This window comes from Paraburkholderia sp. UCT70 (assembly GCF_050434085.1).
GTDB classification, from domain to species: domain Bacteria; phylum Pseudomonadota; class Gammaproteobacteria; order Burkholderiales; family Burkholderiaceae; genus Paraburkholderia; species Paraburkholderia tuberum.
Map to the genome: position 1 here is coordinate 55,914 of NZ_JBNPVZ010000002.1, position 115,343 is coordinate 171,256.

At 62.1% G+C, this 115,343-nt stretch carries 98 protein-coding genes and 8 pseudogenes (1 of these 106 only partly in view); 41 read left to right on the forward strand and 65 right to left on the reverse strand.

The window, feature by feature from the left end; translation table 11 throughout:
- From OKW41_RS02530 to OKW41_RS02545, 4 genes and pseudogenes are all read left to right on the forward strand, one after another.
- Window positions 1-994, forward strand: the 3' portion of a protein-coding gene (locus OKW41_RS02530) for a flippase (protein WP_429571474.1). Its footprint begins 218 nt before the window's first position; 994 of the gene's 1,212 nt are visible here — the last part of the coding sequence; its start codon lies off the left edge, out of view; its stop codon occupies window positions 992-994.
- A gap of 42 nt (window positions 995-1,036) precedes the next feature.
- Window positions 1,037-2,140 (forward strand): UDP-galactopyranose mutase, encoded by a 1,104-nt coding sequence (glf, locus tag OKW41_RS02535; protein ID WP_429571475.1) that lies wholly within the window; start codon window positions 1,037-1,039, stop codon window positions 2,138-2,140.
- Window positions 2,141-2,298: 158 nt separating this feature from the next.
- Entirely contained in the window at window positions 2,299-3,195 is an 897-nt protein-coding gene (locus OKW41_RS02540) for a DUF707 domain-containing protein (protein ID WP_429364548.1), read from the forward strand.
- A gap of 94 nt (window positions 3,196-3,289) precedes the next feature.
- Window positions 3,290-4,335, forward strand: a pseudogene (locus tag OKW41_RS02545) (IS3 family transposase); the annotation flags it as partial.
- A 27-nt stretch (window positions 4,336-4,362) separates the two neighbouring features.
- Here the strand turns inward: OKW41_RS02545 and OKW41_RS02550 are convergent.
- The 8 genes from OKW41_RS02550 to OKW41_RS02585 all read right to left on the reverse strand — a co-directional run bounded on the left by OKW41_RS02550 (window position 4,363) and on the right by OKW41_RS02585 (window position 18,101).
- Window positions 4,363-6,432 (reverse strand): recombinase family protein, encoded by a 2,070-nt coding sequence (locus OKW41_RS02550; RefSeq protein WP_187639680.1) that lies wholly within the window; start codon window positions 6,430-6,432, stop codon window positions 4,363-4,365.
- On the reverse strand, window positions 6,425-6,616 hold the full coding sequence (locus tag OKW41_RS02555; RefSeq protein WP_187639681.1) for a hypothetical protein: 192 nt from the start codon (window positions 6,614-6,616) through the stop codon (window positions 6,425-6,427). Before OKW41_RS02555 ends, OKW41_RS02550 begins: the two co-directional genes overlap by 8 nt.
- 850 nt (window positions 6,617-7,466) lie before the next feature.
- On the reverse strand, window positions 7,467-8,003 hold the full coding sequence (locus OKW41_RS02560; protein WP_429571476.1) for a chromate transporter: 537 nt from the start codon (window positions 8,001-8,003) through the stop codon (window positions 7,467-7,469).
- 44 nt (window positions 8,004-8,047) lie between these two features.
- Window positions 8,048-8,674: a chromate transporter gene (locus OKW41_RS02565; protein ID WP_429571477.1), complete on the reverse strand. Its 627-nt coding sequence runs from the start codon at window positions 8,672-8,674 to the stop codon at window positions 8,048-8,050.
- Window positions 8,675-8,683: 9 nt separating this feature from the next.
- Entirely contained in the window at window positions 8,684-10,318 is a 1,635-nt protein-coding gene (locus OKW41_RS02570) for an efflux transporter outer membrane subunit (protein WP_429571478.1), read from the reverse strand.
- Window positions 10,315-13,632: an efflux RND transporter permease subunit gene (locus OKW41_RS02575; protein ID WP_429571479.1), complete on the reverse strand. Its 3,318-nt coding sequence runs from the start codon at window positions 13,630-13,632 to the stop codon at window positions 10,315-10,317. The genes OKW41_RS02570 and OKW41_RS02575 overlap by 4 nt, the downstream gene beginning before the upstream one ends.
- A complete protein-coding gene (locus OKW41_RS02580; RefSeq protein ID WP_429571480.1) occupies window positions 13,629-16,784 on the reverse strand; it encodes an efflux RND transporter permease subunit in 3,156 nt (1,051 codons plus the stop codon). The genes OKW41_RS02575 and OKW41_RS02580 overlap by 4 nt, the downstream gene beginning before the upstream one ends.
- Window positions 16,785-16,799: 15 nt before the next feature.
- On the reverse strand, window positions 16,800-18,101 hold the full coding sequence (locus OKW41_RS02585) for an efflux RND transporter periplasmic adaptor subunit (RefSeq protein ID WP_429571481.1): 1,302 nt from the start codon (window positions 18,099-18,101) through the stop codon (window positions 16,800-16,802).
- Window positions 18,102-18,542: 441 nt separating this feature from the next.
- Between OKW41_RS02585 and OKW41_RS02590 the strand changes: the two genes are divergently transcribed.
- The gene (locus OKW41_RS02590) at window positions 18,543-19,433 is read left to right on the forward strand and encodes a 2OG-Fe(II) oxygenase (RefSeq protein WP_429571482.1); all 891 of its coding nucleotides are present in this window, start codon (window positions 18,543-18,545) and stop codon (window positions 19,431-19,433) included.
- Between the two features lie 188 nt (window positions 19,434-19,621).
- Here the strand turns inward: OKW41_RS02590 and OKW41_RS02595 are convergent, their stop codons facing one another.
- The 7 genes and pseudogenes from OKW41_RS02595 to OKW41_RS02625 all read right to left on the reverse strand — a co-directional run bounded on the left by OKW41_RS02595 (window position 19,622) and on the right by OKW41_RS02625 (window position 27,077).
- The gene (locus tag OKW41_RS02595; RefSeq protein ID WP_429571483.1) at window positions 19,622-20,629 is read right to left on the reverse strand and encodes a response regulator; all 1,008 of its coding nucleotides are present in this window, start codon (window positions 20,627-20,629) and stop codon (window positions 19,622-19,624) included.
- Entirely contained in the window at window positions 20,629-21,753 is a 1,125-nt protein-coding gene (locus OKW41_RS02600) for an ATP-binding protein (protein ID WP_429333300.1), read from the reverse strand. The genes OKW41_RS02595 and OKW41_RS02600 overlap by 1 nt, the downstream gene beginning before the upstream one ends.
- A gap of 8 nt (window positions 21,754-21,761) precedes the next feature.
- Window positions 21,762-23,117, reverse strand: a complete 1,356-nt coding sequence (locus tag OKW41_RS02605) for a sensor histidine kinase (RefSeq protein WP_429571484.1) — start codon at window positions 23,115-23,117, stop codon at window positions 21,762-21,764.
- Between the two features lie 22 nt (window positions 23,118-23,139).
- Complete coding sequence (locus tag OKW41_RS02610) at window positions 23,140-24,531, reverse strand: class I SAM-dependent methyltransferase (protein ID WP_429571485.1); 1,392 nt, start codon at window positions 24,529-24,531, stop codon at window positions 23,140-23,142.
- Window positions 24,532-25,083: 552 nt separating this feature from the next.
- Window positions 25,084-25,491 (reverse strand): DUF2000 family protein, encoded by a 408-nt coding sequence (locus tag OKW41_RS02615; protein WP_429444432.1) that lies wholly within the window; start codon window positions 25,489-25,491, stop codon window positions 25,084-25,086.
- 44 nt (window positions 25,492-25,535) lie between these two features.
- Window positions 25,536-26,383, reverse strand: a pseudogene (locus OKW41_RS02620) (helix-turn-helix domain-containing protein).
- Between the two features lie 181 nt (window positions 26,384-26,564).
- Window positions 26,565-27,077: a hypothetical protein gene (locus tag OKW41_RS02625; protein ID WP_429571486.1), complete on the reverse strand. Its 513-nt coding sequence runs from the start codon at window positions 27,075-27,077 to the stop codon at window positions 26,565-26,567.
- A gap of 350 nt (window positions 27,078-27,427) precedes the next feature.
- Here OKW41_RS02625 and OKW41_RS02630 point away from each other — a divergent pair, with 350 nt between their 5' ends.
- Both OKW41_RS02630 and OKW41_RS02635 read left to right on the forward strand, forming a co-directional pair.
- Window positions 27,428-29,935: an alkaline phosphatase family protein gene (locus OKW41_RS02630; RefSeq protein ID WP_429571487.1), complete on the forward strand. Its 2,508-nt coding sequence runs from the start codon at window positions 27,428-27,430 to the stop codon at window positions 29,933-29,935.
- Window positions 29,936-30,001: 66 nt separating this feature from the next.
- Window positions 30,002-31,375, forward strand: a complete 1,374-nt coding sequence (locus OKW41_RS02635; protein ID WP_429571488.1) for a cytochrome-c peroxidase — start codon at window positions 30,002-30,004, stop codon at window positions 31,373-31,375.
- 67 nt (window positions 31,376-31,442) lie between these two features.
- Here OKW41_RS02635 and OKW41_RS02640 read toward each other — a convergent pair whose 3' ends face one another.
- Window positions 31,443-32,075 (reverse strand): isochorismatase family cysteine hydrolase, encoded by a 633-nt coding sequence (locus tag OKW41_RS02640; RefSeq protein WP_429571489.1) that lies wholly within the window; start codon window positions 32,073-32,075, stop codon window positions 31,443-31,445.
- A gap of 232 nt (window positions 32,076-32,307) precedes the next feature.
- Here OKW41_RS02640 and OKW41_RS02645 point away from each other — a divergent pair, with 232 nt between their 5' ends.
- Together OKW41_RS02645 and OKW41_RS02650 are read left to right on the forward strand one after the other, a co-directional pair.
- Window positions 32,308-33,303: an aldo/keto reductase gene (locus OKW41_RS02645; RefSeq protein ID WP_429573333.1), complete on the forward strand. Its 996-nt coding sequence runs from the start codon at window positions 32,308-32,310 to the stop codon at window positions 33,301-33,303.
- A gap of 24 nt (window positions 33,304-33,327) precedes the next feature.
- Complete coding sequence (locus OKW41_RS02650; protein WP_429571490.1) at window positions 33,328-33,795, forward strand: hypothetical protein; 468 nt, start codon at window positions 33,328-33,330, stop codon at window positions 33,793-33,795.
- 10 nt (window positions 33,796-33,805) lie between these two features.
- Here OKW41_RS02650 and OKW41_RS02655 read toward each other — a convergent pair whose 3' ends face one another.
- Window positions 33,806-35,446, reverse strand: a complete 1,641-nt coding sequence (locus tag OKW41_RS02655; RefSeq protein ID WP_429571491.1) for an MFS transporter — start codon at window positions 35,444-35,446, stop codon at window positions 33,806-33,808.
- A 202-nt stretch (window positions 35,447-35,648) separates the two neighbouring features.
- On the opposite strand from OKW41_RS02655, the gene OKW41_RS02660 reads away from it, so the two are divergent.
- Window positions 35,649-36,890, forward strand: coding sequence for a cystathionine gamma-synthase family protein (locus tag OKW41_RS02660; protein WP_187614652.1), 1,242 nt, complete (start codon window positions 35,649-35,651; stop codon window positions 36,888-36,890).
- A gap of 103 nt (window positions 36,891-36,993) precedes the next feature.
- Here the strand turns inward: OKW41_RS02660 and OKW41_RS02665 are convergent, their stop codons facing one another.
- The gene (locus OKW41_RS02665) at window positions 36,994-37,362 is read right to left on the reverse strand and encodes an NUDIX hydrolase (RefSeq protein WP_429444450.1); all 369 of its coding nucleotides are present in this window, start codon (window positions 37,360-37,362) and stop codon (window positions 36,994-36,996) included.
- A gap of 242 nt (window positions 37,363-37,604) precedes the next feature.
- Here OKW41_RS02665 and OKW41_RS02670 point away from each other — a divergent pair, with 242 nt between their 5' ends.
- Both OKW41_RS02670 and OKW41_RS02675 read left to right on the forward strand, forming a co-directional pair.
- A complete protein-coding gene (locus tag OKW41_RS02670) occupies window positions 37,605-38,516 on the forward strand; it encodes a CHAD domain-containing protein (protein WP_429571492.1) in 912 nt (303 codons plus the stop codon).
- Window positions 38,517-39,289: 773 nt separating this feature from the next.
- Window positions 39,290-40,054: an autotransporter-associated beta strand repeat-containing protein gene (locus tag OKW41_RS02675; protein WP_429444454.1), complete on the forward strand. Its 765-nt coding sequence runs from the start codon at window positions 39,290-39,292 to the stop codon at window positions 40,052-40,054.
- A gap of 183 nt (window positions 40,055-40,237) precedes the next feature.
- On the opposite strand, the gene OKW41_RS02680 is transcribed toward OKW41_RS02675, so the two are convergent.
- The 4 genes from OKW41_RS02680 to OKW41_RS02695 form a co-directional block, all read right to left on the reverse strand.
- Window positions 40,238-40,489, reverse strand: coding sequence for a DUF1488 domain-containing protein (locus OKW41_RS02680; protein WP_429444466.1), 252 nt, complete (start codon window positions 40,487-40,489; stop codon window positions 40,238-40,240).
- A gap of 69 nt (window positions 40,490-40,558) precedes the next feature.
- Entirely contained in the window at window positions 40,559-40,876 is a 318-nt protein-coding gene (locus OKW41_RS02685) for a hypothetical protein (RefSeq protein ID WP_429444468.1), read from the reverse strand.
- 110 nt (window positions 40,877-40,986) lie between these two features.
- Complete coding sequence (locus tag OKW41_RS02690) at window positions 40,987-41,124, reverse strand: hypothetical protein (protein ID WP_429444470.1); 138 nt, start codon at window positions 41,122-41,124, stop codon at window positions 40,987-40,989.
- Window positions 41,125-41,251: 127 nt separating this feature from the next.
- Window positions 41,252-41,857: a TetR/AcrR family transcriptional regulator gene (locus tag OKW41_RS02695; RefSeq protein WP_429444472.1), complete on the reverse strand. Its 606-nt coding sequence runs from the start codon at window positions 41,855-41,857 to the stop codon at window positions 41,252-41,254.
- Between the two features lie 130 nt (window positions 41,858-41,987).
- On the opposite strand from OKW41_RS02695, the gene OKW41_RS02700 reads away from it, so the two are divergent.
- Both OKW41_RS02700 and OKW41_RS02705 read left to right on the forward strand, forming a co-directional pair.
- A complete protein-coding gene (locus tag OKW41_RS02700) occupies window positions 41,988-42,911 on the forward strand; it encodes an NAD-dependent epimerase/dehydratase family protein (protein ID WP_184061500.1) in 924 nt (307 codons plus the stop codon).
- Between the two features lie 2 nt (window positions 42,912-42,913).
- Window positions 42,914-43,258: a DoxX family protein gene (locus OKW41_RS02705; RefSeq protein ID WP_429444476.1), complete on the forward strand. Its 345-nt coding sequence runs from the start codon at window positions 42,914-42,916 to the stop codon at window positions 43,256-43,258.
- Between the two features lie 365 nt (window positions 43,259-43,623).
- Here OKW41_RS02705 and OKW41_RS02710 read toward each other — a convergent pair.
- Together OKW41_RS02710 and OKW41_RS02715 are read right to left on the reverse strand one after the other, a co-directional pair.
- A pseudogene (locus OKW41_RS02710) lies at window positions 43,624-43,896 on the reverse strand (alkene reductase); the annotation flags it as partial.
- 30 nt (window positions 43,897-43,926) lie between these two features.
- Window positions 43,927-44,631: an SDR family oxidoreductase gene (locus OKW41_RS02715; protein ID WP_429571493.1), complete on the reverse strand. Its 705-nt coding sequence runs from the start codon at window positions 44,629-44,631 to the stop codon at window positions 43,927-43,929.
- Between the two features lie 335 nt (window positions 44,632-44,966).
- Between OKW41_RS02715 and OKW41_RS02720 the strand changes: the two genes are divergently transcribed.
- Window positions 44,967-45,578, forward strand: a complete 612-nt coding sequence (locus tag OKW41_RS02720; protein WP_429571494.1) for a TetR/AcrR family transcriptional regulator — start codon at window positions 44,967-44,969, stop codon at window positions 45,576-45,578.
- Window positions 45,579-45,803: 225 nt separating this feature from the next.
- Here OKW41_RS02720 and OKW41_RS02725 read toward each other — a convergent pair.
- From OKW41_RS02725 to OKW41_RS02750, 6 genes and pseudogenes are all read right to left on the reverse strand, one after another.
- Window positions 45,804-46,396: pseudogene (locus OKW41_RS02725) on the reverse strand (alpha/beta fold hydrolase).
- Window positions 46,393-46,983, reverse strand: a pseudogene (locus tag OKW41_RS02730) (DinB family protein); the annotation flags it as partial. The pseudogenes OKW41_RS02730 and OKW41_RS02725, both read right to left, overlap by 4 nt.
- Before the next feature lie 145 nt (window positions 46,984-47,128).
- The gene (locus tag OKW41_RS02735; RefSeq protein WP_429291819.1) at window positions 47,129-47,845 is read right to left on the reverse strand and encodes an O-methyltransferase; all 717 of its coding nucleotides are present in this window, start codon (window positions 47,843-47,845) and stop codon (window positions 47,129-47,131) included.
- A 74-nt stretch (window positions 47,846-47,919) separates the two neighbouring features.
- Window positions 47,920-48,216 carry a 4Fe-4S dicluster domain-containing protein gene (locus OKW41_RS02740; RefSeq protein WP_429571495.1) on the reverse strand — a complete coding sequence of 99 codons (297 nt, stop codon included), beginning with the start codon at window positions 48,214-48,216 and terminating at the stop codon, window positions 47,920-47,922.
- A 2-nt stretch (window positions 48,217-48,218) separates the two neighbouring features.
- Window positions 48,219-48,527: a hypothetical protein gene (locus OKW41_RS02745; protein ID WP_429571496.1), complete on the reverse strand. Its 309-nt coding sequence runs from the start codon at window positions 48,525-48,527 to the stop codon at window positions 48,219-48,221.
- 12 nt (window positions 48,528-48,539) lie between these two features.
- Entirely contained in the window at window positions 48,540-49,121 is a 582-nt protein-coding gene (locus OKW41_RS02750) for an RNA polymerase sigma factor (RefSeq protein WP_429571497.1), read from the reverse strand.
- A gap of 305 nt (window positions 49,122-49,426) precedes the next feature.
- Between OKW41_RS02750 and OKW41_RS02755 the strand changes: the two genes are divergently transcribed.
- Complete coding sequence (locus OKW41_RS02755) at window positions 49,427-50,164, forward strand: transporter substrate-binding domain-containing protein (RefSeq protein WP_429571498.1); 738 nt, start codon at window positions 49,427-49,429, stop codon at window positions 50,162-50,164.
- A gap of 124 nt (window positions 50,165-50,288) precedes the next feature.
- Here OKW41_RS02755 and OKW41_RS02760 read toward each other — a convergent pair whose 3' ends face one another.
- On the reverse strand, window positions 50,289-51,494 hold the full coding sequence (locus OKW41_RS02760; protein WP_429571499.1) for a TIGR03118 family protein: 1,206 nt from the start codon (window positions 51,492-51,494) through the stop codon (window positions 50,289-50,291).
- Window positions 51,495-51,754: 260 nt separating this feature from the next.
- Between OKW41_RS02760 and OKW41_RS02765 the strand changes: the two genes are divergently transcribed.
- The gene (locus OKW41_RS02765; protein ID WP_429571500.1) at window positions 51,755-52,090 is read left to right on the forward strand and encodes a hypothetical protein; all 336 of its coding nucleotides are present in this window, start codon (window positions 51,755-51,757) and stop codon (window positions 52,088-52,090) included.
- Between the two features lie 1,032 nt (window positions 52,091-53,122).
- Here the strand turns inward: OKW41_RS02765 and OKW41_RS02770 are convergent.
- Entirely contained in the window at window positions 53,123-54,340 is a 1,218-nt protein-coding gene (locus OKW41_RS02770) for an FAD-dependent monooxygenase (RefSeq protein WP_429571501.1), read from the reverse strand.
- Window positions 54,341-54,513: 173 nt separating this feature from the next.
- Here OKW41_RS02770 and OKW41_RS02775 point away from each other — a divergent pair, with 173 nt between their 5' ends.
- Complete coding sequence (locus tag OKW41_RS02775) at window positions 54,514-55,458, forward strand: LysR family transcriptional regulator (RefSeq protein WP_429573334.1); 945 nt, start codon at window positions 54,514-54,516, stop codon at window positions 55,456-55,458.
- 36 nt (window positions 55,459-55,494) lie between these two features.
- Here the strand turns inward: OKW41_RS02775 and OKW41_RS02780 are convergent, their stop codons facing one another.
- Both OKW41_RS02780 and OKW41_RS02785 read right to left on the reverse strand, forming a co-directional pair.
- Window positions 55,495-56,112: a dihydrofolate reductase family protein gene (locus OKW41_RS02780; RefSeq protein ID WP_429571502.1), complete on the reverse strand. Its 618-nt coding sequence runs from the start codon at window positions 56,110-56,112 to the stop codon at window positions 55,495-55,497.
- Window positions 56,113-56,458: 346 nt separating this feature from the next.
- Complete coding sequence (locus tag OKW41_RS02785; RefSeq protein WP_429571503.1) at window positions 56,459-56,665, reverse strand: hypothetical protein; 207 nt, start codon at window positions 56,663-56,665, stop codon at window positions 56,459-56,461.
- On the opposite strand from OKW41_RS02785, the pseudogene OKW41_RS02790 reads away from it, so the two are divergent.
- Window positions 56,592-57,588: pseudogene (locus tag OKW41_RS02790) on the forward strand (DMT family transporter); the annotation flags it as partial. The gene OKW41_RS02785 and the pseudogene OKW41_RS02790 overlap by 74 nt on opposite strands.
- Window positions 57,589-57,648: 60 nt before the next feature.
- On the opposite strand, the gene OKW41_RS02795 reads toward OKW41_RS02790, so the two are convergent.
- From OKW41_RS02795 to OKW41_RS02810, 4 genes and pseudogenes are all read right to left on the reverse strand, one after another.
- Window positions 57,649-58,716: a rhodanese-like domain-containing protein gene (locus OKW41_RS02795; protein WP_429444501.1), complete on the reverse strand. Its 1,068-nt coding sequence runs from the start codon at window positions 58,714-58,716 to the stop codon at window positions 57,649-57,651.
- Between the two features lie 56 nt (window positions 58,717-58,772).
- Window positions 58,773-59,429 (reverse strand): peroxiredoxin, encoded by a 657-nt coding sequence (locus OKW41_RS02800; protein WP_429571504.1) that lies wholly within the window; start codon window positions 59,427-59,429, stop codon window positions 58,773-58,775.
- A 462-nt stretch (window positions 59,430-59,891) separates the two neighbouring features.
- Window positions 59,892-60,014: pseudogene (locus OKW41_RS02805) on the reverse strand (UTP--glucose-1-phosphate uridylyltransferase); the annotation flags it as partial.
- Between the two features lie 197 nt (window positions 60,015-60,211).
- A complete protein-coding gene (locus tag OKW41_RS02810; protein WP_429444505.1) occupies window positions 60,212-60,358 on the reverse strand; it encodes a hypothetical protein in 147 nt (48 codons plus the stop codon).
- 88 nt (window positions 60,359-60,446) lie between these two features.
- Between OKW41_RS02810 and OKW41_RS02815 the strand changes: the two genes are divergently transcribed.
- Complete coding sequence (locus OKW41_RS02815) at window positions 60,447-60,728, forward strand: DUF4148 domain-containing protein (RefSeq protein ID WP_429571505.1); 282 nt, start codon at window positions 60,447-60,449, stop codon at window positions 60,726-60,728.
- A gap of 516 nt (window positions 60,729-61,244) precedes the next feature.
- A complete protein-coding gene (locus OKW41_RS02820) occupies window positions 61,245-63,227 on the forward strand; it encodes a phosphatase PAP2 family protein (protein ID WP_429571506.1) in 1,983 nt (660 codons plus the stop codon).
- Window positions 63,228-63,585: 358 nt separating this feature from the next.
- Here OKW41_RS02820 and OKW41_RS02825 read toward each other — a convergent pair whose 3' ends face one another.
- Entirely contained in the window at window positions 63,586-63,720 is a 135-nt protein-coding gene (locus OKW41_RS02825) for a hypothetical protein (RefSeq protein WP_429571507.1), read from the reverse strand.
- 374 nt (window positions 63,721-64,094) lie between these two features.
- Between OKW41_RS02825 and OKW41_RS02830 the strand changes: the two genes are divergently transcribed.
- Entirely contained in the window at window positions 64,095-64,541 is a 447-nt protein-coding gene (locus tag OKW41_RS02830) for a YybH family protein (RefSeq protein ID WP_429571508.1), read from the forward strand.
- A gap of 1,032 nt (window positions 64,542-65,573) precedes the next feature.
- Here the strand turns inward: OKW41_RS02830 and OKW41_RS02835 are convergent.
- A complete protein-coding gene (locus OKW41_RS02835) occupies window positions 65,574-66,539 on the reverse strand; it encodes a sterol desaturase family protein (RefSeq protein ID WP_429571509.1) in 966 nt (321 codons plus the stop codon).
- Window positions 66,540-66,547: 8 nt separating this feature from the next.
- A complete protein-coding gene (locus OKW41_RS02840; RefSeq protein WP_429571510.1) occupies window positions 66,548-67,564 on the reverse strand; it encodes a YncE family protein in 1,017 nt (338 codons plus the stop codon).
- A gap of 317 nt (window positions 67,565-67,881) precedes the next feature.
- Here OKW41_RS02840 and OKW41_RS02845 point away from each other — a divergent pair, with 317 nt between their 5' ends.
- Entirely contained in the window at window positions 67,882-69,192 is a 1,311-nt protein-coding gene (locus tag OKW41_RS02845) for an Nramp family divalent metal transporter (RefSeq protein ID WP_429571511.1), read from the forward strand.
- Between the two features lie 318 nt (window positions 69,193-69,510).
- Here OKW41_RS02845 and OKW41_RS02850 read toward each other — a convergent pair whose 3' ends face one another.
- From OKW41_RS02850 to OKW41_RS02905, 12 genes are all read right to left on the reverse strand, one after another.
- Window positions 69,511-70,683, reverse strand: a complete 1,173-nt coding sequence (locus OKW41_RS02850) for a dihydrodipicolinate synthase family protein (RefSeq protein ID WP_429571512.1) — start codon at window positions 70,681-70,683, stop codon at window positions 69,511-69,513.
- Between the two features lie 9 nt (window positions 70,684-70,692).
- Window positions 70,693-72,375 carry a GMC family oxidoreductase gene (locus OKW41_RS02855; RefSeq protein ID WP_429571513.1) on the reverse strand — a complete coding sequence of 561 codons (1,683 nt, stop codon included), beginning with the start codon at window positions 72,373-72,375 and terminating at the stop codon, window positions 70,693-70,695.
- 11 nt (window positions 72,376-72,386) lie between these two features.
- Window positions 72,387-73,166, reverse strand: a complete 780-nt coding sequence (locus OKW41_RS02860) for a 3-ketoacyl-ACP reductase (protein WP_429571514.1) — start codon at window positions 73,164-73,166, stop codon at window positions 72,387-72,389.
- Window positions 73,159-74,712, reverse strand: coding sequence for an FAD-dependent oxidoreductase (locus OKW41_RS02865; RefSeq protein ID WP_429571515.1), 1,554 nt, complete (start codon window positions 74,710-74,712; stop codon window positions 73,159-73,161). The genes OKW41_RS02860 and OKW41_RS02865 overlap by 8 nt, the downstream gene beginning before the upstream one ends.
- The gene (locus OKW41_RS02870) at window positions 74,712-75,818 is read right to left on the reverse strand and encodes an ABC transporter ATP-binding protein (RefSeq protein ID WP_429571516.1); all 1,107 of its coding nucleotides are present in this window, start codon (window positions 75,816-75,818) and stop codon (window positions 74,712-74,714) included. Before OKW41_RS02870 ends, OKW41_RS02865 begins: the two co-directional genes overlap by 1 nt.
- A 4-nt stretch (window positions 75,819-75,822) precedes the next feature.
- Complete coding sequence (locus OKW41_RS02875) at window positions 75,823-76,680, reverse strand: carbohydrate ABC transporter permease (RefSeq protein WP_376776311.1); 858 nt, start codon at window positions 76,678-76,680, stop codon at window positions 75,823-75,825.
- A gap of 54 nt (window positions 76,681-76,734) precedes the next feature.
- On the reverse strand, window positions 76,735-77,703 hold the full coding sequence (locus OKW41_RS02880; protein WP_429571517.1) for a carbohydrate ABC transporter permease: 969 nt from the start codon (window positions 77,701-77,703) through the stop codon (window positions 76,735-76,737).
- 81 nt (window positions 77,704-77,784) lie between these two features.
- Window positions 77,785-79,041 carry an ABC transporter substrate-binding protein gene (locus OKW41_RS02885; protein ID WP_429571518.1) on the reverse strand — a complete coding sequence of 419 codons (1,257 nt, stop codon included), beginning with the start codon at window positions 79,039-79,041 and terminating at the stop codon, window positions 77,785-77,787.
- A gap of 92 nt (window positions 79,042-79,133) precedes the next feature.
- Window positions 79,134-80,675: an aldehyde dehydrogenase family protein gene (locus OKW41_RS02890; protein ID WP_429571519.1), complete on the reverse strand. Its 1,542-nt coding sequence runs from the start codon at window positions 80,673-80,675 to the stop codon at window positions 79,134-79,136.
- Between the two features lies 1 nt (window position 80,676).
- Window positions 80,677-81,459: an enoyl-CoA hydratase/isomerase family protein gene (locus tag OKW41_RS02895; RefSeq protein ID WP_429571520.1), complete on the reverse strand. Its 783-nt coding sequence runs from the start codon at window positions 81,457-81,459 to the stop codon at window positions 80,677-80,679.
- A complete protein-coding gene (locus OKW41_RS02900) occupies window positions 81,452-83,023 on the reverse strand; it encodes an acyl CoA:acetate/3-ketoacid CoA transferase (RefSeq protein WP_429571521.1) in 1,572 nt (523 codons plus the stop codon). Before OKW41_RS02900 ends, OKW41_RS02895 begins: the two co-directional genes overlap by 8 nt.
- Window positions 83,024-83,068: 45 nt before the next feature.
- Window positions 83,069-84,088, reverse strand: coding sequence for a Gfo/Idh/MocA family protein (locus OKW41_RS02905; RefSeq protein WP_429571522.1), 1,020 nt, complete (start codon window positions 84,086-84,088; stop codon window positions 83,069-83,071).
- A 117-nt stretch (window positions 84,089-84,205) separates the two neighbouring features.
- On the opposite strand from OKW41_RS02905, the gene OKW41_RS02910 reads away from it, so the two are divergent.
- The gene (locus tag OKW41_RS02910; protein ID WP_429571523.1) at window positions 84,206-85,291 is read left to right on the forward strand and encodes a LacI family DNA-binding transcriptional regulator; all 1,086 of its coding nucleotides are present in this window, start codon (window positions 84,206-84,208) and stop codon (window positions 85,289-85,291) included.
- A 138-nt stretch (window positions 85,292-85,429) separates the two neighbouring features.
- Here OKW41_RS02910 and OKW41_RS02915 read toward each other — a convergent pair whose 3' ends face one another.
- Window positions 85,430-86,677 carry a DUF1479 domain-containing protein gene (locus OKW41_RS02915; protein ID WP_429571524.1) on the reverse strand — a complete coding sequence of 416 codons (1,248 nt, stop codon included), beginning with the start codon at window positions 86,675-86,677 and terminating at the stop codon, window positions 85,430-85,432.
- A 95-nt stretch (window positions 86,678-86,772) separates the two neighbouring features.
- Between OKW41_RS02915 and OKW41_RS02920 the strand changes: the two genes are divergently transcribed.
- Complete coding sequence (locus tag OKW41_RS02920; protein WP_429571525.1) at window positions 86,773-87,708, forward strand: helix-turn-helix domain-containing protein; 936 nt, start codon at window positions 86,773-86,775, stop codon at window positions 87,706-87,708.
- On the opposite strand, the gene OKW41_RS02925 is transcribed toward OKW41_RS02920, so the two are convergent.
- Window positions 87,703-88,149 carry an IclR family transcriptional regulator domain-containing protein gene (locus OKW41_RS02925; RefSeq protein ID WP_429573335.1) on the reverse strand — a complete coding sequence of 149 codons (447 nt, stop codon included), beginning with the start codon at window positions 88,147-88,149 and terminating at the stop codon, window positions 87,703-87,705. The genes OKW41_RS02920 and OKW41_RS02925 overlap by 6 nt on opposite strands.
- Before the next feature lie 249 nt (window positions 88,150-88,398).
- Here OKW41_RS02925 and OKW41_RS02930 point away from each other — a divergent pair, with 249 nt between their 5' ends.
- Window positions 88,399-88,656, forward strand: coding sequence for an SRPBCC family protein (locus OKW41_RS02930; protein ID WP_429573336.1), 258 nt, complete (start codon window positions 88,399-88,401; stop codon window positions 88,654-88,656).
- A gap of 252 nt (window positions 88,657-88,908) precedes the next feature.
- Here the strand turns inward: OKW41_RS02930 and OKW41_RS02935 are convergent, their stop codons facing one another.
- Complete coding sequence (locus OKW41_RS02935; RefSeq protein ID WP_429571526.1) at window positions 88,909-89,835, reverse strand: LysR substrate-binding domain-containing protein; 927 nt, start codon at window positions 89,833-89,835, stop codon at window positions 88,909-88,911.
- A 103-nt stretch (window positions 89,836-89,938) separates the two neighbouring features.
- On the opposite strand from OKW41_RS02935, the gene OKW41_RS02940 reads away from it, so the two are divergent.
- The 4 genes and pseudogenes from OKW41_RS02940 (at window position 89,939) to OKW41_RS02955 (ending at window position 93,870) form a co-directional block, all read left to right on the forward strand.
- Window positions 89,939-91,141 carry an MFS transporter gene (locus OKW41_RS02940; protein WP_429571527.1) on the forward strand — a complete coding sequence of 401 codons (1,203 nt, stop codon included), beginning with the start codon at window positions 89,939-89,941 and terminating at the stop codon, window positions 91,139-91,141.
- An 89-nt stretch (window positions 91,142-91,230) separates the two neighbouring features.
- Window positions 91,231-91,368, forward strand: a pseudogene (locus OKW41_RS02945) (glutathione S-transferase); the annotation flags it as partial.
- 129 nt (window positions 91,369-91,497) lie between these two features.
- Window positions 91,498-92,991 (forward strand): DHA2 family efflux MFS transporter permease subunit, encoded by a 1,494-nt coding sequence (locus OKW41_RS02950; RefSeq protein WP_429571528.1) that lies wholly within the window; start codon window positions 91,498-91,500, stop codon window positions 92,989-92,991.
- A 45-nt stretch (window positions 92,992-93,036) separates the two neighbouring features.
- A complete protein-coding gene (locus OKW41_RS02955) occupies window positions 93,037-93,870 on the forward strand; it encodes an AraC family transcriptional regulator (RefSeq protein ID WP_429571529.1) in 834 nt (277 codons plus the stop codon).
- Window positions 93,871-93,931: 61 nt separating this feature from the next.
- Here OKW41_RS02955 and OKW41_RS02960 read toward each other — a convergent pair whose 3' ends face one another.
- Window positions 93,932-95,296 carry an MFS transporter gene (locus tag OKW41_RS02960; RefSeq protein ID WP_429571530.1) on the reverse strand — a complete coding sequence of 455 codons (1,365 nt, stop codon included), beginning with the start codon at window positions 95,294-95,296 and terminating at the stop codon, window positions 93,932-93,934.
- Between the two features lie 290 nt (window positions 95,297-95,586).
- On the reverse strand, window positions 95,587-96,459 hold the full coding sequence (locus tag OKW41_RS02965; protein WP_429571531.1) for an AraC family transcriptional regulator: 873 nt from the start codon (window positions 96,457-96,459) through the stop codon (window positions 95,587-95,589).
- A gap of 152 nt (window positions 96,460-96,611) precedes the next feature.
- On the opposite strand from OKW41_RS02965, the gene OKW41_RS02970 reads away from it, so the two are divergent.
- From OKW41_RS02970 to OKW41_RS02985, 4 genes are all read left to right on the forward strand, one after another.
- Window positions 96,612-96,995 (forward strand): hypothetical protein, encoded by a 384-nt coding sequence (locus OKW41_RS02970; protein WP_429444556.1) that lies wholly within the window; start codon window positions 96,612-96,614, stop codon window positions 96,993-96,995.
- A gap of 263 nt (window positions 96,996-97,258) precedes the next feature.
- Window positions 97,259-98,296, forward strand: coding sequence for a PQQ-binding-like beta-propeller repeat protein (locus OKW41_RS02975; RefSeq protein ID WP_429573337.1), 1,038 nt, complete (start codon window positions 97,259-97,261; stop codon window positions 98,294-98,296).
- A complete protein-coding gene (locus tag OKW41_RS02980) occupies window positions 98,277-98,780 on the forward strand; it encodes a PQQ-binding-like beta-propeller repeat protein (protein ID WP_429571532.1) in 504 nt (167 codons plus the stop codon). Before OKW41_RS02975 ends, OKW41_RS02980 begins: the two co-directional genes overlap by 20 nt.
- Before the next feature lie 139 nt (window positions 98,781-98,919).
- The gene (locus OKW41_RS02985; RefSeq protein WP_429571533.1) at window positions 98,920-99,417 is read left to right on the forward strand and encodes an N-acetyltransferase family protein; all 498 of its coding nucleotides are present in this window, start codon (window positions 98,920-98,922) and stop codon (window positions 99,415-99,417) included.
- 6 nt (window positions 99,418-99,423) lie between these two features.
- Here OKW41_RS02985 and OKW41_RS02990 read toward each other — a convergent pair whose 3' ends face one another.
- The 3 genes from OKW41_RS02990 to OKW41_RS03000 all read right to left on the reverse strand — a co-directional run bounded on the left by OKW41_RS02990 (window position 99,424) and on the right by OKW41_RS03000 (window position 102,309).
- Complete coding sequence (locus tag OKW41_RS02990; RefSeq protein ID WP_429571534.1) at window positions 99,424-100,005, reverse strand: flavin reductase family protein; 582 nt, start codon at window positions 100,003-100,005, stop codon at window positions 99,424-99,426.
- A 183-nt stretch (window positions 100,006-100,188) separates the two neighbouring features.
- Window positions 100,189-100,521: a hypothetical protein gene (locus tag OKW41_RS02995; RefSeq protein WP_187611589.1), complete on the reverse strand. Its 333-nt coding sequence runs from the start codon at window positions 100,519-100,521 to the stop codon at window positions 100,189-100,191.
- 195 nt (window positions 100,522-100,716) lie between these two features.
- Window positions 100,717-102,309, reverse strand: a complete 1,593-nt coding sequence (locus tag OKW41_RS03000) for a PLP-dependent aminotransferase family protein (RefSeq protein ID WP_429571535.1) — start codon at window positions 102,307-102,309, stop codon at window positions 100,717-100,719.
- Window positions 102,310-102,435: 126 nt separating this feature from the next.
- Between OKW41_RS03000 and OKW41_RS03005 the strand changes: the two genes are divergently transcribed.
- The 7 genes from OKW41_RS03005 to OKW41_RS03035 all read left to right on the forward strand — a co-directional run bounded on the left by OKW41_RS03005 (window position 102,436) and on the right by OKW41_RS03035 (window position 111,954).
- A complete protein-coding gene (locus tag OKW41_RS03005; RefSeq protein WP_429571536.1) occupies window positions 102,436-103,170 on the forward strand; it encodes a GNAT family N-acetyltransferase in 735 nt (244 codons plus the stop codon).
- A 434-nt stretch (window positions 103,171-103,604) separates the two neighbouring features.
- Window positions 103,605-105,176 (forward strand): efflux transporter outer membrane subunit, encoded by a 1,572-nt coding sequence (locus tag OKW41_RS03010; protein WP_429571537.1) that lies wholly within the window; start codon window positions 103,605-103,607, stop codon window positions 105,174-105,176.
- Window positions 105,177-105,229: 53 nt separating this feature from the next.
- Window positions 105,230-106,381, forward strand: coding sequence for an efflux RND transporter periplasmic adaptor subunit (locus OKW41_RS03015; RefSeq protein ID WP_429571538.1), 1,152 nt, complete (start codon window positions 105,230-105,232; stop codon window positions 106,379-106,381).
- Window positions 106,382-106,397: 16 nt separating this feature from the next.
- Window positions 106,398-109,466, forward strand: a complete 3,069-nt coding sequence (locus tag OKW41_RS03020) for an efflux RND transporter permease subunit (protein ID WP_429571539.1) — start codon at window positions 106,398-106,400, stop codon at window positions 109,464-109,466.
- Between the two features lie 137 nt (window positions 109,467-109,603).
- Complete coding sequence (locus OKW41_RS03025; protein ID WP_187616152.1) at window positions 109,604-110,572, forward strand: quinone oxidoreductase family protein; 969 nt, start codon at window positions 109,604-109,606, stop codon at window positions 110,570-110,572.
- 124 nt (window positions 110,573-110,696) lie between these two features.
- On the forward strand, window positions 110,697-111,284 hold the full coding sequence (locus OKW41_RS03030; RefSeq protein WP_184030515.1) for a DUF4337 domain-containing protein: 588 nt from the start codon (window positions 110,697-110,699) through the stop codon (window positions 111,282-111,284).
- A 52-nt stretch (window positions 111,285-111,336) separates the two neighbouring features.
- Window positions 111,337-111,954: a LysE family translocator gene (locus OKW41_RS03035; protein WP_429571540.1), complete on the forward strand. Its 618-nt coding sequence runs from the start codon at window positions 111,337-111,339 to the stop codon at window positions 111,952-111,954.
- Between the two features lie 39 nt (window positions 111,955-111,993).
- Here the strand turns inward: OKW41_RS03035 and OKW41_RS03040 are convergent, their stop codons facing one another.
- From OKW41_RS03040 to OKW41_RS03055, 4 genes are all read right to left on the reverse strand, one after another.
- Complete coding sequence (locus OKW41_RS03040; protein WP_429444577.1) at window positions 111,994-113,268, reverse strand: RNA polymerase sigma factor; 1,275 nt, start codon at window positions 113,266-113,268, stop codon at window positions 111,994-111,996.
- A 77-nt stretch (window positions 113,269-113,345) separates the two neighbouring features.
- Window positions 113,346-113,759 (reverse strand): YciI family protein, encoded by a 414-nt coding sequence (locus OKW41_RS03045; protein ID WP_018423912.1) that lies wholly within the window; start codon window positions 113,757-113,759, stop codon window positions 113,346-113,348.
- Window positions 113,760-113,926: 167 nt separating this feature from the next.
- Window positions 113,927-114,280: a YciI family protein gene (locus OKW41_RS03050; protein ID WP_429444579.1), complete on the reverse strand. Its 354-nt coding sequence runs from the start codon at window positions 114,278-114,280 to the stop codon at window positions 113,927-113,929.
- A 403-nt stretch (window positions 114,281-114,683) separates the two neighbouring features.
- A complete protein-coding gene (locus OKW41_RS03055; protein ID WP_429571541.1) occupies window positions 114,684-115,157 on the reverse strand; it encodes a hypothetical protein in 474 nt (157 codons plus the stop codon).
- Between the last annotated feature and the right edge of the window lie 186 nt (window positions 115,158-115,343).

Consider the following 115,343-nt stretch of genomic DNA (forward strand, 5'->3'; position numbering starts at 1 on the left):
TGATCGGTACGCGGTATCGAAGATCTTTTGGGCAACGCAAGGCGCAAAGGCGCTAATCGCTGTGGTCTGCCTTGCCATCCTGCTGTTAGCGGCATTCTTCGTAGCAAGACTGCGCGAATTGCTGCCGGTTTTGCTGGCCACCTATCCGCTTGTTATTGGAACGGTCCTGTTTCCACAGTGGCTTTTCCAGGGCCTGGAGCGGATGATGTTTACTACGATCTCGATCTTGAGCGCGCGGTTGCTACTGCTTCCGCTAACGCTCTTCCTGGTGCACTCGCCGGCCGACACGTGGATCGCCTCGCTTATCAGTTCGACGAGCATGGTTGCTGCCGGACTCGTCGCATTGATCCTGATCGAAAAAAACCGCATGATTATCGCGATGATGCCGAGCAAGGCGGACATCATCGAGGCGCTTCGTGAAGGCTGGCATACGTTCATTTCCACGGCAGCGATCAGTTTATACACAACGACCAATAGCGTGGTGCTTGGATTTCTTGCCGGAAACGCCGCTGTCGGCTACTTTGGCGTAGCTGACAAGATTCGGAACGTCGCGCAAGCGCCGCTCGGACCACTCTCCAACGCAATATACCCGCGTGTGACTGCACTCTTTTCCGAAGACTCCGCAAAGGCGTTTGCACTGGTGCGCAAGTTGTTTTACTTGCTGGGCTCGACCATGTTACTTGCTTCGGTCGCGCTTTGGGCCGGCGCCGAGTTGATCGTTCGTATCGCGATGGGACCCGGGTACGAACCGGCCGTCGTCGTCCTGAAGTGGATGTCCCTGATGCCGCTGCTCATCGGTCTGAGCAATGTATTCGGTATTCAGGTGATGCTGCCACTCGGCATGAAGAAGAAAGTCAGCGAAATACTGATCGTCTCCGACTTTTCAATCTTGCCCTTCTCTTTCCGCTTGGATCGCTTTACGGCGCTCAGGGCGCGGCAATGTCTGCCCTCGCCACCGAATTTCTTGTCACGACCTCAATGGCTCTCTACCTGATCAAATGCAAAGTTCCTGCTTTCCAGACGAGGATGCACAGAGATGAAATATGACTTCCTTATCGTAGGTGCCGGCTTTGCTGGCGCAGTCTGTGCCGAACGCCTGGCGGCAAGCGGGAAGCGCGTGCTCGTCATAGACAAGCGGAATCATATAGGCGGCAACGCATATGACCGTGAGGATGAGAACGGCGTGCTGATCCATCCGTATGGTCCGCATATCTTCCATACGAACAGCAAGCGAATATTCGAATACCTGTCGGGTTTTACCGATTGGCGTTTCTACGAGCATCGCGTAAAGGCTTGTATAGACGGGGATCTCTATCCAATCCCGATCAATCGCACGACGATCAACACGTTATACGGCCTCGATCTGAACGAGCAGGCCACCGTGGCGTTCCTGGAGTCGGTACGTGAAGCGCGAGAAACCATCTCCACCAGCGAGGACGCCGTGCTCAGCAGCGTTGGCCGCGATCTATGCGACAAGTTTTTCCGTGGCTACACGCGCAAGCAATGGGGACTCGATCTGTCTGAACTGTCTGCGGGTGTCGCTGCGCGAATCCCAACCCGTTCGAACGACGACGACCGGTACTTCACCGATACTTTTCAATTTATGCCGGCGCAAGGCTACACCGCGATGTTCGAAAAGATGCTTGGCAGTCCAGATATCGACGTACGACTGTCGACCGACTATAACGAGGTGAAAGCGAGTATCGAATGCGGCCACCTTGTGTACACAGGACGGATCGACGCGTATTTCGGCTATCGCTTCGGCAAGCTTCCGTACCGCAGCCTGCACTTTCAACACCAGCATCTGAGCGACGTGGAGCGCTTTCAGCCGACAGGCACAATCAATTATCCGAACGATCATGAATATACAAGGGTTACGGAGTTCAAGCACCTCACAGGGCAACAGCATCAGGGGACTTCGATTGTAAAGGAGTATCCGCGAGCCGAAGGCGAGCCGTACTACCCGATTCCACGCAAGGAAAACGAGGCATTGTTCATGCGCTATAGCGCGCTTGCGGAGACAGTTGCCGATATCACTTTTGTGGGCAGGCTGGCGCAGTATCGCTATTACAACATGGACCAGGTCGTTGGTGCGGCGCTCAAGACCGCAGAAGGACTCATCCCCAGGGAGCGGGAATAAGGGAGTTCTAGCTGGCACCTGCCTTCGCCTGCGCATCGGGCGCGCCGTAGTCGCTGTTTCATGGTTTCGCGCGATCGGCGTCGATCAAATGCAATTCTTCGCGGTGACTGTCTTTCCGTGTCCCGTAATCTGCTCTCAACGCATAGGGAGATTGAGAGATGAAAAAGTACCTGGTCGTTCTGAGGTGTGGAGACAGTTCCTTGCATCCGCAATGGTTCAGCGGCGGACAGGCCCCCAACTTTGATTTGATGCTGAGTTACTACGGGAAGAACGAAGATTATGCAGACATCTTTGCCAAAGCCATACATCGATTCAAAGGATCAAAATGGGAAGGTCTTAACGACTTCATGTTGCAAAATGCCCAATTGATTCTGCAATATCGTTACATCTGGCTCCCGGACGACGACATCCTGACGGATGTTCAAACCCTGAACGACTTCTTCGAGTATGTAGAACGAGAGAATTTCGCACTCGCGCAACCGTCTCTCGACGAGAGAAGCTATTTCGGTCACCAAACGACGTTGCAAAACAGCGCGTTTGAATTTCGCGAAACAAATTTCGTGGAGGTGATGATGCCATGTTTCTCGTCGAATGCTTTGCATGCGATAAAACACAGCTTTGGGATGAACCAATCAGGCTGGGGCGTCGATTTCTTGTGGCCCAAGTGGGTCGCTTCTTTTGGAAAGGTTGGCATTATTGATCGTTTTTCCGTGTTCCATACACGCCCGGTCGGTTCAGCTGGGAGCGGCATGGGAGACGATTCAACTACGAGTCCATTGTTTGAATTGAATCAGACGCTCGCGCAATACGGGATGCTGGGCGCTCCGATAAAGGTCATTCGTGGCAAAACAAGCGATGTAGGCAAATCATATGCGAGCGGTCGACTGGGCAATCCAATGTTGTTCATTCATGCGGTAAAGGGCAGCAATCCGGTGCGACGGAAAGATATCGTCAGTTTTATGAGGCTACTGAAAGAGTATCTCCCGTGGCTTCATCATATCAAGCGCACAACGTGGCCAATACATCCGGCTCCGGAAAGGCGCTCAAGCCGTTGAGAATGATAGAGGTGGGCGCGCAAATTCGGACAGTCGGATAAGTGGAACGCTCGGGGCCTGAGCCGGCGATAATGCCGACAAAGGAACCAGGAAGATGACGAAGAGAACCCGACGGACGCACTCAGCCGCGTTCAAAGCGAAAGTGGCGATGGCGGCGGTCAAGGGCGAGCGGACGCTAGCCGAATTAGCGCAGCAGTTCGATGTGCACCCGAACCAGATCACCGAATGGAAGCGGCAGTTGCAGGAACGTGCCGCCGACGTGTTTGGCGCAGGCGGCACGGCGTCGAGCGAGCCGCAAGTCGATTTGAAGGAGCTACATGCGAAGATCGGCCAGCTCACGCTGGAGAACGATTTTTTAAGCGGCGCGCTCAACAAGGCGGGATTGCTGAGCGCAAAGCGATGATCGATCGTACACACGCATTGCCGGTCTCGCAGCAGGCGCGACTCGTTGGTATCGCAAGATCGAGCGTGTATTACCGGGCGCAACCGGTGAGCAACGCAGACCAGTTGCTGATGCGCCGGATCGATGAACTGCACATGGAGTTTCCGTTTGCCGGAGCGCGGATGCTGGCGCGACTGCTGCGTCGCGAGGCACACGAGATTGGCCGTCGGCACGTGCGCACGCTGATGAAGCGCATGGGTATCGAGGCGCTGTATTGCAAGCCGAATACGAGCCGACGCAATGCGCAGCACAAGATCTGGCCGTATCTGCTACGGGGCATGACGATCAGTCGGGCAAACCAGGTCTGGGCACTGGATACCAGTTATATCCCGATGGCGCGCGGCTTCGTGTATCTGACCGCCGTGGTGGACTGGGCCAGCCGGAAGGTACTGGCCCACCGCGTAGCGATCACGATGGAGGCGATGCACGCTGTCGAGGCGTTGGAAGAAGCGTTCGCGAAGTACGGGCAACCTGAGATCGTCAATACCGACCAGGGCAGCCAGTTCACCGCGATAGCGTTCACCGGGGCCGTGCTCAGCCGGGGCATCCGCCTGTCGATGGACGGCAAAGGTGCCTGGCGAGACAACGTGTTCGTCGAGCGCGTGTGGCGAAGCGTGAAATATGAAGAGGTGTATCTGAAAGCCTATGAATCGGTCGGCCACGCCCGGCGCTCAATCGGCGATTACATCAATCTGTACAAGTGCGTTTCATACTGCCCAACCTCGCTATGTTGTTGATAAATCTAGAGAGCCCTGTTGTGTCGTTGGTATTGTGGGGTGTCCACGCCGTGCGCGAGCCCGTCCGACGAGTTCGGTAACTGCGTCCCCGGTCAGCGAATTGCGATTGAAGATCCATGGCCCGTTGGGTAACGGATGTTCGGCTGGGATCTTGTTGCGCTCAACTGCGAGCCTGAGCGTTCCGGGGCTCACACCGATGAACGCCGATGCCTCGGTCAACGTCATCCATCCTTCAGCAGCACGTCGTTCGCTCGAATAGACCGGGATCTGATGGTGGCTGCGCAACGCGGTGACTCGCTCCTGGGTCCAGAAGTTACCCCGGCCGGTTCGCAGGTCATTGCGATTGAGTACGCCGGCGATCACCAGATCCGGACAGATACGGACAAGCTGGCGCACGGCATCAATTGCTTCACGTGACGTATGCGTAGTGTTCTCTCCGCGGCGCCGCCGCGGCACGCGAATCTCGGTATGTACTCCGCCCTTCCAGTGAATGACGAGCACGATTTCGCTCGTTGCGTCGTCAACGTCAACGACGACTTCGTGGATCAGGGTGCGCACTATGCGCTTCTTCAGGCGGGCGTCGGCCTGCGGCCAGATCGATTCCAATGCAGTGGCAAGATCGGCAAACTCCTCTGGCTGGGTAGGCGGTATCTGGCCGGATGTGCGCGACTGTTGCTCGATACGCGATTCCAGTTCCTCTACGCGTAGTAGCGCATGATTCCAGCGCCGCTCCAGTTCGTCGGCGACGAGCCGGTTCTCGGGGTCAGCAGCATCGTACTGTTTCTGCGCGCGTTGCGCGGCGTAGCGTGCAGCCTGAAGATCCCGCTGCAACGCGGCCAGCACTTCGTCCTGCTTCAGGGTCTCTTCTTCGCGCGCCACGATTGCTGCCTCAATTGCCGCCGGTTGAACGACCTGCAAGACCGCCTCGGCGATGGCCGCGTCCGCGCGTGTGCCACCGAACGCAATACAACGCGGTTGCCCCTTGTCCATCCAGCCGCGATGACAGCTATAGCGCAAGGCGTCGTGCCTGTTACCCGTGTAGTGTAGCGTCAGCTTGCTCGCGCAGCGCCTGCAGCGCAATAGTCCCGCCAGCAGGGCCTCACCGTTCTTCGGGGCGCCAGCGTGTCCGGCCAGACGCAGGTTGCCGCTAATGGCACACTGGATCCGTTCGAATTCGTCCCAGTCAACGTACCCTTCGTGGGCATTCGGAATGAGCGCAAGCCACTGATCCCGTGGTTTGCGGCGATCACGTTTGCGTGGTTCCCCAGCCTCGTAATGGATCGCGCATTCGGTTTTGCCATAGGCATACGTGCCACCGTAGATCGGGTTGGTCAGGATCCGGTACACCGTGCCGTAGCTCGGCCGTTTCCATTGGATTTCGCCGCGCGGCATGCATGCCGGCAACTGCAGGCCGTGCTCCAGGAACCATAACAACGTCTGACGCACCGAACCAATCGCGCCGAACTGGCGGAATACTGAGCGGATGGCGTCCTGCACGCGCAAATCCGGATCCTTCTCCAGGCGCTGGTCTTCGGTCTTGCAGTAACCCACCGGCGCCGCGACAATGAGTTCGCCGCGTTTGGCCTTCTCCCGACGAGCTTCGAGCGAACGCTGACGCAACAGATCCAGCTCGTATTCGTTCAGGCTGCCCTTCAAGCCGAGCAGCAAACGATCGTTGCTCTGCCGCGGTGAGTAGACGGTCTCCTGATCGACGAGCACCGTGTCGACGACGCGGCACACCTCAACCAGTTGCTGCCACTCGCGACTGTTGCGCGCGAATCGTGAAACCTCGCGAGCGGCAACTGCGCCGACGTGCCCAAGACAGACCTCTGCGACCATCCGTTCGAAGCCCGTGCGCGTTTGCGTTCCGGCCGCAGAGCGTCCCAGATCCTCGTCGATCACCTCGATCTCGTTCCAGCCCAACTGATGCAGACGATCCTGCATCGCATACTGCAGCTTCTGGCTCTCCAGATTGTGGCTGACCTGGTAGGCCGACGACTGGCGCACGTACAGCATGGCCTTGCGCGCCAGATGCTGCGCCCGAATCTTGTCACTCATCGCGCACCTCCGGCTCGTGTACGGCGGCGAGCAGCCCGCGACGGTGTTGCCGCAGCAGCTGCGCCAGCAAACGCACCGTCTGCTGCCGGACCTCTTGCGGCAGGTGCTCCCATTGTGGTGTCTTCGGAAAGAGACGGAACAGGTCGAGTTGACCGCCCGGTTGGGGGTTTGTCTGGCGTCGCATCAGCACCTCCTGTACGGAGCAAAGGATGGTGCTCGGCTTGTACCATACCGCGCGGCGTGGCAGCAGGCGCCTGCGCCAACAGGTACTTCAGTTCCCTCAATGCTTCACAGCTGACGGCGGGAGACGTTGCCGAGGTAATGCGACAGCAGGCAACGGGATCGAACATCCATTGCGGCACCTCCAGCAAGCCCGCCGTGTCGAACGGCTCTCGCCCACAGCGCAGCACTGACTCGGCGTTCTTCCTCTCTATCGTGGTGAAAATCCATACCGTGTGCCCGTACCACGGGTGCCAGCGGTAGAGAACCTCCTTTGATTCGCCGATATGGGCGTTGTGTTGACGGCTTGTACAACCAGAGACGGCCTCATTCGAGTCTGGAAGACCGCACGCCGGATGAGGCATACTTCGCAACACTGCCTGCGATCAAATTGGCAGCATGACTGCCCCGGACGTTCCACTTAAAAATATCGAGAACCTGTCCGAACAAGCGAGGCCACCTCTCTTCAAAGAAAAGCTCTTGAAGAAACAATTGATTACGTTGAAAGAAACATGCTTGGAGTAGATTCGGTGACATCGTCGAATGAATTGCTCACCAAAGGGCTATCTTTGGTGAAAAGTGACGGCTTGATTTGAGAATTCGGAGCGTTCAGCGGAAGATCAATCAACTATATCGCGAGTCACGTCAATACCGAAGTCTATGGTTTTGACTCTTTTGAGGGCCTTCCCGAGCGTTGGAGAGATGGATATGGCCAGGACGCGCAAACCGCTTACAACGCCGCACGCAGTGCCTCGTCGACGACGGCAAGTCGAACCGCGATGATCTTGACGAGAAACCGATGAGACCCCCGCGCCCTATAACAACCCCGCAAAATGCACGAGCACAAACACAATCGCCCCGCCCGCGATCAGCACCAACGCATTGATACGCGTCGCCATCACGAGCACGGTCGCAACCGCCGCGGTGAGCCACGGGACCCAGCCACCTTCGAGTTCCTTGATCAGCACATAAACGGCCGCAAGAATCAGCCCGGCGGCCACGGGCCGCAAGCCGGCCTGCAACGCGTTCAGCCAACGCGCGCCTTCGTGCCGGTTCCACACGTGCACGACGCCGTACATCAGAAACGCGGTCGGCCCGAATAGCGCGACGGTCGCAACGAGCGCGCCGCCGAGGCCACCGACCTGATAGCCGATCAGCGTCGCGAGCAGCGAGCCCGGACCAGGCGCGAGCCGCGCGATCGCGAAGTCGCTGAGGAATTGCGCATGGGTCATCCAGTGATGGACGTCGACGACCTGGCGCTGCACTTCGGCGATGATCCCCTGGCCGCCGCCGACGGTCACGATCGATAGCGGCGCGAAAACGGAAAACAGAGTGATGAGAGTTCGAGACACGACGAAAGCTTTTCCGGAATTTGACTAACGGCGATCCAAGGCGATCAGCGCTGGCGCGCCTCGCGCACGTATTCATAGCCGACGCTCAACGCGCCGGCGATCAGCACGGTCCACACCAGCGACACGCGAAACACCGCGGCGGCCGCGAACGTCGCGAGCAGCACCAGATACGGAAACACGCGGCGCGGCAGCCGGCGTGCGGCGGTGATCGCCATCGACAGCGACAGCCCGATCGCGCCGGCCGCGGCGCCAGCGAGCGCGATATGCGTGAGCGGAAACGATGCGATCGCCGAGAAGAACGCGCCGAGCAGAATGATCACGACGGCCGCCGGAAAAATGATGCCGCAGAATCCCGCAACAGCGCCGCGCCAGCCGAGCAGCCGGTAGCCGATCCAGATCGCCAGATTCTTCACGTTGACACCGGGCAGCGCCTGCGACAACGCAAGGCCGTTGAGAAATTCGTCTTCGCTCATCCAGTGTCGGTCGTGCACGAACTCGCGCATGAACCAGCCGCTCAGTCCGCCGCCGAAACTCGTCAGACCGATGCGAGCGAAGATCAGAAAGAGGCCGAGCGAGGTCACTTCGCGCGGCGGTGGTGAGAGGTGTGGCGCGTCGTCTTCGGATGTCGACACCGGGTCGCTGACGTCTTGCCCGTGGATGCCTTTGGCCAATGCTCGTCCTTAGTCGTTTTGATCGTGCCGCACTTGCCGCGCGCCCGGCATGATAGCCGCGGACGTCGCCGATGACGTAGCCGATGAAGCAGACGCAGCCGAAGGCGAGGAAGCCGAAGCAGGCGCCGAGGCAGCCGAAGAAGCGGCCGCCGGATGCCGCGGATCATGCAGCTCATCGGTCGACCACCCGCCGCCAAGATCGCCAAACAACGACGCCGCGTGCAGCAAGCGCGATTCCTGCACGTTCAGCGCGGTCTGCCGCGTCGTCAATTGCGTCGCTTGCGCAACCGCGACCGTCGTGTAATCGACGGTGCCCGCCTGGTATTCGTTGAACGCGATCTCCGCGCCACGGTCCGCGTCGCGCACCGCCGTTTCGAGCACGAGCGCCTGCTCGGCGAGAATGCGCAGGCCGGACAGATCGTCCTCGACGTTCTGGAACGCGCCCAGCACTGTGCCGCGATAGTTGGCAACGGCCGCGTCGTAGGCCGCCTTCGCCGCGTCGACATCCGCGCTGCGCAGGCCGCCGTCGAACAGCGTCTCGGTCGCGCTGCCGCCGAGCGACCACACGTAGTTCGCGGCCTTCAGCAGACCGGACAGCGGCGATTGCGTGAATCCGGCCGCGCCCGACAGCGAGATGTCCGGGTAATACGCGGCCACCTCGACGCCGATCGCCGCATTCTGCGCGGCCATCTTGCGCTCGGCGGAGGCGATGTCGGGGCGGCGTTCGAGCAGCGTCGACGGCACGCCGACCGGCACCGAGGGCAGCGCCGGCATCGCGGTGCTATGCGTGATCGACAGCTCTTCCGGGTTCTTGCCGACCAGCACCGCGATCGCATGCGCGTTCTGCGCGCGCGCGACGCCGAGCGCGATCAGATCGGACTTCGCGGTATTCAACTGGCTGCGCGCGGTGATCACGTCGCTCGGCGGAACCGTGCCCGCGCGATCCTGCTCGGTGACGACGTCGAGATAGTGCTGATACGCGACGACCGTTTGCTGCAGCAGGTCGATGTTCGCGTCGCTGGTGCGCAGCTCGATGATCGCGGTCGCGAGCGCGACCTGCTCGGAGAGCGTCGCATTCGCGAGCGTCGCTTCGCTCGACTGCGCGCTCGCGGCGTTTTCCTCGACGGTGCGGCGCACCTGGCCCCACAGGTCCGGCGCCCAGCTCACGTTGCCTTCCAGCGAGCCCGAATTGACGATGCGCGCCGCCGTACCATTGACGAAGCTTCCCGATGCACTGACCGAACCGCCGCTCGCGCGTTCGCGCGTCGCCGAACCGGTAGCGCCGATGGTCGGAAACAGGGCCGCGTGCGCGGCGCGCACTTCGGCGAGCGCTTGCTGGTAGTTCGCGTAGTCCACGCGCACGGTCTGGTTCGACACCGCGACGAGCGGTTCGAGTTCGTCGATCAACGGATCGTTGAACGCGCTCCACCATGTGCCCTTCGGGCCGGTCGCGTTCGGCTCGGCCTGGGTCCAGCCCGGCAGTTCCGAGTACGTGGCGGGCACGCTGACCTGCGGCCGGTGATAGTCCGGGCCGACCATGCAGCCGGCGTTGAATAGCGCCAGCAGCGCGACGGCGAGCGTCGCGATGCTCGGCAACCCGGCGCGAGGCCCTGTCATTCGTTCAGTCGAAATCTTCATCGTCATGTCTTCGTATCCGCTTGTCCCGGCTTCGCGTCGCGGTTCCAGCGCAGCCCCGCGGACCATCTGACCAGCCGTGCACGCAGACGGTCGAGATACAGATAAATCACCGGCGTCGTATAGAGCGTAAACATCTGACTCAGGATCAGGCCGCCCATCACCGTGATACCGAGCGGCTGGCGCAGCGAGCCGCCCTGGCCCATGCCGACCGCGAGCGGCACCGCGCCGAGCACGGCCGCGAACGTCGTCATCATGATCGGCCGCAGACGGATCAGCGCGGCCGCGTGGATTGCGTCGCGCGCGGGCATCTGTTGCTGGCGCTGCAACTGGATCGCGACGTCGACCATCATGATGCCGTTCTTCTTGACGATACCGATCAGCAGGATGATGCCGATCATCGCGATCACCGAAAACGGCGTGCCGAAGATCAGCAGCGCGAGCGTCGCGCCGATGCCCGCGGATGGCAGCGTCGACAGAATCGTCAGCGGGTGGATCGAACTCTCGTACAGCACGCCGAGCACGATGTAGACGACGCCGAGCGCCGCGAGAATCAGCAGCGGCACCACGCCCATCGACTGCGAATAGGCCGCCGCCGCGCCCGCGAACGAGCCGTGGATGCTCGCGGGCATGCCGATCTCGCGGATCGTTTCGTTGATCGCCTCGCCCGCCTGGCTCAGCGACCCGCCGGCCGGCAGGTTGAACGAGATCGTCGCGGCGACGAGCCCGCTCTGGTGGTTCACCTGCGTCGACGTATGGCTATTCCTATACGAGGTCAGCACCGACAGCGGCACCATCGTTTCGGCAGCCGTGCTGTCCGCGCTACCGGTCGAACTGCCGCCCTTGCTGTTGGCGATGCTGTTGTTGGTCGCGTTCGACTGCGCGTCCGAGTTGCGCGAGTTCGTGTTCGACGACGTGCCGGTCGTGGTCGCGGTAGTCGTCGCCGCCGACACCGTGCCGCGCGGCATCCGTGTCGCGGCCGTGCCGGTCGGATTGCCGGCGGACGTGCTCAGATAGATCCGGTTCAGCGTCTCTGGATACTGCCAGTACTCAGGCGCGACCTCCATCACGACGAAGTACTGGTTCAGCGGGTTGTAGATCGTCGACACGGTGCGCTGGCCGAACGCGTCGTACAGCACGTTGTCGATCTGATTCGGTGCAAAGCCGTAGCGCGCGGCGGTCGCGCGATTGATCGTCAGGTAGGTCTGCAGGCCGTTCTGCTGCAAGTCGGAGTTCACGTCGAGCAGCCGCCCGCGCTCCTTCGACAACGCGGCGACGAGCTTCGGCGTCCACGCGAACAGCGCGGCGGAATCGTCGCTCGTCAGCGTGTACTGGTACTCGGCCGCCGATTGCCGCCCGCCGATGCGCAAATCCTGCTGCGCCTGCAGAAAGAGCCGCGCGCCCGACACTTCGTCGAGCTTCGGCCGCAGCCGGTTGACGACCTGGGTGGCCGTTGCGTGCCGCTGCGACAGCGGCTTCAGCTCGATGAACACATTGGCGGTATTGAGCGCGCGCCCGCCGGTAAAGCCCGCCACGGACTGCACCGCCGGATCCCTTTGCACGATCGACTGCAACTGCGCGAGCTTCTTCTGCATCGCCGTGAACGAAATGCTCTGGTCGGCGATGATCTGCCCGATCACGATGCCGGTGTCCTGCTCGGGGAAGAAGGTGGCCGGCACCAGCTTCAGCATGAACACGTTGCCGACCAGCAGCGCGAACAGCAGCAGGATCACCAGCAGCGAATGATCGAGCACGGCCGTGAGCGTGCGTGCGTAGACGTCCTTGAAGCGATCGAACTGCCGCTCGATCCACTGTGCCCAGCGCGCTTTCGAATGACCTGCGTTGTCGCGGCTCAGCACGTACGCGCACATCGCGGGCGTCACCGTCAACGAGATCACCAGCGAAATCAGGATCGCGATCGACAGCGTGATCGCGAACTCATGGAACATCAGTCCGACGATGCCCGGAAACAGGATGATCGGCAGAAACACCGCGATCAGCGACAGGCTCATCGAGATCACCGTGAAGCCGACTTCGCCCGCGCCCTTCAGCGCGGCCTCTTTCGGACTCAACCCCTGCTCCATGTACCGCACGACGTTTTCGAGCACGACGACCGCGTCGTCGACGACGAAGCCGGTGCCGATGGTCAGCGCCATCAGCGACAGATTGTCGATGCTATAGCCGAGCAGATACATCGGCCCAAAGGTGCCGACGATCGACAGCGGCAACGCGACCGCCGGCACCAGCGTCGCGCGCGGCGACTGCAGGAAGATGAACACGACGCCGACCACCAGCAGCACCGCGATGAACAGCGTGCGCTCGGTATCGCTGACCGACGAGGTGACCGATTGCGAGCGATCGATCGCGACATCGACGTGCACGCTGCTCGGCAACGTCGCTTCGATCGCGGGCAGCACGTTGCGTATCTGCCGCACGGTGCTGACCACGTTGCTGCCCGGCATCGGATAGACGATCACGAGGATCGCCGACTTGCCGTTGAAGAGCCCCGCGTTGCGGATGTTTTCGTTCGAGTCGCGCACCTGGGCGACGTCGCGCAACTGCACCGGCGCGCCGTCGCGATACGCGACCACCAGATCGCGATACGGCGCCGCGTGCGTGATCTGATCGTTCGAGGTGACCACGTAGCGCTGATCGCCGACGTCGATATGCCCCTTCGCGCTGTCGGCATTGGCCGCACTGATCGCCGCGCGCACGTCTTCCATGCCGATCCCGTAGCTATTGAGCTTGCCCGGCTGCAACTCGACGCGCACGCTCGGCAACGCGCCGCCGCCGAGCGTGATCTGGCCGACGCCCTGCACCTGCGACAGCTGCTGCTGGATCACTGAATCGGCGGAGTCGTAGAGCTGCGCCTTCGTCAGCGTATCGGACGTCAGCGACAGCACCACGATCGGTGCGTCGGCCGGGTTGTACTGGCGGTAGCTCGGATTGCTGCGCAGCGTGGTGGGCAGATCGGCACGCGCGGCCTGGATCGCCGCCTCGACGTCGCGCGCCGCGCCGTTGATGTCGCGCTTCAGACCAAACTCGACGATGATCATCGACGAGCCGACATAGCTGATCGAGGTCAGCTCCGCGACGTCGGCGATCGTCGCGAGCCGCCGCTCGAGCGGCTCGGCCACCGTCGACGCCATGATGTTCGGGCTCGCGCCGGCCATGTTGGCCTGCACGACGATCACCGGAAACGCGATGTTCGGCAGCGGCGCGACCGGCATGCGGAAATACGCGAGCGTGCCGGAGATCAGGATCGCGATCGCGAGCAGCGTCGTCGCGACCGGCCGCCGGATGAAGATCGCCGGGATGTTCACCGCGTGCCCTCCGCGCCGCCTTCCGGCGGGCGCCCGCCCGGCTCGTCGCCGCCGTTGCGCTTAGCGCGCTCGGCGCGCCAGCGGTTCACGCGCGTGGCCATACGGTCGAAGAACAGATAGATCACCGGCGTCGTGAACAGCGTCAGCATCTGGCTCAGCGTCAGGCCGCCGATGATCGCGAGACCGAGCGGCCGGCGCAGTTCCGAACCGGTGCCGGTGCCGAGCAGCATCGGCAGTGCGCCGAGCATCGCGGCGAGCGTCGTCATCAGGATCGGCCGGAAACGCAGCAGCGACGCTTCGAAGATCGCATCGCGCGGCGCCTTGCCATGATTGCGTTCGGCATCGAGCGCGAAGTCGACCATCATGATCGCGTTCTTCTTGACGATGCCGATCAAGAGCACGATGCCGATGATGCCGATCACGTCGAGATCCATACCCGCGAGCATCAGCGAGAGCAGCGCGCCAATACCGGCCGACGGCAGTGTCGACAGGATCGTGACCGGATGGATGAAGCTCTCGTACAGCACGCCGAGCACGATATACACGGCAACGAGCGCCGCGATCAGCAGATAGACCTCGCTGGAGAGCGAATCCTCGAACGCCGCGGTCGCGCCTTGCAGCGACGACGTGATCGACGGCGGCAGGTCGATCGCCTGCTCGGCCTGGTGAATCTCCTTGACCGCGGTGCTCAACGATGCGCCCTTCGCGAGATTGAACGACACCGTCACCGACGGAAACTGCGCGAGATGGCTGATCACGAGCGGCGCCTTCGCGATCTGGATCTTCGCGATGCCGGAAAGCGGCACCTGACCCGTGCTGCTGGTCTGGCTCGGCAGATACAGATTGCCGATCGACTGCACGGTCGGCATCGTTTCCGGCTTCGCGACCAGAATCACGCGGTACTGGGCCGACTGTTCGAAGATCGTCGACACGATGCGCTGGCCGAGCGCGTCGTACAACGCGTTGTCGATCGTCGCGGGCGTGATGCCGAAGCGCGCGGCCAGTTGCCGGTTCACTTCGACGTTCACGCTGAGGCCGTCGCTATTGAGATCGCTCTGCACGTCCGACAGCGACGGAATCTGCTTCAGGCGCGCGACGAGTTCCGGCACGTACTTCTGGAACGCCTGCTGGCTCGGTCCGCGCAACACGAAGCTGTACTGGTTCGGCAACACGGTCGTGTCGAGCGTCAGGTCCTGCTCGGGCTGCATGAACAGTTTCACGCCGGGCACGTGCGCGACTTCCTGCGCGAGCCGGCGCGCGATTTCCTGCGCGGTGTCCGAGCGCTGGTCGCGCTCGCGCAGATTGATCAGGAAGCGACCGTTGTTCAGCGTCGCATTCGTGCCGTCGATGCCCACGTACGACGTCAGCGAGACCACGTCCGGGTCCTTCAGGACGGCGTCGGCGAGCGCGCTCTGGCGCTGCACCATCGCCGCGTACGAGACCGAGTTGTCGGCGACGCTGATGCCCTGGATCACGCCGACGTCCTGCACCGGAAACAGTCCCTTCGGAATCACCACATACAGGATGCCGGTCAGCACCACGGTGGCGATCGCGACCATCAGTGTCAGCGTCTGATGATCGAGCACCCAGCGCAGGCCGCGCTCGTAGGCGGCGAGTGTCTTGTCGAACAGGCCCTCGCTGATGCGCTCGAAGCGGCTCGGATGGCGCTCGGCCTGCGCGCGCAGCATCCGCGCGCACAGCATCGGCACCACCGTCAGCGACACGACCGCCGAAATCACGATCGTGACCGCGAGCGTCACCGCGAACTCGCTGAACAGCCGCCCGATCACGCCGCCCATGAACAACAGCGGAATCAGCACCGCGATCAGCGAAATAGTCAGCGACAGGATCGTGAAGCCGATCTGCCCCGCGCCTTCGAGGGCGGCTTCGAGCGGCGACATGCCCTCTTCCAGATAGCGCACGATGTTCTCGATCATCACGATCGAGTCGTCGACCACGAAGCCGGTCGCGATGATCAACGCCATCAGCGACAGGTTGTCGATCGAGTAGTTGAGCTGGTACATCACCGCGAGCGTGCCGATCAGCGAGACCGGCACCGAGATGCTCGGAATCAGCGTGGCGGGCACGTTGCGCAGGAACACGAAGATCACCGCGACGACCAGCACGATCGCGAGAATCAGTTCGAACGCGGCGTCCGCGACCGACGCGCGGATCACGCCGGTGCTGTCCGACACCACGGTCACTTTCATGCCGGCCGGCAGCGTCGATTCGAGCTGCGGCAGCTCCTTCATGATCTGGTTGACCGTCTGGATCACGTTCGCGCCCGGCTGGCGCTGCACGTTCAGCACGATCGCGGGCGAGCCGTTGTACCAGGCGCCGCGCTCGACGTCCTGGGGGGCCTGGCTCACGCGCGCGACATCGCGCATGAATACGGGGGAGCCGTTCTGGTAGGCGATTACGGTGTCGAGGTAGTCCTTCGGATCGGTGATCTGATCATTGCCGTTGATCGTGTAGTCGAGATCGGGGCCGTCGAAATTGCCCTTCGGCTGGCTCACGTTCACATAGCTCAGCAGCGTGCGCAGATCGTCGATGTTCAGACCGTAGGCGGCGAGCTTGTGCGGGTCGGCTTCGACGCGGATCGCGGGCACGTTGCCGCCGCTCGTCGTCACGACGCCGACGCCCGCCACTTCCGAGATCTTCGTGCCGAGGCGGTTGTTCGCGACGTCCTCCAGTTGCGTCAGCGACATCGACTTCGAGGTGACCGCGAGCGTCAGAATGGGCTGGTCGGCGGGATTGACCTTTGCGTAGGTCGGCGGCGCCGGCAAGCCAGACGGCAGATAGCTGTTCGCCGCGTTGATCGCCTGCTGCACGTTCTGCTCGGCGATGTCGAGGTTCAGCGACAGATCGAACTGCAGCGTGATCACCGACGCCCCGTCCGAACTGTACGAGGTCATCTGCTGCAGGCCCGGAATCTCGCCGAGTTGCACTTCGAGCGGCGCGGTCACGGTGGTCGCCATCACCGTCGGGCTCGCGCCCGGATAAAAGGTCTGCACCTGAATCGTCGGATAGTCGACGTTCGGCAGCGACGACACCGGCAGCACGCGCATCGCGATCAGACCGACGAGCACGAGCGCGATCATCAGCAGCAGCGTCGCGACCGGGCGAAGAATGAAAAGGCGGGAAATGTTCATCGGCGCGGCGGTCCGTTACGACGAGGCGGCTTCGGACGCGGCCGGCGCAGGCGATGCCGCCGCGCTCGACGCCGGCGCGGCTTCGGACGCGGCGGCGGGCGCCTTCGGGCCGGTTGCGGACGTGCCGGTTGCGGACGTGCCGGTCGCGGACGCGCCGCTCGCCGCGGCGGCGGACTTCGGATGCGCCGGCTGGATCTTCGCGCCGTCGTTCAGACGATCCGTGCCGTCCGTCACGACCTGGTTGCCGGCCGCGAGTCCCGACACGATCACCGTGTTCTTGCCGTCGCTCGGTCCGAGCTTGACCTTGTGCACGGACACCGTGCTGTCCGGATTGACCAGATAGACGAAGTCGCCCGGCGCGCCGGACTGTACCGCGGCGGTCGGCACGAGCACCGCGTTCTGCATCGTGTCGACGAGCAGCTTCACGTTGACGAACTCGTTCGGGAACAGCGTTTCGTCGTCGTTCGCGAAGGTCGCGCGCAAGGTGACGGTGCCGGTCGCGGTCGCCATCTGGTTGCTGACCGCGTACAGCGTGCCGGTCGCGATCTCGCGCGAGTTATCGCTCGAATACGCGATGACCGGCAGCTTCGCGCCGGTGGCGAGACGCTGCACGATCGACGCGAGCGAATCCTGCGGCACCGTGAACTGCACCGTGGTCGGCTTCACGGTCGTGATGACGACGATGCCGGTCGACGACGACGCGGTCACGTAGTTGCCCGGATCGACGAGCCGCAAGCCGACCTTGCCCGCGATCGGCGCGGTGATGCGGCAATAGGCGAGGTCGAGATCGAATTGGGCGATGTTGGCGAGGTCGACCTTCACCGCCGCTTCGTCCTGCTGCACGAGGAATTGCTGATCCGCGAAGGTTTGCTGCGCGATCGACTTGCGTTCGTTCAACTGCGTATAGCGCTCGAGATCGGCGCGCGCCTGCGCGAGCGACGCGCGGTCTTTCGCGAGCGTCGCTTCCGCCTGCTGCTTGCTGATCTGATACTGGCGCGGATCGATCTGCGCGAGGAACTGGCCTTTTTGCACCTCCTGGCCTTCGTGATAGCCGACTTCGGTCAGATAGCCGCTCAGCTGCGGCAGCACGGTCACGGTTGCGATCGGCGTGACCGTGCCGAGCTCGCTCAGCGTGACAGGCATCGAACCGAGCGTCGCCTGCGCGACGGTGACGACGATCGCCGCGTTCTCGCGCACCGGCTTCTTGCGCGTCAGCAGATGAACCACGACGAGCGCGACCAGCAGGAGCACGACAACCGCGAAGATGATCAGCCCGCGTCGGGAGCGCTTTGGTGGCGGGGACACGGTTTCGCTCATGTTGATCTCCGGGAACGGATATTGGTGCTGATACTCGGTTGGAAGCTCGTCCGCCGACGGGACTGCGCAAAAGTGCCATGGTTCACGCGCGTTGTCATCAGTCGAAGGCCTCCGGACGCGTTGTTATGAAGACGTAAGGAAGTGGGGCAAGGGCTTGAATACGGGCATGCGTGAATGTAACCGGCTTGCGCCGGCCTTGAGTTACAGGGGTGCAACATGTTGGCCGGTGGAAGAGTCCGGGGCATCGATCGGGCGGCACGTGGGGGCGGACACCCGCATGGGCCGAGTTATGGGCGCGGCGGGACATCGCAATATGCGGTAACAGACGACAGCCAACTGACAACCGGGCCGTGCGTCCAGAGTGGTCACAATCGTCCGCTATCATCGCGAGCCAGCGTCGCGCGCGCCGCGACTGTCACGACACCCCACAACCTCGCCCCGATGTCCATCACCGTCAATTTCCCAGCCGAAGTCCGCGACTGGATCGCCGCCAACCTTTCGCGCGGCGTCGCGCCCCAAGCGATCGTCAACGAACTGGTGAGCCGCGACAACGCGGCCGAGCTCGCGTCGGCGATGGTCGATGCGGTCGCATCGGCGTTCCTGTACGGTATGGCGCTGCCCGGCGACAAGCTCGAAGTCGGCAGCGCGCCGCTCAGCTACCAGCCCGAGCCGCTGCGCGTGCCCGACGGTCCGCTGATCCAACTCGGCGAGCGCAAGGTGCGCGTGCTGTCGCGGCTGCAACGACCGGCCGCCGTGCACATCGCCAATTTCCTGAGTGCCGATGAATGCGAGCAGCTGATCACGCTCGCACAGCCGCGGCTCGACCGGTCTGCCGTCGTCGATCCAGTGACCGGCCGCGATGTGATCGCAGGTCATCGCAGCAGTCACGGGATGTTTTTCCGTTTGGGCGAGACGCCGTTGATCTCGCGTATCGAGGCGCGCATCGCGGAACTCACGGCAACCCCGGTCGAAAACGGCGAAGGCCTGCAAATGCTGCACTATGAGCAAGGCGCAGAGTCGACGCCGCACGTCGACTATCTGATGACGAGCAACGAAGCGAATCGCGAGTCGATCGCGCGCAGCGGCCAGCGCATGGGCACGCTGCTGATGTATCTGAAAGATGTCGAAGGCGGCGGTGAGACGGTGTTTCCGCAGCTTGGCTGGTCGGTCGCACCGCAGCGCGGGCACGCGCTCTACTTCGAATATGGGAACCGCTTTGGGCTGTGCGATCCGAGTTCGCTGCATGCGAGCACGCCGCTGCGCTCGGGAGACAAGTGGGTGGCTACCAAATGGATTCGCACGCGGCGGTTTGTGCCGCGCGATCAGGCTTGAGAAGTCAGGCCTGAAAGGCAATGCGTGTCGAGGTGAAAAGAGCGTGCTGTCTGTCCGCGAGCGTGGAAAAACATTCGAACGACTCGCGCGAGCCGTTGTCAGCTTCGCGCTGCTAGCCGAGGCGGGTTGCAGCGCGAAGCCAGTGCGAGTAGTGGCGCGTCAGACGCCGCGCCCTCGAAGCAAGGTAATCAGAACTGCTCGATCCACGTGGCGAGGCGATCGGCGGCGAACTCGCTACCGCGCTGCGCCGGCCGGAACGCGATCGCATCGCCTTCACTTGCCGGCTGCAGGGCAACGTCATTGCCGTCGAGCCACAGAAGGCTCGCCAGCCATACCGCGTGCCCGCTCGACACCGCGTTATTGCCCGGCTCCGCGAGAAACTCCGCGAGTGTGGCCGGCTGGTCGCACACGAGACCATCGCCTTCGCGGCGCACATTGATGCCCGCCTCGGAAAATGCCCCGGCCAGCGCCGTCAGCGCGTCGCTCGCGGTCACGCTCGCGCTGCCGTGACGGTTGCGCAGCGTGGCGAGGTGCGCGGCCACCGTATGACCGAACGCGCCGCTGCGGGCACTCTCGGCCGCGATCAGATCGGAGTAGTCCTGCAGCAGCCAGTCCGGCTCGGAGTTCGGCACGTCGGCGAGTACCGCTGCGGCGAGATACGTCTCGACCGGCTGAAAGCGCTCGGGCCCGATCAGCGTGGCCGACAGCGAACGCAACAGACCGATGCGAGTGGCGACCACCTGCTTTTGCAGCACGCCCAGCTTCTCGCGCACCAGCGTATCTCGCTCCCTGCGCAGCTCGGCAAGCTCGAGCGCCTGCTTCAGCTCCATGCGCAGCGCCGTGATGTCCCAAGGCTTCTTGATGTAGCGATGGATATGACCGAGGTTGACGGCCGCGACGGTCTGATCGATTTCCGAATACGCGGTGGTCAGAATCCGCACGACATGCGGAAAGCGCTCGCTCGCATAGCGCAGCAGCTCGTTGCCGAACTCGCCCGGCATACGCTGGTCGGAGACCAGCACCCCCACCCTGTCGCCGTGCTCGTCGAGCAGCGCCTTGCCCTCTTCCACCGAGCCGCCAGTCAGGACCGGCGCCAGGCTTCCGATGGCACGCTGGAAGTACTTTACGGCGGTAGCTTCGTCATCGACGAAAATGATCGCCGGCGCCAACTCCTCTGTGGCTTTTGCTTCGTTCATCAACAACTCCTGTGCGTTTGACCTTTGATATGGGGGAAATCCAGCACTACGGTGGTGCCTCCCCACGACGTGGACTCGATCCTGAGTCCGCCGCCACAGGACTGCATGACACGGTTGCATAGAATCAGGCCCAAGCCGTTCCCCCCGGATTTCGCGTGCGTTGTAATTGGGTCCGTCAACAGGCGGTCTTTGATCTCGGGCGGAATTCCCGGCCCGTTGTCGCAGATGCCGATGCTCGGGTGGGGTTCCGTTGTCACGGTAAAGCGCACCGACGGCGACGGCACATCCGCGAGCGCGCGCAACGCGTTGGACAACAGCGACGACAGCACGAGCGCCACGCAATTCGGTTGCGTGAGCACGGCAAAGTCGCTGTCGACGTCGACCTGCACCCACGAGCGCTGCGCGGTCGTAAACGGATACGTATCGAGCAACGCCGAGATCAGCCCATGCGCGGTACTCTCGATGCGCGCCTCGTCGCCCTCCAGTTGCCGGCGCCGCCCGTTGTGGACCGAGCGCCAGAAGGACGACACCACCGCCATGCAGTACTGCGCGCTCTCGCGCATCGATTTCGCGGCGCCGAGAATTTCGCCTTCCGCATCGCGCTCCGCGTCGATGCGATCTTCGATGCTGTGCGCGTTCAACGCGATCGCCGCGAGCGGCGTGTTCAGTTCGTGCGCGATGAACGCCAGGGTTTCGTCGATGGCGATCAGGCGCTGATTCTGCATCGCGCGTTCGTGGTAACGATCAAACGCCAGTTGCAGCGTATCGCGCACTGCCGCCGGCTTCAGCGGCTTTTCGAGGATGCGGAACACCTCGCCGGTGTTGACCGTCTGCAATAACATCTCGACGTCTGCATAAGCAGTGACCAGAATCCGCACGATGTGCGGATATTCCAGCGCCACCTGGCGCAGCAGGTCGCCACCGTCACGCCCCGGCATGCGGAAGTCCGTGACCAGCACCGCGATGCGGGCGTTGTCCTGCTCCAGGATAGCGATCGCCTCGTCGCTGCTCGTCGCGAGCAGGACCTCGTAATCGGCACCTACGGTGCGCGCGAAATATTTACAGGCCAACTCTTCGTCATCGACGTAGAGAAGAGTGGGCTGTGTCTGTCGGATGTCATTCATGGCATTTCTCAGGGTGCGGGCGACAGATCGAAACTGAATGACGCCCAACTTCCCTGCTCGCTCTCAGCAAACAGCAGGCCGCCGTGACGCTCGATCACCGCATAACTGATCGACAGCCCGAGGCCCAGGCCTTGTCCCACTTCGCGGGTGGTAAAAAACGGCTCGAACACGCGCGCGAGATGCTCCGGCGCGATGCCCGGCCCGTTGTCTTTTACCGTCACATGCAGGCGGTCTTCGGTCCAACTGACGTTGACATGAATCGCCGGCGCGGGCGTGCCCGCCTTGCGCATCGCCAGCACCGCATTCGACAGCAGGTTGATCAGCACGCCGATGATGGCCGCCTCGTCGCCCTGCACCAGCGTATCCGCGGGCAGTTCGCGCGTGACGGTGACGCCGCGCAATTCATGCCCGACGAGCCGGATCGCCGAATCGAGCGCCTTTTCGAACAGGAACGGCGTGCCCAGCTCCGCCTCGGCGCCGGGCTTGCGATACGCGAACGTCTTCAGGTCCGACACGATGTGCTGGATCCGCTGCATGCCCTGCCGCGCATCGACCAGACATTCCTGCAGCGTCGGCTCCTTCTTCGAGATCGGCTCTTCCAGCGCAACCTCGATTGCCATCAGACAGAAGTTCACCGGATTGTTCACTTCATGCAGCAGGCCGGCCGCGAGCGTACCGATCGCCGCCATTTTTTCCTGCTGCAGCAGTTGGCCCTTGATGTCGAGCAACTGCCGATTGATCACTTCGAGTTCGGCGTTCTTCGCGGAGACCTCCGCGTTTTTCTCGGACACCTCGGCCTTCAGGCGAAACAGCATGAAGCGCACGCGTTCGTTGAAAAACGTGTAGACGGCACTTGCGGCAGCGGCGAACAGAAGGAGCAGAACATTGACGGTCATCGTGCCGAGCGGCACGCCGTCATGCGGAGGCAACAGGCAGGCCAGCAGATACAGAAAGCAGGACAGCACGCCGAACACGAGGTTTTGCCACAGGCCGAATGGCAACGCAATGCCGGACGCAAAGATGGCCAGATTCAGGCCCATGTAGTAGGGCGACAGAACACCATCGGTGCGCCAGATCATCCATGAAATCATCGCCTGCGGCAGCAGCAGCCAGGACAGCGTCAGCCATGGAGTAAGCCGCCGCCCCATGCTGGTGTCGAGCAAGGCGATGATACCGCCTATCATCAACGACACGAGCAGGCGCGCGAGCGCGAAAGACGTCTGATACTGCGGATACTGCGCGTAATCCAGCCCCACGCCGAGCAGCACGAGCGCAATCGCTGTGCACGCGCCGCCCCGGCTGAACGTGACGCGAAAGTCGGCCAGCTCGGTTTGATAGCCGCTCTGCAGGGGACTGGTAGTCATGAACAGGGATGTCGACACGGGTTCAGAGGATCGTGGCTTCCGCGAACACATTCACCCCGGTCTCGTCGACGTAGAGCTTCTGGTCAGTGGAGTTGGCGGGAAGCAGCGAGCTCATGCCGCTCTCGTTCCGATAAATCAGATACCACTCGAGCAGATGCTCCATCCCGTACTTCTCCGGATTCGCCGAATGGACGTTGGTGACCAGCAACTGGCCGCCAGCTCGCGTGCGAGCGGCGAAGTAACTCAGGAGACGCGCGCAGACCTTGTCCGACAGATAGTCGAACAGACCCGCGCAGTACACGGCGTCGAATTCGCGCGCGGAGGGGTCCGTTGAAATTTTACGCTTGAGCAGATCGTGCACCGACTGATGCACCATTTGCACCGAGGCTTTATGGCCCGCGGCATTCGCCGAGCTTTCGATCGCCTCCTTCGTAAACGCCAGCGTTTCCTCGCTGAAGTCGACCAGCTCGAACGACAGCAGCTCCGGATGCGGATATTCGCGCACGAAGCGCTGGATCTCGAAAGCGGGCCCGCAACCGACGTTGAGGATGCGGAACGGCCTGCCGGCAGCGCGCGCCGCTTCGGCCTGACGCGTCAGAAAGTCGATCAGCAGCGTGATGCGGTTGCGGTGCGCAGTCGCGACCGCCGCGTGCAGGAACGCGGTATTGACGATCTGGAAGTATGTGGTCGGTCCCTGCTGCGGATCGCTGAGGATCTGGTTGACCATCTCGTAGTCGCCGGCATAGCCGAGCGGCTTGGTGAACGTGCGGTAGACGAATGGCGCGCGCAGCAGCAACGGATGCAGTGCCGCTTGCGCATACGTGCGATGCACGGGTGCGGTCTCGGCGTCGACGCGCTCGGCCTCTTCCTCCAGGCGGTCGAGGAAGAACTTGATCTTGAGCATGATCGGCGTGGCGAGCTCGTAGAACAGGTCCTCGCGCAGCCTGCCTTCTCCGGTCTTCGGCAAGCTCTCGGTCAGGTCGACCTGCTCCACCCAGCGCGACACTTCCGACAGGAACGCGCGCATCTCGTTCACGACGATCTGATAGTCGCGCCGGATATTGAAGCGCGCGTCCCAGTCGCTAATAAAGAGTTCTGCTTCCCGGCCCACCGACTTCGCTTCATTGGGCAGAACGCTAAGCTCGCGCCATTCGTCGATGAGTGCCAGCGAAACCACCGCGGTCAGACCGGTGTTCACCAGACTCACCACCACGGCCTTGCCGAGATAGGCATTCTTGGTGCCCATGCGCACGCTCAGCTCGCTTAACACCTCGCTGACCTGCACGATGGAATAGGGGTTATAGACCTCCATGACCAAAGACTTTCTCTGGAGGTTAATGATCGTCCCACGCACGTGCTCGCGCTGCGAGTTGCGGAAGCTGACCACCGGGTCGATTTGCGTTTGAGAGTACACGGTATTAGTACCTGAGGAATCCGGGAACGCAGCAGGGTGTTGGAGAAGTCCAGTGAATGGCTGCCGCACGCACGACACCGGCGACAAGTCGTGGACGCGTTTCAAACCACAGTTGAGCTGGAAACACCAAAGCCCTTTGCCAGAATGGCTCCAGCGGGTTGCAGTGTAACATCAACACGTTCAATTCTGACTGAGGTTAAATTCAGGATGAAACGTATATGCAAGGATTTCTCGCGAGCATGTCCGTGCCGTAGAAAGCCGTTTTTGCAAAGAACCATTTGAAACGAGTGGGCGAGCGCGCGGGTGCAATCGCCGACAATTCGTTTCTCGACAACGACTTGCAATCGCATTGCCACGATGGCGGCACGATCCGCTATTGAGGGGGTGCGTTACTTGTGCCTTTCTGATCTATGCCCTTTGGATATGCCCCGTGCATTCGCCGAATAAGCCTTTTTTGTTTTAACGCAATTCGCGTCCGGCGCGGCAAACGTTTTTCTTTTAGAGTTCGGCGCGAGTACCGTCGACAATCGAGCGGCTCGCGCACTCGTTGACTCATTCGTGCAAGGCCAAACCCTTCACGGCCTTATCGACGGCTTTCTTCGGTCCGTGCAGTGCGAGACCGACGAGATCGAGATTCGCCGCGTCCCCGGCGCGAAAGACTGCGCGATTCGCCGCGTCATGTCCCGTCGAAAACATCGCGTGCACATACGGCACGATTCTGAGCTCGCGCGACAGCGCCTGCCGATGCGCGCCCTGTAGACCGGGCCGGTCGGCGGCGAACACCATCATCGGCTGGCCGAGCATGCGGCCGTAGCGGTGCCCGGCGGCATCCTCGTAGGGCTCGCCCAGCGCATCGGGCGCCGCGGCCGCGACACCGGTCGCGAGAAACGCGACCACATTGAGCTTCTGCCAGACCGCGAGATCGCTGCGCACGATCAGCGCCACTTTGGTATCGAACATGATGACTCCTCGTTGAGCCGCTCATGATCGACGATGCCGCGCGATCAGTCTGGAACGTTTGTGCACATCTGCCGGTACGCCGCCGGCGTCATGCGGTACGCCCGACGAAACCAGCGGCCAAGATGGCTCTGATCCGCGAAGCCGACTTCGGCGGCGACCTGCGCGGGCGTGCGGCCGGTCGCGAGCAGGCGCCGCGCGGCGCGCAGGCGCAAGCGCACCAGATACGCGTGCGGCGAGGTGCCGAACGCGCGCTGAAACAGACGCGTCAACCTGAACCGGTCGATGCCGGCAACTTCGGCGAGTTCGTCGAGCCCGAGATTGCCGTCCATGTGTTCGTGCAACAGATCGCGCACCCGCGTGATCGCAGGCGACGCAGCGGGGTCGCCGGTCAGCGGCGCATCGCGCAGCTGGGCGCCGAGTTGCAGCAGCAGACGATCGAGCGTCTGGTCGCGCGCGAGCCGCCCCTCGTTGCCGTAAATCGCGGCGAAGGCCTGGCCGATCGCATCGACGAGCGCACGGTCGTCGACCAGCGTATGCCCGAACGCCGCCTCGACGCCGGCCAGTCCCGGCAGATCGAGCCGCCGCGCCGCGCGCTCGACCCAAGCTTGCGGCAGATACAGCATCGCGTAGGTGAAGCCGGGGCCGCCTCTGGCGCGTGACCGTCGTGCAGCGCGTCGGGCTCGATCAGGATTGCGCGGCCCGGTACGCTCGTGTGCAACGACCGATGACACTGGAAGCGTTGCACGCCCTGCTCCGTATAGCCGATCAACATGTCGTCGTGATCGTGCGGATCGTAAGCGTGGCCGCCGAAATGCGCGCGCAGGCTCTCGATGCCGGTTTCGGCATCGCGGCGGACGATTAGCCAGTTGGCGGGACTGAGTGGAGTGGGCATGGGTGGGAGCTGGCGGGCAGCGGGCGATGCGACCAGCGGATAGTGTACGGCAGCGGGGGAACCGGGTTGGGCCAACGCCCCGTCGGCGAAACGTCCTCACAATGTCAGTGCAACTCAACCGCTCGTCGCCGACCAGAACGACGATGCCAACGACCGTTCCTGTCGACGAAGGCAACCAGCGTCAAGGCTTCTTCGAACGCGGCGGCCGTGCGTTGACGAACGGGTTATAGCCGCGCGAACCCGCCGGCCGATCCTGTTCGGTCGCGCGGCGGCGCTTGCTGGATGGTCCGTCGCCCGACAATTGCGCAAGCAGTTCTTGCGATTCGGACTCCGACTCCGCGTCCGTTTCATCCACCGGCGGCGCGGTTTTTTTGCGTCGCGCGGTTTTTGGCTGCGCAGCTTTCTCGTCCGTATCCGGCGCGACGCCCGCGATGTGTTCGATCACGGTCATGAACGATGCCGATGCCGATCGGACAGGTTGTCCAGGCAGCATCGTCAGCGCGACGATTTCGTGCAGTGAACGACCGTCGACGGAGCGGCCCTCCACCGTGTCATGCCAGTCGACATCCGCTTGCGCGAAGGCGCCGATCACACGTTCGAGCACGGCCGGCGACAGGACGCCGCCGTCGTACAACCGGATGACGACGCGTTCGAACATCTGGAGCGGGGCGATGCCCGTTGTTTTCGACGCCACGTTTTGTCATCCGGTTGGTTTCTCTTCCAGTATCAGCCAGCAAATCACATGCCGATGTGGCGAGTAACTCATCGTGATCGCCGAATACGGCGTGCACGAGGCGTGAATCATGCTCGCATGCAGGAAATCGGCCCGCTTGCACAAGCAGGGCGTCGCCCGGTCGAGCCATATCGACCGCGTCGTCGTAGCAAATTAGAGAGAACCGTCGATCGAGCCGCGGGACGTCATCACGGCCTTGTCATATGGCGTTGGGAAGATCGCGGCGCCAGCCAGGCCCGCGACGTCGAGCGGTCTTGAGTCTTGTGGCACAGAAAAAAACGACGACCGACAACCCACACGACGCAACGACCATGAAAAGAAGCGCCTCGACACTCGCCGGTTTGGGAGTCATGCTTTCGCTCGCCGCTTGCGGCCCCGACAATGTCAGCTCGCCCGCCACCGGCTCGAGTGCCAGCGCGAATACCAGCACCAGCGTCACCGCGACGGGCATCGCCGCCGCCGGCGCGCCTATCGTCGGCGTCACCGTCACGGTGACGGACAGCGACGGGAAGAGCACCCAGTCGAGCGTCACCGACGCGACCGGCAAGTTCACCGTGTCGATGACGGGCAAGGCGCCGTTCGTGCTGACCGCGCCATTCAACGATGCGGACGGCACGCCGGCCACCCTGTCCGCGGTCATCGATCCCGCGCCCGCGTCGTCGGGTGCGGCCGTCTCCGTGGTCGCCAATCTGAATCCGCTGACGTCGCTGCTCACGCAGCGCGTGCTGGGGATCGTGCCCAATGGCGCGCCGACCAGCGCGCAGATCGCGTCGGCGAAGATCTCCGCGAGCAGCATCGCCCAGGCCGACGCGGCCGTCGCGGGCGCGTTGCAGCCACTGTTCAGCGCGTTCAACGTGCCGGTCAATACCGTCGCGGACCCGATCGGCACGCCCTATCAGGCGAATGCGAGCAACCCGCTCGACAACCTGTTCGATATCGCGCGCTTCACGGTGCACGCCGGCACGGTCGCCGCCGGTGTCGACGCCAGCCGCGCGCAGGTTTCGATCCCGCCCACCGGCGCGGTCTCCGGCGCGATGCCGGCCGCCGCCGTGACCTCGGCGCTCGCGTTGAGCAACAGCGCGACCACGACGCCGATTCAGCACGTCATCGTCGTGGTCGGCGAGAACCAGACTTTCGACGGCCTGTTCGGCGGCTACGTCGCGCCGGCCGGCCAGACGGTCAAGAACCTGCTGTCGGAAGGCATCATCAACGCGGACGGCACGCCGGGTCCGAACTTCGCGCAGGCTGCCCAGAACCAGGGCACGACGCAAACGGCCTACACGATCAACCCGACGCGCGGCGCGGCGTACGCGACTCTGCCGCAGCCGGAACAGATCGGCATCGAAAACCTCCAGACCTTCACGACCGGCGGCGGCACGGCCGACACGCGCTTCCCGGCCACGCTGCCTAACGGCCCATTCCAGATCACCAGGTACGTACCGTACGCGCAGCAGGTCACGGCCGTCGCGCCCTTGCTGACGCTCTACGCGATGACCGGCGACCCGGTCCATCGCTTCTTCCAGATGTGGCAGCAAACCGGCGGCGACAACAGCAAGCACGACATGTTCACGTGGGTGGCCACCACGGTCGGCCAGGGTGGCGATACGACCGGCATCACGCCGCAGAATCCGTCGCAGGGCGGCGAACTGATGGGCTTCATGAACATGTCGACCGGCGATGCGCCGTATTTCCAGTCACTCGCGCAAACCTACGCGGTTAGCGACAACTATCACCAGTCGATCATGGGCGGCACCGGCGCGAACTTCTTCTCGATCGCGACGGCCGACGAGCCGTACTTCAACACGGCCGGCACGGTCGCAACGCCGCCGGCCAACCAGATCGAAAATCCTGACCCGATGGCGCAAACGGCGAACTTCTACACGCAGGACGGCTACGAAGGCGGCTCCTACGTGAACTGTTCCGATGCGAGCCAGGCCGGCGTGTCAGCCATTCTCAATTTCCTCGCCGCGAAGAAGGTCGCAAGCAATTGCGACGCGGGCAAGTACTATCTCGTCAACAACTACAACCCCGGTTATGACCTGAACGGCAACGTCCAGCCGATCGGTCCGAACAACTACAACTACCCGCCGCAGACCGTGCCCACCATCGCCGAGGCGCTGGCCGCCAAGGGCGTGTCGTGGAAGTGGTATACGGGCGCGCGCACCACCAGCGACCTTGCAGCTGAAACCCAGCTGCTGGAACTCGCGGACGGGTTGCCGGCGGCGCAGGCGGCGGCGCTTGCACAGTCGGCGCAGTACAACGTCATCGGCGACCCGCTGGTCGCGTCGAGCAAGGTGATGGGCACGCCCGCGCTGAAGGCGAACCTGACCGATCTGACGACGTTCGCCAACGACATCAAGAACAGCACGCTGCCCGCGGTGTCGTTCGTCGTGCCGAAGAACCTCGACAGCGGTCACCCCGGCTATTCGGCACCGGCCACCTATGAGGCGTTCCTGAAGACCGTGATCGCCAACGTCCAGGCCAATCCGACGCTGTGGGCGCATACGGCGATCCTGATCACCACCGACGAAGGCGGCGGCCACTTCGACACCGGCGCGATCCAGAACCTCGATTTCTTCGGCGACGGTCCGCGCATTCCCATGCTCGTGGTGTCGCCGTATGCCCGCAAGGGGATGGTCGACCACACGTACTACGATCATGCATCGGTGCTCAAATTCATCGAACGCAACTGGCGCCTGCAGCCGCTGTCGACGCGTAGCCGCGACCGTCTGCCGAACCCGGTCACCTCGACGCAAAGCCCGTATCTGCCGATCAACACGACTTCGATCGGCGACCTGATGGCGATGTTCAATTTCTGATCGACGAGAGCATCGAAAAAACGGTGGGGCCTTCGCTCCACCGTCTTCCGTTGAAACGACGCACGCATGCAGATGATTCGAGATTGCTTCAAAGTGGCGAGTGGATTGGGCGCCGCAACGATTGCCGCCTTCGCCGCCTTCACGCTGGGTGTGAGCTTTTCAGCCACGGCACAAGCGCCGTCGAGCAATGGACTGACGGCCGCCGCGGGCGGCTTTGCCGCGGCATCGAAAGCGGTGCCCAAGGCGGCCGCCAAAGTCTCGGTGCAAAGATGGGTTCGCTACCCCGCGAGCTCTGCCGCGTTGAGCCAGCGGGCCGAACTTGGCAAACAGATATTCTTCGACGCGTCGCTATCGGCCTCGGGAAAGATGTCATGCGCGAGCTGCCATAGTCCCGAGCACGCCTACGGTCCACCGAACGGCCTTGCCGTGCAACTGGGCGGCGCCGACATGCGCCAGCCGGGCACGCGTTCGGTGCCGTCGCTGCGCTATCTGAGCTTCACGCCGTTGTTCAGCCGGCACTTCTATACGCCCGCCTCGGAAGATACCGAGGACAAGGGACCGACGGGCGGCTTCATGCGCGACGGCGCCGCCGCATCGTTGCACGATCAGGCGTCGATGCCGCTGCTCAATCCGAACGAGATGGCCAACCGCAGCGCGGCCGAAGTCGTCGCGAAGCTGCGGCACAGCGCTTATGCCGACACCTTCAGAAAGGTCTTCGGCGCCCAGGTCTTCTCGCAGACGGACAAGGCATTCGCGCACATCGGCGAAGCACTCGAAGCGTTTCAGGCCGAAGACATGAGCTTCCATCCGTACACGAGCAAGTTCGATGCGGCGATGTCGGGCAATGCGGACTTCACGGCGCAGGAACTGCGCGGCTACGCGCTGTTCAACAACCCCGACAAGGGCAATTGCGCAAAATGCCATCTGGACGCGCCCGGGCCCGGTGGACGGCCGGCGCAATTCGCCGACTTTTCGTTCATTGCGCTCGGGGTGCCGCGCAACCCTGAAATTCCGGCCAATCGCGATCCGACGTATTTCGACCTTGGCCTGTGCGGCCCCTATCGCTCGGATCTGGCAAAGGAAACCGGCTTCTGCGGCATGTTCAAGTCACCGACGCTGCGCAACGTTGCGACGCGCTCGGTGTTTTTCCACAACGGCCGCTTTCATCAGCTTGAGGACGTGATGCGCTTCTATGTCGAGCGCGATACCAATCCGGGAAAGTGGTATCCGAAGGGGGCCAACGGCAAGGTCGACAAATTCGACGATCTGCCGCGCCGCTATCGCAACAACGTCGACCTCGCGGATGCGCCGATGGATCGGAAGCTCGGCGGCAAGCCCGCGCTGAACGAGGCCGAGATTCGCGACGTCATCGCGTTCCTGCAGACGCTGAACGACGGCTATTCGGTCACGCCGGGCGGGCCGAAAGCGCTGGTGCGATAGCGGGGTTTGTTCGTAGCGAAACCAACGGAACGCCGGGGAAAGACGTAATCGAGCTGGCGATATCGGTCTATGCGAGCAGCAGTAGCGCATCCGCCAGTGACAGCACCGTTGTGCGTGAATCGAATGCGGTAGAAAACAGATGCTCGTGGACCACCTGGTCCGGGTCGTAACAGCAATCCTTCACCGTATACAGGCGGAAGTCCGCGTCGCTGGCGTACGCGACCGAGGAGAGCACGACGCCGGTCGACGCGATGCCGACCATGATCAGCGAATCGATACCTTGCCCGGAAAGCTTCGCCTCCAGATCGGTGCCGAAGAACACGCTCGCACGATGCGCGATGACGAGCGGTTCGTTGGCCTGCTGGCCCAACTCTGGCGCGGTCCGGTCTGCGAGGAAGAGGCAAAGACTTTTGATTCCCTGCCCATTCCTGTTCAACGGGCTGACTTCCGGATAGCCCGGACTGAACCTGAGGTTGGCGAAATAGACGCTGACGCCTTTGGCCCGGGCCGCGTCGCATAACCTGCGCGTATTGGCGAGCAACGCGGACGCGACCGACGGAAAGAGTCCGAGAATGTCGGTCTGGTAGTGCATGACGACAAGCGCGGTGCGCGATGGTGCGATGGCCGGAATCCGTGCACTCGTGCGAGTGCCGCCGAGCCCGTCGTTTGCAATGCCGTCGGAACCTGCATTGGTTGTCATTACGCCACCTTTATCCGGGTTCCACGTCCTGTTGTCGGAGCAGCCGCTTCGATGCCGTGGAAATCATACTTCATCGCATCGCGCGGGCGATCATCGATTCCGTCCGGACGCATACCCCACTTCAACGGCCCTGCCCGCTTGCTACACTATGTACAAAGGTCGCCGGCGCTCCCGCAAGGGTAATGAACCGCCTGCGACGCAACTTTGCAAAAAACAGAGGATGAGCATCCAAATGACGCTTTCGACGAGAAAATTTGGTCGTACCGGCTGGAATGTGTCGGAAATCGGTTTTGGGGCATGGGCAATCGGCGGCTCGTGGGGCAGTGTTGCGGAAGATGACGCCAAGGCCGCGCTAAATGCCGCGCTCGATAACGGTGTCACGTTCATCGACACGGCCGATGTCTACGGCGATGGTCGCTCCGAACGGATCATCCGCGACGTGCTGCGGCAACGAGGCGGCGAACGTCCGATTGTCGCCACCAAGCTCGGGCGCCGACTCGACCCGCATGTGACCAGCGGCTATCTGAACAAGTGCGAGCTCGAAGCTTTCATCGACCGGAGTCGCTCGAATCTCGGCGTCGACACGCTCGACCTGGTCCAGCTGCATTGCCCGCCGACGGAGGTTTACTACCGTCCCGAGGTGTTCGACGCAATGGACGACTTCGTCGCCGCGGGCAAGATCCGCTACTACGGCGTGTCGGTCGAAAAGGTGGAAGAGGCGCTGAAGGCGATCGAATATCCGAACGTGGTTTCGGTGCAGATCATCTACAACATGTTCCGTCAGCGTCCATCCGATCTGTTCTTCAGGCAAGCGCAAAAGAAAGACGTTGCGGTCATCGCGCGAGTGCCTCTGGCCAGCGGCATGCTCACGGGCAAGATGTCCGCGGATTCGACTTTTGCATCAGACGACCATCGTGCATTCAATCGGCATGGCGAGGCGTTCGACGTCGGCGAAACGTTCTCCGGAGTGCCCTACGACGTCGCGTTGCAAGCGGTCGACGAACTGCGCGGCCTGGTACCCGTGAACGCCTCCATGGCGCAGCTGGCTCTGCGCTGGATCCTGATGGAGGATGCCGTCTCCGTCATCATCCCGGGCAGCAAAAACGCGGCCCAGGCGGCGTCGAACGTCTCGGCCGCGAGCCTCGCGCCGCTGTCCGACGAGGTAATGCAACGGGTCCGGGATGTCTATCAGCGCCATATCGCGCCGCACGTCCACCAGCGCTGGTAAAGGCAACGCGGTGGCGGCTTCGCGGTGGGCGCATTCGACATGCAGGGAGCACTCGGAATAAATTGTGTTTGTACCTCGACTCTGGAGAACCTCATGACAGACATCGCACTTGCACGCAAAGATGCTTGCCTCGCAGTGGTTCATGCGGTACTGACGGACTTGAGCGACGACAGCAATCTGATCGGCGCGGCTCTACGTGTTGCGGACTACCTCGTAGATGATCTCGAAGGCAAGATCACCGAGACCGACGCCATACTGCTTGCTGTCACCGCGCTAACCAAGGTCAATCGCGCGATTCGTGAGTGGAACGACGTGGACGGCAACTCGATGGACGCGATGAGAGTCGCGGATTTCGTCATCGATGAACAAATGAACGGGTACGACAGCGCGACCATTCCACATCAACCGACTTCGTCGGCGGCAAGAATCGAGGCGCGAGCGGCCGCCGTGATCCGGCCGACGGGGTCCCCGGTGCGGCCTGTTCACCACTGAGTTTCGTATCTCACTCCGGGCGCGCCACCGCCGGCCGTTTCAGCGGCTGGATGGTGGCCATCGCAAGCCCCGCTCCGGCGAACGCACACGCGGCGCAGACGAGCGCGACGGCCCGCAGCGCGTCGGTCATCGCATCGGCTTGCGCGCGCGCCACGGATGTCTCGCGCGGCGTATGCGAGGCGCCCGCCGCCCCTCCCGCTTGCTCGACCGGCGCCAGCAATTGCCCGCTCTGGCGCGTATCTTGCGGCACATGCAGTTCGTCGAGGCGCGCCGATAGCGCCGCGTGGTGCGACCACACGAATACGATGCCGAGCACCGCAATCGCCAGCAGGCCCGCTACGCGCGCAACGGCGTTATTGATGCCGGACGCCACGCCTGTGCGGTCGCTCGGCACCGCGCCCATCACGGTCGTGGTAAGCGGCGCGACGGTGATCGTCATGCCGAGCCCAAGCACGACGAGCGCAGGGAAGAATTCAGCCCAATAGCTGCCGCGCACGAACGGCAGCGCCAGCAACGTGAACCCGACTCCGGCGACGCCCGGGCCAACGGTCAGCAGCGTGCGCGAACCGAAGCGGCTAGTCAGACCGCCAGTGAAGCGCGATAGCAGACCGATGATGAAAGGTACCGGCAACAGCGCCGCCCCCGCTTCGGTCGCGGTGTAGTCATGCGCGCGGATCAGCGTGAACGGCAGGAAGAAGAACGTGCCGCCAAGGCCGAAGTAAAGCAGCAGTGTGACGAGGTTGGCGCCGGCGAAGTCGCGCGAGCGAAACAGGTCGAGCGGCATCATCGGGTTGGGGCTGCGCGCCTCAATGGACACGAATGCGGCGAGCATCAGCACGCCGGCGCCAATCGCACAGAATACGAGCGGATGCGCGAAGCCACGCGCCGATGCTTCGGTCAGGCCGAACGTCAGCGCGGCGAGGCCCGTGGCCGCGCTTAGTGCGCCGGGCCAGTCGAGCTGTCCAGGCGCATCGGCCCCGTGGCTGTTGGGCACCGCCGATATGGCGAGCGCGATCGTCAGCGCCGCGAGCGGGACGTTCAGGAAGAAGATCGCGCGCCACGACCACGCGTCGACGAGCCAGCCGCCCGCCACCGGCCCCACGGCCGACGTGATCGCGCCGACGCCCGCCCAGGTGCCGATTGCCCGTCCGCGCGCTGCGTCGTCGAACACTGCGCCGATGATCGCGAGACTGCTGGGTACCAGCAGTGACGCGCCGATGCCTTGAACCGCGCGCGCGGCGACCAGCGCAAACGCATTCGGTGCAAACCCGCAAGCGGCCGACGCCAGCGTGAAAAGCGCGACGCCCGCGATGAACACCGTGCGCCGGCCGAGCTTGTCGCCCATCGATCCGCCGACCAGCACGAGGGAGCCGAGAAACAGCAGATACGCGTTGACGACCCACTGCATCGCCGCGACGCTCGCGCCGAGTTCGCTCTGAATGGCCGGCAGCGCGACGTTGACGACGGAGCCATCGATGAACGCCATGCTCGAACCACCGATCGTCGCGGCCAGCGCGAGGCGCTTGCGCTGGCACGGGCGGCCGGTCGTGATGGGCTGCGTGCGGATGACGAGCTCGTCGCACGGGCTCGCCTGCGCGGCGACGATGTGCGCCGTCCTCGGCTTGCTACCAGGATGATCAGGGTCGGCCACGTTCGCTCCCGTGCTGGTCGATGAAGACTTAGAGCCTGTTCGTGCCACCGAGGCTAGTCAACCCCGCAGCGCAACATCGCGGAGCGGGTTTTGCCCATTCGGGGTGTCCCGCGCCGCCGGACGGGACGCCAAGGACTTCGCCGGCGAGCGGTTACAGGCGATAATCGGTTGGAAGCAATCGATCTAAAAAAGCGGAGAAGGAATGGACAAGCAAGGTTTCACCACTGGCATCGTTCACGGCGACAGAATTGCGGGCACCGAGCACGGTGCCTTGCGTCAGCCAGTTCATACGTCCGTGCAATATGGTTTCGAGCGCGTCGAGGACCTGATCGGCGTGTTCCAGGGCACGAAGAAAGGCGGCTTCAATTACGCGCGGCAGGGCACGCCCACCACCGCCGCGCTCGAGCGCAAGATCACCAGCCTCGAAGAAGGCGTCGGCACGGTCTGCTTCAGCACAGGCATGGCCGGCATCACCGCGACGTTCCTGACGCTGCTGCGCGCGGGCGATCATCTCGTGTCGAGCCGTTACGTGTTCGGCAACACCAACAGTCTGTTCGGCACGTTGCGGGCGCTCGGCGTCGAAGTCACGACCGTCGACGCGTGCAACGTCGACGACGTGAAGAACGCAATCCGGCCGAATACGCGCATGGTGTTCGTCGAAACCATCGCGAATCCGGGCACGCAGATTCCCGACCTGCAAGGTATCGGTGACGTGTGCCGTGAGCGCGGCATCGTGTACTTCGTCGATAACACGATTACCTCGCCCGCATTGTTCAAGCCAAAGGCGGTCGGTGCGAGCCTCGTCATCAACTCGCTGACGAAGACTATCGCGGGTCATGGCGCGGCCCTCGGCGGCGCGGTGACGGATACCGGTCTGTTCGACTGGAGCGCGTATCCGAACATCGCCGACGACTATCGGCGTTCGGCGGCGAAGGATCAGGGGCTGCTGCAGATCCGCAAGAAAGGCCTGCGAGACATGGGCGCGGCATTGTCGTCCGAGCAGGCGCACTCGATCGCGATGGGCGCGGAAACGCTCGCCTTGCGCGTGAAGCAAAGCAGCGACAATGCGCTCGCGCTCGCGCAGTTTCTCGAAGGGCACGAAGCGATCGGCAACGTGTTCTATCCTGGCCTGAAGAGCCATCCGCAATACGAGATCGCACAGACGCTGTTCAAGGGCGCGTCGTGGCTGTTGTCGTTCGAATTACTCAACGTGGATCGCATGGTCGAAGTCGTCAACGCGCTCAAGCTGCCGGTCAAGGCGACCGGTCTCGGCGACACGCGCACGCTGATCATTCCCGTCGCGCCGACGATCTTTTTCGAAGCCGGGCCGGAAACGCGCAAGGCGATGGGCATTTCCGACGGCATGCTGCGGCTGTCCGCGGGCATCGAGGATATCGACGACCTGATTGCGGATTTCGCACAGGCGCTCAAGTTCGCGGCGTAGTTTTTCGGGCCTTCGAAATTCTGAGCGAGGCTGGTGCGCCGGCCTCGCTTGTTTAGTTCCTGGCAGTGCAATCGGACGTCGGGGTATCAGTTGCAGGTCTGGGCTACTTCCTGCGCCGCTGATACATGAGCTTCACGATATCGGTCGTCGGCCCGCTGGTCATGAGGCGACGGATCTCGTCCATGTGAACCCAGCGACACCTGGATATTTCGTTACTCGGGCGAGCTTTGGCCCGATTCGGGATTTCGCAGGAAAACACGTGATGGTGTTTCTGCTTGCCACGGAAGTCGAAGAGATGCTTGGCCGACTTGCCGGATAGTTGAGTTTCTTCCTTGAGTTCCCGAAGTGCGGCGTCCGTGCGATGTTCTCCACGCTTGAGGATCCCGCCCGGTAAAACCCACTTTGATTGACTACGTGCGACCAGAAGGATTCGCTTACCTCTGCGACAGATCACGGTGGCGCGTTTCTTCAAACCGAACTCCCACTGATGCCCCAGATGCTCTCAAGACGCGCACCACACGGCGGCGTATCGGGCGTTGCCAGACATAGTTGAGCATCCTAATACAGAACAGCAGAAGCCGGCAATGTTTCGAAGCGAGGACAGCGGACGCGCGGCAGCTTAAAGTGCGTCATCAACGCGTCACAATCTCGGCGCTCGAGGGTCGCTATGGTAAGGTCTGGGCAAATGAAATTTCTATCCGACTCGAGGCTGCAATGAATATGGATGGTGACTGGTCCTTGCCACGGCCAAACACTCTCTTCAAAGTCAACCGCCGGACGGCCGGTTCATCACTTTCAAAAACGAGTTCCATCGCTAGTACCTTCTCGTCGCTGGCGGCGCCAGTGGTGGCCGAAGCCGTGCAAAGGGCAAGAGAGCTATCCACGCAGAGCGATGCAGAAGGGTTTCATCAGCTTCGCGTGGCTTTCAGAAAGCTTCGGGCTTTGTATTGGGCGTACTCTCCATACCTCGGAGAGGAATCGACCGCGCAAGCCACCGAAGAATTCAAGCGTCTTGCGGCCGTGGCAGGCGGAACCCGTGACTGGGACATAGCAGGCGATCTGCTGAGAGCCGCCAAGGAGTCTGGCGCCTCGATCGAACTGCTGGTGGCCGCGGCGCGCGAGAAGCGCGAGCAGGCGGTGGTGCATAGCCAGACGATGATCAAAAGCGACGATGTCGAGGCGTTCCTGAACGATGCCCTGCTTCGCGCGCAAACCACACTGCTGTCGCGTTGCGACAATCTACCCATTCAAGCGTTCGCCGAGAAGCGTGTCCGTCTAGCACAGCGTGCACTTCAAAAGCGAAGCAGACGCGCTGCACACAGCGAGGACACCCACGAGGAGGATCTTCACGACGTTCGAAAGGCCGGCAAAAAACTGAGGTACCTGCTGGAGTTTTTTCAACCCGTTATCAAAGGCGGACACGGTCGCACCATCAAGGAATTGACATCCGTGCAGAACAAGCTGGGGCAGTTCAACGACATTGCCGCAAGCGAGGCGCTGATTCGCAGCGCGTCATTCAATGAGGTTCCGCCCGAGGTCGTGCAGGAATCACTGCAATGGTTGGAAAAACAGAAGTCCCAACGAATGCGGGCGGCATCGCGGGGGGTCCGAGGCATCTCTAACTGAGGCGGGCGCGATCTGACTGAGTGGATGCCGAAGTATCGCCGGGACAGTCAAACGTCAGTGGCAATCTGGAAAGCGGATATCCAATCGGGGACACGACGATATGCTCAGGCGCTTTTCTCGGGGGCGAGCCGTTGGTACCTCGCATGACAGGACCGCAATCGAAGCCTTCCGGTTAATTCTTGACAATTCAATCTGCCTACCTACCCTTAGCAGAACTTGGCAACAACTCAATCGCGTGCGCACAACCAGTAAGGCAACGACTGTTCGGGGAAATGCTTTCCAAAGTCAACGTCGATGGGTCGGTCTCCCGAAATCAAGCTCGCTTGACTTGGCAAACTTCCACCGGCAGGTAACGGAGGGTCGTCGTGGCGGCAAGATCGATTCACCGCGCGTCGTTAAGCACGTTGCCCGGGGGGCGCGCGGTCGATTGACGATTCCGCTGACGACGCGGCACCAGCGACTCAAGTCTTTCTGCATCCTCCATGCCATCTGGCTCATGGGCCTGTCACCCGTGCCGGCATTGGCGCAGCAGACGGTGACCGAACGGCCCAATCTCTCCGGGAGCGAAACGATCGACACCCCCGCCAACAACGTCCTGTTTGTTGGCACCGATAACACGAGCACCAGCTTCTCCGGCACGATCAACAATGCTGGCGTTGCGAGCGATCCAACGTCGCAACAAGGCCAGTTTGTCAAAACGGGGAGCGGAACACTGACGCTCGACGGCGCAAGGATCGGGGGGCTCCGCATTCGTGATTGGCGGTGGACTGGCGGTGACGAGCAGCGACGCCGCCATCGACTATCTTTCGCTGGGCCTGGGCAATGCCCCAACTCTTCCCGGATCGACGTCGTCTGGCACGTTGAACGTGAGCGGCGGCACGCTCACGTTCAACTCCGCGCTCCAGGTCGGCGACTTCGGCGGCACGGGCACGGTTACGCAGACTGCGGGCAACGTCGTCTTCGGTATGCCGGGCACGCCGGTGTCGCTGAACATCGGCAACCAGGGCGGTACGGGCACCTTCAACGTGGCTAACGGGACGCTGTTCATCGGCTCGAACGTCACGTCCACGGGTAGCCAGGGCACCGGTACGATCAACCAGACCGGCGGTACCCTTGCAATCGGCAGCGCGTCGAGACTGTTCCTCGCGGCGGCCGGCAACGGCACGTATAACCTGTCGGGCGGCACACCGCAGATTGGCGGAAGTTCGCTGTTCGGCGACTTCAACAATCTGGGTGGCACCTATGCATTCAATCTCGGTGGAGGAACGATACAGGTGGTGGGTTCGGCGCTGAGCGCAGGCGTCAACGCAACGCTGGTCGGAGGCACGACGTCGACCATCGACACCAACGGCATGGGCGCGACATGGTCCGGCGTGCTCTCCGGAAGCGGGGCACTGGCCAAGGCCGGCAACGGCGTGCTCACGTTATCCGGCCAGAACACCTTTACCGGTCCGACCAACGTTCGCAATGGCGTGCTCAATCTGACCGGCTCGTTGCAGTCGCCGGTCGATGTGGAGGCGAACGGAACCCTGGGCTGATATCAAGAGTCGACTTCGGTCGAGAAGTCGTCAGCGATCGCCCCGGCGACTGGCCGAAGTGCATCAAAAACAGCCTCAGGATGCGGAAGCCGTCGACCGGCAGCAACGGGGCGAGCCTGCATGAAAACGCGTTGATCGCCTAAACTGGATTAACTCATTCAGCATGGGTGACCGGATGAAGCTTTAGTGCAGCGTGTAGAGAGTCTGCGGTCCCTCGGCATAGAGGGTGATGGCGACCTTCAGGATCTCATTGCGATTCCGGTCGAAGGAGGCCAGCACCTCGGCTTCGTCAGTACCGAGGGCGGAGTCGAAATGCTTCAGTACGCGGTCTTCCACAAAGAAGGTAATCTCGCGTGCTTTGTCGTATCCCCAGAACCACACGCCATGCCTGATCCCATCATAGCTACGGCTGGGGTTAGAAAAACTGAGTGCCATGTGTCGTCCTTCGTTCTACGCCTCAGATGGACCGGATTGCACGCTCACTACCTGCGCGGAGCGCTCCCGCTAGTGCGGATCGCCTTTCATGCTTTCGGCTTCCATCGCGGCATGCAATTCCTCATACGCCTCGATTGGCTCCATGTCCTGATCGACGAACGCGGCTGCGCGCTCAGCGGCGGTCGACGCGTCGCCCGGGATATCGCTCTCGCTGTCGTCTTCGGTACTTGGCGGCAGCAGCATGTCCTCAAGCATCCCGCGCAGCTCGGGAGTATTCCATGGCTTGCCCAGCTTGGCCTTCCTGTTCAGGTAGTGACGAATTTCCGAGTCTTGCTCGGCCGTGAGCGGAAGCCCACGAAAAGTGGGGTCCGAGTGGTGATGGATCATGATGCGCCTCCCGAAGCGGTTTGCGCCTTCAATGTGGAGATATCAATTTACTGCGGTGAACGTTACAAGTTGCATGTGATCGCTGTGCCGCGTGTCCGCGGCCAACCGATTTACGTCTTCTTCTTGGCGACACCTTCGTTCGCAACCCGCGAACGAACCGTGCTGAACGGCTGTGCCGGCACTGACGGCTTCGTGGGTTGCTTGGGCTTTTTCGCTTCGCGAGTGCTGCGTAATTGACTCTTGGCCATGGTGTTGCTCCTGGTGCGTTGCGTGACAAGGCGGATATTCCCAGCATACGCGCTTAGTTTGGTCGCGGCGTCAAAATGAACTGATGTGGAGTGTCGCTACGCGGAAAACTGCCAAGGTTGGCCCATTTTAGCGAAGTGCAGCCGCCACGGCCTCGTCAATCTGCAGCGCAAAGCGCGCTTCAACATCGGGCACTGTGTAGCCAATTGACAGTTCCAGATACGCGTCGCCTAGCACCAACTGAACGAATGTCGCTGCCCGCAATACAGCAGTCGATTCGTCAAATCGCTTTCGCAGAATTTTTGCCGCGAAGGCACGCACGACCTTTGCGCCATTTTCGTAAAACACCTGGCCGAGTTCAGGAAGACGCTCGGCCTCAGCGACGATGGCCCGGTAAAGCCGCAGGTAATCCGGCACGATAAGGCTTCTTGCCAGCAACCACCCCAACTCGTGCAACTCGACTTCGGGTGATCCATCGGATTGCTCGTCCTGAGCCTCGGCAAGAAGTCCACCCACCTGAGCGCACATCGAGCTCACCAGACCAACGAAGAGCGCCTCCTTCGACTTGAAGTGGCGGTAGACCGTCTGTTTGCCGACGCCAGCGGCCGTGGCGACATCATCCATTGTTGCCAGGCCGAAACCTTGGCTTAAAAAAACGGTTTTCGCGCCTTCGAGGATGGCGGACCGCTTACGGCGTTGCAGCGGGCTCAGGTCGGGGAGAGAGGGCGTGTTCATCCCAGATAAATAACAGATCGCCGAGTAGTTGACAAGACTGGTCAGTCTCGTTTAGATTTGTCAAAACGAGACCGGTAAGTCTCGTTCGTGTGACTCATCAACTTCGCAGGCAATCATCGAGGAGAACGCTATGGAACTGTTCATTACAGGTGGTACTGGCTACATCGGGCAAGCGGTCGCGCGCAAGGCAATCAGCCGCGGCCATCAGGTGACGGCGCTGGTGCGCCAGGACAGGTCGGCTGCTGCCAGCGCGCTGGCAGATCTCGGCGTGAAACTGCATTCCGGCGACCTGCGTGAGCCACAGTCTTTCGCTGCGACCGCCGGGGCCGCTGAGGGCGTGGTGCACATGGCGTCGACCAATGATGCTTCCGCCGGTGCCGTTGATGAGGCTGCGGCTGTAGCGATGCTTTCGCATTTGCAGCCGGGCGCGGCGTTTGTCTATACGTCGGGCACCTGGGTCTACGGCAATACGGAGGGGGAGCCCGCGACTGAAGCTTCGGCGCTGAACCCGACACCACTCATCGCCTGGCGGCCCGCAGTGGAGCAACATGTGCGGGCGCTAGCGGCGAGTCGCTCGATTGCCGCAGTGATTCTCAGGCCGGCGATGGTGCACGGCTACGGCGGCGGCGTCTTCGGTATGCTTGCCGGGATGGTCCGTCAGACCGGCAGTGTGAGGGTCGTCGGCGATGGTCGCGATCACTGGCCTGCCGTTCACGTCGACGATCTCGCCACGGCTTACCTGAGCGCGGTGGAGCAGGCGGCAAGCGGGGACGGTCGAGTCACGGGACAGATCTTCAACGTGGTCGCGGAAGATGCTGTTGCCGTTGCCGAAATGGGTGAAGCGATTCGGGCCTCGGTCGGCGCCGATCGCGTCGAACTCTGGTCGCTCGACGATGCTCGCAAATCGCTTGGACTGTTCGCTGACGCACTGGCGCTCGACCAGACAGTAAGCGGCCAGCATGCCCGGCGAGTTCTTGCGTGGGAGCCCCATGGCCCCGGCCTGATTGCGGACCTCTCTGCACAAAAACACTTTCAGCAAATCAACGGAGCATGACGATGGTGTGGAACAGTGCGTCTTTAGAATCGATCCTCGCGACGATCGTAGCGGTTCTGTTCGCGGTTGCTGGGGTGGTCAATCTCGCAAGACCCGGCGCGGTGAAGCGCGACTTCGCACGCTGGGGTTATCCGGCATGGTTTCAGTGGCTCTGTGGCGCTCTCGAGTTGTTGAGTGCGGCACTTCTTCCTGGACAACAAACCAGAGTCTTAGGCCTAACGCTGGCCGGTGCGATCATGATCGGTGCGCTCTTCACGTTGCTACGAAATCGGGAACCGTTCCGGCATCTCGCCCCGGCGCTGATCTTCTCGGCTCTCATTGTGGTTACTGTGGCGGTCCGCGCTTGAGGCTTCCTTGCCATCAGGCGAGTGAGCCGGGGACGCTAACAGGCCGTGCGGGCAATCCGTGCTGCAGGTACTTGAAATACGCACACGGATAGCTGCATTGGAGCAACTCCAGTTTGATCACGTGCGTCATGCGTCCGCTTTTTGTAGCGATGGCTGGGCGCTCCGGGTCGCCTGCCGCAGATCGCCGCTTTACGTGCCACGGGAAACGGTCCCTCATGCATGGGGCAGCGCGCGGCCACTACCGGCCATTCGTGGCGCATATCCCCGGCCATTCGAATGACCGCGTCAATACAAGCAGTCTCGCCGGCAGCGTAAGAAAGCGGAAATGCTCGTCGCTCACCTTAAACGCATCCTCAAACTGGACCGTTTGCGGCTGCGTGGTCCAAATCTTCGACGATGCCGGGAATCTCTTCGGTCTGCAGCGCGCGTGGCACCGTAAAGGGCCGCTGCGGACGCAGGCGAGAGATGTATCCTTCCGCCGCCACGGCGCTTGGCGCCACGGGAGGCTCGCCGGCGTGGAAGATGGGATCGGAGACTCGCCCGACGTGCCAGAGCCGGGAGACGATCAGACCGCCGGCTGCGTGAACCGCAGAGCTCACCTCCTTCCAGCCCGCGACCTGCTTTTCCGTCCAGATGCCCGCGCGCGACGAGCGGGCGCTCCGGCGCCTTCAGTGCGGCGCCGGAGCCTCGAGATAGACGCCTGCCGACAACCCGGCCTTCACCTGCCGCGTGAACTCGTCGGTGGACACTTCCTCCGCCCCTGCCTCGATCGCGTCGTATGCCTGACGCACGACGTCGGCCGGCGTCGCCTTCGGCACGTCCAGCCCGCGCGTCAGATCCGTATCGATAAAACCGGCATGCAGCCCGACCACCTGCGTGTGCTGCTCGCGCAGCGAGTGACGCAGGCCGTTGGTCACCGCCCACGCGGCCGACTTCGACACGCCATAAGCCGCGAGGATCGGCCGGTTTATCCAGCTCGCAACAGACAGTACGTTCAGGATCGCGCCGCCGCCGTTGCCGGCAAGGTTGCCCGCGAACGCCTGCGACATCGACAGCATCCCGAACACGTTGGTGTCGAAGTGATCGCGTAACGCGTCGAGCGCGCCGTCGTCCGTCAGACTGCCGAGCCGCGCGATGCCCGCGTTGTTGATCAGAAGCGTGACGTCGCCCGCCACGTCGGCGGCAGCGGCCACGGCCGCCGGATCGGTCACGTCAAGCTTCACGGGCACGACGCCCGTCAGCGTTACGCTGGCCGGATCGCGCGCGCCCGCATAGACCTTGCGCGCTCCTCTTTCGAGCGCCTGCTTCGCGAACTCAAGGCCAAGCCCGCGGTTTGCACCCGTCACGAAAACAACAGCACCTTCGATCTCCATATCTCATCCTTTCGCATGATGAATCGCATGTGCGCCGGTTCGCAGCGCGCGTGAAATCCGGAGAAAACAAACCTGCCCTTGCGTACCGAACCGTTGCGCCGCCGAACGGCGCCAACGTCCGCCGCCCGCGGGCATCAAAGAACCGCGATGAACCTGGACTGCCATCCGTACCACGCCGGCGTTGCTTCGCGTTGTGCGCGAAAGTCGGCTACACTCATCTCAATGTCGATCGCCATCGTCTTATGGCGAATAGTGTCGAAGTAATTCGGGTATGTCAATGATGATCGACATTGTGTTTTTCAATCGACGCGATCGCTTGTATAAGGGAGAGATCGATGGGGGTGTCACGACAGCAGGCCGCCGAGAACCGCAGCGCGATCGTCGCGGCCGCCGAGAGGCTTTTCCGGGTACGCGGAGTTGATGCCGTGGGGCTGACGGAGTTGATGAAGGAAGCCGGTTTTACCCAGGGCGGCTTCTACAACCACTTCAAGTCGAAGGATGCGCTGGTCACCGCGGCCATGGAAAAGGCGATGCAAGACTACGCGGATTCGCCAAACGTCGGCAGCCTGGGGAAGCAGGCGGCACGCTACCTGTCCGCCTCGCACCGCGACAACGTCGAAGGAGGGTGCCCGCTGTCCGGCTTCGCTGGCGACGCTCCGCGGATGACCGACGCGGCGCGTGCGTCCTACGCGCGCGGCCTCGCCGCGTATGTCGACCGGCTTGCAGCCATGATCGCCACGGAAGGCGCGATGACGGAACAAACCCGTCGCGATGCGATTGCAGCGTTCAGTCAGATGGTCGGGGCGCTCGTGCTGTCGCGTGCGATCGCAGGCGCCGATCCGACCTTCGCCGACGAAATCCTCGACGCGGGGCGGCGCACGCTCGTCGACGCGCTCGACGACCCGGTCACGCCGGACAGCGGGCGCCGCAGCAGGGCGGATGGCTGATACGCCGCCTGCGGCCCCGGGGCCCTGCGTGGGAATGCGTAGGTCGGCGGGCAGCACGACTTGCTCGCAGAGGCTCAGCGCTTTAGCGCGCCGTTGAGCGGCGGCTCCGTGCCGTCGTCGCCCGCCTGTCCTGGCGTAGGCAGGTACCTGCCGAAGTTCATTTCGAAGTCGCTTGGAACGCCGTAGGCCAGGCCCGCCTTGAAGCGCGTCCCTTCGTGCCCTTGTTCAGTCCCGACTCGCGACGGCGAGCCGGAATGCCAATCCGGCGAACACTGATCCAAGCATGTATCGAGGAATTCGCGATCGGTGGCGTCGACCTGTCCATCGCACGCCAAATTGGCTTGCCGCAAGAATAACGACGCCGTTCACGATCAGACCGATGAAGTTCAGAACGGTCGCGAGCATCAATATCTGAAAGGCGACCGCGCTGCTCAACCAGGCCAGCGGTTCTGTGCGGAAGCCGTCGAGCATGGTGTCAGCTTCGTCCGGCGTCATACGGCCCACCGAAGCAGACCAGAACGCATCGTCCAACGTGAAGTTGGCTTCAACATTGACAATCCGGCGGACGTATCCTGGATATGCGTGTGCAAACAGCATCGCGATCGATCCGCCTATCGAGTACGTCTTGCTCCGAAGCGTGCGTCAACGAACCCGCGGATATGCTCGACCTGCGCGGGTAAGGAAATCTGCTCGAACGGGACGGACCGATGCTCTCCATAGCCGAGCAAATCGGGGGAGGCGTGCTTGGGTTCGTATTGCCATACGTCCAAGGTTCCGATGAGGCCGTGAATGAAAATGACGGGCGGGTCGTTCTTCATATCGGTCGTCCTCTCTTTGGACGTGTTTCGGTTTTCTTCAGTTCGTCATCAAGTTCTTCGAGTTCAAGCAAATGAGTCCGATCGTGGTCAAGTAACTCACGCACGAGTTCTTCGAGAGTCATGCGCCGCACACCATCGCGGAGCCCGCAACGCATAAGCTGCTCCGCTCGCAACCTTCTTAGCGACTTGCAAAAGTGCCCCCTCGAACGCCGGAACGCTTCAACGGCATCTTTCAGGTCTTGACCGATATAGTTCCGTTCGTCGGCAAGCGCCGTGCCATCTACCGAACCGATTATTGGAAGATGTTCCGTTCGAACCGCCCTGATTCTCTCTGCGAAAACAACGTCAAGATCGCGCAGATGGCACGCATGCTCCACGAGCGCGAAGCCCGTCCCCTCCGGCCGTTGACGCCAAGCCGCCACGGGGATGCGGGAAACGACCTCGGATAGCTCGCCAGGCGTTAGCAAAAGTGCGTCAATGACCTCACCAAAGGGCAACCTGTTGGGATATGGACTGAATACGGTTCCGTAACTAAACAACACCCCGCCAACGCCTGTCTGTCCACAGGCGCAGCGCAGGCCATTCCGCCATCGTGCTGTCCGGACTTAACGAGGAGTTGCTATGACATTTAGCGCATCCGCCCCGGATGGTCGACAAGACATCGCATCGCCGAACCTTCCAGATTGATTGGCACATGAACCGGATTCTGGACGGCGTCCACTCTTCGTCAGCCTATGACACGACGACTGTAAATTCGACCCCTGATTCAAAGTCCAGCGTCGTGGTCGAAAAGCGCGGATCGCCGTCGAGGTAGTGCTTGTATGGCCGAACGGCGTCCTCGGCGGTGTACATGTTGTCGGCGAGAACGATAGATCCCGGGCGTAGCAGGCGCTCAATCTGCTTGAACAGATTCAGATAGGTGTTGGCCCAGACGTCGATAAACACCATGTCGAAAGTGCCGTCCAGTTCGGAAACGGTCTGGAAGACATCGCCCTCCCGCAGGTCAACATAAGCGTCTACGCCCGCCGTTCTGACGTGGGCCCGAAGTTGTGCGCACTTAACAGCATCGAGTTCAGTCGCGACAACCGTCCCACTGCCTAACGTGCGAAGGGCCTCGGCGAAATACAGCGTGGACACACCGCAGGAACTGCCGAGCTCGAGGATTCGAGCTGGTCTGTGCGAAAGCACCATGTTGCGTAAGAACCGTCCCGTTTCCGCTGACACGGCTAACGATAGAGGAGTGCCTTGCGAGGATTCGAAATCTTCGCTCGATAGCCCGAGCGTTTCGAGAAACCGTCCACGGAGTCGAGGTACGAGCGTTTCGTATTCCTCCGCGAGAGTCAGAAACTCCTCGCTCGATCCCTGAAATTGCGCCTGTGCGCGGGCTATCACTTCTGTCTGGCTCTGTTCGTGAAGCTGTCGCAGAAGATCCGTGGTTGATGAAGCCATGTGCGCTCCTTGAGGAGATCGATAATACTGACCACTGCGCCAGGCGGCCTGCGCTTTTCTTAAAACGCGTGACGCTATGCCGTTCTGGCGAGCTTGATCGCGCCTTCAGGGCACGCCGTCACACAAAGACCGCACGACCGGCAGGCGTGCGCGTTCGGTGTGTAGGCGACTTTCATTCCGTGCACGCGTAGCTTGAGGCGGTGCATCAAATCGAGGCTGAGATAATCGATCTCATCGATGCGCCGGATCTCAAACACATTCTCAGGGCAGACCTCCAGGCAATCGCCCTTGCCTTCGCAACGTTTCAGGTCGACGACTGGCGCAATCACGCCCGGCTTCTGTTTGCAGTCGCCCGTTGATGTCCCGCGCATGGTCAATCTCCCCCCCGCCGGGCGCGGTCCGATCGCCATGCCGTCTGGAAATGCTCCCGTTCTTCGGGCGTCATCGCTTCCCATTTGCGCCAGTGACGCCGTTCGCGCCAGCCGCCGTGTCCGCGGAATCCGCCAAACAGGATGCGGCTCAAAACCAGCAGGCCCAACGCATGCGCGAAGTCGATCGCACGGGCGCCAACGAATAGCGCCGGAATCACCCAATTCCATAGCGTCATGACCACCCACCCGAGCACGCCTATGGCGACCACCACCAGCAGCGCTTTGCCCACACATCTGATTCGAAACTTCATCCCTCGACTCCTCTATATATCCAGTTCGTCATAAATGGCCTGCAGTCGGGCGCGCAGATGCAAGACCGCGTAGCGTTTGCGCGCGAGCAGCGTATTGAGCGCGACGCCGCTTTCCGCCACCATGTCTTTGAAGGACCGCCCCTCCAGTTCGTGCGCGATAAATACCTCACGTTGATTCGGCGGCAGCTCATCGAGCGCATCCTGCAAGGCTTTGAGCAATACAGCGCGAGCGTAAAGCGCTTCGGGGCCTGCATCGTGCGCCGGCAGGGCGAGGTCGAGGCGATACTCACCGCTGGCGTCGTCCTCGGCCTCAGACAGATCGGTCAGCGGCTGCTCCTTCTTCTTGCGAAAACGATCGATGATGCGATTGCGCGCGGCACGGAAAAGCCACGCGCTCGCCTGTTCGATCGGAGCGGGAAGCCGGTAAGCCTGCACGAATTCGTGGAACACATCCTGCAGGATGTCTTCGGCGTCGTCCGGGTCGCGTATTCGACGCCGGATAAAATTGACGAGCCTCGTGCGCTCACGCACCACGGTCGCGGCGATGTCGCTGTCTCGGTCGGTCATCGGGTGCGAGGTGGCTGGCGGTTCCATGCGCCTGAAGACGTTTCAGGAGCGCAAATATTGTGGCGAGCGCGAAAAATCTTTCCTTGAGCAACTGCCGGTTCGCTTGAGGCAGTGCGTGACAGGGTTGTGACCATTGATTGACTGGAAGACGTGGGTGCGTTTCCGTAGCGATGCCGCGCAATCCAACCAACGTCCATAAGACCGACACCCGATCCAGGCATAACCGCGTTCGTTTCAGAGAGAGCCGCCGCAACGACAACCGGGCATGTAAGTAGAATCGTCAACATTCGGCCCGGCATTTGATGGCCGTTCCCAATTGGCGAGACACAGCGATGAAGGTAACGATTGCGTACATCGAAGAACCCCCATTCGGTTGGACGGAAGCAGATGGTACCCCCACGGGCGCTGACATCGATCTGGCCGACGCGGTTCTTCGGGCGATCGGCGTAACCCGGATCGAGCATCATCTGACGTCGTTTAGTGAACTCCTGCCCGGCGTTGAAGCAGGCAGGTGGGATATGAACGTTCCGCTGTTCGTCACACGCGAACGCGCCAATATGGTCGCGTTCAGCGTCCCGGTATGGGGGATCGCAGACGGTTTTCTGGTTCGGACTGGAAACCCGAAAACGCTCGACAGCTACGTTTCGCTTGCCAAACGCGCTGATGCGCGCCTTGGCATCATAGCCGGACAGGTGCAGCACGACTCAGCGATAGCGTCTGGCGTAAGCGAGAACCAAATAGTCGTCTTCGAGCATCAGGCCGACGCTGTCGAAGCGGTTCTCTCTGGCGCCGTCGATGCGTATGCGAGCACGGCCTTGGGGAATCGGATCATTGCGAACCGGATCGGAGGCTCAATGCTCGACGCTATCGAGCACGAACCGGGAACGAAGGGCAAGCAGCAGAAGCCTCCGCTCGGGGCATTCTCGTTCAATAGAAGTAACAGCGATCTGATCCAGGCGGTAAACAAAGCCCTTCGCTCATATCTGGGCTCGCCAGATCATCGTGCTCGCATGGCGGAATTCGGCCTGACAAACAACGAGATCGATCCCGCTCTCGCGGGTCGAGTATAAGACGGGCGTCGGCCAAGTGCTGCACCGAACCGCAAAATGCTACGATTGCCCAGCACATCGCCTCGCATGAGCAATACCGCCGCTCTCGCTTCGAGAGCGGCGCTTCTCAATTGCGCGCTTAGCGCTACATTCCAATGCTCATCCCGCCGCCCGCGCTTGTGCCGGTGTTCGTACCGGTGTTCGTACCCGTGTTCGTGCCTGAGCTCGACGTCGTATTCAGATCGATTCTTCCGTAGACGCCATCGGCTTCGTTATTCGGCCCCGCCGCGAAGAAGAGCGTGCTGGAAGGCTGATTGCTGAGATCGTTGCCGAACGCGATGCCCCACACGCCGTGCTCGACGATCGGACTGCCGTTCGGTCCACTGATCTGTCCCATCGACTGACCGCTCGACGCGTTGAACGCATTGATCATGCCATCGCCGAAATTGCCGATCAGAATTGCGCCGCTCATCGAGCCGAAGTTACCGGGCGCTTGCGCAATCCCCCACGGCGCGTTCAACGGACCGCCCGTCGCGAAGCGTTGCTTCAGGTTGCCCGCGGTGTCGTACACATCGACCATGCCGAGCCCCGCGCCCGGGACATCGTCGTGTTTGGCTGCGTCTTGCATCGCGTAGGTGACGAACAGATTCGAGCCGATCGCCTGAATGCCGAACGGCGCGAAGCCGGCTGGAATCGTCGGGTCCGTGAAGGCGCCGGGCATCGCGACCTTCGTGAACGAGGTATCGAAGACGTCGATCTTGTTGTTATGGAAGTCCGTCGCGTAAAGGAAGTTGCCGTTGTTCATCGCGGCAAGCGCGAGACCCTTGTAGACGGCGCCGCCCGTACCGTCGTCGTACATGACGAACGCATTGGTCGGCCCTACGGCGGGCGCCCACGCGGTGATGGTGCCGCCTTCGCCCGTGAAGATGAACGCAGCGACTCCAGACTTGCCGTTTTCCGTGACGCGGAAGCTTTGTGTTCCATTGAAAACGATGCCCGTGGGCGATGCGGAGCCGTTCTTGCCGTCGGGTATCGTGACGACCAGCGATTGCGGCACGCCATTGCCGTCATAGAGCGTCGCGACGTTGGTGCCGTTGTTCGCGACCCAGACGAAACCTTTGGGATTGAAGGCCACGCCCCAAGGGTTTTTCAGATTAGCGTCGGTGTGTGCAGCGGGCACCGCGCCATCGGATACGAGGGCCGTCGCTGTGAATGACGACTGGACGGGTGGGCTCGCGCTGCTCGAACTCGAGCCACCGCTGCCACCGCCGCCACCGCCGCCGCATGACATCAGAGTCGCGACGGCCGCGCCGCATGCAAGGACGCCGAATATAGCGAGTAGAGACTTCATGACCGCTCCTTGTTCTGCGCAAAGGACCTAACGGTCAATGAACGAGAACGGCGCCGGGTTTATTCCGGCGGAGAGCGGGCTTATTTCGCGGCAGATCTCGTGAGATCCAATGGCTGGATTCGCCCCACGACCGCCACTCTGTGCGCCGCCGATCGCTCCGCTACCTACAAAAGCACGCGGCACGCTGTTTGCGACATTCCTGTAGCGCAGGCGGCAACTGTCTGCGTCTATCTTCCAGTCCAATCAAGGAGGGGCGGATCATGAGCAAGGCAACCATCACACTAGTCGCGGCCGTCGCCGCACTCTCGCTGTCGGGCGGCGCTTATGCGCAGGCGGCCGGAGGCCAGAGCGGCAGCGGTTCGACCGGCACAGCCGGCAGCACGGCTAGTCCGTCGAACCAGATGAACGGCGCAACGACGGGCGGCTACGGCATGCCAGGCACCACCAACACGGACAGCGGCATGGGCGCCAAGGCGCCGAACTCGGGCCTGCCGAGCAGCAATAGCAGCTCGACGTCTGACACCACCGCCGCTCCCAAGAGCAACAACACGCTGGCGACCCCAAGCGTGGTGTCGCCAGCCGCTACCGGCCATTAACAGCTGGTAGAAATGACCGTCAGCCGCGAATCAGCGCAAGCACAAAGGGCTGCGATCGCAGCGACATAGGTGCAATTGCGGCCGGCGCGCAGTTTCCCGGATATCAGGCGCTAGCTAATGCGACCGATCTACGCGGTTCCATGCTGTCGCTATTCGACATTTCTCCACCGGGAACTACGCGCCGGGTTTCCAGGCAACGCGTGAACTCCAGGATTTACGGCTCGCATCAGAGGCCGCAGAGCCGGTAGGTCCCGCGTTGTCGGTCACTCGATGCCGTGCATGAGCGTATGGATGTCACACGCGAACCCATTTTTCACAATATCGATGCCAGTTTGGGCAATCGAAGCAAAAGTCCAGCAAGCAGATAGCACGACGCGCAAGCGACGCTACCCGTGACCGCGAACTTCAGCAGAGGAGCTGCGGGTACGTTTCTCCACGCCAACGCGACGGCAACCAGAACGGGCGGATGAATAACGTAGATCGTGTAGGCACGTCGCGACAGCGGCTGCCACGCGCCAACGAGTCTGTCGAAGCGTCGCTAGAAATTGCTTGCGAGAAATAATATCGTTCCCCACGCGACAAATGGCTCCCAGAACGTGTAGACGATTGCCAGCGGACGACCGCGCAATTCAGGAAGGTATGCGCCAAGAAAGTAGACGAGCGGCAATATAGGTAACGTGATCAGAGTGACGCGCCACCATAGCCCGACTTGGCGTTCCGGCAAACGTTCGATCCAATGCGATCGGGCTGTACAGCAACCCGCCGCGTATAACACGACATAGCTCGCGAAGTACCCGAGTTGAAGACCCCATACGTTGGAACAGGCCTTTATCGCGGGCATGGGGGACGAGGTGGATATCGGACCCGCCGGCTATCTGGCCGGATATGCAGTGGCGAGAGACAATTTGCGCCTTGGTTCGACCGTCGTCACGGATTCGGTCAATGGGTGCATGTGACGCGTCGTGGCTGGAGAGCGGCGCCTGGCATGAGCATGCGGCCCACCGCCTCCCTATTGAAGCCTCATGGAGAGGCTCAAAGCCACGTGCCCCCTTGCCGCGCGCTCGGCTCTTGCGCGAACGCATCGAAATCGTGAATCCAGTCGAGGTGTTGCAGTATGCTGTCGCGCGCCCCTAGCCGCGCGTTGCGTTCCTGCGCGGCGGGGCCGTCCGGCAGATGCAACACGTCCGCGGTGCTGATCGACGCGTACTGCACTTTGCGCGTGCGGCCCCGGCGCAGACGCTCGTAGGCTTCCTGCGCTTCCCGCCACTTACCCGGGCCCGCCTTGGCGAGTTGCGCGGCCAGCACCACGGCATCCTCGATCGACTGGTTGGCGCCCTGGCCGTGATGCGGCACGAGCGCATGCGCGGCATCGCCGATCAGCGTCACGCGGCCCTTGCTCCAGCGGCCAAGCGGCGGACGGTGAAACAGGCCCCAGCGCTGACTGATCGGCACGGCCGTGATCATCTGCACGACGGCCGGATGCCAGTCCTTGAACAGGCGCAGCTGCTCGCCTTCGGTCGACGGCATGACCCAGTCGCGCGACGGCCACGGCGACGGATGACGCTCGACCAGCAGGAAGTTCTGATCGCCCTTGTCGCCGATCGGATAATGCAGCAGATGGCCGCCGGGCCCGACCCAGAACTGGATCGTCTCTGGATCGGGCAACAGGTCCATGCGCTCGGCCGGCACGATGCCACGAAAGCCCGAGCAACCGGAATACAGCACGTCGTCGTAGCCGAGCATCCAGCGTCGCGTAATCGAGCGTGCGCCGTCGGCGCCGATCACGAGATCGGCATCGATGCGCCGACCGTTGTCGAATGCGAGACTCACGCGATCGGGATGCTGCGCGAGATCGATCAAGCGATGGCTGAGCTCGATGTGCTCGAGACCAACTGCCTTCGACAGCACCGCCTGCAGATCGGCGCGATGAACGCCCCAGTACGAGCCACCGAACTGCTCGCGATAGCTGGGCTTGCCGCGATGATGTCCAATGACGCTGCCGGTGCGGCCATCGCGATAAATGAGCCCGGGTACTTCGGCGCACACGTTTTCGAACGCGGAGCGTAGCCCCATGCGCTCGTAAAAGCGCGTCGCGTTGGCCGACAGTGCGACGGCCGCGCCCACTTCGCGCAACTCATCGGTCTGCTCGTAGAGTTGCGCATCGATGCCATGTTCGCGTAGTGCGAGCGCCAGCGTAAGGCCGCCGATGCCGGCGCCGACGATCGCGATGCTCAGATCCATCCGGTTCATGATTGTGTCTCCGATATGCGGGTTTATCGATTTGGGCCACTCTGGAACGCGCGCTCGGCGCGTCGCATGCGGATACCGTGTTGGTATTTTCAGCACTAGACGATCATTGCTCAATAAGATGAAATGAATCTACTTCATCACTGAAATGAATGACCTTAGGTCATGCCGAAGCCATGGAACTGAGCGATCTCGATCTCAACCTGCTGCTGCTGTTCCAGCGACTGATGCAGGAGCGGCGCGTGGCGAGCGTCGCCGAGCAAATGAACATGAGCCAGCCGGGCGTCAGCAATGCGCTCGCGAAGCTGCGCCGCCTGCTGGGTGATCCGCTGTTCGTGCGCGCGCCGGGCGGCGTGGTGCCTACCCCGTTCGCGCTGCGTCTCGCGGAACCGGTCTCGCAGGCGCTCGCCACCTTGCACGCCGCGCTCAATCCGATGACGGGCTTCGATCCGCTGCGCGAGATCCGTACGATGACAATCGGTATGACCGACATCGGCGAAGTCGTGTTTTTGCCCGCGTTGCTGGAACGATTGTCGCGCGTCGCGCCAGGCATCGCGATGAATACGGTACGCAATACGAGCGTCAATCTGAGCAACGAAATGGCCGACGGCCGAGTCGACCTGGCGATCGGTCTGTTGCCGCAATTGAAGGGTGGTTTCTATCAGCGGCGTCTGTTCGATCAGCGCTACGTCTGTCTGTTCAGGCGCGCTCACCCACTCGAGGACGCGCCGCTCACGCTTTCCGCGTGGCGCGAAGCCGAGCATCTGGTGGTGGTGTCGGCCGGCACCGGCCACGGTCAAGTGGACGAGTGGCTGAAACGGCGCGGCGTGCGGCGTCAGGTGCGACTGACGGTGCCGCACTTTATGAGCGTCGGCTACATCCTGCAACGTACCGACCTGATCGCCACGGTGCCCGAGCGCCTCGCTCTGGAGTTGGCCACGCCGTTCTCGCTTAGCCTGCGCGCGCTGCCGATGACGCTGCCCGCCGCGCCGATCCATTTGTTGTGGCACGAGCGCGTCCATCAGGATGAAGGCAATCGCTGGCTGCGCGAGGTCGTGATCGACCTGTTCGCCGATACCGTGGCGCGTGGCAGGCGAGCGCGGGACGTGAGGAAGAAATAGGCCTTCGTTTGTAAGCGTCGATCGGAAGCTTCGCGCTTACTCGAACGTTCCGGTTCGGACTTCGCCGTTGCGGGCGTAGCGCGTGATCAGCACGCCGCCGGGGGTGCTCGTCGCGTGTGCCAGCGTGAAGGCGGACGCTTGTGCGTCGTTGCCGAACAGGCGTTTGCCGTGCCCGAGCATGACGGGATAAATCAGGAGTTGGAGTTCATCCACGAGGCCCGCCGCCAGCAATTGGCGCACCATGTCGCCGCTGCCAAACGTCAATAGATCGGCACCGTCCTGAAGTTTCAGCGCGCGTATCGCGTCGGCAAGGTCTCCGTTCAGCGCATGACTGTTGTGCCAATCGAGCGTATCGGATCGATGCGTGGCCACGTGCTTGCGGACCTGATTGAACTGGTCGGCCATGTCGCGGTTGCGTGAATCGGCCGGTACATATGGCCAATAAGACGCGAATATGTCGTACGTGCAACGCCCTAGCAGCAACTCGAACGGCTGCGCGAGCAGATGATGCACACTTGCGCCGACCGCTTCGTCGGCGTAAGGGACGATCCACCCACCCAAACGAAAATCACCACTGGCATCCTCCTCGGGCGCGCCGGGGGATTGAGCGACGCCATCCAGACTGAGGAACATGGAAACGATGTGCTTGCGCATGATGTGCTCCTGGGCGATGAACCTGATCGGTTCCATCTATACGACGAACCAGTCGCGTGCGGATCGACAATCGACGTCCGCACCGGGTGAAGCCGCGCGAGCGAGCATCGCGCGGTCGGCGCACAATGACTGGACCCACGGGTGCCTGCGCCGCAGGTGTGAAGGTGCGCACCACTCGCCAGCGCATGGTCGGAAGATCGCCCGACACAGTGATGCGAACATAGCAGCCGGCGTAACGTCCGGTCGCCCGTGGCATTTCGTTCGATGGCCGATGGGTCTCAGCGGCCGTATTTGGCGTGCCCGTGCGACGCGTGGCAAGACGCGAAGCAGCCGCATCCGCCTGATATTACAATTCCATTTGCGTACAATTTCGCAAAGCCTTCATGCGGTATCGCTGAAAGGCAAAAAAGCGATACAGCAATAAAAAAGCACTGCTGTGGCCTGCCCACACTGTGCACAAAGACAACATCACCAGAAACATGTCCGTACCTTTAGCAACAACCGGATCGCGCGATTCCGCGCGGTTATTCACCCAACCGAAAGTGCTCGTCATTGTGGCGACCGTATGCTGCCTGCTGTGGGGCAGTTCGTACCCGGCAATTAAAATTGGCTATGCGTTGCTCGGAATCACGCAAAACGATATTCCTTCAAAGCTGATCTTCGCAGGCTACCGGTTCGTGCTCGCGGGACTGTTGTTGTTGATTCTCGCTACCCTCTCGAAGAAGCCTCTTTTCGATTTGAATCGGCGCCATAGCGGACAACTGATGCTATTGGGTTTCACGCAAACGGCCATTCAATACGTTTTCTTCTATATCGGTCTCGCCTACACGACCGGCGTTCGCGGTTCGATCCTGAATTCGACAACGACCTTCTTCAGTGCGCTGCTTGCCCATTTCATCTACAGGAACGACAAGGTCTCGCCACGCAAGGCACTTGGATGCCTGCTGGGATTCGTCGGCGTGATGGTCGTCAATTATTGGCGGCGGTCTGTTTGAATTTGCGTTCACCTTGCTCGGCGAAGGCTTTATCGTTATTGCCGCATTCGTGCTTTCCGCTGCATCGATTTACGGAAAGCGCATTTCGCAGAGCATGGGCGTCATGGTCATGACGGGTCATCAACTCGGGTTTGGCGGCGCCGCTCTGCTTGCGGCGGGCTACGCGACCGGTGGTTCGTTGCACGCGTTCACGCTGGCATCGATGGCATTGCTGGCCTATCTCGCTTTGCGGTCCGCAGTGGCCTTCACCTTGTGGAGTCTTCTGCTGAAATATAACCAGGTTGGCAAAGCTACCGTTTTCAATTTCCTGGTGCCCGTGTTCGGTACCGTGCTATCCGCGATATGTCTGAACGAGAACATCATGGAATTGAAGAATCTCGTCGCGCTGGTGCTCGTATGCGGGGGGATCCGGCTGGTCACGCGGCCGGCGCAGCGGAGCGCTGGCTATTCGAAGGCTGGCGCGGCTTTGGGGCAAGGTCGAGGCTGTCTGTCGCCAAGGCCAAGGCTGAGCTTGTGGGAGTTCCGAAGCGCCAATTCCCCCTCAAACACTATCCGACGCAACCGGCAACCCCTCCGTCCTCCACCGCAGCATCCCACCGGCAAGATTCGCCACCTTGCCGAACCCCGCCTTCGTCAGCAACACGCTTGCCTGCGCCGAGCGCACGCCGGACCGGCACACCGCGACCACCGGCCGCTCGCGCTCCAGTTCATCGAGCCGCCCTGTCAATTGCGACAGCGGCACCAGCTTCGCGCCCGGCAGATGACCCAAACGATCGATGAACTCGGGCGCCTCGCGCACATCGACGATCTGAAACGCGGCGCCATGCTCGAGCAGCGCCATCGGCTCGATTTCCCACACGCCGCTAAAGCGCAGCGTCAACGGTGCCCAATCCGGCGTTTCGGTCGCAACTTCGGCGCCGCCTTCCGGCTGCCCGCAACGCATGTTTGCGGGCACCGCGACCGCCATCTGCTTCGGATGCGGCAAATTCAGGTTGTTCATGTAACCGGCGAAATCGCCGACGTCGACGTCGCCGCCCAGACGCGGATTGAAGCGCCGCTCCTCGGTCACGCTCGTCACCGTGATGCCGCGATAATCGTGCGCGGGATAGAGGAGGCAGTCGTCCGGCAGCGACAGGATCTGCTCGCGCACGGACGCGAACAACTGCTGCGGACTGCCCTGCTGGAAATCGGTGCGGCCACAGCCGCGAATCAGCAGGCTGTCACCGGTAAAGGCCATGCTCAGATCGTCGAGCACGTAGGTCAGGCAGCCGTTCGTATGGCCAGGCGTTGCGCGCACGGTCAGATGACGCGTGCCGAAGTCGATCCGATCGCCATGCGCGAGCGGTCGCGTGACGCCTTTCGCCTCGACGACCCCGGCAAGCCCGATCTCGCTGCCGCAACGCAAACGCATGCGCCATGCGCCGGTTACGTGATCAGCGTGCACATGGGTATCGAGCGTCGTGAGCAGCCATAGGCCCAGCTCGCGCAGCAGCGCCTGATCGCGCGGCACCTGCTCGTAGACGGGGTCGATGAGCACCGCCTCGCCGCTGTCGCCGAGTAAGTACGTGTAGGTCGACGAAGCAGGATCGAACAGCTGACGAAAAATCATCTGTATCCCTTAGGAAAGTCGGCGAGGCGGCCGCAAGCGGCCGCCGTGCACATCTGTCAGCCCGGTTGCTTGGTGGTGCGCAGATACGGTTTGATGGTCTTGAAACCAGGGAAAATCTGCTGCGCCTCTTCGTTACTGACCGCGGACGTGATGATCACATCTTCGCCCTGCTTCCAGTTGACCGGCGTCGCGACCCTGTGTTTGGCGGTCAGTTGGATCGAATCGAGCACGCGCAGGATTTCGTCGAAGTTGCGGCCGGTGCTCATCGGGTAGGTCAGCGTCAGCTTGATCTTCTTGTCGGGACCGATGATGAAGACCGAGCGCACGGTCGCGTTGGTCGCGGCGGTGCGGCCCTCGCTGGTATCGCCCGCGTCGGCCGGCAGCATGTTGTACAGCTTGGCGATCGCGAGGTCGGTGTCGCCGATCATCGGGTATTTGACGGCGGCGCCCTGCGTTTCCTCGATGTCCGCGGCCCATTTTTCGTGGTCTTCGACCGGATCGACCGACAACCCGATCAGCTTCGCGTTGCGCCTGGTGAACTCCGGCTCGATCTTCGCCATGTAGCCCAGTTCAGTCGTGCAAACTGGCGTGAAGTCTTTCGGATGAGAGAACAGGACCGCCCATTGGTCGCCGATCCAGTCGTGGAAATCGATGGTGCCCTGCGTGGTCCGCGCGGTGAAGTTGGGCGCGGTGTCATTGATACGAAGTGACATATTGCCGTCCTGTGAAGTCGTGGTTAAGAGGAAGACCCGAGCCAGGCCTGTCTGCATCGGTCCAACACGAGCCCGGTTAATCTCGGGGATTGAAAATCACCAACGCTCACAACGATAGATGAAGCTTTCGCGGCGCATACACGCGCGACAAGTAGGGCGTCGCCGTGCAGAAGAAGCTCGAGATCGCCACCTGTCGGGCGAGTACGAGCGTTGCCGCATCGCGCAGTGAGATTTCAAATATAGCGCGTTACGCACAAGCCATGCTGACACCCATCGAAGTCAGTCCGGCTGGCCACTTCGAAACGGCTTAGGGGAATGACGTTTACCGGTAAATCATGGACATTCGACGCGCCGGCGTGTGTTCGATAGCGCACGGATTTACCGACCCTGATTTGATCAGACCGTTCGGTGGTCCAATGCCGGGCGCTAATGCGTGGTGCCCGGCGTGGCCGTCTCGTCGTCTGGGTCGTCGCCGATCAGCTTTTGCGCGCACAACACCGCGTGACCGAGTCCGAGCGGCTCGGCCTGCCGAACATAGATGCAGTTGACGATGGGCGGTTTGATGCTTTGCACGAGCTCGGCGAGGCGCGTCGGAGCGTGCGGTACTGAAGCGCTTGCAACAAACGCAGCCTCCGTCCGCTCGAAAAACATCGGCTGAATGCTCGCCATGATGGCCCGGTTTGGCGGCGCAGTGCGGATATTCGCGATTGCGGCGGGTCAGTCCGCAGTGCCTGGCGAGTCAGGCGAACCCGGTTCGTCAAAGAGACTGCCAGATCGCCTTTTTATCGATAAACGGTCGGAACATGGCTGGCGAACGCCGCGCATTTTTCGGAGACGGGATAAGCGGCTTTTAAGGTTGCAGGGCGTACCTTCATATCCACGCGCTGAATACCGGGCACCCCGTCGATCGCTATCTGTTCGCGGTCCATCTCAGCGCGAAGATCGACTCGCTTTCAATGCAGTTAGCGTGGTCCATTCGATCCATCGAAATTTGCCTATTCATCAAGGAGCCAACTTATGAAAGTACTTATCACTCATGCGATCCTTGCAACCACAATCGCCATTCCAGCGCTCTCGTCGGCGCAGCCCCTCACTCGCTCCGAGGTGGAAGCGAGCGTCATACAGGCGGAACAGAACGGCACGCTCCATCAGTCGAAAGTGCACTATCCGGACGAGAGCAGCCCGCGGCAGGCACACGCGAATAACGACTACGGTTCAGGGCCGGTAGTGAATTCGCAATCCGGACATCGCCTTTCCTTCGCAACGCCCTCAGATAACGCGCTTTTCTCGCATCACTGAAGTGCTGGTGAGCGTTCGACATTCCATACGAGCGCGTTTCGGTACTTCCACACGCCTAACTTCCGGTTCTCATGCGGACGTCGCGCGTCCGCTCCAACGTCGATATGAAAAAGCTGGTGCGCTCGATTGACTTCATTCTGTTGACCGCCGCGTCGGTAGGCCTCGTCATGTTTGTCCTCTGGCGAGTGGCGACGGTAAAGGGGTGGTTTTAGGCTCACGCGAAACGGTTGTCCGTTAATGGATCGCCCTGTGGTTGGCGTTCCGAATCGACATTGCATCAATACCTCGCGGAATGAAACCTTTCGCATGCTTCGCGAATGTGGATGAGCCGCAATCAAATACTAAGGAGTTCTGCGTTCACACGTCTGCGACGCATGTGCAGCTTCCACCACCAGGTCTTCCGGGATACCTGCGAATCGCGCCACGATATCCGATACCACGTAATCAGTCGCAACAATGCCGTCATAATTCACCCGCACAATCCGACGCCACCAACAACCACAAGAAAGTCTCGTGATGCCTCATTTTCGCGTCTCTCTCCCGCTGCGCCTCACGGTGCTCGCAAGCGTGGCGGCACTAGCCGCGTGCGGTGGTAGCAATGATTCTTCTACGCCGACCGCCTCGAACACTTCGACGACGACGGCGACGGCCTCGATCCCGGCGCCCCCTGCCGACCCCGGTTTTGTCGACAACGCCGCAATCCCCGACGTGCCCGCGTTCGTCGACACGATTGCGACTAACCAGCGCGGCGATGCGCGATATGCGACGCTCGCCACGAATGCGGGCGTGCGTGTCGTCTCGCGATTCCTCGACATCTGGCAACCGTTGACCGAGATCGTCGATGCGGGCGTCTCCGCGCCCGCCAATGGTTCCTTTCCGGCTGTCGTGCAGTCCACGTGGACAGGACTACCCAATGACGGTACGCCGGGTGGGGCTGTCGTGAACAGTGCCGTCCATTCCGCAAACATTCAATTCGTGGTCACCGAGACGACCAACCGAACTCAGGCGCAGGCCGACGCAGCCTACTACGACGACCGGCGCGGCAAAGGTTATAGCGTGACCGATGGCATGGGACCGCTCACCAATGCGTGGCGCGCGGCGGCGCAGCAGGTAACGACCATCACGTCGATTCCGGCGGATGCGACGACCGTTCTGTACAACGACAACGGCAACAACATCGGCGTCGGCAGCAGTGGCGGCAACACCAGTTTCGGCCAGGTTGTCGACCTGCTCAACATCATGGGCAACAACGCGTCCACCGAGCCGGCCAAGCGCTTCTACAAATACGCCCGGCCATACCGCTGGAGCACGAGTGTCGTGGTAGATCCGACTCTGGTGCCTGCCGAGAGCACCACGCCTTCGACCGATGGCGGATTTATCAGCGGTCACGAGGCGGAGGCCATGCGCGACGCGATGACGATGGCCTACGTGCTGCCGGAGCGGTTCCAGGAGATGGCGAGCCGCGGCCTCGAACTTGGCGAAAACCGCATTTTCGCCGGTATGCACTCGCCGCTCGACGTCATTGCTGGTCGAATGTTTGCACTTGCGGCGACTGCTGCGAATCTTTCCGATCCGAGCAACGCCACGTTGAAGAGCGCCGCATTTAGCCAGGCGCACGCGGCCCTGATGCAGTCGACGAATACCAGTTCGACGAGCTTCGCCGCTTTCGCCCACTCCGGCACGGCAGCGACGGACCGCTTCGCCGACTACGCGACGAACAAAGCGGACTTCACTCGCCGTATGACGTTCGGCTTTGCTCCGATCGAATCGATCAATGCGCCTCCCGTTGTGCCGAAGGGTGCGGAGGTGTTACTGGAGACGCGCTTTCCGTATCTGAGCGCTGAGCAGCGCCGCGTGGTGCTCAAAACGACCGAGCTTCCTTCTGGCTATCCGATCATGGACGATGCGGAAGGGTGGGGCCGCCTCAACATGTTTGCAGCCGGGGACGGATATGGTGCGTTCCATGGCAGCGTCATCGTTTCGATGGATACGTCCCAGGGCGGATTCAACGCGTCGGATCTGTGGCGCAACGACATTGCCGGCGCAGGGAAGTTGACGCTGCAGGGTAGCGGAACATTGAAGCTCGGCGGCAACAACACCTGGTCGGGCGGCTCCCAGGTAAGTGGCGGCGTGCTCGAGGCCGATTCTCCGAATGCGTTCGGCACGGGCGACGTGTATGTGGGTGCGGGTGGCATCACCATTGCGGCGGCGTCGCCCGTGGCCATCGTCGGCAAGTACACGCAGCTCGCCGGCACGACACTCGAACTCGACATTGACGGTAAAGGCGCCGGCCAACTGCACGTTGGTAATCAGCTGACCATCGCCGGCGGCACGCTACACGTGAAGTTCGTGAACGGCTATGCGCCCAAGGTCGGCGACACCATCGATCTGATCGATGGCAACGGGGCGACGAAGCAGTTCACGACGATCACGGTCGACGGCCACAAGGCGACGCCGGTCTACTCGTCGACCGGCGTGTCGGTGCACATCGATTCGTAATTCGGCCATATTGGTGGCTATGCGTCGCCCGGATAACCCGCTGTCTGTAATGCGGATGATCGATGCCGGGCTGGGTCGCGATGCGCGTCATCCATGAGGTGCGCACCGCGCTCGCGTAGACCTCGCTCAGCACGCGCAGGCCGCCCACCAGTGCCGTCATTTCGGGAGCCGTGAGCGTAAGCTGTTGCGCCTTATCGATGAGCAGTACTTCAGCCGGCGCAAAGCGTCCGCTCCAATCCGGACGACGGCCTCTAACTCCAGGCGCAAATGCGTCACATCGCCGGCCACCTGCAAATCGACTCTTTGCAGATTCGTTATGCGTGAACAACGACCGTCGGTTTTCCACTATCTTCCGCCGTCAATCTCGCTGTTCAAGTTCGTCGCTTCCCTGCAGTTTGTTTCGCAGCGCTGTCACGACACGGCGGGTTGCGTCCATATCCCTGGTCTGGATGCCGTCTGAAAGGCTATTGACCCAGGGCGCCTGCAGCTTCATGGCCGCGTCGAACGTCTGCCTTCCCCGGCGGATTCAACCGGTCGATGCAATAGTTCGATGGAATCGTTCAGCTGGTGTCTCGTAATCCAGTGCCTTTCGTGGTCGCTCGTTCAGCCGTCGTGCCACGGCGATCTCGTCTTGCCACCGAGCGCGCGTCCGAGCGGCACGCCGTATAGCTGGCTGCCGTGCGCTACCTTCGATCATTTATCTCCGAGTTAATTGATTACGCGAACGCCCGGTTTCTATACTCCACACGCAGACGGTCGACTGGCATCGAACCACATACTGGCGCGCGCCGAATGCGAGTTTGAGGAGTTCCTTAACCACGCTGACGCGTCGTCCCGTTCTGCGACTTTGCCACCTGGAGCTACGTGATGAATAAGTTCTCAAGACAATTCGCCACATGCGTTGTGCTGGCACTTGCAGCTGCACAACCGGCGCTGGCGCAGCATGACGAGGTGATCGACCAAGCGAACACTGCCTGGAACGCGGCTTTCAATAAGGGAGACGCTCACGGGCTTGCCGCCATGTACGACGATAAGGCGGTGGTCTCGCCCGGCAACGGAACGACCGTTCAGGGACGCGCCGAAATCGAGAAGCTCTTCAAAAGCTACTTCGACGCCGGCGTACACGATCATACGATCGATGTCGTGCAGGCAAACCGCGTCGGCAACGTGATGTACGAGACCGCGAACTGGACGGCTGTCGCGGAAAAAGATGGCAAGAAGACACCCTATAAGGGCGTTCTGGTGAAGGTCATGACCAAGGGCGCGGATGGAAAATGGCGCACGACCGCGCATACGTGGAACGCGGCGCAGTGACCGACGGGCGAGCCAAATCGACGTTTGTTCACCTTTAGAATCGAAGGCCATGTTTCCACGGTTCGTAGCGCCTGAGAAGAGCCGGTGTTCTGAGTGCTTCCCGCTGGCGCTCGTCGTCTAGGCTGGGCTCCCCCCGGAGAAGGGATGCTCTCCGATGGCGGCAGTTCAGAACACCGAGTGCCAGACAAGACGCATTTCGGCCAGTTTGAGACGTCTAACGGCATTATGCGAGCGACCGCTGACTCCGCGAACGCGGCCATTCAAGTGACAGACGTTGTCATCGAGATTGCGGCACTCACGGCCATACCGTAACTGTCAGCGCCAACCAGATTTAGCAGGTACGTCACTGCGTCACCTGCGCTGCCCGTTCTAACACTACGGCTGCCTTGTGCCTCCGGTGATCGCGCCTGAACACCAGGGAAAGGAAGTCGAAGCGTCGGGCTGCCAGCCGCGAGGGCGCTGCTCTGTAGCTCCAGACGCCCGACGTTTGCATGGCGGGACTGCCTGGAAATCAAATGCGCCACGCCTGTCTTTGACGTTTAGCCTTCGGAGACGCGTCGTAGCAGATACACGACAATCACTGCGGAACCGCTGACAAGGATTGCCAGCCCGATCGCTTTACGCGCGAGCGTGCGAACGCGCGCGCGGGGCGTGTAACGCACAAACCAGGAACTGGTTCTGCGCAACATCATTCACTCCATGGGCGCCTTGACGGGCGCGTCGCGTCGGGGAGAGACAGCTACCTATGTTGCCGGAGCGCAGGCCGTATCGCGACGTGTATTTGCCCTGATCTTTGCTTGACAGTCTCTACCACTTCGAACTCTTTGAACTGAGGATAGCTGGATAGAGCGGGTAGATGCCGGTATCCGGGCATTCTGAAACCAGCAACTGCAATTATCGCACCTCAGGTTCAAAGGCACAGAGCAGATGCTTTACGGTCTACTGACAGGTTCTTTGCACCAGCCGGTCCGGATCAAATCCAGGCGCACATGAACCGGCCCGTTTGGGCATTGGCGCAATGCAGGGATGTTCTCAGGAGGAACTGCGGCGAGCCTTTGCCGGTTGCCGCCACTGTTCAAGGAAAAACTGCAAGCCGCCCAGTTGCTGCGCGATGTAGCCGCCCGTGGCCATCGATTCCGGTGCGCGCCGGTCGCCTGTAGGCGGGTACTCGGCGGAGAAGTCCGCTGTACCAAACACGATGTCCCAGATCGGGAAGACGGCGCCGTAGTTACAGGAATTGCGGCCGGCCGCGCGCAGGCCATGATGCAACCGGTGAAAGCGTGGCGAGACGATCAACCGGTCCCCGAGCCAGCCGAACGAAAGCTTGATATTGGCGTGGCTCAGGCTTTCGATGAAGCGCATGAACAGGAACAGCAGCGGAAACTGCAGCGGCGGAATACCGATCGCGAGGCCAACGATGCCGAACCAGATTGCGGCGACCAGGTCGTCAAGCAGATGGTTGCGGTCGTCCGACCAGAAACTCATCTGTCGCTGCGCATGATGCAACGCTTGCAGTGCGTACCAGCTACGGTATGAGTGCGACAGGCGGTGACGCCAGTAATCGGCACAGTCCAGAATCAGCGCGTACGCGATGAAGGTAATGACCGGATGTCCGAGAAGCGGCGGTATCAACGTCTCAAGCGTTGGCGGTATGTAGCCGTGATCGACCACGAAGCCGTTCACCCACACCTGCACCTGGTAGAACAGCAGGAAACTGACGACAGGCAACACCCCGACGCGGTTGAGGATCGTATAGAACGCGTCGGTTACGACGGCTTTGCGGTCATCCCAGCGTTCGATCGGAAAGAGTGCTTCGAGCGGCCAGCAAACCGCATACGTGACGATGACCGCGAAGAGGCCATAGACGCAGATCAGCGCCCAGTCGAAGGAAAGCTCTTCCCATTGCATCCAGCCGAAGTGATACAGCAACGGCAGAACGAGATGCTGGTCGATTTCACCGGCCAGCATATTGAAGAATCTGTCGAGAAATATCAGCATGATGGGCGTTAGAGCGTTTCGGCGGTAACGAGACCTGGGCGGCTCATTGCGGTGGTGAGGAAGATGCCGTGCGGCGAGCGTCCGACATCAATGGTCTCATAGTTGCCGCTGGCTGGATCGAGTACGGCGACCTGCTCCCGGAAACGCAGCGTCACCCATAGCTTGCCGTCGGGGCCAACAGCAATATCATCTGGCCCCGCAGCGTGGAACGGATAGGTACGACGAAGCTCGAGGGTGGTTGGATCGAGCGCCACCAGCGAGCCGCCGATCCGGTTGCTCACGTAGAGCGTCGCGCCGTCGGGCGTAAGAAAGACATTGTGCGGGCCGACGCCGGTTTTCACCCGCCGCAGCACGTTACCCGTCACTGGATCGACTTCCGCCACATGGTCGCTGCCCATCACGCAGACCAGTACCTTGCCGTTGTGCCAGAGCACGCCAGCGGGGGTCGATCCGACCTTCGACTTCCAGCGGATCGTCAGGTTCGTCAGGTCGAATGAAACGAGCGTGCCGGACTCCTGCATCGAATTGAAGCTCCAGCGCGAGTCCGGCGAGAAGTCGAGGTGGCTCGGCATGCCGCCGGGAGAGAAGCGCTTGACGAGCGTCAGGTCGTCGGGGCGGTAGATGTCGACATAGTTGAGCCGCAGTGCATTGACGACGAGGTAGCGGAAATCCGGCGTGAAGCCAAGCTGGTACGGATCGGCGATCACCTTGTGGCCAAGCGCCAAACCGGTGTGCGGGTCGACAATGAACAGTGCATTGCCGCTGGCGTCGGCAATATAGAGCTTGCTTCTGTCGCGCGAAAGCGCCCAGTGACTGGGTTCGCGCAAGGTCGGCAATGTCCGGACGATCTTGTGCGACGCCATGTCGATGACCGAAACGCTGGCTTCGCCGGAATTCATCACGATAGCGAGATTGGGGGGCGCCGCGCTGGCGATACCTGAACGAAGGGCGAGGAAAGGCGACAGGCCGAGACTCAGGGGAATGGCCAGACTACGGCCAAGTACTTCGCGACGTGAAAGCTTCATGGAGGGCATGCATGAGAGAATTAGCCACTCATTCTGCTGGATGGATTCACCGTCACGCAAGGACGAATTGCGAATGGCGCTGATATGGAGCGATGCTCAACCGCTTCCTGTCAGTAGCCTAACAAATTTCGGGCGAAGCTGACGATGCGCATGCGATTCCGCTGTATTTGACCGAGCTTCCCGCGGCCCCGGGCGCGCTTGGCGCAGCACCCGCCCCGATCATCCGCGGAGTTTGGCCGTTGTATATTGCCATCACGCGCTAAAGAACCTGGAGTAATAGCAGTGCCACGTTCGTCCAGAGAAGTCGGGAAGTGTCCATGAACAGCACTGCCGGCAAAAATACGCTCACAGATCGCACGACTGTTGCGATTCGCGATGTGCTGGCCGGCAAACGACGCGGCTTGCGCTCTGCGCTGCTGTTCGCCGGACCCGCAGTGATTGCCTCGATCGCCTACATGGACCCAGGCAATTTCGCGACCAACATCCAGGCCGGTTCCCAGTTTGGGTACACGCTGCTGTGGGTGGTATTGATGGCCAACCTGATCGCCATGCTGTTCCAGGCGCTCTCAGCCAAACTCGGCATCGTGACGGGCCGTAATCTGGCGGAAATGTGTCGCGAGCAACTGCCGCGCAAGGCCGTCTTCGTCATGTGGTGTGTCAGCGAAGTGGCTGCGATGGCAACCGACCTGGCCGAATTCCTCGGTGGCGCAATCGGCCTCGCGTTGCTGCTCAAAATGCCGTTGATGGCCGGCATGGCGGTGACCGCCGTGGTGACATACGGCATCCTCGTGTTTGAAAAAGGCGGCTACCGGCCAATGGAGATCATCATCGGCGCGCTCGTTGCTGTGATCGGTCTGTGTTACCTGGTCGAATTGTTCATTGCGCCCGTCGCATGGGGACAGGCCGGATTGCACTCGATCTTGCCCTCAATGCCGAACCGGGAAGCGCTGACCGTTTCGGTCGGTATCGTGGGCGCCACCGTGATGCCACATGCAATCTATCTCCATTCCGGGCTGACTCAGGGCCGGACTCCGGCGAGCAACGCGAGCGAGCACCGCGCACTGCTGCGTTTTTCGAACCGGGAAGTCATCGTCGCGCTTTTCTTCGCAGGTCTCGTCAACATGGCCATGGTAATCATGGCCAGCGCGGCATTCCATGCCGGCCACCGCGACGTCGCGGAAATCGAAACCGCTTACCATACGCTCACGCCGTTGCTCGGTGCGGGCGCGGCGGCGGTTTTCCTGATTTCGCTCATCAGCTCGGGTATCTCCAGCTCCGTTGTCGGCACCATGGCTGGCCAGATGATCATGCAGGGCTTCGTCGGTTTCCGGATTCCCGTCTGGGTGCGACGTCTGGTGACCATGGTGCCGGCGTTCGTGGTGGTCGGCCTCGGCGTGAATGCCACCCAGGCGCTGGTGATCAGTCAGGTCGTTCTTTCGTTTGCGTTGCCGATCCCGATGGTGGCGCTGGTGCTCTTCACCCGCCGCAAAGACATCATGGGCGAGTTCGTCAATAGACGGCTAACGGACATTGCAGCGATTGCCGCGACGGTCGTCATCCTCGCGCTGAATGCGGTGCTATTGCTTCAGTCGTTCGGCGTCAGCATTCCGGGCATGCCTGCACCCTGATGCAGCCCATCCGGACTCTTCGGGGATGAGCCGCGCTCCCGGTGCGATGGACGGCGAAGTTTGTTCGCTAGCCAGCGACTGACCGCTTGGGGGACCAGAGCTCCTGCTCCAAAAAACGGCTTTTCGATGATGTTGCAGTTGGCGTGGCGCACTTCCAACCGAGGCAGGACGTGCTCGACAACAGGTTGCGCGAACACCAGGGAGATGCGCAACAGGTTCGCTGGCACCTCCGGCCCTGACGGTTGGACGGCAACAGGCACCACACCAGCAGCGACGCCTCTCACCGCGCAATCCGGTCCGCAGCCATTGCGATCCAGTTCATTGGACGATTCCTGCCCGCACCTGCAAGAAGGCTTTCATTCGCTGCGTGGCGAGTTCGGGCCTGATCAACACGCCACAGGCGTCCGCTTTCCGGAACACTTCGGCGAAATGCAGCACCGACCGCGCCGACTCCATGCCGCCGGCCATCGAGAAATGGTCCTGATGTCCGTTCAGCCACGCGAGGAAGACAACCCCCGCCTTGTAGTACTGTGTCGGCGAACTGAAGAGCTCACGCGACAGCGCCACCGTGGGTCGCATCGTGTTGTGGTAGGCCGCGATATCGTCTCTGGCCAACTGGCCCAGCGCTTTCGCCGCGACTGGTGCAATCGGATCAAATATGCCCAGTAACGCGTGCGATATGCCCGTGCTGTCGCCTGCGATCAGATCGCCGTAGTTGAAATCGTCACCGGTATACATCCGCACGCCGTCCGGCAACTGGGCGCGAAGCTCGCACTCGTATTCGGCGTTCAGCAACGAAATCTTGATGCCTTCGATCTTGCCCGAATGCACGCGGATGATGTCGAGTACAGTTGCCATTGCGGCGCGAACGTCACTGCTGCCCCAGTATCCTGCGAGCGAAGCGTCGAATGCGTCGCCGAGCCAGTGAAGCACGACCTTGCTGCGACTCTCGGCCAGTACAGCGTCGTACACTTTTTTATATTCATCAGGCGATCTGGCTGCGGCGCACAATGCACGACTCGCCATCATGATGGCCCGGCCACCGGCGGCCTCTACGACTTCGAATTGCTCCTTGTAGGCCTGCACCACATCCGACAGGCTATGCCGTCGCCGGTCATCCAGATGGTCGGTGCCTGCACCGCAGGCGAGATCCGCTCCGGGGATAGTTCTCGCGTGCGCGATGCTTCGGCGAATGAGTTCGGACGCCGTCTTCCAGCCCAGACCCATGCCTCTTTGCGCGGTGTCCATGGCTTCGGCAACCTTGAAACCGAGGCCGTACAGATAGGTCCGAAACGCGAGCGTCCTGCCCCAATCGATCGCCGGCGCGTCCGACCACGGCTCATAGCCGAGCGCGGGATCAACCACGACATGCGCTGCAGCGTATGCCACGCGATTGAACTCACATTTCGACTCCAGCGTGATGTTCTCCTCCAAGGTCTTCAACGGGTACGGATTCAATTCGCCATTACGGGCTGGCAGAAGGATTTTCATGGCTATCTCTCAGAAGGCGGTCGATGTCGGGATCTCGTTCGCACCTCGTTTGGCACGCACAGCGTTTGGCGCCGGGATGCGACCGAGGATATGATCGGCTGCCTTCTCCGCGACCATGATGGTCGGTGCATTGGTGTTACACGACGGAATGAGCGGCATCACGGAGGCATCGACAACGCGAAGTCCGTCAATGCCAATCACTCGCAGGTCAGGTGTGACTACGCTATGTTCGTCCTCAGGGCGCCCCATCCTGCACGTACCGACCGGATGGTGATCGGTCTTGGCATTGGCACACGCATAATCAAACAACTCGTCGTCCGTGTTGACACGCGGACCGGGCAGGACTTCCGTCTGCACAAAACGCTTCAACGCGGGCTGATTCATTAACTCGCGCGCAAGGCGCAGGCCCTTGAGCGCTGCATGGCGGTCTTCCGGCTCCGACCAGTAGTTCGGGTCGATCAGCGGCGCTGTCGCAGGATCGGCACTTGCCAGACGTACGCTGCCGCGCGATTTGGGCCGGAGATACGCGGTATTCAAGGTGACGCCGCCATGGCGAAGTTTCGCCATGCCCGCTTCGATCCCTGAACCCAGGCCGAGATGGAACTGGATGTCGGGCGACCGGGCGTGTGTCGCAGCGATTCCGTCCGCATACCAGAAGCCGCCCGTCTCGAACAGGCTCGAAGCAACCGGGCCCTTCTTCAGGAGCAGGTACTGCAGGCCTGCCCACGCTGCATGCTGGAGTTTGTTGTACTTGTCGTACGTATGATCGCCAGTACATTCAGCGATGACAAACAGGTCGAGATGGTCCTGCAGATTTGAGCCGATGCCCGGCATGTCATGCACGACGGGTACACCCGTTGACCTCAAATGATCGGCCGGACCGATGCCTGATTGCATTAGCAGCTTGGGGGATCCAATGGCCCCGGAAGACACGATCACTTCGCGCCTCGCTCGCACGACAACTGGCGTGCGGTCGGTTCCACTGACCAGTTCTACGCCGACTGCGCGTCCTCCTTCGACGATCACGCGTAGCGCCCGTGCCTGTAACCTGACAGTGAGATTCGGCCGCCCGAGGATCGGGTCAAGGAACCCGACGGATGCCGATGCGCGCCGCGCGTTGAACTGCGTCAGCTGATAGTAGCCGAGGCCTTCCTGTTCAGCGCCGTTGAAGTCGGCGTTGAAAGGCATGCCCATCTCCTGACCCGCCTGGAAGAACGCTTCGCAGATCGGCAGAGGACTGATCGGGTTTGACACGCCTAGCGGACCACCATAGGCATGATATTCATTCGCGAAGCGCTGATTGTTCTCCGATCGTTTGAAATAAGGCAGTACATCGCGGTAACTCCAGCCCGTTGCGCCGCCCATGCTCTCCCACTCGTCGTAGTCCGCTGGCACGCCGCGCGTATAGATCTGCGCGTTGATCGACGAGCCGCCACCGATGACTTTCGCTTGTGTGAAGCGCAAGACCCGGTCATTTAGATGCTTTTGAGGCACGGTATGCCAGCCCCATGACCCGATGCCTTTGGTCATCTTCGCAAAACCAGCGGGCATGTGAAAAAGCGGGTTCTGGTCGCCGCCGCCAGCCTCAAGCAGCAAAACCGTCACGGAAGGATCGGCGCTCAGGCGATTCGCCAGTACGCAACCGGCCGACCCTCCGCCCGTAATGATGTAGTCGTAGCTATCGGTCTTCATGCTGCTCACCTTCAAAAGGCAGAAATCGAGAGGCCACCATCAACCTGGAGCACGCTGCCTGTGGCAAACCGCAACGCACCGCCCGCAAGCTGGCCGACCGCCTTCGCGACATCGTCAGCCTCGCCCCAACGGTTCATGGGAACGAGCCCCTCCTTGAAACGCGCTTCATACTTCTGCGCAACCGCCTCGGTCATCGGCGTCCGGATAATCCCAGGCCGCACCTCGAAAACCGGGATACCTGCATGAGCAAGGCGTAGTGCGAACAGTTTTGTCATCATCGGCAAAGCGGACTTCGAGAGGCAATATTCGGCCCTCTCAGGTGACGCCATCGTGGCCGATACCGACGAGACCGTGATAATCGCGCGCGGGCGATCTGGCTCTGCGCTCAACATATGGCGAGCAACCGCCTGAGTCATGAAGAAGGTTCCGCGCAGATTCACTCCAAGCACGGTGTCGAACGCCTCAGAAGTCACATCCAGCAGATCACCACGCGTGGGCGAGCCGATTCCCGCGTTGTTCACCAGGCAATCCAGATCGCCGCACCACGCCAGCACACATTCGAGCACTCGCGCGTGGGACGCCACATCCTGCAAATTGGCCTGCACAAACAGAGACCGCCGTCCCTGGTCCTCAATCGCCCTTAGCGTCAGAGCGGTATCTTTGTCATCGACCATGTCGGTAATGGCCACGTCGTAGCCGCGCGACGCGAGTTCGACAGCGATCGCGCGCCCGATTCCGCGGCGGCCGCCCGTGACGAGCGCTGCGAGAGGTTGCATTGCGTCATCAGGCATGTCGGTCTCCGTCAAAAGCGTGGTCTCCGCTAGCCGTGCGGCTTCGCGTCAGCTCCGAACGAAGGTGTTCGCCGACCCGTAGAGCCTGCGCTGCCACTGTCAGCGCTGGATTGACCGCAGCAGACGATGGGAAAAAGCTCGCATCAACGACGTACAGGTTCTGGTGGTCATAAGCCTTGCAGAACGGATCGAGCGGCGCGGAGCCAGCGTCACTGCCAAACCGGACCGTCCCACACTGATGGGACGGCGTGTCCTCGCCAAAGCGTCTGCTCACGACCAGCGGATAGCCCGCATCCTTGAGCAGACCCTTCGTTTTCTGCACGAAGCGTTGATGCGGTTTAAGGTTGGTGCGATTCCACGTGAGCTGGATGTCACCGGACGACGTTAGCTCTACGCGACTATCGGCGCTCGGCAAGTCTTCCGACATCGCGTAAAGGTCGACACTGTGACGGCTTATGTATTCCAGAAGCTTCCTCGGCACATACGGAAGCGCGCCACGAAGCATCGGTTCACGGATTTTTCCCAGCATTTGCAGATTGCCCAGCGGCCACCGGTCATGCACGCCGCCAAAGTAGAAGTCGTTGACCGAAAGCGTCTTCGGAAAACGGGTGTCGTTGACCGTCCTCGGGTCGATTGCCAGAATCGCGGTGCAGTTATGGTTCATGTAGTACCGCCCGACCGCTCCCGACGTGTTCGCAAGCCCGTTCGGAAATTTGTCGTTAGCCGAGGCGAGTAACAGAACGGCGCTATTGATCGCCCCTGCCGACAGCACAAACGTGTCGCCAGTGACCGTAAGCGGACCGTCCCGCGTCTGAACTTCGAGGCTCGAAATTCTTCGCCCTGTCGGGTCGGTCACGAGTCGTGTCGCACGTGCGCCCGTCAGCAGGGACACGCCTCCTTGTTTCAGCGCGGGGCGCAACAGGCACATCTCGGCGTCTCCTTTCGCGTCAATGCGGCAAGGAAAAGCGTCACATGTGCCGCAGCGCACGCACGCGCCGCCGTCGCCGAAATCGACCGAAGCCGGCATAAAGAACGGATGCAGGCCCTGCTGCCGAAGCTTCTCCCGGAGCCTGCCAATCACAGGTTCGTCCGGTATCGGTCCATCACGATAATTGACGGATCTCGGCGGCTCGGTCGGATCCTGACCAGCGGACCCTCTCACGCCGAAGAGCTCCTCGGCCAGGTCGTAGTATCTTTCGAGGTCCCGGTACGCGATGGGCCACGCGGGCGACACACCTTCCTCATGCGCGAGTTCTTCGAAGTCGGCTTCACGCAGCCGGAACATGGCGGTACCGAAGAACTTCGTATGCCCGCCGACAAAGTAATACTGGCCAGGGCGGTAGCGCTCGCCAGCGCCGTTGAGCCAAGTATCGCGCGTGCGATACCGGAGCTGGCCGAATACGGCTTCCGCATCCCAGTTCTGCAGTTCGCGGGGAAGATTGTCGCCCCGCTCGATCACTACGACACTGGCACCCGTACCCGCGAGTTGCAGGGCAATCGCGCTGCCGCCGACGCCCGAACCAACGATGACGACATCGGCATGCATCACGCTATCCTTTCTTCCGTTTGCGCATCGAAGAGGACCAGCTTCGACAGATCGACCCGCAGGTTGCAGTGCTCGCCGGGGCTATGCGGCATGTCGGCGCCAAGCCGGGCAGCGACTTCGACCCCGCCCATTTCAAGGGCCGCCAGCGTGTCCGGTCCCGTGGGTTCCATGACCAGCACCTTCACCGCTACCTCGCGCACCGCATCCGGGACCCGCGAGGATTCCACACCGATCGCTTCTGGCCGAAGACCGGCGATCACCTTCTGGCCCGCGTATCGCGCGACTCCGGCGGACTGGGCCGGCAGATCAAGGCGAACCGCTGCACTGCCCTCGCCCATCGTCAAAACGAGTGTGTCGCTCCGGGTTGAGAGCACTGCCGGAATGAGGTTCATCGACGGCGAGCCCATAAACGTCGCGACAAAGGTATTGGCCGGCGTACTGTAGATTTCGGCTGGCGTGCCGAACTGCTGGATCACGCCCCCCTTCATCACCGCAATCCGGGTCGCGAGTGTCATCGCTTCGATCTGGTCGTGAGTCACGTACACGATGGTCGCGCCGAGCCGTTGATGCAGCTTCTTGATTTCGGTGCGCATGTCAACGCGCAGTTTTGCGTCAAGATTGGACAGCGGCTCGTCGAACAGGAAGATTTTCGGGTCCCGCACCAGCGCCCGTCCCATGGCGACGCGCTGCCGTTGACCGCCCGAGAGTTGGCCCGGGCGGCGCTTGATCAGGTGCTCGATCTGAAGCAGTCTTGCAGCGTCTGCGACGGCCTTATCCCTCTCCACTTTCGACACTTTGCGCATCTCGAGACCGAAGCTGATGTTCTGGCCGACCGTCATGTTCGGATACAGCGCGTAGCTCTGAAAGACCATCGCGATATCCCGCTCGCTGGGATGCAGGTCGTTCACACGGTCGTTGTCGATCCGGATCTCCCCACCGGAGATAGTGTCGAGTCCCGCGATCAGCGACAGCAGGGTCGATTTTCCGCAACCGGACGGCCCGACAAGTACAAGGAAATCGCCATCGGTCACATCGATGTTGATGTTCTTCAGGATTTCCGTCGGGCCGTAGGCCTTGCGGACATTTGAAATATGCAGAGAAGCCATTTCCTTACCCCTTTACCGAACCGGCCATCATGCCGCGCACGAAATAGCGGCCGCCGATCACATAGACCAGAAGAGTGGGCAGCGCGGTAATCACGGCGGCTGCCATCTGAACGTTGTACTCACGCACGCCCGTCGACGTATTCACGATGTTGTTCAGTGCGACCGTAATAGGCGCCGTGCTGCCCGTCGTAAATGAAGCACCGAAAAGGAAGTCGTTCCAGATATTGGTGAACTGCCAGATCACCGTTACAGTGATGATGGCGCCGGAACACGGCAACAGGATGCGCAGGAAGATCCTGAAGAAGCGCGCGCCATCGATCATCGCGGCCTTCACCAGTTCATCGGGAAACGCGACATAGAAGTTACGGAAGTACAAAGTCGTAAAGCACAGACCGTAGACAATGTGCACGAACACGAGACCCGTAATGGACTGGGCCAGCCCGATTTTCCCGAGGAAGGTAGCCATCGGAATAAGCACGATCTGGAAGGGGATGAAGCATCCGAACAGAACGAGCCCAAACAGGATGTTGTCGCCCTTGAATCTCCATTTGGTCAGCACGTAACCGTTGAGCGCGCCAAGAAAGGTAGAAATCGCAACGGCGGAAATGACCATCCTTGTCGAGTTCCAGAAAAACCCCTTCACGCCGGAACAATCGAGGCCAACGCAGGCTTCCCCCCAGGCTTTAAGCCACGGCTCCAGTGTCCACGCACGTGGCAACGCGAGAATGTTTCCGCTGTACACCTCCGAAAGAGGTTTGAACGACGTCAGCATCATTACCGCGAGCGGGATCAGATAGACGACGGCAAAAAGCGCCAGCAGTCCATAGATCACGATCCTCGATACGTAGTTATGCTTACCCATCACCATTTGCGGCGAGTCCCAGCCTTTTTTCAACATGACGATCTCCTGACTGGACTAATGCGAGCCGCTGCCGCCGCGCGGACGAAGCTCTGAATAGAGATACGGGACCATGATCGCCGCGACCGTGCACAGCATCATGACCGCACTCGCCGCTCCCATTCCCAACTCGTTTCGCGTGAAGGTGAATGAGTACATGAACGTCGAGGGCAACTCCGTCGAATAGCCGGGACCTGCGCCTGTCAAGGCCACCACCAGTTCATAGCTCTTGACCGCGAGGTGAACGAGGATGACGAACGCGGAAACGAAAGCCGGCCGCAGTTGCGGGATGATGATGCGTCGATAGATAGCCGGCATTCTTGCCCCATCGATCGACGCGGCCTTGACCATATCCTGATCGATACCCCGCAAGCCTGCGAGGAACATCGCCATGACGAAGCCGGACGCCTGCCACACCGCGGCGATGACCACGGTGTAAATGGCCATTCGATCATCGATGATCCAGTCGAACCTGAAACCGGTCCAACCCCAGTCGTGGAAAAGCTTCGTCAGCCCGAGACCGGGATTCAGTATCCATTTCCAGGCCGTCCCCGTGACGATGAAGGAGATCGCCATCGGATAAAGAAAGATCGCGCGCAGACCGCCTTCCGCCCTGATGCGCTGGTCGAGAAGAATGGCGAGGCCCAGCCCGATCCCCATGCACAGGACGACATACAGCGATGCATAGATTCCCAGGTTGGTGACCGCAACGTGCCAGCGCGGATGTGCCCAGACGCGTCCGTACTGCATCAGGCCGCCCCAGTGCAGATTGGCAAACGCGCGTGAGCGCGTGAACGACAGGACCGTGGTCCAGACGATAAAGCCGTAGACGAAGATCAGCGTCGTAATCAACGTGGGCGACAACACGAGCTTTGGCAATACCTGCTCGAACCGGTTTCTCAGGCTTGACCGGCGTTTGTCGTGAAGCTGGGATTCGTCCGTAGTACCTCGTGACGAGGTATGGACGGTCCGGTGTGTAGTGTGCATGGCAACCACCTCTACTTCGGGAGCATCGGGTCTTCGCAGGGGCACGCTGGCGCCCCCGTGAGTTTTAAGACGGTGTACGGTCTACTTGGCGTTGTTGACAGCGTCGACCAGCTGTTTCACCGCATCGGCAGATGACTCGTTGGTGTTGAAGAAATGCGTGACGACGTCATAGACCGCGTTCTTCGGCCCATCGGGCATTGCGTGTCCGTGCGCGAAGCTGCCCACCATCGTGCCGCTCTTCAGCGCAGTGCGAAGATCAGCCATCGATTTCTGGCCGCACTCGTCGAACCCATCGGAAGGCACATCGAGACGCGCCGGAATCGCTCCCTTGATCTGATTGAATTTCGCCTGCACGCCCTTGTCCATCACGGTCGACGCGAACGCATATTCACCAGGCACGCTGGCATCGCTCTTTTTGAACGTCGCAAACTGGTCAGTATTGAAGATGAAGTCGCCCTGGGTGCCGGGATACTGGAAGCACAGGTAGTCGACATTGGCCTTCTTGCCAGCGTTCACGAACTCACCCTTCGCCCAGTCGCCCATGATCTGCATCGCGGCCTTGTCGTTGATGACCATCGATGTTGCGAGGTTCCAGTCACGCCCCGGGAAATTCGGATCGACCATACCGCGCAGCGCGCGCATCTGGTCAAATGCCTTTTCCATCGTCTTTGAGCCGAGCGCGGCAGGCTCAAGATTGACGAGCGCCTGGGTATAGAATTTCGGGCCGCCGGCAGACATGACGGCGCTATCGAAAATCGTTGCTTCCTGCCACGGTTGCCCGCCGTGGGCGAGCGGCGTGTAGCCAGCCTTGCGAATCACGGCGGCATCGGCAACCAGCTGGTCGAACGTCTGCGGCGGAGTCAGATGCAACTGATCGAAAATCTTCTTGTTCGCCCAGATCCAGTTGGTCCGGTGAATATCGACCGGCACCGCTACCCAATGACCATCGACCTTCGAGAAACGTTGAATCGGACCCGGCACGAGCTTGTCCCATCCTTCCTTTGCCGCGATCGGATCGAGGTTGGTCAGAAAATCCTGCGACGCGTATTCAGGAATGGTAAAACCGAGCATCTGGATGGCGTCAGGCGGATTGCCGGATGCAACGCGAGCTTTCAGCACCGTGCGCGCTGCTTCGCCGCCGCCCCCTGCAATCGGCGCGTCCTTCCAGGCGTATCCGCGCCGCTTCAAACCGTCCTTTAATACCTCCAGCGCACGGGCTTCGCCGCCCGAGGTCCACCAGTGCATCACTTCGACGGTTTTGGTGTCGGCCGCCGATGCCGTGCTGCTGCCACTGACGGCGATGGCTGCCACGAGTGCAAAAAGTGTCTTCCTCAACATGTCTCACTCCAGATGGGTTGCTCTCTCTGATGGAGAGGGTTTTCAGTCTTTTTCCCGGCGGCCCCTTCCGCCCGAGGCTCATTTCTTACCTGCTATTTCTTCGCCGGCAGCCAAAGGTTCTTGCGTTCTCCGATATGCAGTTGAATCGTCTTCGTCTCCGTATAGTCTTCGACCGCCTGCTTGCCGAGTTCGCGGCCGACACCGCTTGCCTTGAATCCACCAAACGGGAGTTCCGGATATCCGTCGAGGAAGGTGTTCACCCAGATCGTCCCTGCGTCGACACCGCGTGCGACCTTCAGGCAGGTATCGATATCGCTGCTCCACACCGCGGCCGACAAGCCGTACGCCGTGTCGTTTGCGATTTCGATGGCATGATCCAGATCGCGGAAAGCGATGACACTCAAGACAGGGCCGAAAATTTCCTCTCTTGCGACACCCATGTCTGCCGTGACATCGGTGAGGACGGTCGGCTGCAGATAAAGGCCGTTAGCACTTGCGTAACGCCCGCCGCCAAGACGCACCTTCGCACCTGCCGAGACACCGGTCTCGATATGACCAAGGATGTCGTTCATCTGCTGTTCGCTGACGATCGCTCCGACCTTCGCATCAGGATGAAGCGGGTCGCCGACAGGCACTTCGCGGGCACGCTCGATAACAGCAGCGGCAAACCGCTCTACGATGGACTCATGCACGAGAACCCGGCTACCGCTGTTGCAGCATTCGCCAGCGTTGAAGTACACGCCGAACACGACCGCGTCCACCATGGCATCCCAGTCGCAGTCCGGGAAAACGATCTGAGGATTCTTGCCACCCAGTTCCAGGGCGACTTTCTTGAGTTTCTTCGAGGCCACCCCAGCGAGCATTGACCCCACGTGGGTCGAACCCGTGAACGAGAGCATGTCGACTCGCGGATTCTCGGCGAGAGGCTGACCGACGCGTGAGCCCTTGCCCGTCACGACATTCGCGACCCCGGCTGGCACGCTTGCCTTTTCAAGGATCTCCATCAACATGACGGTCGTGCCAGACGTCAGTTCGCTAGGCTTGATCACGCTTGTGCAGCCTGCTGCCATCGCGAATGGCAGTTTCTGGCACAGAATCCACAGCGGAAAATTCCATGGCGTGATGATCCCGACCACCCCGATCGGCTGACGCAACACCAGTCCAAGCATGTCCTCACCCAAGGTGTTGTAGGCGTCACCGCTGGTGGTGCGGGCGAGGCTCGCGGCGTACTGCCACAGATCGACGCAGCCGGCGACCTCCGCGCGCGCCTGGGTGAGCGGCTTGCCGTTCTCCAGCGATTCGATCAGCGCAAGACGCTCAATCTGGGCCTGGATGCCATCCGCGATCGCCAGCAGCACGCGGGCACGCTCCGCTCCCTTCATCTTTGGCCAGGGGCCGTTGTGAAATGCACGATGAGCTGCGTCGATCGCCGCGTCGACGTCCTCGGGCGTCGCCACGGCATAGGTGCTGACGAGCTCGCCATGAGCCGGACTGAGCCGCTCGACACGCTCGCCGTCACCGGCATCGCGCCACTGCCCGTCGATGTAGAGGCGACCGTGATACACCTCAAAGTCAGTCTTACGAGACGCCATAAGCAACGGCGCCAGTTCAGGATTTGTGTCTGCAGTCGTCATGTCAGTTACCCTCAAAATTCGCCGGTCGCTTTTCGCGAAAGCTCAGCATTCCCTCACGCGCATCCGCGGTTGTTGCCGCCAATGCACCCGCCATTGCCTCAAGGGTGGCCGCAGCACCCTCGCCATTTGCCGCGTTCACCAGTTGCTTGGTCAGTTGCACCGACACGGGCGCAAGACGTGCGATCTGTTCGGCCATCTCCAGCGCGGCGTTCAATGCACCGCCCGCTGACGCAAGCTCGTCGATCAGACCGATCGCGTGAGCGCGCGTGGCGTCGATACGTCTGCCGGTGAGCGCGAGCATCTTGACCTTGCTCGCCCCAATGACCGAGACAAGCCGTTGCGTGCCAGACCAACCCGGACATGTCGCTATACCCGCCTCTGGGAGCGCGAAGGTCGCGGCAGGGTCCGCAATCCGGATGTCCGCCACCGCGGCAAGCTCCAGCCCGCCTCCGAGTGCGTGTCCATTGATAGCTGCGATGACCGGCACACGAAGCGCAGCCCAACGATCAAAGATCCTGTGTCCGCGCGGTACCCACTGACGCCACATATCAAGAGGCGCCAGCGCGGACCATTCATTGATGTCCGCACCCACGCAGAAAGCCTTCGTTCCCGAGCCAGTCAGGACCACGGCGCGCACATCGGTCCACGTATCGAGCTCCGCGGCGACCGCTTCCAGACGCATCAGCATCGGCGGGGTCAGGGCATTAAGCTTTTCGGGGCGATTCAACGTGACAAGAGCGACTGCGCCGCTGCGCTCAAACCGGATTCCATCGATATCAGCCACGATGCACCTCCCTGAGTTGCAGTCCGTACGGCGATTCGCTGAAAATCGCGGCATTCATGGTCTTCAGATCCGGTGAGACAATCAAAGGAAAATCCGCCTGCTCAAGCACGTCCCTGTTCAGGTCGATGCCGGGCGCGACCTCGATCACTTCAAGACCGTCCTTCGTGAGCTGCAGCACACAGCGTTCAGTCACATACAGCACCTGCTGACCACGCTGCTGCGCCATGCGGCCGCTGAACGTGACGTGGTCGACGTCGCCGATGAACTTCTTCGATTTGCCTTCCTGAAGGATCGTCAGCCGTCCGTGACCGACCTCCAGCTTCGCGCCGGCCGTGAAAAATCCCGAGAAGACGAGCTTCTTCGCGTGCGTCGTAATGTCGATGAAGCCGCCACATCCGGCAGTCAGGTACGGCTTGCTGGGCAGCTTCGATACGTTCACGTGGCCGTTGCGGTCGATCTGCAGGAACGACAGCAGCGAAACATCGAAGCCGCCTCCCTGGAAGTAGATGAACTGCGAAGGCGACGGCATGATCGCGTCGGCGTTTGCCGAGCAACCGAAGGCGAAGCCGAGCAGCGGCATACCGCCCACCGCACCCTGCTCGATGGCCCACGTCACTCGGCCGTTGAGTCCTTCTTCAAGGAGAATGCGCGGAACGTTGGCCGAAATGCCGAAGCCAAGATTCACCGCGTCTCCGTCCGCGATTTCCATCGCTGCGCGACGGGCAATCACCTTTTCTGCGTTCCAGTCGGCAAATGCAAATTCGCTGTCCGGAACCTTGATTTCGCCGCTGATCTCCGGGTCGTATTCGATCTGCGTCGTCTGTTTCTGCTCGGGGTCCACGACCACGTAGTCAACGAGGTTGCACGGAATATGCACCTGCTGCGTACCGAGCGACCCTGCCTTCACGACTCGCTTGACCTGTGCGATGACAATGCCGCCGTTGTTGCGCACTGCAAGCGCCTGGTCGCGGCCGCCGAGCAGCGCGCCTTCGTGTTCGTAAGACAGGTTGCCCCGCTCATCCGCTGTGGTGGCACGCACGATAGCGACGCGCGGCACGATATTCGGAAAGAAGAGCCACTCCTCGCCCGCGAACGTGACCTTGTCCACGATCGGCTCGGATTCCGAGAGACTGTTCATTGCGCCGCCCTGCCGGTCCGGATCGACGAAAGTGTCGAGCCCCACCTTGGTGAGGACACCAGGGCGCTTCGCGGCCGCGTCCCGATGCATGTCAAACATCACACCGCTCGGCAGGTTGTATGCGCGGATTTCATTGTCGACCACCATCCGCCAGATGTCGGGCATCGGTAGACTCGATGGGCCGCTGGGAAACGAACCGGCGATGATCGACTTGATAAGACCGTGCTTCGCCAGATGATCAACGCCTTTGACGCCATACATGTCGCCAGCTGCTATCGGATGCAGCAGCGAAAGTGCTCGAGGATGGCCTTCGGTTTCAAAGCGCGTCCCGATCGCCGCCAGCATGGCGTCGGGGCAGCCCAGGCCACTCGACGAACTGACGGTCACAACGTCACCATCGTTGATCAGGCCTGCGGCAGTCGCCATCGAAATAACTTTGCTGGAACCCACAATAGATCTCCTCAAACTGACTCAGCGCGCGAACTGCTGCGGGACGGCGACGTGTGCACCAGTTGAAGCCGACTCTTGAAGCGCAAGCGCGGTAACCAGTGACCGGTATCCGTCCCGGCCGGTGGCTGCGGGATCCTCACCGAGGAGAACAGCGCGATGGAACTGGGCGACCGCGGTGACATAAAGGTCCTGGTGGACGACCTCGATGATTTCGAAACCTGCTGCTGAACGCAGTTCGATTTCTCCGACGGCGCGCTGGGTCATCACGTCGCGTGCGATGAGCGAGCCTTCGGTCCCGTGGACCTCGAGGCCGGTCGGCGCGTACGGCACGGTGAACGCGTCGTGAATCTGGGCAAGCACGCCGTTACTGAACCGGATGATTCCCATCACGCCGTCGGCGAGGCCCTGGGTACCCATGCTTCCCGACGAGGTCATCGCGCTCACTTCGACGGGTTCTGCATCCAGAATGAAGCGAAGGGTGTCAGCGTCGTGCACGGAGATGTCCAGCACGACGCCGCCACCCGCATCAGGGCGCTCGATTCGCCAGCCGCGGAGGTGCGGCGGTAGGGAGACCGCGTGGAAGACACGCACGTACAGCAGCGAGCCGAGCGCACCTGAACGGATGAGTTCACGCAGACGGCGGTGTGTCGCGGCACACCGCAGGTGATGGTTCGTGCCAAGGACAACCTGATGGGCGGCGCACGCTTCAATCATCTGGCTCGCGTCAGCCTCTGAGAGTGCAAGCGGCTTTTCGCAGAGCACGTGTTTGCCGGCGGCAGCGGCCGCCAGAACTTGAGGCAGGTGTTTTTCGTTCGTGCTGCTGATGTAGACAGCATCGATGTCGCGATCGGCGAGGATCTCATCAAGGCTTGTGCTCGACTTCGAAATTCGATGCTTGTCCGCGAACTCGCGGGCGCGCCCGGCGCTGCCACTGACGACGGCTTCGATCGTGCCGTCCGGCTGCGACCGGATCGCGTTGACCATCCACTCGTCGGCTATCGTGCTGGCGCCAATTAGCGCCCAGCGAATCTTGGAAGTCATTGTCTCTCTCCATTGGAACGTTCCAACTACAGTTTATTGGATCGTTCCAACAAACTGTAGTAGACTCATTTCACCGTGTCAAATACTTTTTGGAACGTTCCAATTGTGCAAAGCAACATGAAAACAGTTCCGACGATTCAGGACATTGCAGCGGCTGCGGGCGTATCCAAGTCGACGGTCTCGCTGGTCCTCCAGCAGAGCCCAAAAATCAAGGCGGAGACGGCCGACAAAGTTCGGGCGGCAGCCCAGCTACTCGGCTACGTCTATAACCGCGGCGCAGCAAACCTGCGCGGGACCCGAAGTACCATCGTCGGGATGGTCATTAATGATCTGACTAACCCCTTCTTTGTCGAGTTGCTCGTCGCCATCGAGCGGGTACTCGCGCAGTCCGGATACACGACGCTGATGGCGCACACTGCCGAAAACGTCGCGACCCAAACCCGTGTTCTGCAATCGATGCGTGAACAGAATGTGGCCGGCCTGATCATGTCTCCTGCGCTGGGAACACCTGAGCAACTGCCGGACGAGATCAAGTCCTGGGGAATTCCACTTGTCCTTGTCATGCGACCGATGGGCACGGATGTCGACACGGTCGGAGTCGACAACAGCTTTGGATTCGCTCTCGCGACGGAACATCTGATTGCTCAGGGCCACACACGTATCGCATTCGCCGGCAATCGAACGGGGTATGCGGTTGCGAACCAGCGCAGGCAGGGCTACCTCACGGCGATGGCCAGTCATGCCCTGACTGTCGCCGACGAGTGGATCATCGATGTTGAACTGACTCCGGAGGGCGGTCGCAAGGCCGTCCGCTCCATCTTCGAGATGCGGCCTCGTCCGACGGCGGCGGTTTGCTATAACGATCAGGTTGCGTTTGGCGTGTTGCATGAGCTGGACCGAATGGGCAAACGTGCGGGCAAGGCGCTCGCGGTCGTTGGCTGTGACAATGTGGTGGCGGCAGAACATACCAATCCGCCGCTCACTACTCTTTCCGCCGGAGCGGACAAACTCGGCACGATCGCGAGTGAGACGCTGCTGGCCAGGCTCGATCCAGCGGCGGACGGAAAAGAACCACCCGTGCAGTACTTCGCCATTCCGCAGCTAGTCGTCAGGGAATCAAGCGTGGGCTCCGCGGGGCGCCGCCCGTCTCTGTCGATAGATCCCACCCGCACAGAACGTCGCGTTGCAGGCCAGCGGCAATAGACTTCTGTCCCCTTGATGCATCGCGCGTCAGCCAGAGGGGCTGGCCGGATCGTGGCGAGCCGTCTGGCTAACCCCGAACCGACCAGGCTACCCGCCTACGAATCGGTGGATTGCCTTTCAACCCCCAGCGACGGCGTTTCACAGCGTGAAGCCCATCTGGTCCTTGCCGAGCTCAGTCAGGTCTGCCTCCGCCGCGCGTCCGACAAAGTCGACTTCGAAATTGTCCGCAGGAAAGTCCGGCGGGCTATCTCCGTTGAGAAAGGTCGGCAACTGGCGTTTAAGGTAGGCGTCGTTCTTTGCACACGCTGGCGCAGCCGATATGTACATGACGTTGCTGTAGCCCTTGCCACGATGAGCATCTTCGACCGCGTGAATCACGTCGCTATGCCAGAAGACGGTGTCCCCTGCCTGCATCAGTGGAATGGAGGACAACGCTTCTTGAAGCGGACCATGCCATTCCGGCTTGATCGAAAGTGCGCGCCCGGGCAAGGCGCCGCACAGATCGTCGTCCGGCACGTCATCCTGAAGGGCGCGCAATAATATGTACACCATCGCGTTCGCGATCGGCACGAGTTGAAGCGTGCCGTCTCCCGGACCTTGCGGAGTGAGCGCTGTCCAGCCCTGGAAAGTACGGAACATCGAACAGACAGTCGGTGACGGAATCTCTCTCGCCTCGGGGCGATACGCGGCATCGAACGCGTCGTAGCGGCGCCAGTCGCCACTAAACACGTGTCGATAAACACGCCGGAAATTGTCGTCAAGCCAACGTTCGACTGACCCACCGTCGCAATGAGCAGACAGCCCGAGCGACTCGGAGCCGGGGGGGCGACGCCGCAGCCGGTCCGCGTACACCGGAACGCGGTCCGGATCGCAATGAACGCGTCCTTCGCTGTCGTGTTTCCAGAGGCGGTTCAGAAAGACGCGCGTCTGAGTGAGTTCGGGCGCCTGGCGCGCTTCGACCTGAGGCTTCGACCAGTAAATGCCATAGATCTGGGGCTTGCTCGAAGCGAGGTTGCCAAAGTACTTGTCTTCTGCACGATGCGCGAGTTTTTCGTCGAGGTCATTGGACTCGACATACTCAGCGACCTGCGCGTCCCAGCCTTCAGCGCGCTCGCGGCTGAACACCCCCCGGACGACGCAGGCCCCTCGATCCTTGATCGATGCGATCTGCGCGGCGCTCACCCGGTCAGCCGCGATATCCGCATACTGGATTTCAGGAATGACGGACTCACCGCGGGCACGCTGCGCCACGATAGTAGCGACCTTGCGCTGAATTTCAGCTTCGACCTCCTGGAATACTTCCTTATAGTTCGGAAGGCCGGCGCGCAACAGCTTTTTAACCGCCCGAATAGCGGTCGGCAAATCGTCGATGTGAAGGGATTCCATGGTGGCGTCTCCTGGTGTTCTTTGATGACTGAAGCTTAGCCTGGGCCAGGATGGACGGGTGATACAATAAGGTCAACTTCTTTGCGATTCCAGCCATGAAGGCTCTATACGAACATGTCGAGATGAGCGCCGGATGCTCCGTGCGGGTTTATCACCGGAAGCTTCCGCGTATTCCGTTCGAATGGCACCATCACCCGGAATTTGAACTCACCTTGACGATGAATAGCCGTGGCAAGCGCTACATCGGTGACTCGATCGCCGGGTACGAGGGCGATGACCTGGTGCTCGTCCCGCCGGACTTGCCTCATACCTGGTCGTCGAACCGTTCGATCGACGACAGCGCCCCGCAGGTCGCTATCGTCATCTGGTTCGAAGGCGACTGGGCGCGACGACTGGCAGATTGCTGCCCCGAGTACGAAGCACTTCATCGGCTTCTGCGACGCGCTGCCTGCGGCCTTGCGTTCAGAGCGGAAGCCGGGGCAACGGTGCGTAGCCGACTCGAGGGTCTTTTGTCAGCCTCTCCAAGAGAGAGACTCAGCGTTGCGCTGGACATCCTGTGCACATTGGCCGATGAGGAAGCACGGCCACTCGCGTCCCCCAACGCATTCGATCAGAGCAACGTGGGGCGGCCCTCCGGACACGAGCCGGAGCGGATAAATCGGGCGTTAGCAGTTATCGAGGCACGGTTTGCCGAACGGCTGACACTGGCGGAATTAGCCGCCGCCGCGACCCTTTCAGAGCGCACACTCAATCGATACTTTGTTCAACATATCGGCGAAAGTGTCGGGAAGTATGTGAGCCGTGTGCGAATCGGTCACGCATGTCGAATGCTCGCGGACACCTCATGGCCCGTGTCGGTCATCGCGGCGCATTCAGGATTTCCCAACGTTGCCAATTTCAACCGTCAATTTCGCGCGCTGAAAAAGACGACTCCCGCGGCCTATCGGAAAGAGTTTGCTGGTCAGCCCCGACATCAACTGAATGCCCCGTTGACACTGGAGGCTAGGTCGCCATCCTTGGACCGCTCATGAATGGCGTTCAGCGTGGTGACTAAGCGGACCGCCTGACTCGCGATATCGTGTGCGACGAAGCTGCGGCCCCGGCTCCCCTACTTTCGATGACCGCGCGCGCTGAGAGGTTCGCGCCGCTGCCTCCCGGATCGATTCTACGAGCCGGTCCAGATTCGCAAATTCGAGTCGCTGCGTCGGTACGATCACTGCAAGCGATCCGACCGCTTCACCGGAATCGTCCGTGAACAGCGGCGACGCCAGTGCAGAAACGCCGTTTTCCAGTTCGTCCCTCGACAGATAAAAGCCCGCGCGTCGGATTTTGAGCAGCGACGCCCGGAACTCGTCGAGTGTCGGCCCCAAGCCGCTTTGCGCGATCTCTTCGGCATACTGATCGAACAGAACCGCCAGCTTGGCCTTCGGAAACGTGGACAGGATCGTTTTTGGAGCGGCACCGAGAAACAGGGGCCGCGGACGGCCCCGGCCGTATCGGAGGTCAAGCGCCGCCTCGTGCGTCTCGCGATGCGTGTCAACGAGCTCGCTTCCCTATGGATAACAGTCTAGCGATGCTCGACATCTCTGTGCAGGGTCGCGACTGATCGCGACGCGGTCCGACTTTATTGCCGGTTCAGAACATTTCATATTTTCTGCAGGACTTTATGTGCGTGCCGTTTCACACTTCAGTCGCCGGATTCAGGACCTTCCGTCGTCATCATCGAGCGTCTGCTTGACTTTAACGAAGCCGGCCGACGGTATAGCTATGCGCTCGTCGAAGGCCCGGATTCCGTGTCCGGCTACCTCGGCACGGTATCTGTTCACGACGATGGCGATGCACGCTCGGTTGCAACGTGGTCCAGCCACTTTCTGCCTGATGACGCAAGCAAGACACGTGAGTTCGTTTCGCACTATGAGCAAATTTACCGCGCGGGACTCGGCGGTCTGAAAACGCTTGTCGAAACCGGCAGCAACTGACCAGTACGCTTGTTTCGCGCGAAGCACGCCACCGCGTTGCGCCAGCCTGTGCAGGCCGACGACAGTCTCGTGGACTCGCGTGCTGGCAAACTGAACAGTGTTGCGCGCCGACTGGAGCCCGGTGCTGCTCGCGCCATACTTTACTATTTGAACCGCCTCGCGCATCGTCCGCGATGACGCCGTTGCGCTCGTATACCGGAACGTGTTTCCCACCCCCGCTCGGTCCGGCGATGATCGTGCCTCAGGCGTCCATCACTGATCCGCCCACGCAGCCGCCGGCCGCGCCGGCGCTGCGCTGCCGAGCGTCTCGATCAGATAATCGACGAACGACGCGATCCGCGATGAGATCGCCGTATTCCGGTAATAAACGGCATGAATCGGCTGCCGCACGTCCTGCGTGTGGCGCGTCAGGATCTGCAGGAGCCTTCCGGCTTCGCGGTCCTGCGTGGTCATAAAGTCCGACAGGCAGACGATCCCGTTGCCCTCGAGCGCGAGTTGCCTCAGCGTCTCGCCGCTCGACGACCAGACCGTGGGCGCGATGCGGTACGGTTCGCCATCGGCGCCCAGCAACGGCCAGACATTCAGCGACTCCGGCTGGTTGAAGCCGAGCAGTGCGTGCTTACCGAGATCCTCGACCTTGCGCGGCTGGCCGTTCACCTCGAGATAGTTCGGACTCGCGAGAATGCGTAGCCTGCTGTTGCCCACGAGCCGGCTATGCAGCGTCGAATCCTTCAGCCGGCCGATCCGGATCGCGACGTCGGTGCGCCGCTCGAGCAGATCGATCACACCCTCGTTGCTGTTGAGTTCCAGCTCCACCTGAGGATAACGCTCGCGGTAGCCCTGCACGAGCGGCACGATCACATGCAGCATGAACGGCGACGCCGCGTCGACCCGCAACCGCCCCGACGGTTTCTCGCGCCGCGCCACCATCTGTTCCTCGGCACTTTCCACCGACTCGATGATCGCCCGTGCGTCCTGCAGGAACGCCCGCCCCTCCTCGGTCAATTCGAGCCGGCGCGTGGTCCGGCGCAACAGCGTCGTCTTCAGCTTCTCCTCGAGCCGGCCGAGTGTACGGCTTGCGGCCGACACAGTCAGGTCGAGCTGCTGCGCGGCGGCGGTGATCGACCCGGTATCGACTACGGCCGCGAAGGTTTGCAATTCGTCCAGTGTGATTTTCATTGTTGATTTCAAATCAAAACAATTTCATTTATAACCTGGTTTTTCCGCAAAAGTAAAGAGAGCACACTGCGCCGGTCTCCACTCATGTTCCGGATCGACCCCCATGCCGCTCGCTCTTCTCGCGCTCACCATCAGCGCCTTCGCCATCGGCACGACCGAGTTCGTGATCGTTGGCCTGATCCCGACAATCGCGTCTGACCTCGGCGTCAGCCTGCCGGCAGCCGGGCTTCTCGTGAGCCTGTACGCGCTCAGTGTCGCGATCGGTGCGCCCCTCCTCACCGCGCTGACCGGCCGCCTGCCGCGCAAGACGCTGCTCGCCGGTCTGATGGCGCTGTTTACGGTCGGCAATCTCGTTGCATGGCGCGCGCCGAGTTACGAGTCGCTGATCGTCGCACGGATTCTCACGGGCCTCGCGCACGGCGTGTTCTTTTCGGTGGGCTCGATCATCGCGACCACGCTCGTACCGAAGGAGAAGGCCGCGAGCGCGATCGCGACGATGTTCAGCGGCATGACGGTCGCGTTCGTCGCCGGCATTCCACTCGGCACCGTTATCGGTCAGCATTTCGGCTGGCGAGCGACGTTTCTCGTCGTCGCGGGTTTCGGGCTGGTCGCGTTTCTCGGGGCTGTCGCCTTCGTGCCCCGGCATCTCGCGCATGCGCGTTCCGCGCCGCTCTTCCAGCAATTCCGCGTGCTCGCGCAACCCCGGCTGCTGCTCGTCTATGCAATGACCGCTGTCGGCTACGGCGGCTCGCTGATCGCGTTCACGTTCATGGCGCCGCTACTCGAGCAAATCTCGGGCATTACGCCGTCGCAAGTCAGCTTGGTGCTCGTCGCCTATGGCGTGTCGGTCGCGGCCGGCAATGTCTGGGGCGGCAAGCTCGCCGATCGTGTCGGCCCGGTCAAGGCGCTCAAGCGGATTTTCCTGCTGCTCGCCGCCGTGCTGTTCGCCCTCACCTTCACGGTGCACAACGCGTGGCTCGCCGTGTTGACGATGCTCTGCTGGGGCGCGGTCGCATTTGGCAACGTGCCGGGCCTGCAGGTGTACGTCGTCAAGCAGGCGCGCCACTTCGCTCCCGAGGCCACCGATGTCGCGTCCGGCTTCAACATCGCTGCGTTCAATCTCGGCGTCGCGGGCGGCTCGTCGCTCGGCGGGCTGATCGTCGCGCACATCGGCCTCGGCCACACGCCATGGATCGCCGCCGCAGTCACGCTCGGCGCATTCGCGCTTACCGCCCTGAGCGGATCCCTCGACCAGCGCGAAGGCCTGCCCGATCGCACCGCCGAACCCGTGGAACTTGCCCACTGAAACCTTCTCTGCCGGAGATCAGCATCACGAACGCACCCGCCGACCGTCCGCTGTTTGCAGGCAAGACCTTCGAAGTCCGCTATGCCGGGCTCACAGCCATCAACGCCCGCGGCGTCGCCGCGCAATTGCCCGCGATAAGCGCGTCCTTGCAGCGCATTCACGCGCGGCCCGCGTATCAGCGCGCGCTCGAACGCGGCGGCAAATACGAAATCCTCGGCGGCGATTGAAGCGGAACCGCGCGCCGCTTCGCGCAACGCCGCCGCCCAGGATTTCGTAGTTTGACGCTAAATGTGCGGGTGCTAGACTCGAAAACCCATCGTCGGTGATCGACCGAATCCGCGTAAAGGGGCGTCCGCATGACCCATTCCCTCCACGGCAAGCAACGCTGGCTCGCGCTAATCGTGCTCTGCCTCGGCGTACTGATGATCGTACTCGACACGACCATCGTGAACGTCGCGCTGCCGTCCATCGCAGCCGATCTCGGCTTTAGCGAAACTTCGCTCGTGTGGGTCGTCAACGCCTACATGCTGACATTCGGCGGCTGCCTGCTGCTCGGCGGACGGCTTGGCGATCTGTACGGACACCGCAAGCTGTTTCTCAGCGGCATTACGCTCTTCACGCTCGCTTCGCTCGCCTGCGGCCTCGCGAATTCGCAGGTGCTGCTGGTCGCCGCGCGCGCCGTGCAGGGCCTGGGCGGTGCGATCGTCTCGGCGGTATCGTTGTCGCTGATCATGAATCTGTTCACCGAAGCCGGCGAACGCGCGAAGGCGATGGGCGTGTATGGCTTCGTCTGCGCGGGCGGCGGCAGCATCGGCGTGCTGCTCGGCGGACTGCTCACCAACCTGCTGAGCTGGCACTGGATCTTCCTGGTCAATCTGCCGATCGGCATTGCGGTGTACGCGCTGTGCCTCGCGCTACTGCCCGCCGCGCGCGGCCACGCGCACGGCGAACGGCTCGACGTGGCCGGGGCGCTCAGCGTGACTGCATCGCTGATGCTGGCGGTCTATGCGATCGTCAACGGCAACGAAGCGGGCTGGACTTCGGCGCAAACGCTCGGCCTGCTGTTCGTCGGGCTCGCGCTGCTTGCCGTGTTCCTCGCAATCGAGGCGAGAATCGAACACCCGTTGATGCCGCTCGCTCTGCTGCGTTTGCGCAATGTCGCGACCGCGAACCTGGTCGGCGTGTTGTGGGCGGCGGCGATGTTCGCGTGGTTCTTTATTTCGGCGCTGTATCTGCAGCGCGTGCTCGGCTATCGGCCATTGCAGGTGGGGCTCGCGTTTCTGCCCGCGAACCTGATCATGGGACTTTTTTCGCTGGGATTGTCGGCGCGCGTGGTGATGCGCTTCGGGCTGCGTCGTCCGCTCGCGGCTGGCCTGCTGATCGCTGCTTGCGGGCTTGCGCTGTTCGCGCGTGCGCCCGTCGACGGCAGCTTCGTACCCGACGTGTTGCCCGGCATGTTGCTGCTCGGCTTTGGTGCGGGCATCGCGTTCAATCCGCTGCTGCTCGCCGCAATGAGCGACGTCGATCCCGCCGATTCGGGCCTCGCGTCGGGCATCGTCAATACATCGTTCATGATGGGCGGGGCGCTCGGGCTTGCCGTGCTCGCGAGTCTTGCCGCGGCGCGTAGCGAGGCGATACAGGCGTCGTCGAGTGCCGCGGCTGCGCTGAACAGCGGGTATCACGTCGCGTTTCTGTTTGGGGCGGTTTTTGCGGCGGCGGCCGGCGTGCTGGGTGGGCTGTTGCTGAGGCCGGGGCAGGCGGGTAGCGCCGCGGGCGTGCATGGTGACGCGGCGGAATCGTCTCGGCCCTCCGCCGCGACTGCAAAACCGCAAGCGCGATCAAATGCGTGAGTTCGCCGCTGACTATGCTGGCTTCATGCTGACATGAGAGCCGAGATGAACCCGGTTGGAAAAGCGCTCTGGTATATCGAAAGCCACTTCGCCGGCGAGTTGACGCTCGACGACATCGCCCGCTGTGGCTGCGTATCGCGCTTTCACCTCGCGCGCGCGTTCGAAGCGGCCACCGGGATGCCGGTGATGCGCTACGTTCGCGCACGGCGTTTGAGCGAGGCCGCACGACGTCTGGCCGATGGTGCGCCCGACATCCTCGCGGTCGCTCTCGACGCCGGCTACGGCTCTCACGAAGCATTCACGCGCGCGTTTCGCGATCAGTTCGGGCTCACGCCCGACGCGCTGCGCGCGCGGGGTCATCTCGACAACCTGACCATCGTGGAGCCGATCAAAATGGACGAAACCCTTCTCACCCATCTGGACCCGCCGCGCTTCGAAGACGCGCGACCGCTTCTCGTCGCTGGACTAAGCGAGCGCTATACGTGCGACAGCAGCAAGGCGATCCCATCCCAATGGCAGCGCTTTGGCGCCTGGTACGGCAGGGTGCCGGGACAGGTCGGCAAGGTGGCTTATGGCGTTGGCTATAACGCCGATGAACTGGGTAACTTCGACTACATGTGCGGCGTCGAAGTCAGCGATTTTTCCGCGTTGCCGCCAGAGTTGAGTCGTGTGCGCATCGCCGCGCAACGGTATGCGGTGTTCACTCATCGCGAGCACATCTCAGGCATTCGTCGCACGATGAATACGATCTGGAATCAGTGGTTGCCCGCGTCAGGGCACGTGCCTGCCGATGCGCCGCATTTCGAACGGTATGGCGAGCAGTTCGACCCGGTGACGGGGATGGGTGGAGTCGAAGTCTGGTTGCCGCTGAAAAGTTGATGGTCGATTCGGCGGATGGCCGTTGCAGATGGCCGTTGTGGCCGGCCATCCGCCTGATCGTTCACGGAGTGGCAGGTCTGCTGTCATGCAATGCATGCACGTCGTCGTATTCCCGCGAAATGTCCTTATTCGTGTAATCGCCCAATCTCATGGCGGCGGCCACGCTAATCACCGCGCATGCGAAGACATACCACGCCACCGCAAATCCCGAATGGAAGTAAGCATAAAGCGCCGTCGCAATCAACGGTGCCGGACCGCCAGCGATGACGGAAGCCAACTGATAGCCCATCGACGCACCGCTGTAGCGCAAGCGCCCCGTGAACGATTCGGCGATCAACGCGGCTTGGGGACCATACATCATCGCATGCGGCACCAGCGAAAGTACGATGGCCGCGAAGATCCATATCGGGTTATGGGTTCCAACCATGAAAAAGTACAGGAAGCCGAATAGCCCGACAGCAGCGGCACCGATCACATACATGCGTCGACGTCCGATCAGATCAGACACGTGACCAAACAGCGGAATCGTGAAGAATTCCAGCACCGAAGCGGCCAGCACTGCCGTGAGCAACAGATCGCGTGTGACGCCCAGACTCATCACACCATAGGTGAATATAAAGGCCGTGAATATATAGAACGGCGCCTGTTCCGCCATACGCGCAAGAGCCGACAGAAGAATGTCTTTCGGCTGCCGGCGCAATACTTCACGCATCGGCGCCTTTTCGATCCTGCGCTCAGCGAGCAGCTTCGCGAAGATAGGCGTCTCGAGGATACTCAAGCGGATATAGAGGCCGATCGCGACCAGCACGATACTGAGGAAAAACGGCACCCGCCAGCCCCAGGTGAGAAATGCGCTACCGGAGATCTGACTGATGGCAAGCACCACCAGATTCGCGACGAACAATCCCGCCGGTACGCCGAACTGCGGCCAGGACGCGATGAAACCGCGATGCTTGTTGGTACGTGCCCACTCCATCGACATCAACACCGAACCGCCCCACTCGCCTCCAACGCCCACACCTTGAATGAAGCGCAGCGCCGTGAGCAGGATTGCCCCCCAGATACCGATCGTCGCATAGGTTGGAACAAAGCCCACGGCAAACGTCGCGAGTCCCATCAGCAACAGCGTCACGATTAACGTGGCTTTACGTCCGATGCGATCGCCATAGTGGCCGAAAATCGCCGCGCCCACCGGCCGCGCGATAAAGCCGACAGCGTAAATCAGAAAAGCTTGCAGTGTGCCGACGAGCGGGTCCGATTCAGGAAAGAACAGTTTCGCGAATACAAGACCCGTGACAATGCTGTACAGGAAGAAGTCATACCATTCGATTGTGGTACCAATCGTGCTGGCGATGACAGCACGGCGCAACTGGCGCCGAGCCTCCTCATCCGAGAGGGGCACCGCCCCTGATTGCGTGGCAGCCATTTGATATCTCCCCAAAATGGACGGGTGACATCTTTTTTTGACATTTGACGTATTGCGTGGTTCCAGTGAGGACACGAGGTCCGTGCAGCAAAAACAGAGACATTTCGAAATTGCATTTTTTGCCGAATTAGCAATCCGGCAACCCTCGCTCAATGCAATTGATACCGATGCCGAAATCGAATTGGAAGTCGAACGAACCGCGGCTTCGGACATGAGCTTTCGCGAAGAATGGGGAGCGACTTGCTTCGCACTACAGGCATCTCACATGCTCGTCACACCCCATTCCCCAATCACACCAACGGAATGTAGATATCCGTCTGCCACTGATCCAGCGGCGTCTCAGGATAGACGCTCAGGTAGTGGAAAAACAGCGGATGGTCCTGCAACTCTTCGCCACTCGAAGGCAGCCAGTCGCGATAGACCGGGTAGATCGTCTCGCCGATGTGGTCGGTCGATCCTGCGTGCCGAACCACCGCGCACCGTCCACCGGGCATCACGAGCTCGCGCACGCCATAGAGATTCGGCGCGACCGGCTCGTCGATCTCTCCGCAGATATCGAAACGGAATTCATCCGCTGGCACGGTGTCTGGATTGCCGTGCGGGACGCCGAAGGTCCGGCTCGACGCCACCGGTGATTGTCCGCTTTGAATACGCCAATCGATGAACTTGCGCGCACTCTCGTTGACGAGTCCGGGCGAACCACAATGTTCGAGCGCGGCAACGCGGGTTTCCGCAAAATCGACGATTTTCACTTGCATGGTCAGTTTCCTCGAAACATAGGGAACAACAAAACTCGCACTCCAGAATTGCCATGTTGGATGTCGTCGAAACGCCCTCGGCGCCATGCCGAACGCACGCTTGAACGCACGGCTGAAGGCTTCGGGACTGTCGAAGCCGGCGTCGAGCGCGGCATCGAGAACCGGGCACGACGCCTGCGACGCGAGGCGGCGGCCCGCGCGACGCAAGCGCATCAACTGCACGTAGCGTGCGACGGGCACGCCGACATACGCGACAAACTGTCGATGAAAATGGAACATCGAGAAGTTTGCGATGCGGCTTAGCGCGTCGACCGACAGATCGCCCTCGAGGTTTGCATCGATATAGGCGAGAACGGCTTCGAAGCGCTTCGTGTAGGCAGCGGCGGCGTCTGTGTGAGCTAACATGGTCTGGATCGTGCGAGTTTCGATATGGTCGCCGAGGTTGGACACATCTTACCTAGCCGGACTTGCTCGATCTTCAATTGGCTCGCTGCCGCGCCTGGAGAATTTACGTAAACTTATCTTCGTTCACCCGCGCTTCCTGAGATTGTCCGCCGATGCCCTCTTCGATCAGCAATTCGCTCCTATGGATCTTCGACGCGTTCGAACGCGATCCGACGTATATGCGTCGGCGGATGTTTGGTAGCGACGCTGCGTATATCGATGGGCTGTTGTGCCTGGTTGCCGCCGATCGCGATAAGCCGTGGAATGGGCTGCTCGTCTGTACGTCGCGGGAACGCCATGCTGCTCTGATTACCGATGTGCCTGCGTTGCGGCCTCACCCGGTGCTTGGGAAATGGCTTTACGTGCCGCAGGAGGATCCTGCGTTTGAAGACACTGTCGAGCAGTTGACGGCACTCGTGCTGGAGCGGGACCCGCGAGTGGGTGTCGAGCCAAAGCCGAAAAAGCGGCGCGGTAAGTCGGTGTTGCCGGAGGGTTGAAGCGCGGCAGTGCCGTTTCGGTCTCTCTTCCGGTCCGAACGCGCGCTCATTGGTGACTACGCGAATTGCGGTCGGGCTTAAAGACCGGAAATGAGATTCTCTCCTCGTCGAATCGCGCCTTATTAATTCGATTCACAACCATAGCGCGAACTCGTTTCATGCAAATAGCATGAATCCCTCGAAATAACTTCGCAATGTAGAAAGCAGCGATGAAGCACTGTGCCTGATATGACGTGCTCTGTGCGATTTCGCACATTCCGCCCATGCGCCCTGATCGGACGTTCACTATATTTTCGATTGCCACACCCCACCTCTATAAATTGTTTACCTGGTCTTCTAACTATCTGTATTCCTCTCCTCGGGAATTATTTGGAAAAGCTGCGTTTGCGTTTTTGCGAAGCAGCGTGACGGCGACCCCTGCCCTCGATGACCGCTTTGCCTATTTCCCGGATTCCGCGGGCTATCTGTACAAGGTCGACAGGAAGACCGGCAAGCTGATCTGGAAGAACCTTGTATCGTCCTATACGAACATCCCCAACGACTACGCGCGCGCAACGCCCGCCATCTCCGGAAACGTACTGATACTCGGCAATCAAAGCGGCAAACTGTCGAGTCCGCAACCGGCCCAGGTCTTTGCCGTCGACAAGAACACTGGCCTGCGGCTTTGGCACACGCAAGTCGATTCAACCACTTATTCAATGGTCACGCAGTCTGCCGTCATCGCGAACGGTACGGCTTTTGTAGGAACCACATCGAACGAAGAATTGATGGCCGCCTATGTCCCTCCGCCTGCCTGGCAGTGGAGTTTCCGCGGCAGCGTCGTCGCACTCGATGTCGCGACCGGCGCAATCAAATGGCAGACGTACAACGATACCGAAGGGTTATTTCGGCGGCTCCGTCTGGGGAAGCACGGGCGCCGTCGACGTCGATCGCAATACGGTGTTCATGGGTTCCGGCAACAACTGGGCAGTGCCTCAGGCCGTACTCGACTGCATGAACAGTGGCGGCACGCCGACCTCGTGCATCGATCCGAACGATCACTTCGACTCGATCCTTGCGCTGGACATGACCACGGGCGCAGTCAAATGGTCCGCGCGCGGTCTGGCGTACGACACGTGGAATGTCGGCTGCGGCCTCAACGTCCCGGGCGTCTTCACCCTTCCGCCGAACGCCAACTGTCCCAATCCGAAAGGTCCGGACTGGGACTTCGCGCAAGGACCGATGCTCTTCGGTGGCAACGGCAATGCTGGCAGACTGGTCGGCGCGGGGCAGAAGAGCGGGATGTTCTGGGCCTTCGATGAAGACACAGGCGCTCTGCGCTGGTCCACGCAGGTCGCCCCTGGGGGACTCACAGGCGGTCTTCAGTGGGGATCGGCCAACGATGGCCAGTTCATTTATGTTGCGGTATCGAATAGCGGAATGACCGGAGCGGGAACGACGCCAGGCGTATGGCAATTGGCGAACGGCGGTGGCACCACCACGTCTGGCGGTTGGGCGTCGCTCAACGCGAATTCCGGCGCAGTGAAGTGGACCACGCCGGACCCGCTCGGAAGCCGCGCGGAGGCAGCCGTCAGTGTCGCCAATGGCGTGGTCTTCGGATGCAATCTCGACTATACGAATGGCACGATGTACGCGCTCGATTCTTCCAACGGAAAAGTCCTGTGGTCATTCAATAGCGGGGGTGCATGCAATGCCGGGCCGGCCATTGCGGACGGCGTGGTGTTCTGGGGCTCTGGCTCGACGAGTGGACCGGGGCCGCTGAAATTGTTCGCCTTCGGTCTGTAGGAAACACCCGAGGTCCCGGTCTGTTCGCGGCGGGGCCTTTGGCTCTTTGCTACGATGTGAGTCTGTTCCGAAGCCGGCGCATTTGGCGCGTAGCGCCCGCCGGCCGGCAGTCATCACCGAACTCACCGAGCACTAGACCTTGACGATCCACATCCGCCCCGCCACCGCTTCCGACGCCCCCCTGATCCTGCGCTTCATCACCGAACTCGCGATCTACGAAAAAGCCGAGCACGAAGTCGTCGCCGGCGTCGAAGACATCGAGAAGAGCCTGTTTTCCGAGGGCGCGCCCGCGAAAGCGCTGATCTGCGACATGAACGGCGAGCCAGTCGGGTTTTGCGTGTACTTCCTTTCGTATTCGACGTGGCTCGGCAAGCAGGGGCTTTATCTGGAAGACCTGTACGTATCGCCCGCATCGCGTGGCAGCGGCGCGGGCAAACAGATGCTGCGCCATCTCGCGCAGATCGCCTGCGAAACGGGCTGCGGTCGATTCGAATGGAGCGTGCTCGACTGGAACGAGCCGGCCATCGGCTTCTACAAGTCGATCGGCGCGAATCCGCAAAGCGAATGGGTACGTTATCGTCTCGCCGGCGACGCGCTCAAAGCATTCGCCGAAGGCGAAACCGAACGGAGCACCTAAGCCCGGTCACTGCGCGGACGTCGCGACGGGCGCCACCTCGAATGCATCGCCCGTCGCGAAGAAGGTACCGCCGGCCACGTAATGGCATGTGCGCAGGTCGGGATCGTCGCCGAAATGCCAGCGGTTGCGCGAATACACGCGGCTATCCGCATACGCGGCGACCACCTCGCCGATGATCAGATCGTGCCGTTGGCTGTCGTCCGGAATCACCTTGCATTCCATCCAGGTGATGCAGCCGGCCAGCATCGGCGCGCCGATTTTTTGCGCGCGGAAGGTCTCGAGATCGAACGCGGAGAACTTGTCGAGTTCGACGCCCGCGTGCGTGCCGACCGCGAGCGTTTGCGCGGCGAAACCGCGGCTCGGCAACTGCAGCCCGAACACGCCGCTCGCTTCGATCAGGCGACGCGTCAGCGTGCGGCTATCCACGACCACCACCACCTTCGGCGGATTGAAGTCGAGCGGCATCGCCCATGACGCGGCCATCACGTTCGAACGACCATCGTGTGCGCTCGTGATCAGCGTGACGGGTCCGTGATTGAGCAGTTGAGTCGCGCGCGACAATTCCACGGTTTCTCGGGTGGCGTTCATAGCATCGTGATGGCGTCGAAAGGATGCGCTGATTGTAGCGGGGCGGAAGAAATGCGATGCGGCGCAGGCCCGAGCGATACGAGAGCGATTCGAACCACGCGCGGATTGCTGCCGAATCGAGCTACCGGGCGGCGGCCCACAAGCCGCCGCCCGACCGGACTTCAAACGAATTTCAAGGGACCCTCAATGTGGCGCCTTGCCGTTCGGCACCGCATTGAGCGGCTTGTGCTGCTCGTCGCCGAGTCCCGGGAAGAACGCGTTCCAGGCGGCGCGCACGCCTTGCGCCGCGGTGGCTTCGGCGCCGACCGACTCGGCCGCGCCGTCCGCGGCTTTCGAGGGATCGGCGGACAGGCCGCGCCAGTGCGTGAATACGAGCAACGGCTTTTCGGTCCACACGCCGTCGCCAAATTTTGCAAACGCCGTGTCCCCGCTCGCCAACTGCACTTCGTACCAGCCTTCGCGTACGGGCGTATGGATGGTAAGGTCAAACCACGGGGTCGGTTCGATTTCCTTCATGTCGTCTCCGGTCGGATAGATCGTCATCGATAACCACACTGAACGCATTGTTCGTGCCCATCGCTGGCGCCACACCCGCCGCGCGACGGGACGGGCAACCGCAGCACATGCGGGCAAACCAGCACATCGGAACTGCGAAGTCGCCGCGCATACGACACGATAGCGCGACATGGGCCAGGCGGACAAACGTAAAACTTACATGCCCGGAGTGGCGGGCGTACGGCGTGGCGGGGTGGGTTTTTTGCGGGGCCGGACGACGGTTTTTCCGCCCCGTTTTGCCGAGCGCCTCGCAGCCGGTCGCGCCTCGCCCTCCATCTGCCGCACCACCTCCGCCAGCGCTTTCACCGCGGGCCCCAAGCGCTCCGCCTCCGTATTGCCATACCCGATCACGAGCCCGTTCGTCTGCTCCGACGCCCCGATCGAAAACCCCGACAGCGCGCGCGGATTCAACCCCAACGCCTGCGCCCGCGCCGTGAGCGCGCGATCGTCGAGCGACGCCGGCAGCCGCAGCGTCAGATGCATGCCGCAATCGCCGCCAAGAATCGTCGCCGCCGGAAAATGCTCGGCAAGCGCGTCGCGCAGCGCCTGCTGCCGCTCGCGGTACAGCCGCCGCATCCGCCCGAGATGCCGCCCGAATTCGCCGCTTTCGATGAAATGCGCGAGCGCCAGCTGCTCCAGCCGATGCCCGCCGCGCAGCATCTCTTGCAGCGCAACAGCGGCGTGCGCGGCGATCGCGCGCGGCAGCACGACGAAGCCGATGCGCAGCGCCGGAAACATCGTCTTGCTGAACGAGCCGACGTACAGCACGGGCGCCTCGTCGACGAGGCCCTGCATGCTCGCGATCGGCTCGCCGGTGTGACGCACCTCGCCGTCGTAATCGTCCTCGATCAGCCACGCGCCGCAGCGCCGCGCCTCGGCAATCAGCGCGAGCCGCCGCGCCACCGACAGCACCGCGCCGGTCGGATACTGATGCGCGGGAGACGTGTAGATGAGTTTCGGCGGATGCGTGTGCCACGCGTCGGCCGGCACCGCCATGCCTTCGGCGTCGACGGGAATCGGCAGCGTGCGCAAGTCGCCCGCGTTGAAAGCGGCCTTCGCGCCGCGATAGCCGGGGTCCTCGATCCATGCGATATCGCCGGGATTGGTCAGCAGTCGCACGCACAGGTTCAGCGCCTCCTGCGCGCCTTCGGTGATCACGACCTGCGAACCATTGCAGCGCACGCCGCGCGCCATCCGCAGATGCGCGGCGATCGCGTCGCGCAGCGCGGGCTCGCCGGCCGGCGTGCCGTAGCCGAGCGCGCGCGGTAATGCGCGCTCCATCGCACGTTCGAGCGCGCGCCGCCACGCGGCAAGCGGGAAACGGTCCAGCGCGGGCGTGCCGGGGGTCAGCGCGTACCCGTTGTCGGCGTGATTGTGCGACGCCGCGAACTGCTCGACGCGCGCCGCGTATACGACCTCCGGCGCGCCCGACGCCGCCGCCCGCACGCCTCGCGCGGCGGGGCTCGACAGCGGGCTCACGCGCGTGCCCTGACGATCGGCGATCACGTAGCCGACCGCGGCGAGATGCTCGTAAGCGATCACGACCGTGTTGCGCGACACGCCCATTTCGGCGGCGAGCAGCCGCGACGACGGCAGCAGCGACCCGGCCGGCAGACGACCGGCGAGAATCGCCTGCTGCAGACGTTCGATCAGCTGCTTTTGCAGCGGCGCGGGCCGCTTGGCCCCGCTGGCCCCGCTCGCGGCGAACGCGTCGTCCGCATGGACGAGCGGTCCGATGATTTCGATCATGGTGGCTGGACCTATCGAATAAGCATGTCGTGGATCTTTTGAACATACCACGTTTGCCGTATCGTTCCTGCATCGACACGCATCGGCATCCTCCGGCATCGCCCATTCATCGACAGGAGAACAGACATGGAACCCACACGTAACGCCTACGGCCAGCCAATCGGCGCGCCCCTGCCCGGCTGGCACGGCGCGCAGCCGCCGGGCCACGAGCCGCTGGGCGGCCGCTATTGCCGGCTCGAAGCGGTCGACGTCGAGCGCCACGCGGCCGACCTCTTCGACGCGTACGGCTCGGCCACCGACGGCCGCGACTGGACCTATCTGGCGGTCGGCCCGTTCGACAGCCTCGCGGCCTATCGTGAGCGTCTGACGCAGATGGCGGCATCGAAAGATCCGCTGCACTACGCGGTCATCGACCTGGCGACGGGCAAGCCGGTCGGCACGCTCTCGCTGATGCGGATCGATCCGGCCAACGGCGTGATCGAAGTCGGCCACGTCACGTATTCGCCGCGGCTCAAGCGCACGCGCATCGCGACCGATGCGATGTACCTGCTGCTAGGCGAAGTGTTCGACAAGCTCGGTTATCGGCGCTTCGAATGGAAATGCGATTCGCTAAACGAGCCGTCGCGCAAGGCCGCGTTGCGCTATGGATTTACGTTCGAGGGGATCTTCCGGCAGGCGATCGTCTATCGCGAGCGCAATCGCGACACGGCGTGGTTTTCGATCATCGACAGCGAGTGGCCGGCATTGCGCTCGTGCTATGAGCGGTGGCTCGACGCGGGCAATTTCGATGCGCAAGGGCAGCAGATCGAGCGGCTCGCCGATCTGATCGCGCAGCGCCGAGCGGCGGACGAGGCCCCGTAAAACCAGACGATCGATAACCAGGCAACAACTCGACCAGTTCGCCAAGCGCGATATATTCGCCAAACACAAAGCTCGACCCATACGCGACACCCGCCCGCGCCAGCGCGGCGCCGACGGAGGCAAATGAGCGAGCACGGGTGGGTCCCGGAAACTGGATCACCATGGGTATCCCCAACCGAGCCAACCGCGTGCCCGAATCCGTGAAATTTTCATGAATGCCGCGCCGGGCGTGGCAGACAGCGGTAGCACCGCCTGCCATCATCACCCTCCTACGTGATCTCGTATCCACCTTCGTCGGCCAGCGAACGCGAGGTCAAGCGCGGTTCGCGCCGTGCATGGTAAATTCCAGCGTCGGCAAGACAACTCCAAGAACGTTCGGGTGCCCTGAACATCTTCGTCCGGTCCACCCGCCATTGGCGATACAAGGTAGATCGATGATCGACGTGAGTCAGCGGATTGTCTGGCGGCGCCTCTACGTTGCGCTGTGCAGCTGCGTCGCGCTGGCCGGCTGCATGGTCGGCCCCGACTACCACGCGCCGCCCGCGCCGGCCACCGACACCTTCACCACCACGCCGCTGCCCGACCAGACCGCCTCCGCGCCCGGCCCCGCAGGCCTGCCGCAGCGTTTCGCGCCGGCCCAGGACATTCCCGCCGCGTGGTGGACGCTGTTTCATTGCGAGCCGCTCGACGCGCTGATCCGCGAGGCGATCGCCAACAGTCCGAACATGGCCGCCGCGCATGCGGCGTTGCGACAGGCTCGCGAGAATTACACCGCGCAAGCCGGCGGCACCTTGCTGCCGAGCGTCGACGCGCAACTGAGCGCCACGCGCGAAAAGATCAACGGCATCGCGTTCGGCCAGCCCGGCCTCGTCGAGGAATTCAATCTCTACAACGCGTCGGTCAACGTCTCGTACAAGCTGGACGTGTTCGGCGGCGCGCGGCGCGAACTCGAAGCGCTGCATGCGCAGATCGACTATCAGCGCTTCCAGCTGCAGGCCGCCTATCTCACGATATCGGCCAACATCGTGACCGCGGCGGTCAAGGAAGCGTCGGTGCGCGCGCAGATCGACGCGACCGAGCGGATCGCTACCGAGGAAGAGCAGCAGCTGAACGTGCTCGACCAACAATTCTCACTCGGCGGCGTGAGCCGCACGGCCGTGCTCGGGCAGGAAACGCTGCTCGCGCAGACCCGCGCGACGCTGCCGCCGCTGCAACAGCAGCTCGATCAGGCGCGCCATCAGCTTGCAGTACTCGCCGGCAAGCTGCCGAGCGATACCTTGGTGCCCGACTTCACGCTCGACATGTTCTCGCTGCCCGACACGCTGCCCGTGAGCCTGCCGTCGTCGCTGGTGCACCAGCGCCCCGACATCCTTGCCGCCGACGCCACGCTGCATCAGGCGAGCGCGCAGGTCGGCGTCGCGACCGCGGCGATGTATCCGCAGATCACGCTGTCCGCGAGCTACGGCGCCGAAGCGTTGACGCCCGCGCAGGTGCTCAGGGCCGGCAGCACGATCTGGAGCATCGGCGCGGGCTTGCTGCAACCGGTCTTTCACGGCGGCCAGCTGAGCGCGCAGAAGCGCGCGGCCGAGGCCGCCTACGAGCAGGCCGGCGCGCAATACCGCGAGACGGTGCTGCTCGCGTTCCAGAACGTTGCGGACACGCTGCGCGCGCTCGAACACGACGCAACCGGCCTCAAGGCGCAGACCGACGCGTCGCGCGCCGCGAGCGATTCGCTCGAACTGACGCGCGGACAGTATCGGGTCGGCGGCGTCAGCTACCTCGCGCTGCTCGACGCGCAACGCCAGTATCAGCAAACGGTCGTGAGTCTCGCGCAGGCGCAGGCCGCGCGTTACGCCGACACGGCGGCGCTGTTCCAGGCGCTCGGCGGCGGCTGGTGGAATGCCGCCGCGCCCGAGTCCGCGGCCGCGCCGGCCGCCGCGTCGGCGAGCGGGTCGAACACGTCGTCGCCATCAGCAACGACGGCAACCGCCGCAACGCCACATTGACCGTGCCCTGACGCAACCCCAGCCCTCGCCCCAAGCCGAGCAAGGACATCACGATGGCCGAAAGAAAACCGATGACAAAGCGGATGGTGATCATGTTGATCAGCGTCGGCCTGCTGCTCGCCGCGCTGGTCGGTTTCAACCTGTTCCGCGCGCACATGTTCGCGAAGTTCATGGCGGCGAACTCCGCGCCGCCCGCCACGGTCTCGGCGGTGGTGATCCACTATCAGTCGTGGCAGCCGCAGCTCGCGGCGGTCGGCAGCCTGCGCGCGGTGCGCGGCGTAGACGTGACGACCGAAGTCGCCGGCCTCGTGCGCGAGGTCGCGTTCGTGTCGGGGCAGGAAGCGAAAGCCGGACAGATCCTCGTGCGACTCAACGCCGACAGCGACGTCGCGCTGCTGCAATCGTTGCAGGCCGCGGCCCAACTCGCGCAGACGGTCTACGAGCGCGACCGCGCGCAGTACGACATCAAGGCGATCGCGAAGGCGCAGCTCGACGCCGATGCGGCCGACCTCAAGGGCAAGAAGGCGCAGGTCGCGCAACAGCAGGCGCTCGTCGACAAGAAGACGATTCGTGCGCCGTTCGCGGGGCGCCTCGGCATCACGACGATCAATCCGGGGCAATATCTGAATCCCGGCGACGCGATCGTCACGCTGCAAGCCATCGATCCGATCTACGCCGACTTCTCGGTACCGCAACAACAGCTCGGCCAGCTCGCGATCGGCGCGACCGTCAACGTCGATACGAACGCGTACAGCGGGAAAACCTTCACCGGCAAGATCCAGTCGATGAGCCCGAAAATCGATAGCGCGACGCGCAACGTACAGATCGAAGCGAGCGTCGACAATCGCGAGCGCAAACTGCTGCCCGGCATGTACGCGAACGTGAAGATCGACTCGGGCGCCGAACAGCGCTACCTGACCCTGCCGCAAACGGCGATCACCTACAACCCGTACGGCGCGACCGTGTTCATCGTGAAGCCCGGCACGCAGCCCAACGCGCAGGGCAAGACGCTGCCCGTCGCGCAGCAGGTGTTCGTGACGCCGGGGCCGACGCGCGGCGACCAGGTGGCGATTCTGAAGGGCATCGACGACGGCACGCAGGTCGTGACGAGCGGCCAGATCAAGCTCAAGAACGGCACGCCGCTGATCATCGACAACCGCGTGCAGCCGTCGGACAGTCCGAATCCGACGCCGCAGGAACAATAAGCGAGGCCACCCGATCATGTTCACGGACATCTTCATTCGCCGGCCGGTACTCGCTTCGGTCGTGAGCCTGCTGATCCTCGTGCTCGGGTTGCGCGCGCTCGCGGTGCTGAAGGTCAGCCAGTATCCGCAGACCGAGAACGCGGTCGTCACGATCACGACGGCCTACTATGGCGCGAACTCGGACACCATCGCCGGCTTCATCACGCAGCCGCTCGAAGCGGCGATCGCGCAGGCACAGGGCATCGACTACATTTCGTCGACGAGCATCACGGGCGTGTCGACGATCATCGCGACGCTGCGTCTGAACTACGATGCGAACCGCGCGCTGACCGAGATCAACACGCAGATCGGCTCGGTGCGCAACCAGTTGCCGCCGCAGGCGCAGCAGCCGGTGCTGACGGTGCAGACTGGGCAGACCACCGACGCGATGTACATGGGCTTCTACAGCAGCGTGCTGCCCAGCAACAACGTCACCGATTACCTGCTGCGCGTGGTCAAGCCAAAGCTCGATTCGATCCAGGGCGTGCAGACCGCCGAAGTGCTCGGCGGGCGGCAGTTCGCGATGCGCGCGTGGCTCGACTCGGCGCGGCTCGCCGCGCACGGCGTGAGCGCGAGTGACGTGTACACCGCGCTCGGCAACAACAATTATCTCGCCACGCTCGGCACGACGAAGGGGCAAATGGTCAGCGTCGACCTGGAAGCGGGCACGGACCTGCATACCGTCGACGACTTCAAGCAGCTCGTCGTCAAGCAGAAGAACGGCTCGATCGTGCGTCTCGAGGATGTCGCGAACGTCGTGCTCGGCGCCGACAGCTACGACTTCAACGTCGCGTTCAGCGGCAAGCGGTCGGTGTTCATCGGCATCAAGGTCGCGCCGGACGCGAACATTCTCGACGTAGCCAAGCGCGTGAAAACCTTGTTTCCCGATCTGCAGAAGCAGTTTCCGACCGGCATGACGGGCGACATCGTTTATGACGCGACCGACTTCGTCAACACCGCGATCAGGGAAGTGATCAAAACGCTCGTCGAAGCGCTCGTGATCGTCACCATCGTGATCTTCCTGTTTCTCGGCAGCTTCCGCGCGGTGATCGTGCCGTTGATCGCGATGCCGCTGTCGCTGATCGGCACGTTCTTCGTGATGCAGGTGCTCGGCTATTCGATCAATCTGCTCACGCTGCTCGCACTCGTGCTCGCGATCGGGCTCGTCGTGGACGACGCGATCATCGTCGTCGAGAACGTCGATCGGCACATGAAGCACGAAGGCAGGACACCGTTCGACGCCGCGCTGATCGCCGCTCGCGAACTGGGCGGCCCGATCGTCGCGATGACCGTCGTGCTGATCGCCGTGTACGCGCCGATCGGCTTCCAGGGCGGGCTGACGGGCGCGCTCTTCACCGAATTCGCGTTCACACTCGCGGGCGCGGTGACGGTGTCGGGCGTGATCGCACTCACGTTGTCGCCGATGATGTGCTCGCGCTTCTTCCGCGCCGAGCAGCAGTCAGGGCGCTTCACGCGTTTCGTCGACCGCCAGTTCGAGCGCGTGCATCGCGGCTACGGCCGCCTGTTGCACGCGACGCTCGATACCTGGCCTGTGTTCGTGATCATGGGCGCGCTGCTGCTGTGCGGCACCGTGTATCTGTTCATGACCTCGAAGTCGGAACTCGCGCCGCAGGAAGACCAGGGCGTCGTGCTGTCGCAGATCATCGGGCCGCCCAACGCGACCATCCAGCAGATGCAGACCTACGCCGACCAGGTGTTCGACGCCTCGAAGTCGCTGCCCGAATACTCGCAGATGTTCCAGCTCACGGGCTCGCCGACCATCAACCGGGGCATCGGCGGCGTGCTGTTCAAGACCTGGGATCAGCGCGGCAAGAACGCGACCGTGCTGCAGCAGGAGTTGCAGCAGAAGTGGAATCAGATCGCGGGGGCGCGCGTCGCCGCGTTCCAGTTTCCGCCGCTGCCGGGCTCGCAGGGTTTGCCGGTGCAGTTCGTGATCAGCACGACCGAGCCGTTCGAAAACCTCAACGAGGTGTCACAAGCGGTGCTCGAAAAAGCACGAGAAAGCGGCATGTTCTTCTTCGTCGATAGCGACCTGAAGATCGACAAGCCGGAAGCGGTGCTCGTCGTCGACCGCGACAAGGTGGCCTCGCTCGGGCTGTCGCAAAGCGACGTCGGACAGGCGCTCGGTTCGGCGCTGGGTGGCGGCTACGTCAACTACTTCTCGATTGCGGGACGCTCGTACAAGGTGATTCCGCAGGTGCTGCAAACCGACCGGCTCAATCCGTCGCAGGTGCTCGACTACTATCTGCGCACGCCGGACGGCAGCGTGATTCCGGCGTCGACGGTCGCGCATCTGCGGCACAGCGTCGTGCCCGAATCGATCAACCACTTCCAGCAGTTGAACTCGGCGACGATCTCCGGCGTCATCGTGCCGGGCGTCTCGCAAGGCCAGGTGCTCGATTTTCTGCGCCAGGCGACCGCGCAGGTCGCGCCCGCCGGCTACTCGGCCGATTACTCGGGAGAGTCGCGCCAGTTCGTGCAGGAGTCGGGCGGCTTCGTCATCACGCTGTTGCTCGCGACGATCATCGTGTTCCTCGCGCTCGCGGCGCAATTCGAGAGTTTCCGCGATCCGGTCGTCATCCTGATCTCGGTGCCGATGGCGCTGTTCGGCGCGCTGATCTTCATCAACATCGGCCTGACGACGCTGAACATCTACACGCAGGTCGGCCTCGTCACGCTGATGGGGCTCGTCAGCAAACACGGCATTCTGATCGTGCAGTTCGCCAACGAACTGCAGCGCGCAGGTCGCGCGAAGCGCGAAGCGGTCGAGGAAGCGGCGGGCGTGCGGCTGCGCCCGATCCTGATGACGACCGCGGCGATGGTGCTCGGTGTGGTGCCGCTCGTGATCGCGTCGGGCGCGGGCGCGGCGGGCCGCAACGCAATGGGACTCGTGATCTTCACCGGGATGTCGATCGGCACGCTGTTCACGTTGTTCGTCGTGCCGGCGATGTACATGTTTCTGGCCGCCGAACACCAGCGGCATGCTCAGACGCCGAAGGCCGACGAGGCGGGTCAGGCGGGTTAGAGCATGGGTGATCGCGTACCCGGCGCGCGGGTTGCCCGAAATCTGAAAGCCGTTGTCCTGATAACTTTACTCGCGTCATTTAGACTACGGTGCATTCGCTGCGCAACGCGGCGCAAGTCCAACCGGAGCCACGCACGATGAAAGCGATCCAGTTCAAATCTTTTGGCAACCCCGAAGTGCTCGAATACGTCGATCTGCCGACGCCGCAGGCCGACGCGGAGCATGCGGTCGTGCGGGTCATGGCGGCCTCGGTCAATCCGAGCGACGTGAAGAACGTGTCCGGCCATTTCGAACATACGGTGCTGCCGCGCACGCCCGGGCGCGACTTCAGCGGCGTGGTGGTGGACGGCCCGGCCGCGTGGCTCGACGCCGAGGTGTGGGGGACCGGCGGCGACATCGGCTTCACGCGCGACGGCACGCACGCCGAATACCTCAGCATTCCGGTCGCGGCGCTGTCGCGCAAGCCCGTGGCGTTGAGCCACGTCGAGGCAGCGGCCATCGGCGTGAACTTCGTTGTCGCGTGGCTCGGCACCGTCGAATACGCAAAGTTGCAGGCCGGCGAGACCATTGCCGTGCTTGGCGCGAGCGGCGGTGTCGGTGGCGCGGTCGTGCAGATCGCGAAAGCACGCGGCGCGCGCGTGATCGCCGTCGACCGCCGGCCGCTCGATCCCGCCACGCCCGCGGGCCGCCTGATCGACGCCTACGTGGCGTTCGACGAACACGCGGCCGCACGCGTGCGCGAACTGACCGGCGGCGCGGGCGCGGAAGTCGTGTACGACACGGTAGGCGGTGTCGCGTTCGAGACCGCACTGAGTCTCGCGAAGCGGCGCGGCCGCGTGCTCGAAATCAGCGGGACCGGCAAGCGCCGCGTCGAGTTCGATCTGATCGACTTCTATCACAACGAGACGCAATTGCTCGGCGTCGACAGCGCTAAGCTCGGCGTCGCGGAATCGGCGCCGCTGATGACGGCGCTCGTCGAGGGCTTCGACAACGGCAAGCTGAGCGGCCCGGCGATCGCGCAGGAATTCCCGCTCGCCCGCGCGCGCGAAGCCTACGAGGCGGTCGCCGCCGGCACGCGCGGGCGCGTCGTGATCCGCATGCAATAACCGTCCCTCTGGCACGGTGCATTGAAGCTGCGGCCTCCGGGCGTCCGCGACGCGCTAAGATTGCGACCGCCGGGCGCCCACGCCGTCCGGCGAGAACGACAAAAGCATTGCCTCGGAGAATCTGATGTCTGAAGAATATGAAGTACACGGTCCGCACGACCATGCCGTCGAACACGCCGGCCACGCCGCACATCACGACGCCGATCCGTTCGCGAGCCGCATGGCCGTGATGACCGCGATCCTCGCGACGATCGGCGCGCTGTGCGCGTACCAGAGCGGCAACGCCGAAAACCTCGCGCTGTTCTTCAAGAACGAAGCCGCGATCAAGAAGACCGAAGCGTCGAACCAGTGGAGCTACTACCAGGCGAAGGGCGAAAAGGAAAACCTCGCGGAACTCGGCGCGGCGCTGTCGGCGCCCAATAGCGACGCGCACGCGAAGTTCGTCGCCGACGTCGAGAAATACAAGCAGCAGAAGGAGCCGATCCGCGCGAACGCAGAAGCGATCGAAAAACAGGTCGTCGCCGCCGATACGCGCAGCGAAACGCTGTTGCACGGCCATCATCGCTGGGCTCAGGCGACGCTGCTGATTCAGGTCGCGATTGCGCTGTGCGCGATCACGCTGCTCACGCGCAAGAACTGGCTGCGCAATCTGTCGTACCTCGTCGCGGGAGTGGGCGTCTTGACCGCGGGCGCGGCGTTCTTCGGGCTATGAGCGGGATGCTCGCGTTACTTTTCACCCAGAGCTTTGCAATCGGGAGTGTGTCGTGATCGATGGGTCCGCCGTGGTCGGCGTGTTTTCCGTGTATATCGCGGGCGTGGTGAGTCCGGGCCCGAACTTCGTCGCGGTCGCGCACAAGGCCGCTTCGGCGACGCGCATCGAAGCGCTCGCGATGGTCGCCGGTATCGTGCTCGTCAATCTGTTTTGGGCCAGCTGCGCGATTCTTGGCGTCGGCATCGTGTTCGCCGCGTTCCCGTGGCTCGCGCTCATGGTCAGGATCGTGGGCGCGTGTTACCTGCTGTGGTTCGGCGGGCGGTTGATCTTCAATGCCTCGGCGGCGCGGCAAGCGGTGCTCGTCAAGGCACCGGCGGGCGGCTTCAGGCAGGCGTTCGCGCAGGGCTTCGCGACCAACATTGCGAATCCGAAGTCGATGGCGTTTTTTGCCGCGGTATTTTCGTCGGCGGCGCCAGCGCATGTGAGTACCGGCACCTTCGCCGCGATGCTCGGCATGGTGTTCGTCGTCGCGAGCAGCTGGTATGGGTTCGTCGCGCTGGCGCTGTCGCATCAGCGCATCGCGTCGGCTTATCGGCGCGGCAAGGTGTGGGTGGATCGTGTGTGCGGCGGCTTGATCGTTGCTTTGGGGGTGCGGCAGCTGATTCGTTGAGGCGGCACTGACGTGTGCGTGAGCACCAATGTGCCAACCTCAATCCGCGAGCCCGCGCGCACGCTCCAGCAACAACTCGCGCTCGCGCGTATTGCGCGTCATCGCCGCGGCGCGCTCGAACTCCGCGCGGGCTTCGTCGACGCGTCCAAGCTTGACCAGCAGATCGCCGCGCACGCTCGGCAGCCAGTGATAATTCGCGAGCGCCGAACCGGCGGCGAGCGCATCGACGATCTCGAGTCCGGCCGCCGGCCCGAACGCCATCCCCACCGCGACCGCGCGATTCAACTCCACTACCGGCGACGGCGCGACCTGCGCCAACGCATCGTAGAGCGCGACGATCTGCGCCCAGTCGGTGTCCTCGGCGCGGCGCGCTCGCGCATGGCACGCGGCGAGCGCCGCCTGCAACGCATACGGCCCGCTCTCGCCGCCGAGCGCATGCGCGTTGTCCAGCGCGGAGAGGCCGCGGCGAATCAGCAGCGGGTCCCAGCGGCTGCGATCCTGATCGAGCAGCAGTACCGGGCGCCCCTGGGCGTCGGTGCGCGCGCGCGTACGCGACGCCTGAATCTCCATCAGCGCAACGAGACCGTGGACCTCGCTCTCGTCGGCCACGAGTCCGCTCAACACGCGCCCAAGCCGCAACGCCTCCTCGCATAGCGTCGGGCGCATCCAGTCGTCGCCGGCCGTGGCCGAATAACCTTCGTTGAAAATCAGGTAGATCACCTGCAGCACCGACGCGAGCCGCGCCGCGCGCGCGTCCGCCTGCGGCACCTCGAACGGCACGCGCGCCGCCGACAGCGTGCGTTTCGCACGCACGATCCGCTGCGCGATGGTCGGCTCCGGCACGAGAAACGCGCGCGCGATTTCGTCGGTGGTGAGGCCGCCGAGCAGGCGCAGCGTCAGCGCGACGCGCGCATCGGTCGACAGCACCGGATGGCACGCGGTGAAGATGAGCCGCAGCAGATCGTCGCCGATGTCGTCGGCGCGCGCGGCGTCGAGCGCATCGACGAAATCGGGCACCACGTGCGCTTCGATCGCGTCGAGATCGTGGCCGAGCTCCTCGCGCTTTCGCGCATGCAGCGCTTCCTGGCGCAGGCGATCGAGCGCGCGGTTCTTCGCGGCCGTCATCAGCCACGCTCCGGGGTTGTCGGGCACGCCCGCGTCCGGCCAATGCTCGAGCGCGGCCACCAGCGCGTCCTGCGCGAGTTCCTCGGCGAGCCCCACGTCGCGCACGATCCGCGCGACGTGAGCGATGACCTTCGCGGATTCGATCCGCCAGACAGCGTCGATCGCACGATGGGTGGCCTGTATCGTCACGGCGTCAGCCTTCACCTGCTGCCGGCGGTTGCGCGCTCAGGAACATGTACGCGGGCTCCCAGACGTAGTCCATCAAATCAGCGGCGATCTTCTTCGAGCTTGTGAAAGCGCTCGACTTCCGGCCCCGGCTCGAAGTCGTCGAGTTCGAACAGCTGCCGCACTTCGATTTCGCCATCGGCGTGCTCACCGAACGGCGCCGGAAAACGCCGCGCCCATTCCATCGCCTCGTCGCGCGAGCGCACCTGGATCAACGTGTAGCCCGCGATCAGCTCCTTGGTCTCCACGAACGGCCCGTCCACGATGCTCCGTTTGCCGCCGCTATAGCGCACGCGCCAGCCTTTCGAGCTCGGCTGCAGGCCCGTCGCGTCGAGCAGCACGCCGGCCTTCGCGAGTTCTTCGTGGTAGGCGCCCATGGCCGCGATCAGCGACGGTTCGGGCATCTCGCCGGCTTCGCTCGCGGCCGTGGCTTTTACGATGATCATGAATCGCATGTCGTTGCTCCTTGTTGTTAGTGGTTGGTCGTGAGTGGATTCTGGCGGGGCCATGCCGGCTCGCCCCTCACTCACACGACGCGCGATGCACGGTCCGATCGACACGCGCGGCGGTCCCGACATCCCAGGGAAAACACCGAAGCTGGTGAAGTGGGAGTGACGCGTGCCTAGATGAAGCACGGTCCGAGCTTGCGCACCTCGACCGTGCACCACGACGCCGCCGGGCAGGTTTGCGCGATCGTCACGGCCTCTTCACGGCTGTCGCAGTTCAACAGAAAGAAGCCGCCGATCATCTCCTTCGCCTCGGCGAACGGCCCGTCGACGAGCTTCGATTCGCCATGGCGGACCTGCACGCGCACGGCGTCCTTCTGCGAAGTCAGTGACTCGACCGCGAGCAGCTTGCCGCGCGCTTTCAGGTTCTCGGAGAAACGCACCATCTCGTCGTAGAGGTCGCGGCCCGCGGCTTCGCCGCGCTCCTCGCGTTGGTCCGTGGGTTCGACGATCAGCAGCATGTAGGACATGATGTCTCCGATAGGGCTCGGTTGTATGCGCGGGTCGGCATCGCAACGACGCCAGCGACGCCTGGCCTCGGCGGTATGCAAGGAGGTACGCAAGCAGGTAGGCGGCAAGCAGGCGCAGCCAGTCTAGCAAGCGGGAATCGCAGCGGCAAACGCGCCCGGCGGGACTTCTACGGACACTCGTAACAAGCCGCGCCACGCGCATCGGCCGGCCTCGCGCGACACGTCGATGCCACTTTCAATGTGTCCGTAAACCATTTACGTCCGCGCTGAAACGGTCGTATCAGCCGTTCGAAGAAATGCAGCGCAGCGGGCAGCCACTCGCTCGGGCTCGCCGATAGCGCATTGAGCGCATCGACGGTGACCCGCGACGCTTCCGAAATGCGCGCCGCCAGATGCGTGCCGCTCAAACCGCCGCTTCCGCCAGCGCCCGCAGTCGCGCGGAACGCATCAAACCTTCGATCATTTTCGCTTCCGCGCTCGCCAGCTCGCTCAGCGACGCCGCCGACAACTGTCCGTCGAAAATCGCTAGCGCCGCGCACAGACGTGCGTAGTCGTCGTCTTCGAGCGACCAGCGGCCAGTCTGGCGCTCGCGCACATCGAGCCGCACCATCGCCGCATGCGCGCTTTCGATGTCGGCGCGCGCGTCGGCGCCCCGTCCGGCATGCACAAGTTCCTGCGACACCAGCAAATGCCGGCTCAGCGTCGTGTGCAGAATGCGCGCGCCGTGGCCGCGGCGGAATGCATCGAGCGCGGCGTAGGCCTGCAACAGCAGGGTCTGCGTGACCGGCGCGTGCGCAGTGCGGCTCTGGGTCAGAGAACGCAGCAAGGGGGACATGGCCGTGCGGCCGGGCTTGTGAACTCGCGACTTGCTGGACATCGATTCAACCTCCTTCTTTCGGCAGCGCGCCCGGACTTCGGCACGCGACGGCGGCAAATGCCGCGCTCAAACGTCCGACGTATTTCGCGCCCGACAGTTCACGCCATGCGACGCGCCCGTTCTTCGAACGTATCGAAGAACGCAATTTCGGCATATCGGTTCGAAGCCGCCAGAAACAAGAAGCCC

Coding starts and splice junctions, on each gene's coding strand:
- glf (WP_429571475.1), top strand. CDS start 1,037: ATGAAATATGACTTCCTTATCGTAGGTGCCGGCTTTGCTGGCGCAGTC.
- OKW41_RS02540 (WP_429364548.1), top strand. CDS start 2,299: ATGAAAAAGTACCTGGTCGTTCTGAGGTGTGGAGACAGTTCCTTGCAT.
- OKW41_RS02550 (WP_187639680.1), bottom strand. CDS start 6,432: ATGAGTGACAAGATTCGGGCGCAGCATCTGGCGCGCAAGGCCATGCTG.
- OKW41_RS02555 (WP_187639681.1), bottom strand. CDS start 6,616: ATGCGACGCCAGACAAACCCCCAACCGGGCGGTCAACTCGACCTGTTC.
- OKW41_RS02570 (WP_429571478.1), bottom strand. CDS start 10,318: ATGACGATGAAGATTTCGACTGAACGAATGACAGGGCCTCGCGCCGGG.
- OKW41_RS02580 (WP_429571480.1), bottom strand. CDS start 16,784: ATGAACATTTCCCGCCTTTTCATTCTTCGCCCGGTCGCGACGCTGCTG.
- OKW41_RS02585 (WP_429571481.1), bottom strand. CDS start 18,101: ATGAGCGAAACCGTGTCCCCGCCACCAAAGCGCTCCCGACGCGGGCTG.
- OKW41_RS02590 (WP_429571482.1), top strand. CDS start 18,543: ATGTCCATCACCGTCAATTTCCCAGCCGAAGTCCGCGACTGGATCGCC.
- OKW41_RS02595 (WP_429571483.1), bottom strand. CDS start 20,629: ATGAACGAAGCAAAAGCCACAGAGGAGTTGGCGCCGGCGATCATTTTC.
- OKW41_RS02600 (WP_429333300.1), bottom strand. CDS start 21,753: ATGAATGACATCCGACAGACACAGCCCACTCTTCTCTACGTCGATGAC.
- OKW41_RS02605 (WP_429571484.1), bottom strand. CDS start 23,117: ATGACTACCAGTCCCCTGCAGAGCGGCTATCAAACCGAGCTGGCCGAC.
- OKW41_RS02615 (WP_429444432.1), bottom strand. CDS start 25,491: ATGTTCGATACCAAAGTGGCGCTGATCGTGCGCAGCGATCTCGCGGTC.
- OKW41_RS02630 (WP_429571487.1), top strand. CDS start 27,428: ATGAAAAGAAGCGCCTCGACACTCGCCGGTTTGGGAGTCATGCTTTCG.
- OKW41_RS02635 (WP_429571488.1), top strand. CDS start 30,002: ATGCAGATGATTCGAGATTGCTTCAAAGTGGCGAGTGGATTGGGCGCC.
- OKW41_RS02640 (WP_429571489.1), bottom strand. CDS start 32,075: ATGACAACCAATGCAGGTTCCGACGGCATTGCAAACGACGGGCTCGGC.
- OKW41_RS02645 (WP_429573333.1), top strand. CDS start 32,308: ATGACGCTTTCGACGAGAAAATTTGGTCGTACCGGCTGGAATGTGTCG.
- OKW41_RS02660 (WP_187614652.1), top strand. CDS start 35,649: ATGGACAAGCAAGGTTTCACCACTGGCATCGTTCACGGCGACAGAATT.
- OKW41_RS02670 (WP_429571492.1), top strand. CDS start 37,605: ATGAATATGGATGGTGACTGGTCCTTGCCACGGCCAAACACTCTCTTC.
- OKW41_RS02680 (WP_429444466.1), bottom strand. CDS start 40,489: ATGGCACTCAGTTTTTCTAACCCCAGCCGTAGCTATGATGGGATCAGG.
- OKW41_RS02685 (WP_429444468.1), bottom strand. CDS start 40,876: ATGATCCATCACCACTCGGACCCCACTTTTCGTGGGCTTCCGCTCACG.
- OKW41_RS02690 (WP_429444470.1), bottom strand. CDS start 41,124: ATGGCCAAGAGTCAATTACGCAGCACTCGCGAAGCGAAAAAGCCCAAG.
- OKW41_RS02695 (WP_429444472.1), bottom strand. CDS start 41,857: ATGAACACGCCCTCTCTCCCCGACCTGAGCCCGCTGCAACGCCGTAAG.
- OKW41_RS02700 (WP_184061500.1), top strand. CDS start 41,988: ATGGAACTGTTCATTACAGGTGGTACTGGCTACATCGGGCAAGCGGTC.
- OKW41_RS02705 (WP_429444476.1), top strand. CDS start 42,914: ATGGTGTGGAACAGTGCGTCTTTAGAATCGATCCTCGCGACGATCGTA.
- OKW41_RS02715 (WP_429571493.1), bottom strand. CDS start 44,631: ATGGAGATCGAAGGTGCTGTTGTTTTCGTGACGGGTGCAAACCGCGGG.
- OKW41_RS02720 (WP_429571494.1), top strand. CDS start 44,967: ATGGGGGTGTCACGACAGCAGGCCGCCGAGAACCGCAGCGCGATCGTC.
- OKW41_RS02735 (WP_429291819.1), bottom strand. CDS start 47,845: ATGGCTTCATCAACCACGGATCTTCTGCGACAGCTTCACGAACAGAGC.
- OKW41_RS02740 (WP_429571495.1), bottom strand. CDS start 48,216: ATGCGCGGGACATCAACGGGCGACTGCAAACAGAAGCCGGGCGTGATT.
- OKW41_RS02745 (WP_429571496.1), bottom strand. CDS start 48,527: ATGAAGTTTCGAATCAGATGTGTGGGCAAAGCGCTGCTGGTGGTGGTC.
- OKW41_RS02750 (WP_429571497.1), bottom strand. CDS start 49,121: ATGGAACCGCCAGCCACCTCGCACCCGATGACCGACCGAGACAGCGAC.
- OKW41_RS02755 (WP_429571498.1), top strand. CDS start 49,427: ATGAAGGTAACGATTGCGTACATCGAAGAACCCCCATTCGGTTGGACG.
- OKW41_RS02760 (WP_429571499.1), bottom strand. CDS start 51,494: ATGAAGTCTCTACTCGCTATATTCGGCGTCCTTGCATGCGGCGCGGCC.
- OKW41_RS02765 (WP_429571500.1), top strand. CDS start 51,755: ATGAGCAAGGCAACCATCACACTAGTCGCGGCCGTCGCCGCACTCTCG.
- OKW41_RS02770 (WP_429571501.1), bottom strand. CDS start 54,340: ATGAACCGGATGGATCTGAGCATCGCGATCGTCGGCGCCGGCATCGGC.
- OKW41_RS02775 (WP_429573334.1), top strand. CDS start 54,514: ATGGAACTGAGCGATCTCGATCTCAACCTGCTGCTGCTGTTCCAGCGA.
- OKW41_RS02780 (WP_429571502.1), bottom strand. CDS start 56,112: ATGCGCAAGCACATCGTTTCCATGTTCCTCAGTCTGGATGGCGTCGCT.
- OKW41_RS02785 (WP_429571503.1), bottom strand. CDS start 56,665: ATGACGAGCACTTTCGGTTGGGTGAATAACCGCGCGGAATCGCGCGAT.
- OKW41_RS02795 (WP_429444501.1), bottom strand. CDS start 58,716: ATGATTTTTCGTCAGCTGTTCGATCCTGCTTCGTCGACCTACACGTAC.
- OKW41_RS02800 (WP_429571504.1), bottom strand. CDS start 59,429: ATGTCACTTCGTATCAATGACACCGCGCCCAACTTCACCGCGCGGACC.
- OKW41_RS02810 (WP_429444505.1), bottom strand. CDS start 60,358: ATGGACCGCGAACAGATAGCGATCGACGGGGTGCCCGGTATTCAGCGC.
- OKW41_RS02815 (WP_429571505.1), top strand. CDS start 60,447: ATGAAAGTACTTATCACTCATGCGATCCTTGCAACCACAATCGCCATT.
- OKW41_RS02820 (WP_429571506.1), top strand. CDS start 61,245: ATGCCTCATTTTCGCGTCTCTCTCCCGCTGCGCCTCACGGTGCTCGCA.
- OKW41_RS02825 (WP_429571507.1), bottom strand. CDS start 63,720: ATGAAGCTGCAGGCGCCCTGGGTCAATAGCCTTTCAGACGGCATCCAG.
- OKW41_RS02830 (WP_429571508.1), top strand. CDS start 64,095: ATGAATAAGTTCTCAAGACAATTCGCCACATGCGTTGTGCTGGCACTT.
- OKW41_RS02835 (WP_429571509.1), bottom strand. CDS start 66,539: ATGCTGATATTTCTCGACAGATTCTTCAATATGCTGGCCGGTGAAATC.
- OKW41_RS02840 (WP_429571510.1), bottom strand. CDS start 67,564: ATGAAGCTTTCACGTCGCGAAGTACTTGGCCGTAGTCTGGCCATTCCC.
- OKW41_RS02845 (WP_429571511.1), top strand. CDS start 67,882: ATGAACAGCACTGCCGGCAAAAATACGCTCACAGATCGCACGACTGTT.
- OKW41_RS02850 (WP_429571512.1), bottom strand. CDS start 70,683: ATGAAAATCCTTCTGCCAGCCCGTAATGGCGAATTGAATCCGTACCCG.
- OKW41_RS02855 (WP_429571513.1), bottom strand. CDS start 72,375: ATGAAGACCGATAGCTACGACTACATCATTACGGGCGGAGGGTCGGCC.
- OKW41_RS02860 (WP_429571514.1), bottom strand. CDS start 73,166: ATGCCTGATGACGCAATGCAACCTCTCGCAGCGCTCGTCACGGGCGGC.
- OKW41_RS02865 (WP_429571515.1), bottom strand. CDS start 74,712: ATGCATGCCGATGTCGTCATCGTTGGTTCGGGCGTCGGCGGCAGCGCG.
- OKW41_RS02870 (WP_429571516.1), bottom strand. CDS start 75,818: ATGGCTTCTCTGCATATTTCAAATGTCCGCAAGGCCTACGGCCCGACG.
- OKW41_RS02875 (WP_376776311.1), bottom strand. CDS start 76,680: ATGGGTAAGCATAACTACGTATCGAGGATCGTGATCTATGGACTGCTG.
- OKW41_RS02880 (WP_429571517.1), bottom strand. CDS start 77,703: ATGCACACTACACACCGGACCGTCCATACCTCGTCACGAGGTACTACG.
- OKW41_RS02885 (WP_429571518.1), bottom strand. CDS start 79,041: ATGTTGAGGAAGACACTTTTTGCACTCGTGGCAGCCATCGCCGTCAGT.
- OKW41_RS02890 (WP_429571519.1), bottom strand. CDS start 80,675: ATGACGACTGCAGACACAAATCCTGAACTGGCGCCGTTGCTTATGGCG.
- OKW41_RS02900 (WP_429571521.1), bottom strand. CDS start 83,023: ATGGCGACTGCCGCAGGCCTGATCAACGATGGTGACGTTGTGACCGTC.
- OKW41_RS02905 (WP_429571522.1), bottom strand. CDS start 84,088: ATGACTTCCAAGATTCGCTGGGCGCTAATTGGCGCCAGCACGATAGCC.
- OKW41_RS02910 (WP_429571523.1), top strand. CDS start 84,206: ATGAAAACAGTTCCGACGATTCAGGACATTGCAGCGGCTGCGGGCGTA.
- OKW41_RS02915 (WP_429571524.1), bottom strand. CDS start 86,677: ATGGAATCCCTTCACATCGACGATTTGCCGACCGCTATTCGGGCGGTT.
- OKW41_RS02920 (WP_429571525.1), top strand. CDS start 86,773: ATGAAGGCTCTATACGAACATGTCGAGATGAGCGCCGGATGCTCCGTG.
- OKW41_RS02935 (WP_429571526.1), bottom strand. CDS start 89,835: ATGAAAATCACACTGGACGAATTGCAAACCTTCGCGGCCGTAGTCGAT.
- OKW41_RS02940 (WP_429571527.1), top strand. CDS start 89,939: ATGCCGCTCGCTCTTCTCGCGCTCACCATCAGCGCCTTCGCCATCGGC.
- OKW41_RS02950 (WP_429571528.1), top strand. CDS start 91,498: ATGACCCATTCCCTCCACGGCAAGCAACGCTGGCTCGCGCTAATCGTG.
- OKW41_RS02955 (WP_429571529.1), top strand. CDS start 93,037: ATGAACCCGGTTGGAAAAGCGCTCTGGTATATCGAAAGCCACTTCGCC.
- OKW41_RS02960 (WP_429571530.1), bottom strand. CDS start 95,296: ATGGCTGCCACGCAATCAGGGGCGGTGCCCCTCTCGGATGAGGAGGCT.
- OKW41_RS02965 (WP_429571531.1), bottom strand. CDS start 96,459: ATGTTAGCTCACACAGACGCCGCCGCTGCCTACACGAAGCGCTTCGAA.
- OKW41_RS02970 (WP_429444556.1), top strand. CDS start 96,612: ATGCCCTCTTCGATCAGCAATTCGCTCCTATGGATCTTCGACGCGTTC.
- OKW41_RS02975 (WP_429573337.1), top strand. CDS start 97,259: ATGCGCCCTGATCGGACGTTCACTATATTTTCGATTGCCACACCCCAC.
- OKW41_RS02980 (WP_429571532.1), top strand. CDS start 98,277: ATGTTCTGGGCCTTCGATGAAGACACAGGCGCTCTGCGCTGGTCCACG.
- OKW41_RS02990 (WP_429571534.1), bottom strand. CDS start 100,005: ATGAACGCCACCCGAGAAACCGTGGAATTGTCGCGCGCGACTCAACTG.
- OKW41_RS02995 (WP_187611589.1), bottom strand. CDS start 100,521: ATGAAGGAAATCGAACCGACCCCGTGGTTTGACCTTACCATCCATACG.
- OKW41_RS03000 (WP_429571535.1), bottom strand. CDS start 102,309: ATGATCGAAATCATCGGACCGCTCGTCCATGCGGACGACGCGTTCGCC.
- OKW41_RS03005 (WP_429571536.1), top strand. CDS start 102,436: ATGGAACCCACACGTAACGCCTACGGCCAGCCAATCGGCGCGCCCCTG.
- OKW41_RS03010 (WP_429571537.1), top strand. CDS start 103,605: ATGATCGACGTGAGTCAGCGGATTGTCTGGCGGCGCCTCTACGTTGCG.
- OKW41_RS03015 (WP_429571538.1), top strand. CDS start 105,230: ATGGCCGAAAGAAAACCGATGACAAAGCGGATGGTGATCATGTTGATC.
- OKW41_RS03020 (WP_429571539.1), top strand. CDS start 106,398: ATGTTCACGGACATCTTCATTCGCCGGCCGGTACTCGCTTCGGTCGTG.
- OKW41_RS03025 (WP_187616152.1), top strand. CDS start 109,604: ATGAAAGCGATCCAGTTCAAATCTTTTGGCAACCCCGAAGTGCTCGAA.
- OKW41_RS03030 (WP_184030515.1), top strand. CDS start 110,697: ATGTCTGAAGAATATGAAGTACACGGTCCGCACGACCATGCCGTCGAA.
- OKW41_RS03045 (WP_018423912.1), bottom strand. CDS start 113,759: ATGCGATTCATGATCATCGTAAAAGCCACGGCCGCGAGCGAAGCCGGC.
- OKW41_RS03050 (WP_429444579.1), bottom strand. CDS start 114,280: ATGTCCTACATGCTGCTGATCGTCGAACCCACGGACCAACGCGAGGAG.
- OKW41_RS03055 (WP_429571541.1), bottom strand. CDS start 115,157: ATGTCCAGCAAGTCGCGAGTTCACAAGCCCGGCCGCACGGCCATGTCC.